The sequence below is a fragment of the Marivita cryptomonadis genome (assembly GCF_002115725.1).
GTDB lineage: Bacteria > Pseudomonadota > Alphaproteobacteria > Rhodobacterales > Rhodobacteraceae > Marivita > Marivita cryptomonadis.
In genome coordinates this window covers 1-114,340 of sequence record NZ_JFKD01000016.1, presented here as the reverse complement: position 1 = coordinate 114,340, position 114,340 = coordinate 1, and the positions used below count along the sequence as shown (strand labels likewise).

The following is a 114,340-nucleotide window of genomic DNA, read 5'->3' as shown; positions in this document are numbered from 1 at the left end:
GATTTCCCAGATAGAAACCGGCTCACCCGGTAGTGCCCGGGTGATGCGATCATCGGTAATTCCCGCTGTCACGGAGAGTTTCAGGGCCACTTTCTTGAGACCCCCTGCCCCGTGAACACACTTGAACTCAAGAGGCTCGCGATCATCCGGCCAAGCCCATCCGGGTTTCGGCTCTCGATGTCTCCCATAGACCGAAACCGCCGACAGATCCGACAAGAGGACCCCGAGCTCGATGAGAACGGGTATGGGCGCGAACCCGAACACCGCGAGATGTTCGAGTTCCCCGTCCGCGAACCTGCCCTTGAACTCCCGCTGAAACTTCGTCCGGAGGGCGTCGATGACGATAGGGTAATAGCGCGGATCGCTGTCCTTCCGGGCGATGTCGCGCACCTTGATGTCGATCGGTCGCCGATCCGCGAGAGTGAAATCCGGCGTCATTGCCTCTATGCAGTCCCGGACCGGGATCGCCGTCTCGTTGTCTCCGATGGCCGCCGCGATCCGAAGGACATGCGCCGGTATCGCATTGGGGTTCGCAAGGAGCCGCTCGACGCGTTCCTCATGTGCCAGTTTCATTTCCCGCAGGACGTCCACGGTATATCGAGCGACCTTGGCCGGGTCGTCGATCTCGCGGTGATGGGGGTCACACATCAACATCAGGTTTTTCGGATCATTCGAAAGCTGGTGCGACAGGACCGGATCACTGCGCACGCCCCCCGGATAGGAAGCGATGATGTGCGCCAAGTAAGCTTTGTTCTTGGACAAATCTCCGGTCACCAGATCACCATCGAGACGCTTTCCACACCCGTGATACTGGCAGCGACCGGCGGCTCGCCCCCAGACGAGAATTCTCTCCTTCTGCCCCGGACTAGATCCCCGTGCCATCTGCGTTCTCGTGTCTCTGTCTCAGAGTTTCGCCCGCGAAGATCGGGCCGGGCGCGTTCGATCCGCGCCAAACGCCGTCCAGATGCCAGATCTCGTAATAATGCAGCCACTCCGGCGCCCACGGGCTATCCACACTGTCATTCGGGAGAAGTCCCGGTTATTCCTATGTGAAACCATAAGAAACGGATTAACGGGGGGCAGCATGGCCATCAAGAAAAGCGACATTTACCGCTCCTTGTGGGAGAGCTGTGACCAGCTTCGAGGCGGCATGGATGCCTCGCTCTACAAGGATTACATCCTTACGCTGCTGTTCGTGAAATACGTCTCGGACCGGGCCGGTCAGCCGGATGCGCTGATCGAGGTGCCGCCGGGGTCCTCCTTCAACGACATGAAAGCCCTGCGCGGGTCAAAGAACATCGGCGAGGAGATGGACACCATCATCGCGCGGATCGCCGAGGAAAACGATCTGTCGGGTGTGATCGACCGGGCCTTCTTCAACGACCCCGAGAAATTTGGGCGCGGTCAAAAGATGATCAACACGCTGACCGCGCTGATCAACATCTTTAGCCGTGAGGAGCTGAATTTCTCAAAGAACCGCGCTGACGGCGACGACATCCTTGGCGATGCTTACGAATATCTGATGCGGAACTTCGCGACCGAAGCTGGCAAGTCGAAGGGCCAGTTCTACACCCCGGCCGAGGTTTCGCGTGTCGTCGCGGCCGTGGCAGGCGTGGACCGGGCCACCAGTCCACGTCAGACGGTGTATGACCCGACTTGTGGTTCGGGCTCGCTGCTCCTCAAGGCCGCCGAAACCGCCCGCGTCCCCATCACCATCTTCGGGCAGGAGATGGACATCGCTACCCGGGGTCTCGCCCGCATGAACATGATCATGCACAACCGTGAGACAGCCGAGATCGCCCAGGGCGACGTGATCGCCGAGCCGCATTTCCTGACTGACGCACACACCCTTCAGACTTTCGATTTTGTGGTCGCTAATCCACCCTTCTCGGCCAAGGCGTGGGCCTCGGGCCTAACTGAAGAAACGAAGTACGACCGCTTCGTCGATGGTGACCCACCCGCCAAGAACGGGGATTTCGCGTTCCTTCTGCACATCCTCGCCTCGATGAAGGCCACCGGGTCCGGTGCGGTGATCCTGCCGCACGGCGTCCTGTTCCGGGGCAATGCCGAGTCCCGCTTGCGCGAGAAGATCCTGAAGCGCGGGCTGATCAAGGGGATAATCGGCCTACCGGCTAACCTATTCTACGGCACGGGCATCCCTGCCTCGATCATCGTTCTCGACAAATCCGAGGCCCGGGCGGACCGGCCCGTATTCATGATCGACGCCTCCAAGGAGTTCATCAAGGACGGGAACAAAAACCGCCTGCGCGCGCGGGACATCCATAAGATCATCGACGCCTTCACCCGCGCACAGGAAATCCCCGGCTATTCTCGGCTGGTCCCTTATACCGAGATCACCCGCAACGATTTTAACCTGAACATCCCCCGCTACATTGACGGCTCCGACCCCGAGGATCTGCAGGACATCACCGCCCACCTGCATGGCGGCGTGCCCGAGCGGGACATCGATGCGCTGGATGATTTCTGGGCCGTAATGCCCACTCTACGCGCCACGCTCTTTGGGCCGAACCCGCGGCCCGGGTATGCCGACCCGTTGGTCGCCCCCGATAAGGTGCGCAGCACGATCCGGAACCACGCGGATTTCGCCGCCTTCCGCGCGCAGATCGCGGAAATCCTGAATGGCTGGATCGACGCGAATACGTCTGCCCTGTCGGGTATCCAGCCTGGTGATCACCCTCGCGACCTGATCCACACAGTCGCCGAGGATATGTTGACCCGGTTCGAACCGGCCCCGTTGGTGGATAAATACGAGGCCTATCAGCGCCTCATGTCCTACTGGTCAGACAGCATGCAGGACGATGTGTTCATCATCTCGGGCGGGGGCTGGCTGGCCGCGCGGGATCTTCGCGAGACCCGCAAGGAGGTCAAGGACGGCAAGACGAAGTGGCTGGAGGATGGCGACCTGACCGTGAACAAGGTCCGGCTCGTGGCTGATGTGATCCCCCCGCGCTTATCGTCGACCGCTTCTTTCCAGACCTCAAGGAGGCGCTGGACACCGCCACCGCCAAGGCCGAGGAACTGGGCCGGGAGATCGAGGAACTGGCCGAGGAAAATGGGGCCGAGGGCGGGCTGCTGGCCGACGCGCTGACCGATACGGGCAAGCTGACCGCCGCATCGGTGAAGGCGCGCGAGAAATCCGGCGAAGCGGATGACGAGGAACGGCCCCTGTTGAAACAGGCCACCAAGCTGATCGCGGCCGAGGCTGCGGCGAAGAAGGCCGCGAAAGAGGCCGAGGCGAAACTGATCGAGGCAGTGCTCAAGACATACCCGGATCTGACCGAGGACGACATCCGCACCCTTGTGGTCCACGATAAGTGGCTGGCCGATATCACGGCGGCTATCGGGGCGGAGGTCGAGGCGCGGACCGAAGGGCTGACCGCCCGCGTGCGGGTGCTGACCGAACGTTACGGGCAAACCCTGCCGCAGATCATAGAGGATCTGGCCGCACTGGAGGCGCGGGTGGCCGGGCATCTCGCAGCGATGCAGGGCAATCGCTTTTGGCGCTAAGCCTCTGCAATGTTTGAAAGAATGGAGTGCAGGAAGGCGTCATCCCAGCCTGCACGCTTGAGCTTGATCGAGAGTGACGACTTCGACTTGTCCTGACGGACGACATCGAGGGCACGTCGCCGAAGCACGGCGATGTTGCCCGGGGCGTTATCCTTGCGGTTGCGTGCGGCATCTTCCCGGAAGGAGACGTCAAGCTGCCAATGCAGGGCGTTTTCGATCAGCCAGTGATCCCGGACCGTGGCGAGAAGGATGTCAGGCGTAGGCAACCACGACAGCGCAAAATAGCGCGTCTCAGAAGTCACCTTTCCATCTACTTCGCGGCTTGCGTCGATCCGTCCAAACGCCTTCAACCCTGGGAATTCATGGTATTCTCCCAATGCCTTGGCCGATACGATGGTCGCCTTTCGGACCTCCTTGCGCCCGTGATTTTTTTCTTCGGTCGTCGCCTGCTGCCGAGGATCGATCACGCCGCTGAAGCAACCGCGCGCATCGGACAAAAGCGACTCCTGGTTGCCCTTCAGGGCGAGACACCAATCGCCACCACCCGCGTTGATCGCCTCAACCGTACGGCGATTGCAGTGCAGAGCATCGGCGGTCACCACCTTCCCCTTCAGCGCGATCAGGCCGAGCGCTTCGATCGCGGCCTCCAGTTCCGAGCCCCGATCAGCCGGTACGCTGGCAAGCGTCAGGCGCAGCCGCGCCGCATAAGCCGAGACCATCATCCGCGTCCGAGCACTCTCTCCCGCATCGCGGGCCCCACGCAGGGCCTTACCGTCGATGGCAATCACATCACCGTCCTTGAGCAACGCCGCAACGTTGGCAAGAACCTTTCCAAAGGCCGCGTCCAATGCCTTGGGGTCGATCATGCGGAAGACATCCGAGAAGGTGTCATGTGATGGGATTGCATGCTTCAGCTTCAGGAAGTCCCTGAAAATATGCTCTTTTGCGCGACCAAACGCTGCCATCTCTGCACAGGAGCTCGCTCCACAAAGGACCGAGACGAAGGCGATCACTAGCAATTCGGCAAGGTCATGGCGCGCGTTGCTGGCGCGTTGATCAGGGACATCTTCGAAGGCGGACAGGAAAATCTGCATCGGCAAAAGGGCTCCGTAAGGTTGCCCTACACCACAGAATCCAACCTCGGCTCAGACGCAAGCCCCCTCACGCGGCCTGACGGCTACAAAAGCGATTCCCCTGCGCAGCGATGGGGGTGGCCGTATGAATGACGTAATACCCGATGACTGGGAACTCGTTAATCTCGGAGCTCTCGGGAGTTTCGCCAAAGGCGCGGGCATTCGCAAAGATGAAGCCCTGAGTGGTGAAATTCCAGCGGTTCGATACGGCGAGTTATATACTGACCACCCCGAAATTTTGCGGGCGCACCGTTCTTTCATTTCTCCAGAAATCAGTAAATCCGCTCGCCCGATTAAATGTGGAGATATCCTTTTTGCCGGGTCAGGGGAAACGAAAGAGGAAATAGGTAAATGCACCGGTTTCTTGGGGGACTATGAGGCATTTGTCGGAGGCGATATTATCGTTTTCCGCCCTAATGGACCGGACCCACGTTTTCTCGCCTACATGCTCAACTCTGCTCCTATTGCAAAACAAAAGGCTCAGCGGGCACAAGGCGATGCAGTCGTACATATTTACCCTGACGCTCTCAGCAGGTTATCCCTTCCTCTTCCGCCCCTCCACGAACAACAATCCATCGCCGCCGCCTTGTCGGATGCGGATGGGGTTGTCGCGGGGTTGGAGCGGGTGATCGCGAAGAAGCGCCTGATCAAACAGGGGGCGATGCAAGACCTCCTCACCGCCCGCCGCCGCCTCCCGGGCTTCTCGGGGGAGTGGGTGCAGCGAAAGCTTGGCACAGTCGCGATGCTTCAACGTGGTTTTGATCTACCGAATTCGATACGGCGAGATGGCGACTATCCCGTAGTGTATTCAAACGGGGTCATGGCGAATCATTCCGCGTTCATGTGTGAAGGACCGGGCGTTGTAACCGGGCGCTCTGGGACTATCGGTAACGTCACCTTCGTCGCTGGGAAATACTGGCCGCATAACACGGCGCTCTGGGTAAAGAACTTCTTCGGAAACAGCCCACGTTTCATTTATTACCTGCTAGACTTCATTGATTTACGGCGGTTCGCCAGTGGGTCGGGGGTTCCGACACTGAACCGCAATGATGCCCATGACGAAATGATTTCCGTGCCTACGGATATCGACGAGCAAGATGCCATTTGCGCGGTCTTAGATGACATGGACGCAGAAATTCAGGCCCTCGAGTCTCGCCTGACAAAGGCGCGGGCAGTCAAAGAGGGGATGATGCAAAACCTTTTGACAGGGCGGGTCCGGCTCGTCTGATTAGTATGACATTACTTTAAGGGATATTCACGCATGACCATAGGCCAGCCGGAACGCGCCACGCAGGACCGCATGATCGCCCAGATGTGCGGCGACACCTCGGGTGCCGCGGGCGGCCTCGGTTGGCGGTATCTGGGCGACTGGCACCAGCGTCCCGGCAACGCCAATATCGAACCGGACCTGCTCCGCCCCTGGTTGACCGCGCGTGGGTATGACCCGGAGGTCATCACGAAGGCGATCGCCGAGTTGCAGCGCGCGGCCCGGATGGACGGTCTGAAGCTCTTCGAGGCGAACCGGGCCACCTTCGACATGCTGCGCTATGGCATGCAGGTCACCCCCGGCCCCGGCGAGGCCCCGGTCACCGTGCGCTTTATCGACTGGGATCATCCGGCCGCCAACGATCTGGGCGTGGCCGAAGAGGTCGCGATCACCGCGAAGAACCCGAAGGCCTACAACAAACGCCCCGATCTTGTCCTATATGTGAACGGCATCGCCCTGGGCGTGGTGGAGTTGAAGAAATCCACTGTCGAAGTCGGCGAGGGTATCCGCCAGACGCTGGACAACCAGCGGGCCGAATTCATCCGGCACTTCTTCACGACCGTCCAGATCACCTTCGCCGGGAACGATATGCAGGGTTTGCGCTACGCCGCGATCCAGACCCCGCAGCCCTACTGGCTGGCGTGGAAGGAAGACAGCGAGATCATCATGCCGCTGGAGCGGGATGTGTCGCAGATGTTGACGCCAGACCGGTTTCTGGAGCTGATCAACGATTTCATCCTGTTTGACGCCGGGATCAAGAAGGTCACGCGCCCGAACCAGTATTTCGCCGTGAAGGCAGCACAGGAGGCCGTTCGTGCCCGCAAGTCTGGGATCATCTGGCAGACGCAAGGGTCCGGGAAAAGCCTGATCATGGTGATGCTGGCCCGCTGGATCCGCGAGGCCCTGCCTGAAGCGCGGATCCTGGTGGTGACGGACAGGAAGGAACTGGACGAGCAGATCGAAACCGTCTTCGGCAACACCGGCGACAAGGTCCGGCGCGCGAAATCCGGCGCTGACCTGCTGGCGGCACTGGCCGACCCGAAGGAGCGTGTCGTCTCCTCCCTTGTGCATAAATTCGGGCGGCGCGAAGAGGATGAACTGGGCGAGATGATCGCCAACATCCAGCGCGGTCAGATCGGCGCGCCGGTCGGCTCTTTCTTCGTGTTTATCGACGAGGCACACCGGACTCAATCGGGCAAGCTGGCCCGGGCCATGCCGACGATCCTTCCGGATGCGGTGTTCTACGGTTTTACTGGAACGCCCCTTCTCAAGTCGGACAAGCAGACGTCGCTTGAGGTGTTCGGCCCCTATATCGGTACGCCTTATCGTTTCAACGAGGCAGTCGAGGACGGGGTGGTTCTGGACCTGCGTTATGAGGCGCGCGATATCGACCAGCGCGTAGCGTCGCCCACGAAGATTGACGAGTGGTTCGAGGCTAAGACAAAGGGTCTCACGCCTGTCGCCAAGGCGACCCTTAAACAACGCTGGGGCACGCTGCAGCGGGTTCTGTCCTCGAAGGACCGGCTGGAACAGATCGCCAGCGACATCATCATGGACATGGAGCTTAAGCCGCGCCTGAAGTCTGGCCGCGGCAACGCCATGCTGGTGGCCGGCTCGATCCCTGAGGCCTGTCGGTTGTTCGAGATATTCCGGAACTCCGGTTCGGACCTCGCCGGGAAATGCGCGATCGTCACGTCCTACACCCGAAACGCTTCGGAACTGACCGGCGAAGAGGCCGGGATGGGCGAGACGGAAAAACAGTACGTCTATCGTGTCTATGACCGTCTGATGACGGACCTTGCGACAGACGAAGAGGCGTACGAGACCGAGGCGCTGCGGAAGTTCCGCAAGGAGCCGGCACAGATGAAGCTGCTGATCGTGGTCAGCCGCCTTCTTACCGGCTTTGATGCCCCTACGGCGACCTACATCTATATCGACAAACAGATGCGCGATCATGGGCTGTTCCAGGCGATCTGCCGGGTGAACCGACTGGATGGGGACGATAAGGATTTCGGGTATGTGATCGACTACAAGGATCTGTTCAAGAACATCGAGACGGCGGTTGATGATTACACCTCAGGCGCGTTCGACGCGTTCGATGCAGCCGATGTGGACGGGTTGATTTCTTCGCGGGCCGAGAAGGCTGGCGTCGATCTGACCACCGCGCGCGACGCATGGTTCGGCCTGCTGGACCCGGTTGAACAGCCGAAAGGGGATGCCGAGGTCTTGGCATATTTTTCAAGCCCGGGCGGCTGGGAGGTTGATCCTGAGGCGGATGAGAAAGCCCGCCGCCGCCAGGCGCTCTATAAGCTGGCTGGAGCCTATGCCCGGGCCTTTGCTTCGGTTGCTGAAGACCCGGCGGCATCCGGGGTGAACGACCTTCAGATCGCCCAGTACCGGGGGGAAGTTGATCGCGCGCTCGCGCTCCGGGACGCTGTGCGCCTTCACAGCGAAGACGGGGTCGACATGAAACAATTCGAGCCCGCCATGCGGCACCTGATCGACACCTATATCAAGGCGGACGGGTCCGACGTGATCTCGCATCTCGATGATATCAGCCTGATCGACCTGGTCGCCAGCAAGGGAGCGTCCGTCGAGGAAGAGCTACCCCCCTCCTTGAAGGCAAAGCGGGAGAACGTCGCCGAGGCGATCGAAAACAACGTGCGCAAGCTCATCATCGACGAAACGCCGGTGAACCCTAAATTTTATGAACGCATGTCAGAATTGCTGACGGACCTCGTCAAAAAACGGAAGGACGACGCGCTCGCCTACGCGGAATATCTGGAAAAGATCGCGGACCTGGTCCGGTCGGTCAAAGCCGGTCACGGCAGTGATTATCCGCCGAGCATGGACACGACGGGGCGCAAAGCCCTGTACGATAACCTCGGACAGGAGGAGGCCCGGACACAATCGGTTGACCACGCGATCCGTGAAACCGCCCAGACCGGGTGGCGTGGAAACAAGATGAAAGAGCGGATGCTCCGGCGCAAGCTGTCGGACGTTCTTGACGACGATGAAGCCGTCGAACAGATAATCGAGATCATCCGGTCCCATCATGAATACTGAGCAGATCGAGGTCGCGGGTCTTTCGGTTGAACTGGTCCGGAAGCCGATCAAAAACCTGCATATAGGGGTCTATCCTCCCGCCGGACGGGTCCGGGTCGCGGCGCCTCCGGCTATTAGCGAAGACGCGATCCGGGTGGCGATTGTCACTCGGCTGGGCTGGATAAAGAACAAGCAGCGTCAGTTCGCAGACCAGGCTCGGGAACCGGAGCGGCTCTACGTATCGGGCGAGACACATTACTATTTCGGGCGTCCGTTGCGACTGGGGGTCAGACAGGCTCAGGTCCGTGCCGGGCAGATCAGTGTCGACAGCGCCGACCGGATCACCATGGTGGTCCCCCATGACGCCAGCCGGTCAGATAAAGCGCGGTGGATGTCCGCATGGTATCGTAGAGAACTCCGGGACAAAGCCGCTCCCCGGGTTTCGAAATGGGCCGACCGTCTTAGCGTGGCGGAACCCGCGTGGGGCATCCGCGCGATGCACACGAAATGGGGATCGTGCAATTCGGATACTCGGCGCCTCTGGGTCAACCTTGATCTGGTCAAGAAGCCGCTGGTCTGCCTCGATTACGTCATCCTCCATGAAATGGCGCATTTCGTGTCGCGTCGGCATGACGACGTTTTCGTGGCGGTGCTTGATCGACACATGCCGGGCTGGCGTCAAATCCGCGCTGACTTGAACAAGCTTCCCCTGAGCGCGCCGGTTGGTTCGCAACTGACGCGTGATCGTAGTTCAGAAATTTAAGGGTGACCCGATACGGACGGCGCGCCTTACAGACTGGAGGCCCCCGACTTTGTGGACGCATCCATCGCGCATAGACTGTGGTGGATACAGCGAACTGCCCCACGCTCAGGCATGCCCGATCTGATAGGGTCCTCGGCTGTTCGGTGGGAGGCGCGAACCTTATGGTTTTCCCTGGCACGACCACGGGTATTCCGGACCGGACCCATCCGACGCTCTTCACCCAATTCAGGGGTATCGGATCAGCCATCCGATCAAGGGGTTCGTTTGCCTCTGCCAGCACCATGTTTACGACATCCATGGCCCGGATATCATCGAGCAAGCCCGACCCACTCGACTCTTCCTTGAGATCCACGTCGTTCGTATGCCTCCCGACCCGCTCGACGAGCCAGTCGGCAGCCTTGATGTCGGCGAACAGGTTACAATCCTCCTGTCCACCATCCTGTGTCAGGGAGCCCGGAAGTGATGTTTCGGTACTGCCAGTGGTCATCGCGTTCTCCGTTTCTTCTACGAAGATCGCCGGAACCCATGAAAAACCGAAGGGTCAAGTCAGGAGACCGTGCTTCCTGGTGGGGCGGTCCCTTTTGCTCGTACGCGCGTGCGCGCATACGAGAGAACCTATAGGGTTTGGGCCCAAACCCTCCATGAACGTCCATCCGTGCAGAAACGCATCCAGATTTTTTTATGGGGATAAACCCCCGAAATACGGTCCCTTCGACTTCGGATCGGAGCACCCCCGGCATATAATGGACAGTGACGAGAGCCCGTGGTCGATGGTTTCGACCCGGCGTCTCAGCACTTAATGGAAGGGACCGGTAGGGTTGGCGATCGAACTTACACCACTCAGCGGGCGCGGCGGAAAACGCGAAATCAAGTTTCGAGTCCATGACGAAGAATTCCCCGGGATGGAGCGCAGAGCGCATCAACATGGATTTCGCAGTGTGAACGCCCTCGCGGCTCACGCGCTGCGTCAATACGGAACGCATGGCATCAGTAAAGTGGCCGTTCAAATGGGCGAAGCTGCGGAAGTCTTGCATGACATCCGCGCGGCAGCGCACGCAGAAAACTCACCGATCTCCCCTGATCAAGTGAAGGTCATGGTTCGGACCTGGGAAGGTCTGTGCGACGCGCTGATCGCGGAATTGAGGAAAAAAAGGTAATGCGTCCGCATTTCACATCGCATCACTCGGCCGTCGAGCTAGCGAGATATGATCTAAGGAAAGGCAGTGAGGTACTCGGTGGGACTGTGATCGCGCGGTCCGCATCAAAGTTACGCGATCATTTCGAACAGTTCGGCGCTTGCGGTTTTGTTCATATCACGTTGTCAGCGCCGGAAGGCATCCGGCTTGATCGAGAGACGTGGCTCGCCTCGATGCGCTTCGTGTTGAAACGCCACCAATTTCCCGTTGAACTGACCCCTTGGGTCATGGCGCGCCATACCGACACCCCCGGTGACCATGTCCACTGTTTTGCGGCACGCGAGACCTTCGAGTTTCGGGAAATTAGGCCGATCCGGTCAAAAGCGCATACAGCGGAAACTCACCAGCTGCTGGCAGAGCATCTGGGCTTGCCGATACCTGACTATTTCTCACCGGCCGCACCACCTCGTCTTTACGCTAGCGTCCCCTTGAGGCGGCTGAACCGGGACACCGAATATCGGCGTTTGGCGGATGACCTCAATGCGGGCCTTACGAAATGGCCGCAAGACCTGGATTCCATGAACGATGCGCTGTCAGCCTTGGCAAGCCCGTATCGGATAAGTGAAGACGTCAACTTGTATGGTCACCCGAGCCTCATCTGCGAGAGCACGGCGCGCCGGATTCGACCGAGCGTGTTGGGTGAAGCCTTCTTCCCCGGAAACTTGAGAAAACGGATCGACTGGGCAGGACAGCTCACGCGATCGCGCCTCAACCTGGACATGGCTGTCCTCTTGAGAACGCCTGAAATCCTAAAGGCTCTCGACGATGTCGAAAATGACAAACCCGAGCGCGAACAATCTTTGAAAGGGAGCCCACCCGTTGAGCACGAAGACCGAAAAACCGGTGCACCAGATCCCGGACGAGATGGAAAAATTAACTGTCAGGTTGAGAACGATCAGTGGGGACGTGCAGATCTTGCATCCCCTCTTGGATCTGCTGGAGGACCCGGACGGCTCAGGCCCGGGCGGGACGGCAGCAGTCAGGTTGATCAAGATGATAACGGACATGAAAACCAAGCAGGAAGCGATCGAGGCCGAGGTGGCGGACGTCAAAGAGATGGTCCTGATGATCAAGGAAAAATCCGACACCATGGCCGAAACACTGGATCGCCTGGACACAGTCCTGAACAGCGAAGTCGATTAACGCTACTCGGCTGGGTTGCGCGCGTGTTGAAAATCGCGGGTCGGGTCACTCCGGGGTTCAGACATAGCCTCGATATTGTGGCCCGAAGTTTGCGGTTGAAGTTCAGGGATAAGAGCGCGGTTGACGTGATGCCGGGCAGCGTGACCCTGCGTGAGGCAGGTGATTCGATTTCGAAAGACGCGCGCCTTTTCACATCAGCTTATGCGTCGGATTTTGAACGCCATGATGTGCTGGAGAATATTCTTGATCCTAATCTACCGTTGACACCGGGGATGACGCTCTGTGGAACTGGCCCATCAAAAGGACATCACTCGAAGAAGAAACCGCCTCCGGTACAATTGATGTGTCTGGGGCTCGACCTCGATCCCGTCAGTGAGCTGGTTGAACTTTTTCATGGGGCGATCGAATGCGAGCTGGTCGCGGGGCCTGTGTGTCAAATAGCGGACGGCTCCACGCTTCAGGAAAACCATCCGCGTGTTCTAATAATCGGTTCACAAGCGCAGGAGCGCTTGCAAGCGCGCGACCTGAAGCTGACGTCCATCCTGACCGATGTGATCACGACATGCCCCGACATGACCTGTGTGCTGCCAGATAGAACTATTACAAAAGCCAGTGAGTTGTCTTGGATCGCACCCGAGGGCCTACCGAAATCGGTTCAGCCCCACCCCGAAAACAGGCCGAATGACGAACTGATTGACGATCGGTGTTCAGTAGAAAGCGACACCCCGTCCGACGGGCCTGAACCCAGATTCTGAGCGTGGAACAAACTGAAATACATGTCGCACATACCGCACCTCAAACTCTCTGAACCAAGGTGGTGACGCGGCGAAACATCGAGGGGCAGCTTTTGCGACCTTGGAACGGACGGGGAATGCATCGTGAGCCCCACCCTGCCCCTTGTGAGCTGTCCGAATTTGGACTATATGTTCAAAAACGAAGGAGACCCCACATGATCATTCTTCAGCTGCCCGAACAGGCCGGGTCGGAGCCCGTCCAGCAGGAGATCGACGCGGAGGCGCGCCGCCGCGTCAGCGGACCGGGCCTGCGGACCTTCCTCGCCATCGCCGATCGCTACGGGATACCCACGCGGGACCGGATCGCGCTCCTCGGCGAGCCGTCGAATTCGACTTATCACGAGTGGGTCAAGAAGGCCCGCGCCGCGGCGCCCCTGTCCCTGCCGCTCGATACGCTCACCCGCATCTCGGGGGTCCTCGGCGTTCATAAGGCGCTCGGCGTCCTCTTCCCGATCGAGGCGGAGGGGCTGACCTGGCTCAAGGGCCCGCATCGCGGCGAGGCCTTCGGGGGGCAGGCCCCGCTGGAGGTGATGATCGGGGGTGGCCTCGACGGGATCCTCACGGTGCGCCGATACCTCGACGGCTGGCGCGGCGGGCTGCGCGGCGGCCCCGGCGAGGGGGCGGATATCGAGCCGGTGCGCCCGACGGACCTCGTCTTCACGTGACGCGCCTCGCCCGGGCGCCCGAGCGCACACATCGCCTGATCCCGTCCCGCTTCCCCCCGATCGCCGCGTTCGAGACAGTGGCGGCCCCTGAGGATCTCGTCCCGGTCTTCGAGCTCGAAGGATGGACCAACGACCGGCTCGTGGCGCCGCGGCTGCGGCGGCTTGCGAGGTCCGACTGGGTCTACGGTCGCCCCAACGCCAGCGTCGTGATGGCCGCGTTCCTGCACGGGGCGCCGCAGGGGAGCCGGTTCGCCGGCCCGGACCTCGGCGCTTGGTACGCCGCGAGCGCGCTGGAGACCACCGTCCTGGAGCTGGTCAACGGGATCCGCCGCGAGATCGCCCTGAGCGCGCTCCAGCAGAAGACGGAGGAGCTGCGCGAGTATACCGCTCACCTCGAGGGGGAGTTCGTCGACATCCGCGGCGCGCGCCCGGACCTGCACGACCCGGACCCCGCGACCTACCCCGCTACCCAGGTTTTCGGCCGGTCCGTCCGGACGGGCCCTCATGACGGGATCGTCTATGACAGCGTGCGGCACCCGGGCGGAGTCAACTGGGTCTCCTACCGGCCGACCCGGATCCTCGACGTGCTCCAGGCCCGACATTTCCGGGTCGTCGTCCCCCGCTCCGGGAAGGTCCTCGTGGAGCAGCTGGGGCTGCCCTGAACGATCCCGGACCGCTCCCGCCACGCGACGCTCCTGACAGAGCCCGAGCCGCTCCGCTGAACCCCACAGGTGACCCTCATGGCAGACCACGCCCCCTCCGCCCCCTTTCCGGCCTCCTCGAGGACGCACGGCGCCTGCTCGTGGAGACGGGGCCCTGAACCGGCTGATCCACGTGAACCGGTCCGCCAAGCGCGCCAGCGTCCTCGAAGTGGTGGGCGAGCGCAGCGCCGACCTCTTCGATCTGTTCCGGACGAGCGGCAAGAGCATGCGCTTCCAGCCCGCCGAGGAGGACGAGACCCCGCCCGGGGCGGACAAGCTCGCCCTGGTGATAGAGACAGCCCGGACCGGCCGGTCCGGCCAAGAGCTGGCAAGGTGGCCATGGGAACGAGCGAGACCATGAACCAGACCGGGTTTACCGGAGACGTTGGAGTTCGTCACTCAGCGGCTATTTTAGCCGTGAGCTCTGCGTTGTAAAAGTTCCTTTCTGCGGTTGCGGGTGAGATATATCCGAGCGGTCCAAAGAGGCGTTTCGTGTTGTACCAATAGACCCACTGCAGGGTGGCCATTTCGACGTCCTTCTTCCCAGACCAAGGCCCCTCATGCTCGATGACTTCGGTCTTGTAGAGGCCGTTGATCGTCTCTGCGAGAGCATTGTCGTAAGAGTCTCCAACGCTGCCAACCGAGGCACCGATTTTGGCGTCTTCAAGACGTTCAGTATACTTGATGGACAGGTATTGAACGCCGCTATCACTGTGGTGGGTGAGCCTGTCACGATCCGGATTTCGGGCAGCAAGCGCCTGGTCAAGAGCGTCTAATACCAACTTGGTATTGGGCGACGAGGAGACCTGCCAACCAACGATAAAGCGGGCAAAGACATCGATAATGAAGGCAACATAGACGAAACCCACCGCCGTCCGCACATATGTGAAGTCGGCCACCCATAAAATGTTGGGCGCAGGCGCGTTGAACTCGCGGTTCACCTTATCTTCTGGGCAGGGCAGAGCCGGGTTGCTGTGCGTGGTCTTCTTGCCCTTTCCGCGGGTAACACCCTGTATTCCCGCGCCTTTCATCAAGCGCACAACTGTACAACGCGCCAAACCCTCAATCTCTGCGGCAAGATCGTGCCAGACTTTCACCGCGCCGTAACGCTTGCCACTGGCTTCCCAGCAGGTTTTGATCTTCGCTGCGAGAACTGCATCGCACTGCGCTCGAAGGGACGCTTGGGACGGATCACGCTTGACGGCCTAATGGTGATAATAGCTGGATGGCGCGACCGGCAAAACCCTGCAGATCGCCTCGACGCCATAGTTCCCACGATGATCGCCAATGAAAACAATCATCTCTTCCATTGGCGGTCGAGGTCCGCCGCCGCGAAAAAAGCCGACGCCTTACGCAGGATCTCGTTGGCTTGCTTAAGTTCGCGGTTCTCACGCTGAAGTGCCTTGAATTCATCCCGTTCCGACTGGGTCAAGCCATCGCGTGTCCCATCTTCAACCGCCTGCTTGTTTACCCAGCCCCGTAACGTATCGCGGCTGCATCCAAACTTCTCTGAGATCGAAGCAATCGCCTGCGATCGTGATTTGTAATCCGCTTCATTCTCCAAGACCATGCGCACCGCACGTGCGCGCACCTCTGTCGAAAAACGGTTCCCAGGGTTTCCCTTTTCCATAGCTTACCTTCCGAGCTTTTGGCTCTCCGGTAAACCCGGTCTGTTTCACCACAATGCATCGACCGATGCTTGTGCCGAACGGGGAAGAACCAGGCAAACATTCTTAGGATGGGATCGCCGAACTATATTTGTGTGCGAAGCAGTCTGTCGATAGACCCCTTGGGCATAGGTAAAATTTGCTACACACTGTGCTACACAATTCTTCGGAGGTCGATATCTATAATATTGTTTTATTTGATTTTTATTATTGAAGCGCGCTAAACCGTCGGACTGTCTCTCCGCCATTTTTCTTCTATGGCAAAAGTATCGACGTCCTCAGCCTCGAAGGCTGCGGGTTACGCTGGTGGCGAGAAACGCCAGTGCGGCCACGCATACGATGGATGGTCCGGCGGGTGTGTCGAAGACGTAAGCGGCGTTCAGGCCAATCAAGGCCGATAACGCCCCGATCATACCGGCTGTCAAAGCCATCTGTTCGGGTGTGCGCGACAATGGGCGGGCCGCTGCCGCAGGTATGATCAACATCGCGGCAATCAGCAGAACACCGACCACCTTGATCGCGACGGCAACCGTGATGGCAAGTGCCACGGTCAGGAACAGTTGTTCCCGCTTCGGGTCGATGCCGCTGGCATAAGCCAGCTCCTCGCTCAGGGTGGATGTCAGCAAAGCGGACCATCGCCACGCCATCAACCCGGCGACCAAGCCAGCGCCCCCCCAGATCACCGCAAGATCGCTGCGGGATACGGCAAGGATGTCTCCGAAAAGATAGGCCATGAGATCAATGCGGATCCCCGACAGGAAGGACACGGCGACCAACCCGAACGCAAGTGCCGAATGTGCAAGCACGCCCAGCAGCGTGTCCATCGCATAGCCGCGTCCTGACAGCAGCGTCACCGTCAACGCCATCACAAGTGCCACCGCCATGGCTCCGGCAAAGATCGACATCTGCAAGGCAAGCGATAGCGCCACGCCAAGAATCGCGGCATGGGCGGTGGCATCCCCGAAATAGGCCATGCGCCGCCACACAACAAAGCTTCCCAGCGGGGCAGCGGCGACCGCCACCCCCACCCCGGCGAGAACCGCACGGGTCATGAAATCATCCAGCATTATTCTGCCGCCTCGGTTTCTTTCCTGTGATCATGTGGCCCATGATCGTGGTCGCAGGATTCGTCATGGGCATGATCGTGTTCGTGTCGGTAAAGCGCCAAAGCACCGCCTGTGCCGGTGCCGAACAACGCCCGATATTCCGGCGCCGCCGATACGATTTCGGGTGTGCCTTCGCAACAGACATGACCATTCAGACACACCACCCTGTCAGACGCACTCATCACGACATGCAGTTCGTGGCTGATCATCAGAACAGCACAGCCCGTGCGCTGGCGCACCCGTTCGATCTGCAGATAGAACGCCGCCGATCCGGGTTGATCAAGCCCTTGCGTCGCCTCGTCCAGTAACAGCAAATCCGGCCTTTCCATCAGGGCACGGGCCAACAGCACACGCTGAAACTGCCCCCCAGACAGGCTGGACATCTGCCGGCCCGAAAGATCCGGGACCCCGGCCTCGTCCAACGCTTGGGCACAACTGGCTGTCTTGTGGCCACCGGGAAGACGCAAGAACCGTTCGACCGTGATCGGCAGGGTCGGATCAATATGAAGTTTTTGTGGGACGTATCCGATCCTCAAGTCCGACTTGCGCGTGATCTGGCCAGTTTCCGGACTGACGGCACCGATCAACGCCCGCAAAAGCGTGGTTTTCCCCGACCCGTTGGGACCAACAATAGTGACGATCTCGCCGGGTTCGATGGTCAATGAGACATTGCGCAACACTGTGTTTGCGCCGTAGCCGACACTGATCCGCTTTGCCGTGATCAAGCTCATGTCTCAACCTTCTCAGCGCAGCTGGGGCAAATGCCTTCGGCTTCGAGCATGGTGCGTTCGATCTGGAACCCGGCAGCGCGGGCCATGTCACCCAACCCCTCGCGCGAGGGCTCTGACTGCGCCTCGGCCACGGATTGGCACATGCGACAGATCATGAAGGCCGGAGAATGGTCGGCACCGGGATGGGCACAGGCGATAAAGGCGTTGAGTCGTTCGATCTTGTGCGCAAACCCGTGTGCCACCAGAAATTCAAGCGCGCGGTAGGCCACGGGCGGTTGCGATCCAAACCCGGCATCGCGCAGCCGGTCGAGCATTTCATAAGCCCCAATGGCCCGGTGTTCCTGCAATAGGAATTCAAGCGCCTGACGACGCACCGGCGTAAAACGTAAGCCGTTTTCGGCACAATGCGCATCTGCAGCCGCAAGAGCTGAGGCAATACATCCGGCATGATCATGCCGTTCAAAGCCAACCGGCTCGGATGCCGTTGATTTCGATGCGTTATCGCCACTTGTCATGTTATTACATTTCCAGTATTGAACTTGTAACGTTATAAGATCACATGGAGTTCCCGATGTCCAGAAACCTCTTGCCCCTGAGCCTGTCGGCCACCCTTCTTGCAAGTGCCGCTTGGGCAGATGTTCCGAAGGTCGCAACCGATATCGCCCCGGTGCATTCGCTCGTGTCACGCGTTATGGACGGCGTTGGCGAGGCAAGCCTGATCGTGCCATCGGGGGCCACGCCGCATGAATACAGCCTCCGCCCATCTGAAGCTGCCGCGCTTCAGGATGCCGATCTTGTATTCTGGATCGGTCCCGATCTGACACCTTGGATGGAAAATGCGATTGAAACCCTCGCTGGCTCGGCAACGGTTTCGACATTGATGGAAACTGATGGCACGCTGGAACTGCCGTTCCGTGAAAGCGCCTTGTTCGAAGCGCATGATCACGACGCCAAGGACGACCACGGGCATGATGATCACGCGCATGACGAGGCGGCCCATGATCATGAGCATGATCATGACGACGACCACGCAAAAGACGACCATGCAGATGACGCGCACTCCCATGACGATCACGGGCATGACGATCACGGGCACGACGATCACGCTCATGATGACGAAGGACATGCCGGACATGCCCACGGCGCCCATGATCCACATGCGTGGTTGTCACTCGACAATGCATCGGTGTGGCTGAACGCGATTGCCGCGCAGTTGTCTGCTGCCGACCCCGAAAATGCAGGGGCATATTATGCCAATGCCACAGCGGCTCGCGAAGAGTTGGACAGCCTGAGGACCGAGGTCAACGCGATCCTCGATCCAGTGCGGCGGCAGAACTTCATCGTGTTCCATGACGCATATCAGTATTTCGAAAACACATTCGATTTCCCCGCCTCCGGCGCGATCTCGTTCTCGGATGCGACCGATGCCAGCCCTGCCCGGATTGCAGAGATTCAGAACCGAGTCACAGAACAGGACATCCGCTGCGTGCTGTCCGAACCACAATTCGATCCCAAGATTGTCGCAGCGGTCATGGACGGTTCCGAAGCCAAGACAGGTGTTCTTGATCCCTTGGGTTCCGATCTCGATCTTGGTGCCGATCTTTACGGCAACGTCGTGCGCAACCTTGCGCGAGCGTTGGCGGACTGTTTGCAATCCTGACGCAAAGGCCACTGTGTCTTGAATTGCAAGGCACGGTGATGGGATGGACATGTCTCATAATCGCGGGAAAACCAGCCTCAAACTGACACGACGCCAAGGGCAGCCGATGCGCGAGTATGATCGGTTGCCTTCGGAATTACGCCAGTGGCTGACAACGGCCGTGCTGCCATGGCGACCTGCTTCGGTCAAACGGGCCTTTGATCGTGCCTTTATCCGGACGCGAGACGCCCGGCGCGCATTGGAAGAGCTGGATGATCTGCAAGCCCGCCTGATCGCCAAGGATGTCAGACGGGTTTGGGGGCCGGATCATCCGATGCTGGCGGATATCTCATCGGCTGAACAGCACCACCATCGCACAGAATACCCCCGAGGCAGGTCCGCCTAAACCGCGACTTGTGCCAATGCGCCCAGATGCCCCGGTAGGTCGCGATAACGTGCGACAGGGCGCACCGGCCGACCATACGTGGTTTCAGCCTTTGCGGGCACAAGGTCGGGAAACAGCGCGCCCAATTCTGTCCGGGCTTGGAGGGCAAGCCCTTCGATTGCCTGAGGTCCGGGATAAAAGCTTTCGGTCGCGGCACCGTTCGCAAAGATGATTTGATGCACCTCGAAGGCCAGGTGAAAATAGCAGACCTGGCGACAGCCATGCATGACACGCGCCTTGCCTCCGCGCATCCGAGCAAGATGCGTGGCGCGCACAAGAGTTTCATCACCACCATCAGCGCGGAAGAGCACGGCATGTTGCGGCGACACGATCAACGGTGCATTTGCGCCGATAAGGTCGGGCGCAAGGCGGATCGGGCGCAGTTTGGGTGCACGGGTCAGATCAGCCATGCCAAGTCTGCGCGACGCGACCCAAACCAGTGGTTGTGGACCGTTGTCGCGGGTGATCACAAGATCCCCGGGCGACAGCCGTTCGATCGGCACCTCACCCCGAACTGTGAGGATCATCGTGCCCTTGGCGAAACAGACCACGCCAGTATTATCCGTGGCGAAAAAGCTGCTGTCCGCCGTCGCGCCGGTGAACACAATTCCGTCCCCGGAGTCGAATTCGGTATTGTCGGAGTAGTCAGTCGTATTGCCCTTGGTGTCTGTCGTGTTGGACTGGTTCAGAACACCGTCATCGGCTTGGTCCGCCCATACTTCGAAAATGCTGTCATAATAGCTCGACAGGTCGATGTAGTCGTTATTGCTTGCGTCCCCGTCCAACAGCGCACCGGTGTTTCCAGTATTGAAGTCGCTAATCGTGTCGAGACCATCTCCCTCAAGATAGATGAACGCATCGTTTCCAAGTCCACCGGTCAGAATGTCGTCTTCACGACCGCCATTGAGCGTATCATCGCCTGAACCGCCGGTGATCGTGTCGAAACCGCGCCCGGCTTCAAGTGAGAGACCGCTTGAATCAAGCGTCGCGTCGATGGAATCGTCATTGTCCGAACCGCTGACCGCTTCGATTTGGCTGAACGTTCCGCTGTCGCCATCGGCATCCGAATAGACACCCGCTTCGTCGCCAGTAAACCTGACAGACACCGCATCATTGGCAACATCAAAGGCCAAGCGATCGATATCGGTCCCGGACGGGTCTTCCCCTCCGATGACCCTGGCAGATCCGTAGCCGGCCTGAATAACGTCAGACCCTTCACCACCGTCAAGCGTCGCGTTCCAGTAGCTGTCGATCAGGGTATCGTCGCCTGCTCCACCTAGCAGCGTATCGCCGATGCCCGTGTTGTTGCCTGCAATAAGGAGGTCATTGCCAGCACCCCCCACCAGCGAGTCATCTCCGCTGCCTCCATCCAGAGTATCGTTGCCATCACCCGCAAAAATGGTGTCGGCCCCAGCCCCGGCACTGATGTTGTCATCGCCTGCTCGGGCAACGATGTCGTCATTGCCGTCACCGCCAAAGATCGTGTCATCGCCGTCGCCGGTATCAATCGTGTCGTTGCCCGCGCCACCGTCATAGTAACGGTCGGTTACACCCAGCGGGTCAGCCCCGTATGCCACCAGAAGGTCATTGAAGGATGATCCGGTGACCGAGGTCATGCCACCATAGTCATAGAACACGACGTCATAAGCCGCGAGACTAGCGTCGAATGTGCCGCCTGCGCCCCATGCCCCTTCGAAACCGTCAGCGTAAGAGAAGGTCAGCGTTTCGCCGGCACCACTGGTCGCTGTCCCGCCGGTGCCGGATGTAAAGACGATGTCAACGGGCGTGGTGACATTGTAAAAGCTCAAGAATTCGCTGAGTCTGCCATTGTCGACGGCAATTTCATCACCACCCAACTCGATGACCGAACCGTCGAACCCGTCAGCGACATACACGCTGTCGCGGCCCGTTCCGCCCACGACCGTATCGACGCCTCCGCCCACGACAAAGCGATCGTTGCCTGCGCCGCCAAGCATGCTGTCATCGCCTGCTGCGCCATCGATCCTGTCGTTCCCGTCACCGCCGTCGAGGGTGTCATTGCCAGCACCGCCATTAAGCGTGTCGTTTCCGCTGCGTCCCTCGATCCAGACGCCCCCGCCATCTGCGGCAGCCTGTGCGACATCAGCCCCTTCGGTCAGGATCAGATGTTCGATTTCGCTGAAGCTGATCGTGTTTGTGCCATTGGTGATCGTACCAGCTTCGTCGCCGGTATAATTTACCGTGACCGGCGATGTAACAGCGGTCAGGTCGATAGTATCGAGATCGACCGCACCTTCGCCGCCGACAATCGTATCGAGGCCAAAGCCGTCCTGAACGACAAACAGGTCCGAGCCGCCAGCCCCCAGCAGGCTGTCATTGCCCAAGCCGCCAAGGATCGTGTCATCCCCGAGACCACCATCAATGATGTCAGCGCCCGCACCACCCGCGATGCTGTCGTCACCGAATTCACCGTAGATGGTGTCGTTACCCGCGCCGCCATCGATCGTGTCGTTCAAGCCGTCTGCGCCGTAAATAACGGTTTGATTGCCCCCTTCGATGAGTTCGAGATAAAACCCGTCGGGTGTTCGCAGGATGTAGTTATCGCCCGTTGTTGCCGCCTGTGTGACGGTCTGACCAGCATTGATGCTCTGCCGGAATTCGAGAACACCACTGGAATTGAGGAACCACAGCTCGATCGGTCCTTCGGCCGTATTCGTCACTGTCAGCGTGGTCGCGGTGCCCACGGTCGATGGGTAATCCGCGAGGTTGAGCCACATGTTGTCGCCGCGGATGTTGTCGTCGCCGTCGCCGCCCAAAAGGCTGTCCGACCCGCTGCCCCCCGCGATGCTGTCGTTGTCCAGACCGCCGTCAAGCGTGTCAGCCCCGGTATCGCCGGTCAGCGTATCCGCACCGCTGCCACCGACAATGCTGTCATTTCCGGCTTGGCCCTTGAGGTAATCAACCCCTGCACCGCCATCAATCGTGTCATTCCCGGCACCCGCATGAACCGAGTCGTTGCCGTCTTCACCATAGAGTCTGTCGGCACCGGAGCCGCCTATGAGTGTGTCGTCTCCGCCTTGCGCGTAGACACTTACGCCTGCGGTATCGACTGATGCGTTATACGTATCGGCGTAGCCCGTTCCCGACGATTGTTCGATCCCGGTGAATGTGCCGCTGGCCGTGGTTGCGTTGAAATCGTACGTCCCTGCGCCGTCGCCTGTCCAGATAACGGTGACACCTGCCGTGCTTGTCGGCGTGGCGAAGACGAGTTGGTCATACCAGCCGCCACCATCAATACGGTTGGCACCGTGATCGTCAGAGACCGCGATGACGTCGTTACCGTCACCGGCATCAAGCGTATCAGTCCCGCCCCCTGACTCAAGATAGTCTTCGCCCGCCCCACCCGACAGGCTGTCATCCCCATTGCCAGCGATCAGCCGGTCCGCTCCGTCGCCCCCAAAGAGCGTATCATTGCCGTTGCCACCGAGGATCGTATCGTCGCCGAGTTCGCCGTAGAGAACATCATTGCCGTCGGAACCATCAATCGAATCGTTGCCCGCCCCGGCAAGCACGAAATCGGCACCGCTGGTGATGGAGTCCCCTTCGCCATCGACGTAACCCGAGGTCAGGGTAATGACGTCATTACCCGCAGTCCCATCGACCACGGTTTTGAAATCGCCCGCGATCCGGTCGGCCGCTAGGTCGCCGACGTCGCTGAGTACGGAATTGAGGCTGAGCGAGGTGATCGGCTTGGCCGTAAGCGCGGCCTGATCGGCATTCAGCGCCAGTTCGGGCGCGAGATAGGTGTTTCCGTTGACGTCCTGAAAGACAACCGCAGAAATCGTCGCGGTTGTCCCGTCGAAATATGTGAAGGTGGCATCATAGACGGAGATCGCGTCAAAGTTCTGAGCCGTGCCACCGTTGATCCGAAATGAATCGTATTCAGCAATCAAACCAAGAAAATCACGGTTGTCCGTGTCGTAAGTGGTGTTCTCATCAAAGCCGGTAAAGTTTGCAGACAGTGTCTGAACGTTCTCGCTCAGGGGATTGTCAGCCGTGCCATAAACGCCCAGCAAACCTGCCGCGTTTTCAGCAACTTCGTTGCCCTGGATCGTGTCGATCAGGGGCAGAGTGCCTAGAAAAATGACGTCGAACGTGGTGGCCATGACTGCTGACTCCGGGGCGGGGCTCACGGAACCAAACGGTTATAAAGCACCCACTCTTATGGAGTTTTGGAATATTTTTTTTCTGCGCTCCTCCTGCGTGTTCGCAGGCGCGCACCTGGCCAAACGTGCAGTCGGACGATGCGGATATCTCGCGTTCGGAAGTTTGGTCTTTCGTCGTTGCGGCCCGTGCAGCCCCACACCAAAGCGTCTTGCCGACACTGCGCATGGCAATCACCGCCAAAGCTCAGGTTTCAGCAGGCCAATTGTTCCCCAAGATGGCCGTGTTCGCAGATCACTCAGGCTGACAAATCTCGTTCCGCATCACGGCAAGCCCAGTACGCCAGAGCAACCCCGCAATGATCGCCCCAAGCAGCAACAACAAAGCCCAGCCGATGCCCGCGAAGACGGGTGATCCCGACAAGACAGCGTAGCGGAAGGATGCAATCGTCATTGCCGCGACGGGAAAGGACAGCGCCCAAAAGGACAATGCGAATGGCAAGCGTAACAAACCACGCGATTGGATCAGCACCAATGCCGTGAAGAACAAACCCAAATTGTACAGAACGCGTCCAAACGGGTCGAGGATGCCTCCGTTCAACTGTACCCAAGCCAGAAACGCCACTGCTGGTGGTGCAATCAGGATCGTCAATGTGGGACGTAGTTTCCCGGGCAAGGGATCGTGAAAGACCAGCCGGTTGAACACCAGCGTCAGCAGCACGATCCAGAACATCAGGCCGACAGCAAAGAAATACCAGCTTGCCTCCACAAACCCCAGCGACACACCCGCAATCGGCGCAATCACATTTCCCACCGCCGGGATGAACCACGCAGGCGACATCTGCCCTACGCCAAAGCCGCGATGGCTGATCCAGCTTGTCACGATGGCCAGCGTCAGCATCGCCTGCGCCACGGCTCCGATCCCCCAGATGATCTTTGCCAAATCGGGCATTGTGCTGCGCAAAGCAATTGCCACCAACAGCAGCGAAATGCTGATCGCTGGAAAGAAGGCAAGCTTGATCGGATGGTTCCATTCCGCCGCAACAGCAGCTGGATGGCGAACCGCTTTCATCGCGTAAAATACGGCCTGTGTCGCAAAGACCAAAACGGCGAACAAAGCGATCATGTGCCCGGCCTGCGCAAAGCCCGCCGCCTCGACCGCAAGCGATGTGCCCATCAACCCCATAACCGCGCTGAAGAACGCCACCGGGAAATGCTCAAGCCGGTGATGCGTGACCGGGGTCTCGGTTGATGTCTGTGTCATCTCTTGGTCTCCTCACACGGGTCGTGGTGATGGGCAGCCTACTCGGCCGCATTGTCCGTGTCAGCAGGCGGCACCATTGCGCGCCATGCATCATATTGCGACAGGAACACGCGCCCGTTCAGTTCGTGCACGAAATGGGTGGATTTCAGACGATCCATCACCGGGCCCTTCACCTCGGACAGGTGCAAGCCGATGCCCAGTTCGGTGAGGCGCTGGTTGATCGCCTCAAGGCTTTCCAACGCCGAGAAATCCACCTCATTCACCGCCGAGAACATCAGGATCACGTTTTTGATCGCGCAGCCTTCGGATACGCGCGCCTGCACAAGGTCTTCAAGGAAACGCGCGTTGACGAAATAGAGGCTTTCATCCACCCGCAGGCTTAACACTGTCGGGTCAGTTTCCACGTTATGGCGGTGGATGTTGCGGAAATGCTGCGTGCCCGGCACCAACCCGATCTCGGCCACATGCGGACGCGAGGTCTTGTAGAGATGCAGCAGGATCGAGATTCCGACACCGGACGCGACACCCACTTCGACACCCATGGTCAAGGTCAGAAGGATCGTTGCCGCAACGGCTGTGAAATCGGCTTTCGAATAGCCCCATGTTTTCTTGAGGATCGAAAAGTCGACAAGGCTCAGGACCGCCACGACGATGGTTGCGGCCAGTGTCGCCGTAGGCAGAAAGTAAACCAACGGCGTCAGGGCGACGGCGGCAATGGCCAAACCCACAGCCGTGAACGCGCCCGCAGCGGGTGTTTCTGCTCCGGCGTCATAGTTCACAACCGATCGGGCGAAACCACCTGTGACCGGATAGCCCCCAGTAAACGCTGCACCGATGTTCGCGGCACCAAGCCCGATCAGTTCCTGATCCGGGTCAATCCGCTGCCGTTTTTTCGCTGCCAAAGTCTGCGCAACGGACACCGACTCCACAAACCCGATGATCGAAATCAGGATGGCGGGCATCAGCAGTTGGCCGATGAGGTCAGGTGACAAACTTGGCAAGGTCAGCGGCGGCAGGCCTTGCGGCACCTCACCGACGATTTTCACGCCTTTGTCGTTAAGACCGAACAGCCAGACCGAAATCGTTGTCACCGCAACCGCGGCCACTGGCCCGGCTTTCGTAAGAACATCCGCCAGCTTCGGCGACGCACCAAGCCGCCGGAGCGCAGGCTTCAACCCCTTGCGGACCCAGAACAGGAATGCCGTCGCAGACACCCCGATGATCACTGTAATCACGTTGGTCTCACCCAGATGCGCGCCAATCGACATCAGCAGTTCCGGTAAAGTGTGCCCATGCGCGGACACGCCCAAAAGGTGCTTCAACTGGCTAAAGGCAATCAGGATACCCGACGCAGTGATAAACCCCGCGATCACCGGGTGACTAAGGAAGTTCGCCAAGAAGCCAAGCCGTAGCACTCCCAACAAAACAAGAAACACGCCGGACAGGAAGGCCAGAGTCAACGCCGCTATGGCATAGCCTGCAGTTCCCGCGTCGGCCACCTGCCCGACCGCCGATGCCGTCAGCAAGGACACCACCGCCACCGGCCCCACGGCCAAGGCGCGGCTGGTACCAAAGATCGCATAAAGGATAATCGGTGCGATAGAGGCGTAGATCCCCGCTTCGGGCGGCAATCCGGCCAGCAACGCATAGGCCAGCGATTGCGGAATCAGCATGATCGTCACGATCACCGCCGCGATCATGTCATTGGAAAACGCGTTTCGATCATAGGTCCGCCCCCAGTCGAGGATCGGAAAATAGCCGCGGAGGTGGTTGAGCATGGGTCTTCTCGAATTGGGAGCGGACAGAGCCATTTGACCCTGCCCGTCACGTGTGTTGCGCGGCACAAACAGGCCGTGTGATACGGTTTACTCAGCGGCGACCTTGATCTTCTCGGGTTTGGCCATCCATTCCTTGCCCTTGAGCATCGCCTTCCAATAGATCGGTGGCAGCAGCTTTTCTTTAAGCCACCAAGCCGCCCTCGACGGTTTGGTGCCGTCGATCAGATAGCTTGGAAAGCTCGGCTTAAGCGCCCCGCCATAGCCGAATTCAGCCAGCACGATCTTCCCACGCTCCACCGTTAGCGGGCACGACCCGTACCCATCATATTGCGCCACGGCAGACCGTCCCCGGATATCCGCCACGATATTGTCCGCCACGGTTGGTGCCTGTTTGCGCGCCGCAGCAGCGGTTTTGGCATTGGGTGCGTTCATCACATCGCCCAGCGACCAGATGTTATCATAGCGCGTGTGGCGCAACGTGGCTTGATCGACATCAACCCAACCGGCGGCATCTGCCAAAGGCGACACGCGGATGAAGTCGGGCGCGGTTTGCGGCGGGCAGACATGCATCATGTCGAACTCCACCTCTACAGTGGTTGGATCGGTGTCCGGTGCATTGACCGCAAATGTCGCTTTTTTCGCTGGGCCATCGACCGCGATCAGGTTGTGGAAAAAGTTGAGAGAAGCATCGTATTTCTTGACGTATTCCATCAGCGCCGGAACGTAATCCTTGACCCCGAACAACACGCCACCCGCATTCATGAACTGGATGTCGACGTTCTTGAGCGCGCCATTTCGGAACCAAGCATCGCCCGACAAGTACATCGCTTTCTGCGGCGCGCCTGCGCATTTGATCGGCATCGGCGGTTGCGTGAAAAGTGCGCGACCTTCCTTCAACCCTTTAACAAGTTCCCACGTATAAGGCGCGAGATCGTAACGATAATTCGAAGTGACGCCATTGCGGCCCAGGGTTTCTTCCAGACCTTCGATCTTGCCCCAGTCCAGTTTGAGACCCGGACAAACCACCAGCCGATCATATTTTACAACACGGCATCCATCGAGGATCACTGCATCATTCTCTGGCTCGAACGCTGCCACAGCGGACTTGATCCAATGTACGCCCTGAGGGATCAGCGACCCCATCGTCTTGGCTGTATCCTGCGCATCAAAAATGCCACCACCGACCATGGTCCAACCCGGTTGGTAATAGTGAATATCTGCAGGGTCGATGATCGCCACCGACAGGCCCGGTTTACGCGCCTTGAGGCTGGCCGCAACGGATACGCCCCCGGCCCCACCACCAACGATCACCACGTCGAACTTTGCATCGCCAGTATCTGTCGGTGTCTTGCCACCATTGGCGATCCGTCGCGCAACGCCGTTCATGTCGTAGCCCGCCGCCTTTGTCGCGCCGAGGATATCGGCCATCGGCAGCGCCTTGGCCTGGCTTAGTGACCAGAGCGTGGCTGACCGCGTGCCAGAGCGACAATAGGCCAGCACCGGTCCCGGCAGGTTTCGCAGCGCAGCGCCAAAGGCCACCGCGTCTTCGTCCTGCACCAATCCGGTCTGCACTGGCAGATAGCGCATCTCAAGTCCCGCCACTTTGGCAGCGGCCTCGATCTCCTCATGGGTCGGCTGATCCGGTCCTTCGCCATCAGGACGGTTACAGATGATCGACCGAAACCCCGCTTCTTTCAGCGTGGGAATATCGTCGATGGCGATTTGCGGGCTCACGGTGAGCGCATCGTTGATCTTGTTCAGTAGCATTGCGAAGGTCTCACCTGTTTGCATGGAAAGATGTGGCGGCATACTGCCGCCACATGGGTTCACTGAATCAAAGCGCGTTCACGGGCACTTTGAGCATCGGGCGACCATCCTTGTCGCGCGGCACTTCGCCAGCCCGCATATTCACTTGCAGCGACGGAATGATCAGCTTGGGCATGTCCAAGGTCGCATCCCGCTCGGTGCGGAATTTGACGAAATCGTCCTTGGTCTTGTCACCACCCACATGAATGTTGTGCGCTTTTTCTTCGCCCACCGTGGTTTCCCACTGGATGTCGCGGCCATTGGGGCCGTAATCGTGGCACATGAACAGGCGCATGTCGTCGGGCAGCGTCAGAACCTTTTGGATGCTGTCATAGAGCGTGGCTGCATCCCCACCCGGGAAATCGGCACGTGCCGATCCGCCATCGGGCATGAACAGCGTGTCCCCCACAAAAGCGGCGTTGCCCACCACATGCACCATGCAGGCCGGGGTGTGGCCCGGAGTGTAGATGGCAAAGGCGTCCATGTTGCCGATCTTGTAGGTGTCGCCATCTTCGAACAGCTTGTCGAACTGGCTGCCATCTCGCTGGAACTCGGTGCCTTCGTTAAAGACCTTACCGAACGTGTCCTGCACGACCATGATCTGCGACCCGACGCCGATCTTGCCACCCAGTTTGTCCTGAATGTAGGGCGCCGCCGACAGGTGATCCGCATGGACATGGGTCTCGATGATCCATTCCAGCTTGAGGCCGCGTTCCTGAATTTCGGCTATCAGCGCATCAGCGTGATCATAGGTGATCCGTCCGGCGGCGTAGTCAATGTCCATGACGCTGTCGACAATCGCGCAGGCGTCCGAGGTCGGGTCTTTCACGATATAGCTGATCGTGTTTGTGGCTTCGTCGAAATGGGCCGACACATCAGGTGTGACGGACATGTTGACGGGATACTGTGTCATTGGTGTCTCCTTTATAGATAAGCGAGATCGAGACGGATCAGGCGCGGCAGGTCTTGATGCCGATGACGGAATACAGCGGACAAATCCGTATCGCCGCGACGACCAGCATCACGATGCCGATCACGGCAGCGCCGTACTTGAAGAGCGCAGCATCAAAAAACGGCAGGCCGCTGGCAAAGGCCAGATACAGCAGCACAAGTCCCAGAATGGCGCGCAGGGCGCGGTCAAAAGTTCCAACATTTGTGGTCATGGCGTGATCCTCCAGAATCAAATCTGACTCTGTGCTACGCCTTTGACGGGCACCCTTCAGTGATATTGTCACCTAAGCCGTCACAAGATGCGATCGGCACGATTTTTATGACGGAACGCTTAGGCGCTTTCGGCCAACCGCGACAGGTTCGCACGATCCAGCAAGGTGATCTTGCCACGGGACTGGGCCACAAACCCACGCTTCTGAAAATCGTTCAGCACGCGCGAGATCACTTCGCGCGCCGTGCCCAGTTCGGTCGCCAGTTGCGAATGTGTAGTCGCAAGTTCGTCCTTGTCCGACGCAAGGCTCAGCAACCGGCCCGCCAAGCGCACGTCGATCCGCCCAAAGGCCACATCGTCGATCACGCGGAACAGATCCGTGATGCGCCGCGCATAGGCGGTCAGTACAAATTCGCGAAATTCCTTGGACGAGGCCATAAGCCGATCAAAGGCACCACGCGGGATCGCCACTGCCGTCACCTCGGTCTCTGTGACACCTTCCGCCGAATAAGGTTCATGCGCCAACAGGCAGGCGGTGGTCAGCACACAGCTTTCCCCGGCTTCGACCCGGTACAGAACGATGTCCCGGCCGCTTTCCGAAGTCTGTTGCACGCGGACACGTCCATTGAGCAGGAACAACAGGTTATCCGGAACCGCGCCCGGCCCAAAAACGGCCGTTCCCGATGGCACTTTGATCACAGCACTTTCCGCAACAAGCTGCGCCTTGACCGTGTCCGGCAAGCTGTTCAATCCGTGAAATCGTTCGATCCAGGCGGTGTCCGCCATCCGCTGCTCCCGTTCCGTATTCAGACGGACGCCATGAACCGACGGGCGATGCCCGAAGCCAAGGTTACGATGTCCGAGGCCCCATCATGCGATGGCGTCGAAGGGATTGTCCAGAACCCCGACAAGCGGCATCAGGAACGCGCCGGTCGCCGGATCAAGTGCTTCGGAATAAAGGCTTTCTACCGCTGACACTGCTGCAGTCAGGCTGCTTTCAGAACCAGTAAAGAGTTCCATGACAGCGCGTGCATCATCAGGATCAGACATCCCGCGATGTACCGCATACAGGGCACCGATATCCGTCTTGGAGGCAAGGAATTCCCGATCTGCAAGCTGTTGCGCGATAAATTCGGGTGTTGCATCCGGTCCGGGTGCGGCCTTGGCGCCTTCCAGAACACCAAGGATGAAGGTGTCGCGCCCGACACCTCCGGAATTCAAGGCGTTCAACCAGAAATCAAACCCGGCCTGATCCGGCACACGACCCAGCACATTGTCATAAACGGCAGTTGCAAAGCCTTCGTTCGACAGACCTTCTGAATAGGTTTCGCGGGTCTCGGGCTGGTCAATGAATAGCGCTGCCATCTCTTCAAGAGAGGTTCCACCGGAAAATGCCGTACCCCAGAAGTTCAGCCCAATCGCGTCGGGGGCGCGGTTGAAATACGCGACATAGAGTTCGATGAAACTTTCATGTTCAGCAGCCGTGAGCCCGGCCGGGCCTCCGAACTCTTGCAGATCAAGAGTTTCACGGGTCGCGTCTGTGTAAAATTCGATCACTTCTACATTGCGCAGCGTATCGGTCCCCGCCCCATCAGCGCGTCGGTCCTGAACAGTGATCTCACCCGTTGCGATGGTCACGGTAAAAGAGGATTGCTCGCCTTCGAAGTAAGCAAGATCAAGACCCTCGTTGCCGTCAATCGTATCGTTACCAGCAAATCCCTCAAGCTCGTCGTTGCCACCACCGCCGCGCAGATCGTTCGCATAGCGATTGCCGTTGATCCAATCATCAAACCGCGTGCCGGTCGCGTTTTCGAGATCGCCCATCAGCCACACCATTTCGGTTGGCGCAGAAGCAACCAGCGTATCGTTGAACTGACTGGAAGGCAGCGCAAAGCCCGCAAGTGTGTCCACTAGCGGGCTTGCCGCGAAATCTGGCATAAAGACCGTCCAGCCCTGAGATTGAGCCGATACATCGACGCGGTCGCTGCCGCTGGCATCCCAGATCGCGTAGTAGAAATCCTCGGTTGTCAGTACATGGTTTGTGTCACCAGCAAAGGTCGTGGTGTTCACGCCATAGAGATACTGCAGCCCCAACACATCCAGCACCATCGGCGTTGCCGGATCCAAACGTTCAAGATCGTCCTCGTATTGGTCCGAGTAGGACATGATCGTGAACCAATCGAGGTCCTGCACCAGCGTCTGATCGAGTTCGTCCAAGGTCGGACGCCCGGGGCTTCCATCGAACGGATGCTTGAGGCCAAGCGCGTGCCCAAGTTCGTGAATGACAGTGTAAAAGCCATCGGACCCAAGTCCAAAACTTGATGTCGCGATGATCTCACTCGAGAAGTTCAGAAAGACGTCGCCGCCTTCTGTCGCGTATTGTTCGAACTGCGTGAATGGCTCGGGCCCGGGGTAATAGGCATAGGCCAGAGTGCCATCACCCAGATCCGCATTGTCGAGCGTATAGACGATATCCGCACCTGCCTGCCCGGCGATATCAGGATTGCTGAAATCACCAAGATATTCGAATTCGACGTCGATGAATTGTTCGAACGACGCCAAGGCCGCTGCAAAGGTTTGCGTGGCCGCTGCGCGATCTTCCCAGACGTCATCGGCGTTCAGCCCGTCCGCAAGCGCCCAAGTGATGGTCGAGGATTCCGATAAGTCCCAGACATAGCCATCGACCAAAACGTCGATGATCGGATCACCAGTGGGTTCTATGATGAACGAAGTGAGAAACGCCATGTCAGTCTCCGGAGGGTACGTGTTCAATGATCGTTGTGCGCAACGCAGGTACAGACCCGCGCCGCACGGATCGTAACACAAATACTGCGTTTAAATTACGTTAACACCGCGGCATGTAAACATCTTTACAGAAGTCACCTTTGTTTCGCACAGCGCGGCACTCACACCATCCAGAACCCATTTTTCTTGATCTTCTGACGGATTGGCTGCTCTCGGCTGGGCAGATGATCCCGGTCGAACAGCGCACGCACTTTGTGTCCCCGATTTTGGTAGATCATGCGCTTGAACGGCTCGTAATCCTTAAGCAGTCGCTTGACCGGATTTGGCGCCGAGATCTCTTCCAGCAGGTCGACGACAGCGTCGCTTTCACGCGCATAGAGCAGCGGCATATTACGGTAATGCACCGTCGTTTGGCCATCGAGGTATCCCTCGGGCAACGCATCTCGCCCGCCACCGAACTTGTGGATCACAAGCGGCAGAGCGATCTGGTCGAGCCAGGGGGTAAGCTGCTGGCAAACAAGTTCTCGAGGCGGGTCAGTACGGATCGACAACGCCATCTCAAGAAAGGTTGTTCCAAAGACATGCGGGCATGAGAAGTAAAAGAAGCCTGCATTGAAATACAGATATCTGCGCCAGTATTCGTCCGGCTGATCAAGATCCAGTGAGCTTTCGAAATCCAGGCCAAAGCGGTCATACAGGGACTTCCAGATATCGGCATAGCCCGGCCCGTACAGTTCGATTTGCGGCCATGTGCCTTCCACCCGCAAGGACGCCGCCGGTTTGGAAAAATCGAAAGGGACATCTCCCAAATCACCGGTGACCAAGGTGTCGGTGTCGAAAAACACGAACGGTTCTCCCTTCGGCAAGGCGAACAACGCTTCGATCTTGTTTCCATAGGGATAATCGCTACCGAAATGCACGTTTTCGAATGGCACGATGGTCGCACCCTGTGCCGTAATCATCTCTCGCAATGGTTCTGGCCGAATAGCTGGATCGGTGTTCCATTTTGGCCCCGGACGCGGTTCGGCGACAAACAATCTGAACCGATTGTCCGTGGTGTTGCGCCGAAAGGACAACGCAAACAACAGCGCTTCATAGGCCAGACGACCCATCTGCCCGACGATCAAGACGTTGACTTTTTCGGGCTGTGCCAATTCAGGCGCCATGACACTCCTTCAGCGTACTGCTCTACTTTTTCGACCACTATAGGCACGCTCTGGGAACGCGCATAGCCCACAGATCACTCTGGTTTGATCTGGTATACAAGTGTCACATTGGCGCTGATGTTCACTTCGCCTTGCGCCATTGGAACAGCAGCATCCGCCATCCGCGCCATTCCGATGGTTTCCGCGCGCGGCACAAACGCACCACCTTCAGTCAGGCTGATCAAAGGCCCAAGCACAACATCGGCAGCGGTGGCAAGCAACTCTGCCCGTGCTCGGGCATCGGCAACCGCATTGACGCGCGCTTCGTTGAGCAACGGCTCGGGGTCGGACACTGTGAACTGAACCCCACCAAGCGTGTTGGCCCCGTCTGACAAAAGCGCATCCAGCAGAGTTCCCAATGCCTCCAGATCCCGCACCCGTACGGTCACCCGGTTTGATGCCTGATAGCCGTCGATCTTTGGACGTTGATCCGAAGCCGCGCGGTTCGACCAAAGCGGGTTCAGCGACAGATCCGAGGTCTGAACATCCCGTTCAGCCACGCCCGATCCGGCCAATCGCTCCAGAATCGCCGCAGTCACTTGGGATGTCTCGTCCATGGCGGCTTTGGCGGTGTCCGCTTCTGCCGAGGCGCCAACGGTGATCACCGCCATGTCTGGAACAACACGCACGCTTCCCTCTCCGGTCACGGTGATCTGCCCCAGTGTTTCGGCCCAAGCCGACGACATCCCGGCCAGCGCGATGAAGGCAACAAGCAAAGCTGTGGTTTTGTGCATGACGTCCTCTAAATCCATTCAAAGACCTGTCCAAGCATCCACACCCAAGCTACTGCAGACAAGCACAGAATTTTCCCCGCGCGAAAGATCGCCATCCCTGCTTCAACAGCCACTTAAGTGACTCCCATCCTTCGCCAAGGACTGCTAAAACATCGTCATGAAGCCAGACTTTGCCCTGACTCTTTCTTTCGAAGGCATCTCGCTCCTACGCCGCGTTGAACATGGTTGGGCGCGTGTTGGAGATGTCGCTTTGGACGCCTCTGATCTGCGCGGCGCGCTTGCCGCGTTGCGATCCGAGGCCGACCTGCTGTCGCCGGTGGCAGGACAGGTCAAACTCGTGATCCCGAACGAGCAGATAAAATACCTGTCGATCCCGGACACGGGCCAAACCGGCGACGCGTTGCAAAACGACATCCGAGCCGCGCTGGACGGGGCAACACCCTATGCGGTCGATGAACTGCATTTTGACTGTGCGCAGGCATCCGGAGCGATCCAGATCGCCGCCGTTGCAACGGAGACATTAGAGGAAGCCGAAAACTTCGCCGAAAACCACCATTTCGACCCGGTTTGTTTCGTCGCCAAAGCCGCAGAAGGCGATTTTTCGGGCGAGGTGTTCTTTGGTACGGCGAACCACTGGTCCGGGCCAGCACCAGAACGCGACACGCAGGCGATTGTCGTAGTCGAGGCTCCACCCGAGCCAGAGGTTGAGGACCAGACCTCCGAGGCCATTGAAGAGACGACCACCGACAAAGAATTCTCCGACGACGACCCGTCGACCGATGACGCTATCGCGGCAGACACAGGTGACGCCAGTGAAGCCGAGGCGCTTGCTCCGGGTGCTGCGGATGCCGACGCTCCTGCGCCGGTCAACGCAGAACCAACTGTTTTGCCAAGCCCAAGTGTTCAGCCCCCCGAAGCACCGCCTGCACCGTCCTTTGCGTCGATCCGCGCGTCGCGCGAAGTTCCGGAGCAAGCAGCGCCACCAGTGGCGCCAAGCATAGCTACGATCGAAACACCTGCCGCGCCCCGGTTCAAACTGGGTGGCGCGCGCAAATCAACGCGCGACAGCGATATCACGGCCCCCGTGCTTCAGGATGAAGCGATTGAAGACCCGGCAGAACGCAAGGGGTTTGGTTTTTTCAGCCGACGCAAAGCAGCCACGCCCGAGGAAGCACCCGCAACTGAAAAACCCGTCCCGCCACTGACCTCACCCGAAGCCGAGCCACAGCAGGCCCCAGCCAAACGGCACGATCCCGAACCTGCGCGCGCCGCAGTGGCCCGCATCGCGGCCATGCGCGCCGGTCGCAAACAAGAACCGACGCCGACCGCACCCGTGCAGGACGAACGCGCCCGGATGACAGTCTTCGGTGCACGCACCGAACCTCAGATCGGCGGCAAGCCACGTTTCCTTGGCCTGATGCTGACAAGCGCGTTGCTGATCTTCCTTCTCGCCGTTGCAGCATGGGCCAGTGTTTTTCTGGATGAAGGGCTGTCACGGTTCTTTGACCGCGAAAACGACACGCCTTCCATCGCGCGCCTGCCGGATGTTGAACTGCTGCCACTTGACGGGTCAATCACATCGGCGTCCGAAGAGGACGGTGTTCAACTCGCAGCCCTTGATGTGATCGACCCGGCCTCCGATGCCGCAGACGGGTTGTCGGATGTTTTGCCGCCCCCCGCGGCATTGACACCGGACGAGGCCGACGCCCGCTATGCAGCCACAGGCATCTGGCAGCGTTCGCCCGAAGCGCCCGCCACCCCAACACAGACGACGTTGGATGATCTATACGTCGCCTCGATTGACGGGCGCGTTCAGCAATTCGACGCCGTTGCCCTGCCCGGCACGGATATGCTGCGCAACGATCAGACCTACCTGTCTCAACCCAACCCGGCTGCGCCCGGCACACGCTTTGATCTTGATGACCGCGGTTTGGTGATCGCCACACCCGAAGGCGCTGTAAACCCGGATGGGGTTCGCATCTTTGCCGGACTGCCACCTGTTGTGCCGCCGTTGCGCACCCCAGTCGAGGTTATACCCGCCGCTCCGACCGACGGTCAGAGCACGGCAGTTGTAGCGCCGGAACTGGAACAGTTTCGTCCACGCCCAAGACCGGATGGGCTGATCGAAGGCAATGAGCGCGCACAATTGGCTGGACGGACGCTTGCCGAGTTGGCGGCACTTCGTCCTGCGGCGCGTCCTGACACACTGAAGGCCGAAGAAGAGCTCTCGCAACCCGACGCCACGCAATTCGCCGTGGTACAATCGGTGGCCCCGGTTACCCGCCCTCGCAATTTTGGCCAGATCGTCGAGCGCGCACGCGAGCAAACCCAAACCGCCCCTGCCGAAGTCACCCAAGTGGCGGCAGTTGCACCTCGAACAGTCCAACCCAGCATCCCGTCAACTGCCAGCGTTGCCCGACAGGCCACCGTGGCAAATGCCATCAACCTGCGTCGCATCAACTTGATCGGGGTCTACGGCAAGCCATCGAACCGCCGCGCGCTGGTGCGTCTGTCCAATGGGCGCTACCAAAAGGTCAAGGTCGGCGACCGGCTTGACGGAGGACGCGTCGCCGCAATTGGCGATAGTGAACTGCAATATTCCAAGAACGGCCGCAATGTCGTGCTGGGTATGCCCGACGGGTGATCAACCGCACGTCTTGCGAACAGATCAGGCACGCAACACGAAGTTGCTGTAAAAACTGGCAATTCTTGATCCATTCGGTTGCCATTCCGATGCAAAGACCGGCATGCTTGGACCAGTTCGAAAGGCACATTCAGAATGGGTGAGTTTCTCTTCCTCGCGTCGGTGTTCCTGCTGGCTGCCGTAATCGCCGTTCCCATCGCCGCGCGTCTGGGGCTGGGGTCGGTGCTTGGCTACCTGTTGGCAGGTGTTGCCATTGGACCGGGACTGGGACTTGTCGCAGACACCACGGATCTTCAACACTTCGCCGAATTCGGCGTTGTGATGATGCTGTTTTTGATCGGGCTCGAACTCGATCCGCGCGCGCTTTGGGATATGCGCCACAGGTTGATTGGCCTAGGTGGCCTTCAGGTGATCATCACCATGCTGGCCGTTATGGTCGGCGCAATCTATCTTGGTTTCGTCTGGCAAACAGCACTGGCGATCGGGATGATCTTTGCCCTGTCATCCACCGCGATCGTCTTGCAAACCCTGAGCGAAAAAGGACTGATGCAGACAAGCGGCGGGCGCTCCACCTTCTCGGTGTTGCTGACGCAGGACATCGCCGTTATCCCGATGCTGATCATCCTGCCCCTGCTTGCCGTGCCGACCGGTCCTTCCCTAAACCCTGACGGGTCGATCTCTCGCACGGCACTTGAACACTTGGACGATGCCCATGGCCACAGCATGTCCCTGATCGAAGGATTGCCCGGATGGGGCGTCACGCTCGTGACCTTGGGGGCTGTCGCCTTGATCATCGTAGGCGGGGTCTATGGCGCGCGACCGCTGTTCCGCTTTATCCATGCAGCTCATCTACGCGAAATGTACACCGCGCTGGCCCTGCTCATCGTGATTGGCATCGCATTCCTCATGACAGCTGTCGGCCTGTCCCCTGCCCTTGGGACGTTCCTCGCAGGCGTGGTTCTGGCCAACAGCGAATTCCGCCATGAACTTGAATCCGACATCGAACCGTTCAAAGGACTGTTGCTCGGCCTGTTTTTTATCACTGTCGGTGCAGGCATTGACTTCAGCCTCTTCTTCTCGGAACCAATCAGCATTCTAGGCCTCGCCCTTGGGATTATGTTCCTGAAAGGTGTGATCCTTTACGGGTTGGGACGTGCTTTCAAACTGCGCGGGCGGGATCAGTGGCTTTTCACCCTCGGATTGGCACAGGCCGGTGAATTCGGCTTTGTCCTGATCTCGTTCTCGCTCCAGCAATCCATTTTGCCGGGCTATATCGCAGATCGTTTGCTGTTGATCGTGGCCCTGTCGATGCTGATCACACCGCTGGCGTTTATCTTTTACGAATACCTGTCCAAACGCATGAAGGACGCGGATGGGGATATCAAACACGACACGATCGACGAACAAGGCACCGTGATCATCGCCGGAATCGGGCGCTTTGGGCAGATTGTCAATCGTTTGGTCCAATCCGTGGGCGCCAAGACAGTGGTGATCGACAACAACCTGCAAACCATACAATTGATGCGGAAATTCGGATATCAGGGCTTTTTCGGCGACCCGCTACGCCCCGACCTGCTACACGCCGCCGGGATCGACACCGCACGGGTTTTGATGGTTGCGCTGGACGATCCGATTGCAGCCGAGCGGCTTGTGACCTACGCGCGCCGCTTGCGCCCAGACATCCACATTGTCGCCCGCTCTCGCGACCGCACCCACACATACCGACTTTACCAAGCAGGTGCGAATGACATCGTGCGCGAACTGTTCGACAGCTCACTGCGCGCGGGCCGCTATGTGCTCGAGAATATCGGCTTGTCGGAATACGAAGCCGCCGAAGCGGAAAAGCTGTTCTACCATCACGACCGTTACACCGTGCGCGAATTGGCTGAACTTTGGGATCCAAATATCCCATCAGCGCAGAATGAGGCCTACATCGCCCGCGCCAAGGAACTGGAGAAAGAGCTCGAAGCGTCCCTGCTCAGTGCTCTTGAAAGTTCCAACAACGACGCGGCATAAAAAAGCGGCCCCCAAGATGGGGGCCGCTTTGTCTCATAAATTAAGTGCAGATCAGGCCGCAGCAGGTGCCCGCGACATGAGTACATCGCCAACCTGCTTGGACGCAGCCAGCTCATCCCCACCCGAGGTTGCCGCGACTTCGCGGGTCAGACGCTCGAGTGCGGCTTCGTAAAGCTGACGCTCGGAATAGCTCTGTTCGCGCTGGTCGTCGGCACGGTGCAGGTCACGAACAACCTCGGCAATGGCAATAAGATCGCCCGAGTTGATCTTCTGTTCGTATTCCTGAGCCCGGCGCGACCACATGGCCCGTTTGACCTTGGCTTTGCCCTTCAACGTCTTCATCGCTTGGCTCACCACGTCGGGCGAGCTCAGCGACCGCATTCCGATTTCCGAGGCCTTGTGCGTTGGCACGCGCAGGGTCATCTTGTCTTTCTCGAACGAGATCACGAACAGCTCAAGCGTGATGCCGGCGATCTCCTGTTCTTCGATGGACACGATTTGTCCAACACCATGCGCCGGATAGACAACATAATCGTTCGGACGGAATTCGGATTTTTTCGATTTGGTCATTCAGAACCTTCCTTGGCGTGCACCCATGCGACGCAGACAAAAAAACCGAACGGAAGGTTTGCTTCCGATCGTTTCATTCAGAGTATAAGACAAGCTTAAGTCAGCTTATTTGCCATACGCCAGCAACGGCGTGTGTCCCACAGGTGTCATTTGTAACCAGAGCATAACATAAAAATCGCCCACGCGGTAGTGGCACGAAAATCATGCGAAACACATTCAGTTTCAGATATTTAAGCGCTTTTCTTGATCCATCGAAACGACGATCAACGAATCATCATCCGCCTTCGCCGGGCGCTTCGGAAAAGTACTTGTCGAGCTTGCCGCTCTCGCCGTCCCGCTCTTCTGCGTCAGGCAACGGGTCTTTCTTGGTGATGATAACCGGCCAAAGTTCGGCATATTTGCGATTGAACTCGACCCACTTGTCCATGTCCGGCTCTGTGTCAGGCCGGATCGCATCTGCCGGACATTCTGGTTCACAGACACCGCAATCGATGCACTCGTCAGGGTGTATCACCAGCATGTTCTCGCCTTCGTAGAAACAGTCCACAGGACAGACTTCCACACAGTCGGTGTATTTGCAGGCAATGCAGGCATCGTTGACAATATAGGTCATGCGCGTCTTCCATCGGTCGTTCGCAAGCTAGCTAAGCCACTCGGAAAAATCATTCAAGAAGGTCTGTACGGGTTTGTTGCAAGGCGCGACGATCTTTCTTCGTCGGACGTCCCTTACCTTCGAAACGTGGCACTTGTTCAGCAATAGCCTCGCGCGGTTTCGGAGGGTCTAGGTCGTCGTAAAGCAGTTGCGCCTCCGGAGCTGGGCCCCGGCGTTCCCCCATGGCCAGCACCTTGATCACGCGAACGTCGTTGGCTTGCGGAAAGGTCAACACATCCAAAGCCGTCACCATATAGGCCGGTTTCGATATCGGCTGACCGTTCACGCGCAGCTTGCCCCCGGATACGATCTTGGCGGCAAGGCTGCGCGTCTTGAAAAACCGCGCATGCCACAGCCATTTGTCGATCCGAAGCTTCTGAACCGGCTCGGTCAACTCAGTCCTTGGTCTTCAGCCCCATGAGGGCCGCAGCAAAGGGGTTGTCGGGATCGATCGGCTTTTCCTTCTTGGGCGGACGCGCTTGGAAGGTCTTCGTCCCCGCATCACGCGGCGGTTGACCTTTGCCCTTGGGTTTGCCCTTGCCACGCGGACGGTCACCCTGCGGCTTGCCCCCGTCGCGGCGGCCTTTGCCAGCCCCACCGTCCCGGCGCGGTTGCCGGTCTGGACGGTTACCTCGCCAGGTGAAGGTGTAAAACTCTTCGGTCTCCGGTCCGGCCAAAGCCGCATCAGGCGCAGCACCCGGATCGATCTCGGTTTCCGAATTGGTCGGAACAGGCGTTTCTGCCACGGCATCGCTGGGCACGTCAGCCACTGGCGCAACGCCATCTTCGGGCATCGCTGCCGCAGCGTCAGAGACATCGGCCGCCTCAGGCGCTTCAGCAATTGCCGCATCGGCACCCGGCGCACCCTCCTGCGCCGCATCCATGACAGGAGTGTCTTCGACAGGAACGGCACCATCGATCGCCGCGTCCTGTTCAACTGCCACAGCGGCATTCGCTTCGGGCACGACAGCGTCGACAGCGCGAACCTTCTCGCGCTCGCCCTTTTCCGCCTTGTACCCCAGACCGCCCATAAGATCGGCGAACTGCTCCAAGGTCAGACCAGTGATCGACAGCATGTCCGGGTTCGCTTCGAACCCACCCCGGCTGTCCTGCGCACGCAGAAGGTCTGCCAGACGTTCCAACATGTCGATCCGGATCGCCCGGTCCCCCGCAGCGCGATATCCTGACACCGTGTGATGTTCGGCAGGCGTGCCCGCCATATTCGGCACTGTCACCAGCCCCGGAGGCGGTGCCTCGGGAAACACGTCCAGATTCTTCGCGAGGCTCCAAAGCACCAGCCGCAACCGCGTCGGCGCAGGCTTGAGCAAGAGCGGCATGAACACGGTGAACTGACCAAAGCGAAGCCCATGCTTGCGCAGCATTCCGCGTGCGTCCTGATCCAGCGCCTTTACGTCGTCCGCCACATCAGCCCGCGGCAGGATACCCATCGACTCGACCATGCGGAAGGCAAAGCCCCTCGCCAGACCATTCAAGGTCTCGTCTTTCTGGAGGTTGATCAGCGGCTCGAACAACGCCGCAATCTTGCGGTCGATGAAATGCTGTAAACGGCGCTGCACCTTGGCCGCCACATCCGCACCGGCCTCTTCATCGACAAAGGCCACGATACGCGGTTTCAACGGATCATCGCCTGCGGCAAGCTTGCCCACCGCCTGGTCGCCCCACATAAGGCCACCTTGCTCGGTGAAATCCATCTCGGTATCGGGTGCATTGTAGAACCGATCCGCCCGCAAATGGAAATGCGGAGCAAGCGCCTGTAGCGACGCCGTCTTCAGCGTCTTGGCTTCTTGCCCGGTTGCATCCTTGTCCTGGCGGAACCGGAACCCTTCAAGCCTTCCGACGAATTCGCCTTCGACGGTGACTTCACCTTTGTCATTCACTTCGGCCAAAAGGGCCTCCTTCTGTTTCAACCGCCGCAAGAGCACGGATGTGCGCCGGTCAACAAATCTCTGGGTCAGGCGCTCGTGCAGCGCGTCCGACAGTCGGTCTTCTACAGCGCGTGTTTGCTCACGCCAATGGCTTTCGTCATGCACCCACGCTTTCCGCTGCGCGACGTAGGTCCATGTGCGAATATACGCCAATCGTTTCGACAACGTGTCAATGTCGCCATCTGTCCGGTCGATCCGATTGACCTGCCGCCCAAGGAAATCATCCGGGATTGCTCCGCGTTGGTGCAAGTGTCCGTAGATAACTTCCAAAAGCCCAGCATGTTCCGCGTGGCTGATACCCCGGAAATCGGGAATCCGGCACACATCCCACAAAAGCTGCACCGATTTCGGATCCGATGCGCGGGCCTGAACCTCGGCAATCGTGCTCAGCGCCTTGAGCGCCTGTAGGTCGTCGGCCTCGCGGGCCTTGACCAGCAACTCGTCGTTCGGGCTGGTCTCGAGCGATGCAATCAGCGCGTCAATTGTACCAAAGCGCAGATCGGCATTGCGCCAGTTCAGCTTTTTCAACGGCGTAAAGCGGTGGTTGCAGATCGCTTCGGCCACCTCGTCGGCCAATGGCCCTGCCTCGCCGGTGACACCAAACGTGCCATGCGACATACCCCGACCGGCACGCCCTGCGATCTGCGCCAGTTCGTTGGGCATCAAGGGTCGCATCCGCCGACCGTCGAATTTGGTCAGAGACGAAAACGCGACGTGGTTGATATCCAGATTGAGACCCATCCCGATGGCATCAGTCGCCACCAGAAAATCCACCTCGCCGTTTTGATACAAATCCACCTGCGCGTTCCGCGTTCGGGGTGACAGTGCCCCCATGACCACAGCTGCCCCGCCCTTCTGGCGGCGCAACAGCTCCGCAATGGCGTAGACGTTCTCGACCGAAAATCCGACAATGGCCGTGCGCGGCTGCAAGCGGCTGATCTTCTTCGAGCCGGTATAGGACAGTTGGCTCATCCGCTCGCGGCGCACAAACTCGACACCCGGCACCAATGCCGCGATCGACCCACGCATCGTGTCGGACCCCATGAACAGCGTTTCCTGCAACCCTCGCATCCGCAAGAGCCGGTCGGTGAACACATGCCCCCGCTCGGGATCGGCACAAAGCTGAATTTCGTCTATCCCGACAAAGTCGCAGCCCATGCCTTCGGGCATCGCTTCGACCGTGCACACCCAATATTGGGCACGCGGCGGCACGATGCGTTCTTCGCCCGTGACAAGCGCCACTACGGACGGCCCCCGCGCGGCGACGATCTTGTCATAGACCTCGCGCGCCAAAAGACGCAACGGCAAGCCGATCATGCCGGTGCGATAGCCCAGCATTCGATCAATGGCGTAGTGGGTTTTGCCTGTGTTGGTCGGGCCAAGGATGGCCGCAACCCGCGCATGTCCGGCCATATTGACGTCCTTTGCCGTCCTGCTCGGGCGTCAGATGATCAGAGCGTCTGCCCATTCACCCGAAGCTCCAACCGCTCCAACGCGTCGATCACATCGGAATCGTGCGGTCGCAGGTTGAGTACCCGCGAATAGGCATCATACGCAAGGTGAGGTTTGTCGACCTGTTCGAATATCGCACCCAACCCGCGCAACGCGCCAAAATGCTCAGGGTTCAACGCCAATGTCCGCTCCAACGCATCCGCCGCCGGGCCAAATTGATCAGCACGATAATAGGCCAACGCCAACGTGTGCCAGCCTTCGGCAAAGTCGGGCGCATGGTCGGTCAAAGCGGTCAAGTGCTCCAACGCCGCGTCCACATTGTCGACATCCAGCGCATCTTGCCCCCTCTTGAGCAGCAGATCGATTGTCGCTGACCCGGATTTCGACCACTCCTGCCGCACTTGCCGTTCAAGCCGATCAGCAGCACGCGCATCTTCGGCCTGTGCCAATTGGTCCAACAGGTCGGTCGCTGCCGCGTCCTGCGCCTGCGCCGGACCCAGCATCATCGCTGATGATAGAAGAAATGCCGCAACGGCAGATTTGTGTTTGCGCATTGTGAACCTCATAACCACTCTTGAGTTTAGCGCGGGGTGTGGCAAATGCCAGCCTTGCAGATCAGAACGCGATCACGAAGGAGACAAGCGTATGAGCGATGTTGTGACACAGGCAGTTGCCGCCCTGAATGAAAAGCTGGCTGGAGCCGGCATTGACGGCACCGCACAATTCAACATCGAAGGCGAAGGCAGCATGATCGTGGATGACAGCGGCGCCCGCGAAGGCAGCGCCGATGCAGATGTCACTTTTAACGCCGATGCCGACACCTACCGCGAGATTTTTGACGGCTCACTCAATCCCACCTCTGCCTTCATGTCCGGCCGCCTGACCATCGACGGCGACATGGGCATGGCGATGAAGCTGGCCGCCAGCCTCGCTTGATGGCAGATTCCGCGCCCTATCGCGACGATCTGGCCGAAGGTCCGGACACCAATGCGTATTGGCTGCGCACCTCGGATGGGGTGCGCATCCGCGCAGGGCACGCGGCAGCGCCGGACAGCAAAGGCACGGTGTTCATTCTGCCGGGACGCACCGAATACATCGAAAAATACGGCCGCACCGCCAAGGATTTCGTCCGTGCAGGATTTGGTGTCGTCGCTGTCGACTGGCGCGGTCAGGGGATGGCCGACCGGCTGGGAGCCAACCCGATGGTGGGTCATGTCGACCGGTTTCTGGATTTCCAGAAAGATTGGTCTGCCGTCTGCGCCTTTGCGCGCAAGGCCGAATTGCCCAAACCCTGGCACATGGTCGCGCATTCCATGGGAGGTTGCATCGGGTTGCGCGCATTGTTGAACGGAAGCGACATGGCGTCCGTCATGTTCACCGGTCCGATGTGGGGGATTCAGATGGCTGGGTATCTGCGGCCCGTGGCATGGACTCTGCCGCGGCTGGCCATTGCCCTTGGCCAAGGGCATCGTCTGGCCCCCGGCACATCGATCAAAAGCTACCCGGCCTCCGAACCGTTCGAGACCAACCTGCTCACCTCCGACCGCGAAATGTTCGACTACATGCGCCGCCATGTCGAATCAGAGCCCCGATTTGGATTGGGTGGGCCATCATATGCGTGGCTGTTGTCGGCATTGCAGGAATGCGCAATTTTGGCCACCATGCCCTCGCCTGCGCTTCCAGCGCTGTGTTTCGTCGGTTCGAATGAACGCATTGTCGATACTACGGCAATCCGAGAACGCATGACCCATTGGAAGGGCGGAAAACTGCTCTTGGTTGATGGTGCGGAACACGAAGTGCTGATGGAAGGTCCAAACACCCGCCGTCAAGTCACTGGTGCCGCGATCTCGTTGTTTTCAAGCTTCAAAACCTAGGTTTTGCCGATGTCGTGCACGCCGCGCGCCTCGGCGGTCGCACCGGCACGCATCCACGCGTGTTCGGACGAGATGAAGAAACAGCTCATCCCATACTGTGACCACTCTTGTGCCTTCTGCGCATTCGCAACCCACGACACATAGGCTTTTCCAGCAGTCTCTGCCGCCTTCCCGACCCGTTCGAGCGCCCGCAACAGGTCATCCGAGGCCTGACTGTCATGGCCATATCCTACCGAAAGGTCCGCAGGCCCGACGAACAGCGCATCAATACCGTCCGTTGCGGCAATCGCCTCGCAGGCATCGACACCCTCTGGCTCTTCGATCTGCGCCATGACAACAGTCTCTACTTGTGACCGGGCCAACAGGTCCGGCATGGATTGCGTCGCGTATCCGGCCCATCGCGTCGATCCTGCAAAACCGCGTCCTCCGCGCCCAAACCGTGCCGAACGCGCCACCTCTGCCGCCTTCGCCGCGCTATCGACATGCGGAACAACGATTCCGACGGCACCGCAATCCAGCGCCTGAAGTATCTCGCGCGCCGATCCATCACCAACCCGCACCAGCACAGGGAAATCCAACGCCCGCCCCATCGCGCAACAAGCGTCAATCGCGCTGCGATCAAAAGGCGCGTGTTCCGCATCTAGGCAGACAAAATCCAGATCCGACTGCGCCAGAACTTCGATCAGCTGCAGCGCCGGCGTTTTCAGAAAGGTGCCTGCCAGAGGCACACGCGACAAAAGCCGCTGACGAAAACTTGCGATTTGCATGATCTGCCTCCCGGTGGTCTGGTTCCCGCCACCCTACGCGGCCCGGGCGGCTTGGCAAGCCTCTGGCGATGTCTTGCGCGCCTTCTATACTCTACTCCATGTCGAACACTGTCCTTACCTTCACCGATCGCGGCATCTACTGCCCCGCCGGAGATTTCTTTATCGACCCGTGGCGGCCCGTAGACCGCGCGCTGATCACTCACGGCCATGCCGACCACGCCCGCCCGGGCCATCGCCGATACCTATGCACCGATGCCTGTGCGCCGGTCATGATCCACAGGTTGGGCAGTATTTCTGTAGAAACCGTTAAGTTCGGCGAAGTTCGAAAAATCGGCGACGCTTTGGTGTCGTTCCATCCCGCGGGCCACTTGCCCGGATCGGCTCAAATCCGCGTCGAAGTTGCCGGGGAAGTATGGGTCGCATCAGGCGACTACAAAGTTGTTCCAGATGGTATTTCCGAACCTTTCGAACCAGTTAAATGCCACAGCTTCATCACGGAATGCACCTTCGGACTTCCTGTTTTCAAATGGGACGACCAGAACGACGTCGCCAAGGATCTGAACGCGTGGTGGGCAAAAAACACAGCCGATGGCAAGGCCTCCATCTTGGGCGCGTATTCGCTTGGCAAGGCTCAGCGCCTGCTCGCCATGGTCGATCCCGCCATAGGCTCCATCCTGACCCATGGCGCGGTTGAGAACACCAATCAGGTTTTACGCAATCAAGGTTATCGCCTGCCCGATACGATCCACGTCACACCCGATCTGAACGTCAAGAACCATTCCGGCGCATTGGTGATCGCGCCTCCGTCGGCTCTTGGGTCACAATGGGCACGACGCTTTGGCCCGTCGTCGACCGCCTTCGCCTCTGGTTGGATGCGGCTGCGCGGGGTACGCCGACGCCGTGCAGCTGACCGAGGCTTTGTGATTTCCGACCATGCAGATTGGGATGGACTGATGTCAGCTATCCAAGAAACAGGCGCGGAAAATATTTTTGCAACACATGGTTACACGGATATCTTTGCGCGATGGCTTAACACACAAGGCTACAATGCGCAGGTTCTCAAAACAGAGTTCGGCACAGACGAAGACGACACCGCCCCGACCGGAGAGGCCGCATGACCACCTACACCCGCACCGACCGCTTTTTTCTCTGGCAAGCTCGAAACGTGGAACGGCGTACATTGCACTTCGTCGGCCCCCAACCGCTCTTGCGCCGCATCTTCGCTTTGTCTGCGCCACTAGGGGGAGCAATCCCGAAAGACATGAAGCCAGAGCAAGACGCCGACGGCGCGCTGTGGTTCACCCCACCCGAAGCCGGAACAGAAAGCCCCCTGCTGATGTACATCCACGGCGGCGGCTTCACCATCGGCAGTCCGCGCACCCATGCCGCGTTGGTGGCGCATCTTGCGCGCGCGGCGGGCATGCGGGCCGTCGCCATCAAATATCGCCTCGCCCCCGAACATCCTTTTCCCGCAGCGCGCGATGATGCTGTTGCCGCGTTTGACCGGCTGGTTGCTTCAGGAACGCCCCCTGCAGCGGTGTGCGGCGACAGTGCAGGCGGCTGCCTTGCATTGCAGGTCGCGCAACATGCCCGCAACAGCGGCGGTGTCCAACCTAAGGCGCTTGGTTTGATTGCCCCCATCGGCGATCTTTCCGGCGACATCGCAGCCCGCTTTGACGCAGCCACGGACGAGATCCTGATCCCCGCGGCCTGGCCTCGGCGGCTGCTGACCAACTACTTGCCCGGCATTGACCCGGCTGACCCCGCTGTCTCCCCTTTGCACGGCGACCTGTCCAACCTGCCACCCACGATGATCCAGGCCGCCACGGGTGAAACTCTGGCGCAGGACGCGCATCGATTGGCCGACGTAATGGACAATGTGACGCTCGACCTGTGGCCGGGGCTGGCCCACGTCTGGCATTTGCACGCAGGGTATTCACGCGCAGCCGAGGATGCCCTTCGGCGCTTGGGGGCGTTCCTTCGGGACGCTGTGCGATGAAAGACTTTGCCGCGCTCTTCACGACAGTGGACCAGACCACCAAAACCAGCCTGAAGACCAAAGCGCTGGCCGAGTTTTTCAAGACCGCCAGCGATGACGACAAGCTGTGGACCATCGCACTTTTTTCCGGTCGTCGTCCTAAACGCGCGGTCACAACGACCCAATTGCGCGAATGGGCGGCCGAGGTAGGTGGCATTCCCCTTTGGTTGCTCGAAGAAAGCTATCCCATTGTCGGCGATCTGGCCGAAACCATCGCCCTGACCCTGCCGCTACCCAGTCGCCAAAGTGATCAGCCGTTGACGTATTGGATCACCGAATTGAAGTCCCTCGCGGCTTTGGACATCGAAGACCGCAAAATACGCATCCTGGACGCATGGGATCAGCTCGATCCCGTGGAACGGTTCCTGTTCAACAAGCTGATCACTGGTGGCTTTCGCATCGGCGTCAGCCAGAAACTGATGACACGCGCTTTGGCACAAGCAACAGAGCAAGAGGAAGCCAGTCTTGCGCATCGCTTGATGGGCGGCTGGTCGCCTGAAACCACAGATTTCCACACCCTCATCGAAGCCGAAGACGCTGCAGCGGATGACAGTCGCCCCTACCCGTTCTACCTTGCGTATCAACTTGAAGACGGCCCTGAAGCGCTTGGGTCTCCCACGGACTGGCAAGCTGAATGGAAATGGGACGGCATTCGCGGTCAGATCATTCTGCGCAATGGCACCCACCATGTGTGGTCGCGCGGCGAAGAACTGATGACCGACCGCTTCCCCGAATTCGCCCGCCTGAGCGATTTTTTACCGGATGGGATCGTTCTGGACGGCGAGATTGTTGCTTGGGATGGCAGCCAGCCATATCCGTTCAACACGCTGCAAGGCCGCATTGGGCGCAAGACCGTTCCGAAGAAGCTGCTGAAGGAAGCGCCGGTCATCCTTCTGGCCTATGACCTGCTTGAAGAAAACGGCGAAGACCTGCGTGATCTGCCCCTGCAAGACCGCCGCACACGGTTGGACTCGTTGCTTTATGCGCTGCCTGACGATGCCCCCCTGCGCCCCGCACCGCCGTTGGCTTTCGATACATGGGACACCTTGGCCAATATTCGCGCAACCGCCCGCGATGCCCGCGCCGAGGGTCTGATGCTCAAACGCAAAGACAGCCCGTATCTATCGGGCCGAAAAAAAGGCGATTGGTGGAAATGGAAGCTTGATCCGCTAACGGTCGATGCGGTGATGATCTACGCCCAACAGGGCCACGGACGTCGCGCCAACCTGTTCACCGATTTCACCTTTGCCGTCTGGAACGGCAACGATCTGGTGCCCTTCACCAAGGCCTATTCCGGCCTGACAGACGCAGAGTTCCGCCAGATCACGGCATGGGTGCGCAAAAACACACAGCAACGCTTTGGCCCAGTGCGGCAGGTCAAACCGCACCACGTGTTCGAAATCGCGTTTGAAGGCATCCACGCCTCGCCCCGCCACAAATCCGGCATCGCGCTGCGCTTTCCGCGCATGTCCCGCTGGCGGCAGGATAAACCGCTACAAGAAGCCAATACGCTCGACGATCTTAAGGACCTGCTTGAGACCTATGGATAAACCTACCGCCGCCGAACCACCGCTCACCATCACGCCGCCCAGCGCGCCGCTGCCGGACGGGGCCTGCGACGCCCATGTGCACCTGATCGGAGACGACTTCGCGCTGTGGGACGGCCGTGTCGAAAACCCGCCTCCCGGCACACTCGATACGTGGCTCGACCGCTACCGCATGCATCTCGGCCTTCTTGGCTGTACACGCGGCGTCATGGTGCACTCGATCCTCTATGGCGGCGACAACAGCATCACGCTTGAGGCCACCCGCCGCATGGGTGACCAGTTCCGCGCTGTGTGCTTGATCTCTGACAACGCGTCTGAGGCCGAAATCGCTGCACTCGCCGGGAAAGGCTGCAAGGCGGTGCGCCTGAACTACGTGCATGGCGGGCTGCTAAGTTGGGAGGGAATGAAACGCCTCGCGCCGATATTGGCCGACTATGGCCTGCATGTCGAAATGCTCGCCCACTCCCACCTGCACCTCGAAGAACTGGCCCCGCAAGTGCCCACCCTGCCCGTACAAATCGTCTTCGACCATTGTGCATGGCCCGACCCCGCGTTTGGAATGACCGAAGGACAGAAAGCGCTGGAACGCCTGCTGGCGGACGGCCATTGCTGGACCAAACTCAGCGCCACCTACCGCCACTCGCCCGAGCCGCAAACACTGATTCAACGACTGGCACAGGCGAACCCCGACCGCATCCTCTGGGGCAGCGACTGGCCCCACCTGATGCTGAACGGTGTGCCCATGCCGGATGCGGGCCAGCAACTCGGCACCCTGCTCGACGCGATACCTGACGGCACCACCCGTCAGAAGCTTTTTACCGACAATCCCGCGACGCTCTATGGCTTTGCCCCTTGAACCTTCTGTCCGCACGGCACAGGTTCCAAGGCAACAAAGAACAGGAGACGACCCATGCTGCGCACCCCCACCCTAACCTATGACGCCAACGCCCAGAGCGGCAGCAAAAATCTGGGGGACCTGCCGGAATGGGACCTGACAGACCTCTATCCGTCGGATGACGCCGCTGAACTGAAGCGCGATCTTGACTGGCTCGAAGAGGCCTGCCGCAGCTTTGCTGCCGATTACGAAGGCAAGCTGGCAGGTCTGAGTGCCGCAGAATTCCTCACAGCAATCCACCGCCACGAGAAGATCGAAAACATTGCCGGACGCATCATGTCCTATGCCGGGCTGCGCTACTACCAGCTGACAACCGACGCCCAGCGCGCCAAGTTTCTATCGGACCATCAGGAAAAGATCACCATCTACACCACGCCGCTGGTCTTCTTCACGCTGGAGCTGAACCGGGTTGACGACGCCACTGTGGACGCACTGTTTGATGCCAACGCAGACCTCGCCCGCTACAAACCTGCCATCCGACGCATCCGCGCGATGAAACCTTATCAGCTATCCGACGAGATGGAGAAATTCCTGCACGACATGGGTGTCGTCGGCGATGCGTGGGAGCGCTTGTTTGATGAGACCATCGCAGGCCTCGACTTCGAAGTGGACGGCGAGCCGCTCAGCATCGAAGGCACGCTGAACCTGCTCACCGAACAGGACCGCTCTGTGCGCGAAGCCGCCGCCAAAGAACTTGCCGCCGTCTTTGCCGAGAACATCAAGATTTTCGCCCGTGTCCACAACACGCAGGCCAAGGAAAAAGAGGTCATGGACCGTTGGCGCGGCATGCCGACCGCCCAGACCGGCCGCCACCTCAGCAACGATGTCGAACCGGAGGTGGTCGAAGCCCTGCGCAACGCTGTGGTCGCAGCTTACCCCAAACTCAGCCACCGCTATTATGAGCTCAAGCGCAAATGGCTGGGCCTCGACGTGATGCAGGTGTGGGATCGCAACGCGCCGCTCCCCATGGAAGCCACGCGCATCGTGGACTGGAACGAAGCCGAAGCGACGGTGATGAACGCATATTCCGAATTCGATCCGCGCATGGGTGACATCGCCAAGCCATTCTTCACAGATGGCTGGATCGACGCCGCCGTGAAACCGGGTAAAGCGCCCGGGGCCTTCGCACATCCCACAGTCACCGATGTGCACCCCTACGTGATGCTCAACTACCTTGGCAAACCACGTGATGTGATGACCCTCGCGCATGAATTGGGCCACGGCGTGCATCAGGTGCTTGCCGCCGAACAGGGCGAGATGCTGGCCTCCACGCCCCTCACACTGGCAGAAACCGCATCAGTCTTTGGCGAAATGCTCACCTTCCGACGCATGCTCGACAACGCCAAGGACGATGCCGAAAAAAAGGTGCTGCTGGCCGGCAAGGTCGAGGACATGATCAACACCGTTGTCCGTCAAATCGCCTTCTACGATTTCGAATGCAAACTGCACGAGGCGCGCCGCGGTGGTGAGCTGACACCCGATGACATCAACGCGCTCTGGATGTCGGTGCAGGCAGAATCCCTAGGACCTGCATTCGAATTTATGGACGGGTACGAGACCTTCTGGGCCTTCATCCCCCACTTCGTGCACTCGCCTTTCTATGTCTACGCCTACGCATTCGGCGACGGTCTCGTGAACGCGCTCTATGCGGTTTACGAGGAAAACCCCGACGGGTTCCAGGACAAGTATTTCGACATGCTCAAAGCAGGCGGATCAAAGCACCACAAGGAATTGCTGGCCCCCTTCGGTCTCGATGCCAGTGATCCGAAATTCTGGGACAAGGGTCTCGAGATGATCTCTGGCTTCATAGACGAATTGGAAGCTATGGAGGCGTGATCCTCTGGCGGGGCGCCGTTTAAGGCGTTGCAAGTGCATATTTGGAAAAAGAAGAAGCAGGGGATGCACACCATTCCCTGCTTCTTCTTTTTGGTAAATATGCTGGCACAACGCAGCGCGTTAACCTTGACGGGTGGTGAAAGCACACAGCGTCCAGCCCGCGCCAATCCCGAGCCATAGGCGAGATATCCTGCGCGGGCGTCTGCCCGCACATTTTACTTCAACTGGCTGTCCTTCGATCCGCGCCGGTTTATCCCGCCGCGTGTCTGATAGGTCCCGTCACGCTCATTCTGGCAATCGATGCAAAGCTTCACGCCGGGAATGGCGACCCGGCGCTTTTCTGGGATAGGTTCGTCGCATTCGGCACACTGGGTCAGGCTTTCGCCCTCCGGACCCTTGCGTGCTTTCAGCCGCGCCAGCTCGTCATTGATCGACGCATCTATCTGCTCTTGTACTGCGCCGTCGCGTGCCCAACCACCAGCCATGGGGCGTTCCTCCGATAACCTCTGCGGAAAAATATGGGACGCTGATCCGCGCGGCGCAAGACACTTGTACCGCAGTCCTGACACCGCCATCCTGCACCGGATCACAACACAGGAGGCCGCCATGTCCAACCACAACCTTCAGCAGGCCTACAGCATTCGCGGTGCGTCGGACGCCAAGGCGCTCTATGACGATTGGGCTGCAAGCTATGACAAAAGTTTTGGCGAAAGGCATGGCTATATCGCGCCACGCGAAATCGCTGCGGTGTTCCGTGCGCATCAGCAAGACAATACACCGGTGCTTGATATCGGGGCTGGCACCGGGCTTTTGGCGGAACATCTGCCCGGATACGCGGTCGACGGCATCGACATCTCGCAAGCCATGCTGGATCAAGCCGCGGCCAAGGGGCTATATCGCAATCGCATTTGCGCCGATCTTACGCAGATATTGCCGATCGCGGATGAAAGCTATGGTGGGTTTGTGTCCAGCGGCACCTTCACCCATGGCCATGTCGGACCAGAGGTTTTTCCCGAACTGCTGCGAGTTGCGCGTCCGGGTGCGCTGTTTGTATGCGGGGTGATCCCGCCTGTGTTCGATGGCGCGGGATTTGGGTCGCGGCTTGCGCTGTTTACCGCCCATGGGATGATAACTCCGGTCAGCTTCCATGACATTCCGATCTACGAAAACGCCGATCATGAGCACGCGCAGGACCGCGGACTTGTCATGGTGTTCCGCACGCTCTGAACCTTTCCTTTGGCCTTCACGCACCTAGTTTTTGGCGTAAGGAGATTTCTCATGCGTTTATTCCTCGCCACCCTACTTGTGTGCTGCGCGACGCTGGCTCAGGCCGCAATGACAACCTTTAGCTTTCCGTCCATAGACGGTGGCGACATCGACCTTGCGCAATGGCGCGGGCAGCCGGTGCTGGTGGTGAACACCGCGTCCCGGTGTGGTTACACTTCGCAATATGACGGGCTTCAGGAACTCTACGACACCTACCGCGAGCGCGGTCTTGTCGTACTGGCGATTCCGTCCAACGATTTCCGGCAGGAACTGGCCAGCGATGAAGAGGTCAAGGATTTCTGCGAAGTCAATTTCGGGTTGGATTTCCCGATGACCACCATCACCGCAATCCGCGGCGACGCCGCGCACCCGTTCTACAAGTGGCTTGAGGCAGAATCCGGGTTCACACCAAAGTGGAACTTCAACAAAGTTTTGATTGCGCCGGATGGCAGTGTGGCCGCGACGTTCGGATCGAACGCGCGGCCGATGTCTCGGCCGGTGAGCTCCGCGATCACCGCCCTGCTTGACTGATCATTTCTGCAGATAGCCCCAGATCTCGTCCTTGAGCGCGCCGCGTTTCTTACGCAGCTCGGTCTCGGCAAGCCCGTCCATCGGCTCCACGTTGGTTTCCGCGCGGTGAACGCTGCGGTTGATCTCGTGATAGCTGTCGAACAGCTTGGCAAAATGCGCGTCCGATTGCTTCAAGGCGCTCATCTTTTCAATGTGCTCCGGGAATTCGTCGGCCAATTCATGCGGTGTATGTGACATGGAACCACTCCTCTCCTGATGTCTTTGGAGTGAAACTGTCAGAGATATGCATCTTTCACTTTGACGCGGATCAAACCGCGATCAATTCCGCGCTTTTCTCCAGCCTGCGGCACGCGCTTCGGCTTCGGAGCAGAACCAGCGTTCGCCCTTGGTCGGCGAGATCCATGTTTTTGCGTAATAATCTTGCCCTGGAACGTGGTAAATCCGTTCGCCGCCTCGGCTGATATTGCCTTTGATCTCGCAATCCGGGTTCACGATGTTGGGCAGCCAGCTGCTTTTGGCAGGTGTGTCGCGAGTGACGGTGACAGTCTTGGCACCCGTGTTCCGTGCCAAGGTCGAAGAGCCAGCCTGTGCACGTTGCGCCGACCTGAACGCCGCCGGAGACATGACGCCAGTCGCATGTAACCCACGCCCGTTTACCGCTGCGCCCTTTTCCGCAAGATCGTAATCCATCCCGTATTGACGATAGGCAAAGGCCAGACCGTTGCTGACCAATTGTTCACCAACATCCCGTCCGTCAACGCTGCATTTGGCGACGGTGCGTCCATAGCGGTCAGTGTCGGTGGCGACGCAGCGGGCAATGCGGCCTTCGTACATCTCGCGCGTTTTGGTGCGTACCCAGTCACCACAGGCCCATGCGGGGCTGTTGGAATCGCCGCACATCTGATCGGTTTCCGGCGCGTCGATGGCGTGCAGGCGCACTGTCGTGCCGTCGATCTTGAACGTGTCCCCATCCACAACGCGGATGGTGCCGTTCGGCCCGGCAGACAAAGGGGTGGCAAGAATCAGAGCGGCGGTTAGGAAAGCATGTCTTAACATTCCGTTAATATGTGCAGCCAAACATGGCCAAACAATGGAAAGCGTTAAGAACGGTTAATCATTCCCCCCGCGGGAAACGCTGCCCCTCTTCAAGCACGTTCAGATCCATATGATTGCGCATGAATCGTTCGGACGCATCGCGCAGCGGTTGATAATCCCACGGATAATACCCACCCTGCCGAAGGGCCTCGTAAACCACCCATCGTTTGGCCTGAGAGGCGCGCACTTCCGCATCGAACCGTGCCAAATCCCAACGCGCCTCGGACTTCGCGCGCAACGTCTGCACCGTGCCTTGATGGTCAGCGTGACCCGCGAGATTGCTCAATTCATGCGGATCGGCCTCAAGATCGAAGAGCTGATCTGGGTCCAGAGCACAGCGGTTATACTTCCACTTGCCATAGCGCAGCGACACCAGCGGCGCATACGACCCCTCGGCCGCGTATTCCATCGCCACCGGGCTGGTGCGTGTGCCGCCCTGCCCCAGAGACACCAGCGATTCCCCCGTGGTCCAGGGCATCACCTCCTCCATGCTCACCCCTGCAAGCGCGCAAAGCGTCGGGCAAACATCAATGGTGGAGACCGGATCGGTTACCAACCCCGGCTCCATGCAAGGGGCCGCGATCATCAGCGGCACCCGCGCCGAGCCTTCGTAAAAGCACATCTTGAACCACAGCCCACGCTCACCCAGCATGTCGCCGTGATCCGACACGAAAAGGATGATCGCCTCTTGCCGCGTGTCTTCGAGCACTTGCAGGATTTCCCCGATCTTGTCGTCCAAATATGAGATATTGGCGAAATAGGCGCGGCGCGATTTTCTGATATCGTCCTCGGTGATATCGAAATTGCGCCAGTCATTGGCGTCAAAGATCCGTTTCGCATGTGGATCGTGGTCCGAGTAATCCATTGCCGGAATTTCTGGCAACAGGTGTTCACAGTCTTCGTAAAGGTCCCAATATTTCCGCCGCGCCACATAAGGATCATGCGGATGGGTGAAACTGGCGGTCAGGCACCACGGGCGGTCGTCCTTTCCGCGCGCCAGATCGTAGAGCGCCAGCTTGGCTTGGTACGCGACCTCGTCATCATATTCGAGCTGGTTGGTGATCTCTGCAACACCCGCACCGGTGACCGACCCCATGTTGTGATACCACCAGTCTATTCGTTCACCGGGCTTGCGGTAATCCGGCGTCCAGCCGAAATCGGCGGGGTAGATGTCGGTGGTCAGCCGCGCTTCGAACCCGTGAAGCTGATCGGGGCCGACGAAATGCATCTTGCCAGACAGCGCTGTGTAATACCCGGCGCGGCGCAGGTGATGCGCATATGTGGGGATCGAGGACGGGAATTCAGCCGCGTTGTCGTAGACACCTGTGGCCGAAGGCAATTGCCCCGACATGAACGCCGCTCGTCCCGGCGCACAAAGGGGGCTGGCGGTATAGGCGTTCTTGAACCGGGTCGATCGCGCCGCCAGTTTCTTGAGGTTCGGTGCGTGCAGCCAGTCGGCGGGGCCATCGGGAAACAGCGTTCCGTTCAACTGGTCCACCATCAGAATCAGGATGTTCGGCTGCATGATCGCTCCCTCGCGCAGGATTTGGCGCGACACTGGTGCGATCATGCAGCCGCGTCAATCCGGGCTGGGCGAAGATGCGTCGACGCATCTTCGCATTTCCGTTGACGGAAATGCCGGGGGCCAGCCCCCGTCGCCTACGGCGCCTCCCCCGGCATATTTGGAAAAAGAAGAAGTGCAGGTCACGGTCCCGCGTTCATTCCCACTCCATCTCCTCGAACACACGACCCGCATTCTTGGTCGCCAGTTCCTCGAATGTATCCAGGTGTTCCCAGTTCGACTGATCCACATAATAGGCGCTGGCCAGATCGCCACCCTCTTCGATATGCGCCCCGATCTTGGCCCGAAGATCATTGATGTAATCCGAGGTATACCGCGTCACCTGCGCCATATTGGTCGGGTGTCCGTGGCCGGGGATCACATAAGTGGCTCCCAGGTCGGTGAACGGGCCTTCAAAAGTCTCAACCCAAGCGTCTGTATCAGTTTCCGGGAAAATCGGCGGCATCCGTTCATGAAACGCGATATCCCCCGCAATCACGATGCCCCATTGGGGGATCCACACCTGCGCATCGCCCGGATCATGCGCCGGACCAAGGTGCAGCACCTCAAGCGTCACGTCGCCCATCTCAACAATATGCTGGTCCGAGAAGCTCAGGTTGGGCACTACGACTTCCGTGCCTTCAGCTTTGTCCCGATTGTAGCGCTGCATACCCTGAAGAATGAAATCGCCGTTCTTCTCCACTTCGGCGATGGCATCCTCATGGGCAAGAATGTCGACACCCAGACCGGCCCAATAGGAATTGCCCAGCATCGCATGGCCTTGACCGTTTTCGTTGATCACCAGTTTCACCGGCTGGTCGGTGAGCATCTTGATTTCGTCATGCAGGGCCTTGGCCAGACGGGCCGATGCACCGCTATTGATCACCACAACCCCATCACCGGTCAGCACAAAGCTCAGGTTGTTGTTGTGGCCAGAATTCTCATAGGTCGGCGGTGCGGTGGCTCCGATGGCCGAAAAGACGTGCGGGATCACTTCGACCGGTTTGTCATAGAGTTCTGACTGTGGATACTTGTCGGCAATGTCTTCGCTGGCTTGGGCAAGACTGGCGGTCAGTCCAGCGGCCACGATCAAGGTCAATCGCATAAGGGGCTCCTCCTGTTGGGGTCACATTCACGAACGTGAATGAGAAAAGCAAGCCCTCGCAGGTGGGCCATCTTGCCACTGGCGATCAGACCTATACGGTCGCGCCGAAAGGTTATGGGAGGCAACATGACACTCACCGGAAAACACGCCCTGATCACAGGCGGCGGCACGGGCATCGGCCTTGCCATTGCCACAGCCTTGCGTGGCGCGGGCGCCGAGGTGACGATCACAAGCCGCCGCGCCGATGTGCTTGAAGCTGCCGCCAGCGCGCACGGGTTGCATGCGCTGGTCATGGACGTGCAGGATGAAGCATCGGTTGTGGAGGGCATCGCCGAAGCGGTTGCCGCACGGGGGCCCATCCAAATCTGTGTGCCCAATGCGGGCATCGCCGAAGGCCGGGCGCTGCACAAGATGGACATGGCGTTCTGGCGCAACATGATGGCGACCAACCTTGACGGCACCTTCCTGACGATCCGAGAAAGCCTGAAGTCGATGCACCAGACAGATTGGGGCCGTGTGATCGCCATCAGTTCCATCGCCGGGCTGCGCGGCCTAAAGGGCGCGCCCTGCTACACCGCGTCGAAACACGCGATGGTGGGGCTGATCCGTGGATTGGCCGCGGACTATCTTGGCAAACCCTATACATTCAACGCGATCTGCCCGGCTTATGTGGACACCGAGATCGTGCCCCAGAACATCGACCGCATCATGGCCCGCACCGGCATGAGCGAGGACGAAGCGCGCGCTGTTATGGTGGGCGCGAACCCCCATGGCCGCCTGATCGCACCCGGGGAAGTGGCCGAAGCGGTGCTGTGGCTCTGCGCACCTCAGTCCGGCAGCGTCAACGGTCAGGCCATCCAGATCGCCGGAGGTGAGTTTTGACCGACGCTTACGATCCCGCAAAAGACGGCGCGCAGATGTCGTTTGACGGGCGCATGTCCTATACCGATTATCTTGGCCTCGATGCGGTTCTCGATGCCCAACACCCACTCAGCAGTGCGCATGACGAATTGCTGTTCATCGTCCAGCACCAGACCTCGGAGCTCTGGATGCGGCTGGCGCTGCACGAGCTGCACGCGGCCCGCGCCACCCTTTCGGGGGCAGAGATCCGACCTGCGTTCAAGATGTTGGCGCGGGTATCACGGATTTTCGAACAGCTCAATTCGGCATGGGACGTGCTGCGCACCATGACGCCCAGCGACTACACCACGTTCCGCGAAACCTTGGGCCAAAGCTCGGGGTTCCAGTCCGCCCAATACCGCGAGATCGAATTTCTGCTGGGCAACCGCAACTCTGCAATGGTCAAACCCCATGCGCACCGGCCCGATCTTATGGGGCGGCTTGAGGCCGAGATGGAGAAACCATCGCTTTATGACTGCGCGCTGATGCGGCTGGCGCAGGTTGTGGCCGTACCCGAAGACGCGCTGAGCCGCGACCGGACCAAGCCGCACCAACCGGACGAGGGCGTGCAGGCCGCTTGGGCCGAGGTGTACCGCGATCCAAGCCGCTACTGGGATCTGTATGAACTGGCGGAAAAGCTGGTTGATCTGGAAGATTATTTCCGACGCTGGCGCTTTAACCATGTGACCACGGTGGAACGGGTGATCGGGCTCAAACGTGGCACCGGGGGCACCGGCGGCGTGTCCTATCTCAAGCGCATGCTCGAGGTTGAGCTTTTCCCCGATCTCTGGCACCTGCGGACCAAACTCTAAGACCCCGGAAAGGGACGACATGACCGATTTCACCGCCACCCGCGCCGCGTTTCACCTGCCCGAAGGCATGATCTATCTCGACGGCAACTCTCTGGGTCCGCTGCCCAAGGCAGTCGCGGCGCGCGTTGCGCAAACCGTAACAGCCGAATGGGGCGATCACCTGATCACTGGCTGGAACGCCTGTGGCTGGATGGACATGCCCGCGCGGCTGGGCGACCGGATCGGACGGCTGATCGGCGCGGAACCGGGTCACGTAGTGGTCGGCGACACGCTGTCGATCAAGGTGTTTCAGGCGCTCGCCGCCGCGTTGAAGCTTAACCCGGACCGGCGCGTGATCCTGTCGGACACCGGCAATTTCCCCTCGGATCTCTACATGGCCGAAGGGCTGATCTCGCTCCTCGGGCCTGACTACGAGCTGCGCCTTGTCGCCCCCGAAGAGGTCGAGACCTCCATCACCGACGACATCGCCGTGACGCTGATCACCGAGGTCGATTACCGCACCGGGCGCAAACACGACATGGCCGCGCTGACCGCCAAGGCGCATGCCAATGGCGTGGTGACAATCTGGGATCTGGCGCATTCCGCTGGTGCGCTGCCGGTTGATCTGGCCGGGGCCAAGGCCGATTTCGCGGTCGGCTGCACCTACAAGTACCTCAACGGCGGCCCCGGTGCGCCCGCCTTCATCTACGTGTCACCGCGCCATGCCGACATGGCGTTGCCCGCGCTCTCGGGCTGGCTGGGCCATGACAGCCCCTTCGCCTTCGATCTGGACTACACACCCGGTGCGGGCATCGCCCGCATGCGGGTCGGCACACCGCCCATCGTGCAGATGGCCGCACTCGATGCGGCACTGGACGCGTGGGACGATGTGGACATGGCGGACCTGCGCGCGCGCTCCATTGAACTGTCCGACCGCTTCATCGCCGGGGTCGAAGCGACCTGCCCCGATCTGATCCTCGCCAGCCCACGCGACGCGACACAGCGCGGTTCTCAGGTGAGTTTCCGCTTTGCTGATGGCTACGCCGCGATGCAGGCGCTGATTGCGCACAAGGTGATCGGGGATTTTCGCGCGCCGGACATCATGCGGTTCGGGTTCACACCGCTTTACCTGAACGAGCAGGACATCGACGCTGCCATCGAAATCTTGGCAAACATCATGCGCGACCGTCTTTGGGACACACCTGAATTCAAACAGCGCAAAGCAGTCACCTGAGGCGCGGCGGTCTCCGTCAACGGAGACTTACACCGCGTTGACGCGTTGTCCGCCGGTCACACGGCCCTGTGCCCAGTCCCGCACCGCATCGCCGAACGCCTGAAACAGCGGGCGCGACACCGGGTCGTTGGAGGCGTCCCATTCCGGGTGCCATTGCACCGACAGGGTAAAGCCCGGTGCATCCTTGATAAACGTCGCCTCGGGTGTGCCATCGGGCGCATGGCCTTCGATGACGATGCGCGCGCCGGGGGTCTTGATCCCCTGCCCGTGCAATGTGTTGGTCATCACCTCGGACGCGCCGAACAGGCGGTGGAACACGCCCCCCTCCTGCAGGGTCACAGCATGGCGCAGGGCGAATTTTTCCTCCAGCGTGCCATCGGGGGGCATCCGGTGGTTCATCCGCCCCGGCAGGTCGCGAATCTCGGGATGCAGCGTACCACCCATCGCGACGTTCACTTCCTGAAAGCCACGACAGATGCCAAGAAACGGCTGACCGCGTTCGACACAGGCCCGCACCAGCGGCAGGGTGATCGCGTCGCGGGCGCGGTCGAAGGCGCCATGCGCCTCGGTCTCGGCCTCGCCATATTCCTCGGGATGCACGTTGGGACGCCCGCCGGTCAGCAAGAACCCGTCGCACACCTCAAGCAGTTCATTGACCGACAGGAACCGTGGATCGGCGGGCACCAGCAGCGGCATGCAGTCCGATACCTGCGCGATCGCCTCAGAGTTCATCGACCCGCCCGCATGCGCGGGGTACTGATCATTGATCAGATGCTGGTTGCCGATGATGCCGACGACGGGCCGCGCCATAATGAACTATCCTTATATTTCCGCAGTCAGACCCACGGATTCGATTCCCACCTTGGCAGCGGCTGCATCATTGTCTGATGTATCACCAGTCACGCCAACAGATCCCAGCACAACGCCCTTGGCATCGCGCACAAGCACGCCACCCGGCACCGGAACCATCTGCCCGCCAAGAGCCGCGCCTGCAGCGGTGATGAAATAGCCTTGTTCTTCGGCCCGTTTTTTCTGCGCCGTGCCCGCCATACCCAGCATGACCGAGCCATAAGCTTTGGCATGGGCGATTTGGAACCGCCCCGGGCTTGCCCCGTCCTCACGCTCGAACGCCTGAACATTGCCACCCGCATCCAGTACGATCACGGAAAGCGGTTTCATCTCGGCTGCGCGCCCTGCTTCAAGCGTCTTTCGGATGATGGTGCGCGCGCGGCGCAAGGATAGGTTTGCCATGCTGTCCCCCCAATTCAGGCAAAAAGATCATGCGCCAGTTCCAGCGCATCCACCAGTTTGTCCACTTCTTCTTCCGTATTGTACATCCCGAACGACGCGCGGCACGTGGCGGTCAGGCCCAGATGATCCATCAACGGCCCTGTGCAATGCTGACCCGCCCGCACCGCGACACCCTTTTTATCAAGGATGGTCGAGATGTCATGCGCATGGGCTGCGCCATCCAGCGTGAAACTGAAAATCGCCGCTTTGTCGGGCGTTGTGCCCTGCACTTGCAGCCAATTCAGGCCATCCAGACGCGTCCGCGCATAATCACGCAGCTTTTTCTCGTGGGCGGCAATCTTGTCCATGCCGATCCCCATCATGTAGTCCAGCGCTACGCCAAGGCCGATCTGCTGCACGATACCGGGCGTGCCCGCCTCGAACATCATCGGCGCGTCGTTCCACGTCACCTCGTCTTTGTGGACCTCGCGGATCATGTCGCCGCCACCAAGGAACGGCTGCATCTCGGCCATCCGCGCCTTCTTCATATAGATCGCACCCGACCCGGACGGACCGTAAAGCTTGTGCCCGGTGATGGCGTAGAAATCACAACCAATGTCATCCACGTTGACCGGCATGTGCACGGCGGCCTGTGACCCGTCGATTAGGCTGACAATCCCTCGCTCGCGCGCTGCGGCGCAGATGGTCTTCACATCCACCACAGTACCCAGCACATTCGAAAGATGAGTGACCGCAACAAGCTTGGTCTTCGGCCCCATAGCGGCGATCACGGCCTCAGGGTCGAGATAGCCTGTGCTGTCCACATCGACCCATTTGATCACAATGCCCTGCCGTTCGCGTAGAAAATGCCAGGGCACGATGTTGGCATGATGCTCCATCACCGACAGGATGATCTCATCTCCCGCCTGCAGGTTCGGCATCCCCCAGCCATAGGCAACAGTGTTGATCCCCATGGTGGTGCCGGTGTTCATGACGATCTCGTCTTCGTCCTTCACACCAAGGAACTTGGCGATCACACCCCGTGTGCTTTCGTACTTTTCGGTCGCAAGGTTCGACAAATAATGCAGCCCGCGATGCACATTCGCATATTCCTCGGCATAGGCCCGAGTGATCGCGTCGATCACAACCTGCGGCTTCTGCGCACTGGCCCCATTATCAAGGTAAACCAAAGGCTTGCCATTCACCTCGCGCGACAAGATCGGGAAATCGCGGCGAATTTCGGTGACGTCATACATATCCAGGAATCCCTCCGGTCGATACGCCAAGAAGGCTGAAAATCAGGCTCAGCCCCAGCATCATACCCACAACGGCCAGCAACAAGACCAAACCTGCGCGCAGCAGGCTCCCGGTCTCGTGGGCCACATCAATGAAGTTCACGAAGATCCAGATGCCCAGCACCGACCCGGCACTGATCAGGACCCCCGACAGAAACAGGCTCATCGGCCCAACAAGCGCGACAGCGCCTTGCAACAGCACCCGCAGCGCCTGCAGCCAGATCACAAGGATGGCGATCTGCGCATAGCTTGCACGGCCCCCCAGCGGCCTGCCACACAGCGTCACCGCCACGATCAGCGCCGCAACCGATACCGCCAGCATCGCGCCGAACACGGTTGGATTGGCCAGCACAGGGCCAAACATGTCATCCGCAGGCACCAGCATTAGCGAGGCAGAGAACATCAGCGTGTTCAGCACGATCACCAGCGCAAAAGCCAGCCACAAGGCCTGCGACGGCAGATTCATCGCCATCAAAAGCCGCGCCACATCGCGCGGCGCTGTCACGGTGTTGACCGCCAGCCGAAGGAACCCCGCCAACGTCACGCGGCCGCCCCGCGATACGCCGCAAGCATGCCCGAGATCCAGAACCACATGAAAACACAGAACCAGATCAGGCCGACGATGGTCAACTGAATGCCCGCGCCGATATACCCCGCAACCAACCCGTTCAGCAGGATCAACGGCGACGATGCCAAAAGGCTCCAGAACAACGCGATCCGCGCATTGTAGGACGGCCCTTTGCCGCCGATCGCCCGGGCGATCAGGTGTGCAACAAAGGCCAGCACGTAAAACAACAACGGTGCGAGAAACACCGTCGCCATCAACGTACCGCCCAAAAGCATGTTCAACTCCAAGCCCTCAAGATGCGCCTGACGTGCCAGTGCGGGCCAACGTGCGATGAACAGGATCGCACACGCCCCCATCAGGATGGCCAAGGCACGGTCTTCGCGCTGTCCGGCACTCACCAGACGACGCACCACCTTGCCCGGCCCCCGATACGTGGCCGCGATATCCTGCGTGAATGGCATCGCTGTTTAGCCGCGCCGCCGCGACAGCCACGCTTCGACGCGGCTGTTGATTTCGTCCTGAAGCGCCTCGTTCTCGATCTCCATCACCGCTTCGGCAAGGAAGGCGATGGTCAGAAGATCCGTCGCTGGCCCCTCGTCGATCCCGCGCGACCGCAGATAGAACAAGCCTTCTTCGTCAATCGCACCGGACGTAGAGCCATGCGAGCAGGCCACGTCATCGGCGTAGATCTCAAGCTCTGGCTTGGCAAGAAACTGGCTGTCCTCGTCCAAAAGCAGCGATTGGCTGATTTGGTAACCGTCCGTTTTCTGCGCGCCTTCCTTGACAAGGATCTTGCCCTGAAACACGCCCGTCGCGCCGTTGCGCAGCACCTTCTTGAACACCTGTCGGCTTTCACAATTCAGCGCGTCATGGGTGATGAACACGGTATCGTCATGGTGGAAATCGCCATCGCCCACACAGGCCCCAGCGATGTGCGCCACCGCATTGTCGCCGGTCAGCTCGATCACGCATTCATTGCGCGTGAGCACGCCATTGGCCGTGAGGGTGAACGACTTGAACACCGATTCCTCACCCAGACGGGTAAAGATCGCAGTTGCCGCACGACGTTCATGGTCGCGGCCCTGTGCACGCACATGGTGGAACGTGCCGCCACCCGCGATCTCGACCTCCATGCACTTGTTGAACCGCGCCGCGGCCGGGCCATTTTCCAAAAGGGTCAATTCAGCCCCGGAATCAATCTTCACAACATGATGGAGGATCGCGTCGGAAACCTCTGATTCATGGCGATAAATCAGACTGATTGGCTTCGGCGCCTTACCCGTGACATGGATCAAAAGACCGTCCGAGGCGAAGGCCGTGTTCAACGTCGCCAAAGGACGATGCACCGGGGTCTGCCCGCGGGTTTCAAGCACACCGTAAACGTCTTTGGCCCAATGAATATCCGGCGCATCGGCCAGCCGATCGATGCTGACATGCGCCATCGCCAGATCATCCGACTCGTCGGCGCTGAACACGCCATCGACGAATACGATCTTCAGGCGATCCACTGCACCAAAGATCAAAGCCTCATCGCTCTCCAGCAGTGCTGCCTTCGGCGCGTCCGGCTGCACGAGAGTGTCGGGACGGGTGTATTTCCAATACTCGTCCCGGGCGTTCGGCAGTCCCATCGCCTGCACTCGCGCCAAAGCATCCTCGCGCGCTGCTTGCGCCCAACCGCCCTTCGGCATGTCGAGCGCCGCAAGCCGCGCGTCGGTGGCATCCTGTTTGATCTGTGGCAACGCCATTACACTGCCTCCGCCAGAAGGTCCGCATAGCCGTTGTTTTCGACCTCAAGCGCCAGCTCGGGACCACCGGTCTTGATGATCCGGCCGTCCGCCATGATGTGCACCACGTCCGGTTTGATATGGTCCAACAGGCGCTGGTAGTGCGTGATGACAAGGAACCCACGGCCCTCATCGCGCAGCGCATTCACGCCATCGGCGACCAGTTTCATTGCATCGACGTCCAGACCCGAGTCGGTCTCGTCAAGAATGCACATCTTCGGCTCAAGCATCGCCATCTGCAGGATTTCGTTCCGCTTTTTCTCACCACCCGAGAAGCCCACATTAACCGGACGCTTCAGCATATCCGCGTCGATTTTGAGGTCTTTCGCCTTGGCGCGGATCACCTTGAGGAATTCGGTCGCCGACATTTCCTCTTCACCGCGCGCCTTGCGCTGGGAATTCACGGCCGTGCGCAGGAAAGTCATGTTACCGACCCCGGGAATTTCCACAGGATACTGGAACGCTAGGAATACGCCCGCCGCCGCGCGCTCTTCCGGCTCCATCTCAAGGATGTCCGCGCCGTCCAGCGTCGCCGATCCTTCGGTCACCTCATAGCCGTCCTTGCCCGACAGCACATAGGACAGGGTCGATTTGCCAGACCCGTTCGGGCCCATGATCGCATGCACCTTTCCAGCTTCGACCGTCAGGTTCACACCCTTGAGGATCTGCTTGTCTTCTTCCTCAAGTTGCACGTGCAAGTTTTTGATTTCCAGCATGTCTTTCCCCATTTTCCTTTGGCGTATCCGGTCGTTCCGGGATCACGCATGTTCCAATTCAGTTAGGTAGGCGGCACAATCCGCCTCAGCAATCGTGCCCCGCTCCACCAGAAGCGACAGGCACCGCACCACCAGATCCGGGCTGCGGAAACAGCCTTCAGCCAGCAGCGCGAGATGTTTCAGGCGTTCGTCCGGCGCGTCACCCAGATCGAACAAGTCCTTGATAAAGACGGCATCGCCGTCGATCAGCTGGTTGCGGGCCACCTTGTTCGGGATCGTGGCACCGGCCAGCTTGGACGAAATCGGGATCGATTTGACGAACATGAACTTGTGGAGCTGAAAACCCTGCTCCCGCATCACGGCCATCTGCGTGTCCACCAGGGGTTGGTCTTCGTAAAGCGGCACAAACGCTACTTCGGTCATCACCGCAGCACAGGTCTTCAATGCCTCGCGCCCATGGTTGAAGACATCCACCTCCCCGCCCTGAATGTCGATCTTCAGGAAATCGACCTGCCCCAGCCCGTCGATATCATCCAGCCGCTTGGTTGGCATCTCGATCCGTTCCAGCACGCGCCCTGCCCGATGATAGCGCCCCAGAAAATCGAAGGTCTTGATGTTCGGCTCCAGCAGCGACGTGAACCCGGATGTCTTGCAGACCTTGAGCTCCTTGTCGGTGCCATCGCCAACCGCAAACGGAAAGAACCGCGCTGTCTCCGATTGCATTGGCTCAAGCGCCTTGAACGCCGCCTCCTGAGGCTCAAACCCAGTGACGCGCGCAAGCCCTGCAGCAAACAAAGGCTGGTAGTCCGGCGCAGATATCGGGTTTGCGCCCACATCCACAATCTCGATCAACCGCTCTGGCTGCAGCAGATCATGCAAAAGCGTCAGCCTTGTATGCCCCTCAGCCAACATTGCAGCTCAGCCCCGATCCGTCAGAACAGCTGTGCCGCTGGCCGACACCATCAACATTGAATTGCCAACGACTTCGTAATCCAGATCAACGCCGACCACGGCATTGGCACCCAAGGCGACGGCACGCTGCTCCAACTCGCGCATCGCCACATCGCGCGCATCCTGCAACTTTGCCTCATAGGCACCGGACCGGCCGCCGACGATATCTGTGATCGACGCAAACACATCGCGGACAACATTGGCCCCCATGATCGCCTCACCAACCACGATCCCTTTGTAATCAAGGATCTTCTGGCCTTCGATATTATTGGTCGTCGTGATGATCATGTCTTCCTCTTCAATACCAGCTGCGCAAAAAGCGACCCCAGAAAACCGGATGCAAAAGCCAGCGCAATCGCCATCCACATCGCAAGGGCGTCCGTCACAACGTCCACCACCACTGCAAACCCCGCACAGAACAGTCCGGTCACAACCGAGGTGATCAGGATCGCGGACATCGGCATGGCACACAGTGCGGCGCGGACCGGTTTGGCCCGCCCCGGCTCTCCTTAACCCACGGACCCTTCAAGCGAGATCGCCACCAACTGCTGCGCTTCCATGGCAAACTCCATCGGCAGCGCCTGCAACACGTCGCGGCAGAACCCGTTGACCACCAGTGCCACGGCCTCTTCTTCGTCCATGCCGCGCTGGCGGCAGTAGAACAGCTGGTCGTCATCCACCTTGGAGGTGGTCGCCTCATGCTCGACCCGCGAAGAGTTGTTCTTGACCTCGATATACGGCACCGTATGCGCCCCGCACTGACTGCCGATCAGAAGGCTGTCGCACTGGGTGTAGTTGCGGCTGTTCTTGGCTTTGGGATGCATCGACACCAAACCGCGGTAGGTGTTCTGCGCATGGCCCGCACTGATCCCTTTGGACACGATCCGGCTCTTGGTGTTCTTGCCAAGATGGATCATCTTCGTGCCGGTATCGGCCTGCTGGTAGTTGTTGGCGATGGCGATGGAATAAAACTCGCCTTGGCTGTCGTCACCGCGCAGGATGCAGGACGGGTATTTCCACGTCACCGCCGATCCGGTCTCGACCTGCGTCCACATCACCTTGGCCCGGTCACCCCGGCAATCGGCACGTTTGGTGACAAAGTTGTAGATACCACCCTTGCCGTTCTCGTCGCCCGGATACCAGTTCTGCACGGTCGAGTATTTCACTTCGGCGTCTTCTTCGATGATGATCTCGACCACCGCCGCGTGCAGCTGCGCCACATCGCGCTGCGGTGCGGTACACCCTTCGAGATAGGACACATACGATCCCTTGTCGGCGATGATCAGCGTGCGTTCGAACTGGCCGGTGTTTTCCGCGTTGATCCGGAAATACGTGGACAGTTCCATCGGGCAGCGCACGCCCGGCGGCACATACACAAAAGACCCATCCGAGAAGACCGCGCTGTTCAGCGTGGCATAATAGTTGTCCGACACCGGCACGACCGACCCCAGATACTTCTTCACCAGCTCCGGGTGGTCCTTGATCGCTTCCGAGATCGAACAGAAGATAACGCCCGCCTCTTTCAGCTCTTTCTGGAAGGTCGTGCCCACAGAGACGGAATCGAACACGGCATCGACAGCAACCTTGCGGCCCTCTGCCGGCATGTCTTCGGCCCCTTCAACCCCAGCTAGGATCAACTGTTCTTTCAGCGGAATACCCAGCTTTTCATACGTCGCGAGCAGCTTGGGATCGACCTCGTCAAGCGACTTGGGTTTCACTTCCATGCTTTTCGGGCGCGCATAATAATACTGGTCCTGAAAATCGATCTCGGGATAGTCGACCATCGCCCATGTCGGCTCTTCCTTCTGGAGCCAGCGCTCATAAGCAGCCAGACGCCATTCGGTCATCCATTCGGGTTCTTCGTTCTTTTCCGAGATCAGCTTCACGATATCCGGGCTCAGGCCCTTCGGCGCGTATTCCATCTCGATGTCGGTGTTCCAGCCATGCTTGTACTTGCCACCAACCTGGCGCACCGCATCGACGGTTTCCTGATCCACGCCTTCCTTGACGGTCACATTATCCAAAGCAGCCATGCTTGCACCCCTGTCTTGTTACTCACGCGGCTCGCGCGCGGTGTTTTTCCCATTTGGCCCGCCACGTCTCGGCGAACCGGATCACGTCGTCTTCGGTTGTCTGCGGCCCCAGCGACACGCGGATCGCGCTGCTGGCCGTGGCCGTGTCGAACCCCATCGCAGTCAGAACCGCGCTGGCTTTCACCTTGCCGCTGGAACAGGCGGACCCGGCGCTGATCGCAAAACCGGCAAGGTCCATCTGCATCACCTGCGTCTCACCCTTCCAACCGGGTGTGGCGAAGCAGGTCGTGTTCGGCAGGCGCCTTACATCTTTCCCGACAAAAATAGTCTCTTTAGCGTCAGCCTCAATAGCTGAATCTAGAATGTTTCTAAGTTTTTCGATCCGATCCCAGACACCGTCTTCCAGATCCCGTGCCGCAGCCTCTGCCGCCGCCCCGAACCCCGCGATGCCGATCACGTTCTCGGTCCCCGACCGACGCCCCATCTCCTGACCGCCACCGCGAATCTGCGCCGCAAGATCGGTCCCGCGCTTCATCACCAATGCACCGATCCCCTTGGGACCGCCAAGCTTATGGGCAGAAATCAACGCCATCTCGCAGCCCAGCCAATTGAACGCCACCGGCAGTTTGCCGAAGGCCTGCGTCGCATCGATCACAGCCATCCCCTGCGGCAAGCCCTGAACGATCCCGGTCTCCGAATTCGCCAATTGCACTGCGGATCGCTCCGGCTCGGTCACCGCCACCTGTCCCGCCGCATCAACACCCAGCACCGGATCAATCCACGCCCTGACCGCATCATGCTCGATCTCGGCCCCGAACAAACCGCGCCCCGCACAAGCCAGCGCCGCCGCCTCGGTGGCGCCCGAGACGAACACCACATCCGCCCCATCCGCACCAAAGGCCGTTGCCACCTGCGCCCGCGCCCGCTCGATCACGGCTTTGGCCGCACGCCCCTCCGCATGCACCGAAGACGGATTGCCCGACACCTGCATCGCCGCGATCATCGCGTCACGCGCCTCGGCGCGCAGCGGTGTTGTCGCGTTATGATCCAGATACACCCGCGCCATTCAGCCCACCGCTTGCTTCTTTGGGCCCCAAATACCTCGGGGGAGTCGCGCATCGCGCGACGGGGGCAGCGCCCCCAACCTGTCGGATTGGCGCAGCCAATTCGAAACCATCACTCATCCACCACGGCAAAAAGGTTCGGCACGGCAGGACACGGCGCCAGCGTGTTGCCCACCACATCCGACAAGCGCGTCTGATGCAGGAACACATAAACATGCGCCGACAGGCCTTCCCACAACCGGTTGGTCATGGATTGCGCCCGACTGCCCGACAAACCGCCCGAGGCGCCCGCGCCCTTGTGCATGGCGTCCACCGTCTCATCGACCGCACTTAGCACATCGACCACGCGAATGTCGCTTGCCGCCTTGGCCAGACGATAGCCACCGCCCGGACCGCGCACCGACGTCACCAACCCGGCCCGGCGCAGCTTGACGAACAGCTGCTCGAGATAGGGCAACGAAATATCCTGCCGTTGCGCGATGTCGCCCAGCGTCACCAAGGTGCCGTCCGGCTGCAGCGCGATATCCGCCAAGGCGACCATCGCATACCGACCTTTCGTGCTCAGTTTCATGGCCGACTCCCAAACGCCTCTGCGACACAATTGACCTTACATGGGCAATTGCCTATGTGCGGATAACCAATTCGGGGAACAATCCCGATTTAGAACCATTCTAAGAAGCCTGAGTGAAGCTGTCAAGATTTACGGACCGCTGCACCTGAGCCCAAGCAGGAGCCACCACCGCCTATGCCCGAGGTGATTTTTCCCGGACCCGAAGGCCGCCTCGAAGGCCGCTATCATCCCCAGAAAGAAAGCGATGCACCGATCGCGATCATCCTGCATCCGCACCCGCAGTTCGGCGGGACGATGAACAACAAGGTGGTCTACAACCTGCATTACGCCTTCTACAACATGGGCTTCACCGTTCTGCGCTTCAACTTCCGCGGTGTCGGCCGAAGCCAGGGCGAATACGATCAGGGCATCGGCGAACTCAGTGATGCCGCCTCTGCACTCGACTATCTGCAGTCGATGAACAACAACTCCAAGCATTGCTGGGTTGCCGGCTTCAGCTTTGGTGCGTGGATCGGTATGCAGCTGTTGATGCGCCGCCCCGAGATCACCGGCTTCATCTCGGTCAGCCCACCTGCCAACATGTACGACTTTTCGTTCCTCGCGCCCTGCCCGTCCTCTGGCCTGATCATCAACGGCACCGGAGACCGCGTTGCTCCACCTGCCGATACGACGACGCTTGTGGGCAAGCTGTCCGAGCAAAAAGGCATCACCGTCACCCATACTGAGATCGAAGGCGCCGACCACTTCTTCAAGGAACCGCACATGGACACGATGATCGACCATGTGACCGGCTATGTGAAGCGACGCCTGACCGAAAACAGCCGTTAAGGATTACCGTCCATGTCGATGGTGCAAGAGCTTGCTGAAAAGCTGGCCGACGACACTCTCAAGGCCATGAAACATCTCGACGACGACCGCTTCTTCATGGAAGTCGCGGCCGAACTCGGGGCGGCATCGACCACGTTGGAAGAGGCGTTCCTGACCGCGATCCGCGTGCGGCTTGCCGAACGCAAGGCACGCGCCTTTATCCGGGCGCGGATCGAAGGTCAGAAGAAAGACGAAAACTTCGGGCGCTGACCGCAACCAATCCGCAAACGTGCAGAGGTGACATGTCCCGCTTGGACCAACAGATGGCGTTCCTGACAGAAGCGGACCGCCTCAAGACCGTCCTGCGGGCCACCACGCTCTGTGATGGTTCGAGGCTGGAAAACAGTGCAGAACACTCTTGGCACATCGCGCTTTATGCCTTGGTTCTGGCCGAACATTCGGACGAACAGCTTGATACTGGCAAGATCGTCAAGATGCTCTTGCTGCACGACATCGTCGAGATCGACGCAGGCGATGCTCCGGTGTTCGGAGACCACGATGCCGAAGCATTGGCGATCCGTGAAAAAGCTGCAGCCGACCGGCTCTTTGGCCTGCTGCCCGACAATCAGGCGCAGGAATTCCGCGCGGTCTGGGAAGAGTTCGAAGCCAACGCAACACCCGAAGCGCAGTTCGCCAAATCCCTAGACCGGATGCAACCCCCGATGCAGAACCTTGCATCAGGCGGCGGATCGTGGATCGACTACGATGTGACCTATGACCGATTTGCCGCCCAGATCGGTCCCAAGATCAATCACGGTGCGCCAAAAATCTGGGCATGGCTCCAGCCCAAAGTAGCGGCATTCTTTGCGGCAAAGGACTGACACGCTTTGGTCCTCGCACCGCAGCACAACATCCCCTAGAGTGACATCATGTCAGACACACCGCACCAACGCACCCTGCTGCTCACCGGCGCCAGCCGCGGCATCGGCCATGCCACTGTCAAGAAATTCGCCGCCGAAGGCTGGCGCGTGATCAGCTGCTCGCGGCAGGCTTTTTCGCCCGACTGTCCGTGGCCGGGGGGCGAACGCAACCACATTCAAGTCGACCTCGCAGACCCGCAACAGACGATGGAGGCCGTGCGCATTGTCAAGGAACGCCTTGATGGCGGGCGGCTAGATGCTTTGGTGAACAACGCCGGGATTTCACCGAAAGGCCCCGAGGGGGAACGCCTCAGCACATTGGACACCGACCTGCGCGATTGGGGCAAGGTGTTTCACGTCAACTTCTTCGCGTCTGTCGTGCTCGGGCGCGGGTTGAAAGACGAACTGGCCAAGGCACAGGGGTCCATCGTCAACGTCACCTCAATCGCTGGCGCGCGGGTACACCCGTTTGCCGGGGCGGCCTATGCGACGTCGAAAGCAGCGCTCGCTGCGTTAACGCGGGAAATGGCTCATGATTTCGGGCCTTTAGGCGTGCGTGTGAATGCCATTGCACCGGGCGAGGTCGAAACAAGTATCCTCAGCAAAGGCACCGACAAGATTGTCGAAAAACTGCCGATGCGGCGGCTGGGCCAGCCGTCCGAAGTGGCGGATGTGATCTATTTCCTGTGCTCGGGCCAAAGTGGGTACGTCACCGGCACCGAGATTGAAGTGAACGGCGGTCAGCACGTCTGACGACATGACAGATTATTCGTACGAATAATCTGCCCCGGCAGGATTTTCGTACGAAAATCCTGTGAACCCCGCCCTAGTAGTGAATCGCCCGCCCCCAGGCATCCAGCACGGCCTCATGCATCATCTCGGACAGGGTCGGATGCGGGAACACCGTCTGCATCAGGTCCTCCTCGGTGGTCTCCAACTGCCGCCCGACAACATAGCCCTGGATCAGCTCGGTCACTTCCGCGCCCACCATATGCGCCCCCAAGAGCGCGCCGGTTTTCGCATCGAACACCGTCTTGATCATCCCCTCGGGTTCCCCGAGTGCAATCGCCTTGCCATTGCCGATAAACGGGAAGCGCCCGACCTTGATGTCAAAGCCCTTTTCCTTGGCCTGCGCCTCAGTCAGGCCGACGCTGGCCAACTGCGGCTGGCAGTAGGTGCACCCCGCAATGCTGTCCGCCTCGACCGCGTGAGGATGGCCGCCTGCGATCAGTTCCGCCACCATCACACCCTCATGGCTGGCTTTGTGTGCAAGCCAAGGCGCGCCAGCGATGTCGCCGATGGCATAGACCGCCTCTACCCCGGTGCGACACATCGGGTCGGTCACCACATGGGTGCGGTCTACCTTGACACCCAAGGCCTCCAGCCCCAGCCCTTCGGTATTTCCGACGATGCCGACGGCGGAAATGACCGTGTCGAACTCTTCCTTGGTGACCTTTCCGCCCTGTTCGATATGCGCGGTGACCTTGCCTTTGCTGCGATCCAGCTGTTTGACCATGGCCTTTTCACGTATGGTCATGCCCTGCTTTTCAAACTGTTTCTTTGCGAAACCGCTGATCTCGGCGTCCTCGACAGGCAGGATGCGGTCCATCACTTCGACCACCGTCGTATCGGCACCAAGCGTGTTGTAGAAACTTGCGAATTCGATGCCGATGGCGCCAGAGCCAATGACCAAAAGCTTCTTCGGCATCCGGTTCGGGACAAGCGCGTTTTTGTAGGTCCAGACCAGGTCGCCATCTGCCTCGAGCCCCGGCAATTCACGGGCGCGAGCACCTGTGGCGACGACGATGTTTTTCGCGGTCAGGTCTTCAACCCCCTTGTCGGTCTTGACCTGCACCTTGCCTTTGGCGGGGATCGTGGCCTCGCCCATCAACACGGTGACTTTGTTCTTCTTGAGCAGATGCCCGACCCCGGAGTTCAATTGCTTCGCAATCCCGCGCGAGCGTTTGACGACCGCGTCCAGATCATAGCCGATGCCCTCGGCCTTGAGCCCAAATTCCTTGGCGCGGTGCATGAGGTGAAAGACTTCAGAGGTGCGCAGCATGGCCTTGGTCGGGATACAGCCCCAGTTGAGACAGATGCCGCCCAGATGTTCGCGTTCGACAATCGCCACACTCAGCCCAAGCTGCGCGCCTCGGATGGCGGCGACATAGCCGCCGGGGCCTGCGCCGATCACGATCATGTCGAAGCTCTTGCTCATGGCCTGCTTTCCTCCCTCAAGGTCAGGTTTGAGGCAAAGCGTAGGCCAAAGCGTCTGGGCTCACAATGGGGCACGGAGAATAGGTCCGGATCGGCCCGAATGTTTCGCACGCGAAACAATGGGTCAAGAGAGCTGACCGTTTAACGGTCTGTTAATAAATCGAAATTCAGGCCTCAGCCTTCTTTTCCCAACGGCCGGATTCCTCGGACCAATATTGCGCCGAACAGCCCGCACCGGTCAGGCTCCGCCATTGGCCACGTGCCACATCGACAGCGGTGGGATCATTGCCATCGAAAAGGATACAGACCCGTTCCAGCCGCTGCACCTCGTCCGGCGCAACCTCTGCGCCATCCACGGTCATGACGCATTGCGGCTTGTTTGCCGCCGCGGTCTCCACCGTCAAAAGCACAGGCTGCGCTGTGTCGTGCGGCCCACCCGCAAGGCCGTGCGGCAGGAAGCCCTCTTCTGGTCCAAGCCACAGTTTCTGGTCCAGCCAGTCCATACGCGCGGCATCTGTTCCCCGCACCGCAACGCGCCAGCCCGCGCCAAGTGCCTTGCCCAGAAGCATGGGCAAGGTCGCCTCGAGCGGCTTTTGCGTTAGGTGGTAGAAATAGGCCGCGCCCATCGGATCAGTCTTTCGCCTCGAACTTGTCTGCGATCAGGCGGTCGAGCGCGCGCACGCCCCATCCCGTTGCGCCCTTTGGTGACAGGTCCAGATCGGCCTTCACATGTGCAACACCCGCGATGTCGAGGTGAATCCACGGCATGTCGTCCTTGACGAACCGCTTGAGGAACTGCGCCGCCGTCACCGACCCGGCGGGACGGCCGCCGATGTTTTTCATGTCAGCCACGGGCGATTTCAGCATGTCGTCATAGGCTTGACCCAAGGGCATCCGCCACGCGCCTTCTTTCTCGGTCTCCGCGGATTTGAGGAACGCGTTGACCAAAGGTTCGTCGTTCGAATAGACGGCGGCGTTTTCATGCCCCAAGGCAATGATACAGGCCCCCGTGAGGGTGGCGAGGTCAATCATCGCGGCAGGTTTCTCGGTCTCTTGCGCATGCCACATGACATCGCACAGAACCAAGCGGCCTTCGGCATCGGTGTTCACCACTTCAATCGTGTCGCCTTTCATGGAGGCCACCACGTCACCCGGGCGCACTGCGTTGCCCGACGGCATGTTTTCCACAAGTCCCACCATGCCGACCACATTGGCCTTGGCCTTGCGTTTGGCGACTGCGTGCATGACGCCCGCGACCACACCCGCGCCGCCCATGTCCATGGTCATGTCTTCCATGCCAGCGGCTGGTTTTAGCGAGATGCCCCCAGTGTCGAACACGACACCCTTGCCGATCAGCGCCAGAGGTGCGGCGCCCTTGACCCCGCCTTTCCAGCGCATGATGACCACTTTCGACGGGCTATCGGACCCTTGTCCGACGCAGAGCAGCGCGCGCATGCCCAGCTTTTCGAGCGCCTTTTCTTCCAGCACTTCGACCTCGACACCGAGAGCGCGAAGGGCTTCCAGCCGTTTGGCGAATTCGGTGGTGGTGAGCACGTTGGCGGGTTCATTCACAAGGTCGCGGGTGAAATGCACGCCTTCGGCGACAGCAATGCGCGGAGCGGCAGCCGCTTCGGCCTCTTCGGGTTTGGTACACATGAAAGTGGCCGGGCCGAATGGATCGCCTTTCTTGGTCTTGTGATCGTCAAAGCCATAGCCGCGCAATGCGACGCCCAAGGCGATCTCTTCGGGCCGCGCGGTGCCTTCGACCAGCACCGTCATCGCGGATGATCCGGCAGCGACCGCCAGAGCCGCCCCAGCCTTGCGCGCCAACTCCGGCGAAGGACGACGGGACAGTTTGACCAGATCGACCGCTTCAGCCTGAAGACCGACTGGCCATGCCAGCGTCATGGCCTTGCCTTCCGACATCTTTTCCCAAGCCTCTGATCCGGTTGCCCGTGCCAGCGCGCCCTTGGTGAGCCGGTTCAACCGCCGGGCACCTGCGCTTAATTTGAGATCGGGTGTGATAAAGACCGCGATCCGGCCTTCTGCGGTCGCCAAAGCGTCGATATCGACCGGCACAAATGCGAGTGCGCGAAGTTCCGCCATGTTCTGCTCCGTATGTTGGTTTGGATATAGGGGTAGCGCCCGTGCACGCGGTTGACCAGAGGCTGGTTTTACCTCAAACCCTAGACTATGGGCCATCCCGGCCCACTCTATGTCGTGTGAAGGGGTCCGCTTTGCCAAGATTCGACAGATACGTGCTGTCGCAACTCATGGTCCTCTTTGGGTTCTTCGCGCTTGTGCTGGTCGCGGTCTACTGGGTGAACCGGGCTGTGGTGCTGTTTGACCGGCTGATCGCGGACGGTCATTCGGCGGGAGTGTTCCTTGAGTTTACCGCGCTCAGCCTGCCCGGCGTGATCGCGCTGGTGCTGCCAATGGCGTCATTTGCCGCTGCTGTCTACGTCACCAACCGGCTGATGGGCGACTCGGAACTGACGGTGGTGCAGGCCACCGGGTACAGCCCGTGGCGGCTGGCACGACCCGTAGCAATGTTCGGTTTGATCGTGGCGCTGATGATGTCGGCGCTGACGCATGTTCTGGTGCCAGCGTCGATGGCGCAACTCAAGGAACGTGAGGTCGAGATTTCGGGGTCCGTCAGCGCACGGCTTTTGCGCGAAGGGGCCTTTCTGCATCCCGGACCCGGGGTGACATTCTTTATCCGAGACATCACCCCAGAGGGCGAATTGCGCGATGTCTACCTGTCGGATCGTCGTCAGGACGACCGCGAGGTGACCTATACGGCCGAGCGCGCCTATGTGGTGCAGGCCGAGGAAGGCCCGCGTCTTGTCATGGTGAGCGGGTTGGCACAGACCCTACGGCCCGACACGCGCACCCTGTCGACGACGCTTTTTCAGGATTTCACTTACGATATCAGCACGCTGATCGTGCAAAACCAGAACCTCAGCCTGCGGCCACGGCACCTGCCGACATGGGATCTGTTGACGCGACCCGAAGCGATGGCCGCTTTGACCGAGGTGCCGCGGGCGCGGATCAATGAGGAACTGCACGGCCGATTTCAGCAAGCCTTGTTGGGTCTGGTTGCCGCGCTGATCGGGTTCTCTACCCTGCTGACAGGTAGTTTCAGCCGCTTTGGCGTTGGGCGGCAGATCGTTGTGGCGATCTTTCTGCTGGTCCTCATCAAGCTGGTCGAAAGTGCGGTCACCGACCCCACCCGTAACAGCGCAGCCCTTTGGCCATTGATCTATTTGCCATCAGTGGTTGGCATTGCCATGGCCGTCGGAGTGTTGCATCTGGCGGCGCGCCCGTTCCGCAAACCGCGCGGCGCTGCGATGACGGAGGTGTCGGCATGACGCTACATCTTTATTTCGCGCGCCGGTTTTTGTGGACGTTTCTGGCGATCTTTGGGATTTTCTTTTTGTTTCAGGTGCTTCTTGATCTGGTTGAACAAATCCGGCGGTTGGACAACTCGGTCAGTTTTCCCGAAGTGGTCAAGCTGACCCTGCTGAACACACCTGAGGGCATGTACCAGATCCTGCCCTTGGTGATGATCCTGTCCTCCATCGCGCTGTTCGTGGCACTGGCACGGTCGTCCGAACTGGTGGTGGCACGCGCGGCGGGGCGGTCGGGCTTGACGGCGCTGGTGGGGCCGATTGTGGTCGCAGCGGTGATTGGCGGCTTGGCTGTGGCGATGGGTAACCCGATCGTGGCGGCAACATCAAAAGCCTATTCCGACCTGCGCGAAACCTATCGCAATGGCGGCACCTCGGCGTTGTCTATCGGAGCCGAAGGATTATGGCTGCGGCAGTCCGACCCACGCGGGCAAACGGTGATCCGGGCCGCGCGGGCGAACGCCAACGGAACCGTGCTTTATGACGTTATGTTCGTGGCCTATGCCGAAGGTGGCGGCCCAGTGCGCCGGATCGAGGCAGCAGAAGCTGAACTGGCCAACGGGGCGTGGACCCTGCGGGAGGCCAAGGTCTGGCCGCTGGTGGCAGGGGTGAACCCGGAGACCAATTCGGTACTGCATGACGAATTGATCGTCGCCTCCACACTGACTGAGGACAGTATCAAGGACCGCTTCGGACGGCCCTCGGCCATCTCGGTCTGGGAGCTGCAAGGGTTCATCACCGATCTTGAGGACGCGGGCTTTTCGGCGCGACGTCATGCGGTGTGGCTGCAGATGGAACTCGCGCGGCCGGTCTTTCTGATTTCGATGGTGCTGATCGGTGCCGCCTTCACGATGCGACACAGCAGAATGGGCGGCACGGGAGTTGCGGTGCTGTCAGCGGTTCTTCTTGGCTTTTCATTGTATTACGTGCGAAACTTTGCGCAAATCCTAGGCGAGAATGGACAATTGAACGCACTGGCTGCGGCATGGGTTCCACCACTTGCGTCTGTGCTGTTGGCGCTGGGATTGATCCTGCACAGGGAGGACGGATGACTGTGCGATCCATTCTTGCCCTGATTGCGGTAGTGCTGCTGTGGTCTGCTCCCGTACACGCGCAATCCAGCAATGTGATGCTTTTGGCGGATCAGGTATTGGTCGAACAGGGCGGCGACACGCTTGTGGCGACGGGCAATGTTGAGGCGTTGCATGACGGCACCCGACTGACTGCGTCATCCATCATCTACAACCGCGCCGCCAATACGCTTGAGATTCAGGGCCCGATCCGGATCACCCAACCCAATGGCGATGTGTTGACTGCAACGCAGGCGGAACTGGATCAGGGGTTTGAAAACGGGCTGCTGGAAAGCGCGCGCTTCGTTCTCGACGAACAGCTTCAGATCGCCTCGGCCCGCGCGGCACGTGTGCAAGGGCGCTACACGGCGATGAGCCAAGTGGCCGCAACCTCGTGTCAGGTCTGCGGCAGTGACCGCCCCCCGCTTTGGGCGATCCGGGCCAGCCGCGTCGTGCACGACGCCGAAGAACGCCAAATCTATTTCGACAATGCACAGCTTCGAGTTCTTGGCGTCCCGGTGTTCTACATGCCAAGGATGCGCCTGCCGGACCCGACGCTGGAGCGGGCACGCGGGTTCATGATTCCCGAACTCAAGACAACGACTCTGCTGGGTTTCGGCATCAAGCTGCCGTACTTTATCCCGATTGGGGATCACGCCGATCTGACGCTGACCCCCTATGTGTCGCCCATCACACGGACACTGGAGCTGCGCTACAGGCAGGCGTTCCGCACCGGCGACATCAAGGTGAACGGTGCGATCAGTCGCGATAATCTCGACAGCGGCGACTTGCGCGGTCTGTTCTTTGCGGAAGGCGCGTTCACCCTGCCCCGTAATTTCCGCCTGTCCTTCGACATCGAAGCCGTGAGCGACGACGCGTATCTTAACGATTACAACAGCGCCTTCAAAAAAGACCGGCTGGACAGCGCCCTGACTTTGTCGCGCACCCAAAGAGACCGGTTCTTTTCGCTGGGACTGATCCATTACGAGAGCCTGACTGACGGCGAAAACAACGCAACCCAACCAACGATCATCGGTGACCTGCGCTACAATCGCCGGTACTTTCCCAAGGCAATCGGCGGCGAGGTGCGACTTGGATTTCAAGTCCACGGCCACTACCGCTATTCGAACACGGATATCGACGGCAACGATGCCGACACAGTCGTCGACGGACGCGATGTTGGACGGGCCAATCTGGATCTGAGCTGGCGCGACCGCTGGACGCTTGCGGGTGGACTTCGTGCCGGTGCCGTGGCGCAGCTTTGGGTCGATCATTTCATCGTTGAACAGGATGCCGTGGCAGCTGGCGACTACACCAAGGTCACACCTGCGGCATCGGTTGAGCTGCGCTGGCCCTTCGTCAAACAGACGGCGACGGGCGCACGCGTGCTGGTCGAACCGATTGCACAGGTCGGATGGATTGGCGGCGAACGGTCAGGTGTGCCGAATGACGAAAGCACGCGGGTTGAATTCGACGAAGGCAATCTGCTGTCGCTGTCGCGCTTTCCGGCACCCGACCGTCGCGAACGCGGTTTGATCGGCGCTGCCGGCTTGCGCTGGATGCGGCAGGACCCGGAAGGCTGGCGCGCTGCCCTGACATTGGGACGGGTCTGGCGCGACGAGGTGGACACGGCTTTTTCGCGGTCATCCGGGCAGGACAGCACCGCGTCCGATTGGCTGATTGCCGGGCAATTCGCGCATCAGAACGGATTGCAGCTTTTGGCGCGCGGTCTGTATGACAGCGACCAAACCCGGTTCACCAAGGCCGAGATGCGCGCCAATGTCACCCGTGACCGCTACACTTTGGGTGCGTCCTACATTCTGCTCACGACAGATCCGCTAGAAGACCGCGAAGACGCCCAGTCGCAATGGCGGGTCAATGGGCGCTATAATATCGACCGCAACTGGACTGCCACCGGCAGCACGCGATACGACATCGCCGAGGGGCAGTTCCTGAATGCAGGGGTTGGCGCGGAATACCGCAATGAATGTGTCGCGGTGGACTTTTCGGTCTCGCGCAGCTTTGCCTCTTCCACTAACCTTGAACCATCTACCGATTTCGGCCTGACCGTCGCGCTGACTGGCTTCAGCACTGGCGGCAGCGGCAAGGAGTACCGCCGTTCATGCAGCTACTGAACACGTCCATCCGCAAATTGAGCGCGCTTGCTCTTGGCATCACCTTGGCTTTTGGCCCTGTCTCGGCGCAGGCGCAAAACATGTTTGCTCCGGTCATCCGCATCAATGACAGCGTGGTCACCGCCTATGAACTCGAGCAGCGGCAACGGATGTTGACCGTGCTGAATGCGCCGGGCAACGCGGCAGATCTGGCACGTGAACAGCTCATCGACGACCGTTTGCGGATACAAGCCGCCGAAGCCGCAGGCATTATCCCGTCGCCCGAAGAGGTGCTGGACGGGATGGAGGAATTTGCGCAGCGCGCCAACCTGACCCGTGACGAGTTCCTTCAGGCGCTTGAGGGCAACGGCGTGGCGGCACAGACCTTTCGCGACTTCGTCCGCGCGGGGCTAAGCTGGCGTCTGCTGGTTCAGGCACGCTTTGCCGGACGGGTGAACCTGTCGGAAGCGGAAATCGACCGCGCGCTAGGAGCGTCGGGTGGATCGTCGGTGCGGGTTCTGTTGTCGGAAATCATCATGCCCGCCCCGCCGCAACAAGCCGAAGCGGTGCGCGCGCGCGCCGATCGGATCAGCCAGATCACGTCAGAGGCTGAATTCTCGGCCCAGGCACGTCAGTTCTCGGCCACCGCGACACGCGGCGCCGGGGGCCGGTTGCCGTGGCAGAACCTTGAAAACCTGCCGCCTGTGCTCCGCCCGCTTGTTCTGGCGCTGGCACCGGGGGAGGTGACAGATCCGATCCCGATCCCCAACGCCGTGGCCTTGTTCCAGCTGCGCGGGGTCGAGGAAACAGGCTTTACCGCGCCGACCTATTCGGCGATCGAATATGCCGCCTATTACCTGCCCGGTGGCCGGTCGGATGCGACGCTGGCGCAGGCGCGGGTGTTGGCCAGTCAGGTGGACCGCTGCGACGACCTTTACGGTGTCGCCAAAGGCAAGCCCGAAGAAGCGCTGGAGCGTCAGGCGTTGCCACCCGCGGACATCCCCACGGACATGGCATTCGAGCTGTCCAAACTTGATCCCGGCGAAGTGTCCACGGCGCTGACCCGGTCAAATGGCCAAACGCTGGTGTTCCTGATGCTTTGCGGGCGCACCGCCGAGGTCAATGACGACGTGGACCGCGACCAGTTCGCTTTGGGCCTCCGCAATCAGCGGCTCAATTCGCTTGCCGAAAGCTATCTGGCACAATTGCGTTCCGACGCCCGCATCGTCACGCAATGAGTGCAGCGCCGATTGCCCTGACCATCGGGGAACCTGCCGGGATCGGACCCGAGCTGGCCGGGATGGCATGGGAGGCGTTGCGTGGAGAGGTGCCGTTTTTCCTGATCGGTGATCCTGCGCATTTGCCAGACGGCACCGACTGGTCCGAAATTGCAGCCCCAGACGAAGCGACGCCTAAGACCAGCGCCCTTCCCGTGTTGCCGCATCAGTTCGAGGGGCCGCGCACCCCCGGCCTGCCGCAACCGGAACAGGCCAAGGGCGTTGTGGCGGTGATCGAACGCGCCGTTGCACTGGCCGCGTCGGGCAAGGTGGGTGGTGTTTGCACCCTGCCAATCCACAAACAGGCGCTTCAGGAAGGGGCCGGGTTCGGGTTCCCCGGCCATACCGAGTTTCTGGCCCATCTGTGCGACACAAGCGACGTGGTGATGATGCTGGCCGGGTCGCAACTGCGTGTGGTGCCGGTGACAATCCATATTCCGCTGTCAGAGGTCAAACTGGCGCTGACGGCCGATCTGCTGGAGACCCGCATTCGAATCACCCACACCGCGCTGGTGACGCAATTCGGGATCGCTCAACCGCGGTTGGCGGTGGCGGGCCTCAACCCGCATGCGGGCGAAGGCGGTCGCATGGGGCGCGAAGAGATCGACGTGATTGCACCAGTGCTGGAACGGTTGCGGGCGGAAGGCATGATGATTGCCGGGCCTTTATCAGCGGACACGATGTTTCATGCCGCGGCTCGCACAGGGTATGACGCGGCGATCTGCATGTATCACGATCAGGCACTGATCCCGATCAAGACGCTGGATTTCGACCGGGGCGTGAATGTGACGCTGGGCCTGCCGATCATCCGAACCTCACCGGATCACGGCACCGCTTTTGACATTGCAGGCACCGGGCAGGCCAACCCGACTTCGACCATCGAGGCGCTGCGCATGGCGTGGCGGCTGGCGAATGCAGCGTCCTGACGACGGATTAGTTGGATGGGACAGAGTTTGCATATTTTGAAAAAGAAGAAGCAAGGGCCGCGCGCCTTGTGCGGAGGTTTCCATGCCCGCAATTGATTCCCTGCCGCCGCTGCGCGATGTGATCGCGACATATGAGCTGAGCGCGAAAAAGGCGTTGGGCCAGAACTTTCTGCTCGACCTGAATCTGACCGCCAAGATCGCGCGTCAGGCGGGTGATTTGAGCGGGACAGATGTGCTTGAGGTCGGGCCTGGCCCCGGCGGTTTGACGCGCGGATTGCTGGTCGAGGGCGCGCGCAAGGTGCTGGCCGTGGAGAAAGACGCGCGGTGCTTGCCTGCACTGGCCGAGATCGCCGCGGTCTATCCGGGGCGGCTTGAGGTGATCGAGGGCGATGCGCTGCAGATCGACGCATTGGCGCATCTGACGCCGCCGATCGCGATCTGTGCCAACCTGCCCTACAATGTCGGCACCGAATTGCTGGTGCGTTGGCTCACCCCTGCGGTTTGGCCGCCGGTGTGGTCAAGCCTGACGCTGATGTTTCAGAAAGAGGTTGCACAGCGGATTGTCGCCAAGCCGGGCGACAAGGCTTACGGTCGGCTGGCGGTGCTGGCGCAGTGGCGCTGTGACGCGTATATCGCGATGCATCTGCCGCCCGAGGCATTCAGCCCGCCGCCCAAGGTCAGTTCCGCCGTGGTGCATCTGCGCGCCCTGCCCGCGCCCCGGTTCGAAGCCGATGCCAAGGTGCTGGAGCGGGTTGTGGCGGCTGGGTTCAATCAACGCCGGAAAATGCTGCGCGCGTCCCTAAAGGGGCTGTCGCCGGATATCGAGGATCATCTGAACGCGGTCGGCATTCCCCCGACTGAGCGCGCCGAGCGGGTGTCAATCGAGGCGTTCTGCGCCTTGGCCCGGCAATTGGCCTAACCGGCTGGAAACAGAAAAGCCGGGGAAAGCCCCGGCTTTTTTATTTATTCAGCAGCGTCTGGCGTGGCCTGCTCTGCGGCGGGTTGTTCCGCCTTCGGCTCTGGCTTTTTGCGCGGCTTACGCGGCGCGCGGGGCTTCTTGGGCTTTTCCTCGGCCTTGGCTTCGGGAGTGTCCACGAGACCACTGTCAGTGCTGCTGTCGGATGCGTCAATCACATCCGGCTGCGGCGCATCGGCGGGGTCATTCGCCGGCTGAGCAGAATTGGAATTGTCCTGCTCCTGACGCTGCGGACGTTCGTTATCGCGCTGCGTCTGGCGGTCGCGGTTTTCACGCTCTTGCTGTTCGCGGCGCGCATCTTGTTCACGCTGTGCTTCGCTGAGCAGGCGCATGTAGTGTTCTGCGTGCTGTTGGAAGTTTTCCGCATTCACCCGGTCATTGCTGAGCTGGGCGTCGCGCGCGAGCTGGTTGTACTTGTCAATGATCTGCTGCGGCGTACCGCGCACCTTGCCCTCGGGACCGGAGCTGTCGAACACACGGTTGACGACATTTCCGACAGAATTCGGGCGGTTGCGGTTATTCTTATTCCGCGAACGTTTGTTTGAAGAACGCATCTGTAACTTTCCAGCCTTCTTTCAGCTGTTTTTGCGATTGCTGTGTGCGCTTTGTGCGCGGGTCCTGTGCAAAAGCATCCATGTTTGGGCTTACAATCGCGCGAGAGGGGTGCAAACCAGCCTCGACCGCTGCAATGACTCTGAGTAATCATGTCCGACCCCGGCTTACAAGTATAATTTGCGTCGAAAGGTTCGGATTTTCGCTCTTACAGGTCGGTTCGTGGCAGGTTTGCGCCGGAGACGACCCGATCCCTGCCATCAAGGTCGGGATGGATCGCCACTTTTGCAAGACCAGCGGCACGAAACAGCTTGGCAACGGCTGCCCCTTGTGTCGGCCCTATTTCGACGATCAGGCGCCCGTGCGGAGTGAGATGCGCCCGGGCTCCGGCGGCGATGGCACGGTAGGCGGTGAGGCCGTCAGCTTCGTCCGTGAGCGCCATACGTGGCTCAAAGGCCAATTCGGGGGCGAGCCCCGGCATTTCGTTGGCCGCGATATAGGGCGGGTTGGACACGATCAGGTCAAAGTGCTGCCCCGCCGCCACCGCGTTGAACCACGCGCCATGCCCCCAAGTCACCCGGTCCTGCACCGATACGCGCGCGGCGTTCTCTTGTGCAACCGACAGCGCATCTTCGCTCAGATCGGTGCCCATACCCTGCGCAGTGGGACGTTCTGCCAGCAAGGTCAGGATGATACAGCCTGATCCCGTTCCAAGATCGAGAACATGTGAAAAGTCGTCCGCAAGCCCTTGTTGGATCAGAATTTCTGTCTCGGGACGCGGATCAAGCACTGCGGAATTCACGCGGAAATCGCGGCCGAAGAAGGCGCGCGTGCCAATCAGATGGGATACAGGTTCACGCCGGCCGCGTCGTTCGATCAGCGCCCCTAGATTTTCAACCTGGGCCTCTGAGATCATGTCCGGCAGGACAAGGGTCAGCCGCCCCGGAGCAACGCCTAGCACATGCGCCATGATGCGCCGCGCATCGCGCGCCGGGTCGTCAATACCCGCCTCACGCAGCCGTGCGACCGCATGGGACAGCGCTTGGGTTCCGGTCATGCCCCCATCTCGGCTAGGAGTGTGGCCTGGGCATCTGCCGTCAGAGCGTCGATGATTTCGTCCAGATCACCCGCCATCACTGCGTCGAGCTTGTAGAGCGTGAGGCCGATCCGATGGTCGGTCAGGCGCCCCTGCGGGAAGTTGTAGGTGCGGATGCGTTCGGAGCGATCACCAGAGCCGACCTGACTTTTGCGATTGGCCGAGCGTTCAGCATCGACCTTTTGCCGCTCCATATCGAAGAGGCGTGTGCGCAACACCTGCATCGCGATCTCGCGGTTGCGGTGCTGGGATTTTTCGGAACTGGTGACGACGATTCCGCTGGGAATGTGGGTGATGCGCACCGCCGAATCGGTGGTGTTGACGTGCTGCCCACCTGCGCCGGAGCTTCGCATGGTGTCGATGCGCAGGTCGTTTGTGTTGATCTGGATGTCCACATCCTCGGCCTCGGGCAAAACCGCCACGGTTGCGGCAGAGGTGTGAATGCGCCCGCCTGATTCCGTCTCGGGCACGCGCTGTACGCGGTGGACGCCGGATTCGTATTTCAGTCGGGCAAAGACATTGGTTCCCGTGATATGCGCCACGACTTCCTTGATGCCGCCGATCTCGGTTGATTGTTCCTCGATGATCTCGAACCGCCAGCCGCGCGCTTCGGAATAGCGCTGGTACATGCGCAACAGGTCACCGGCGAACAGTGCCGCCTCTTCGCCCCCCGTTCCGGGGCGGATTTCAAGCATGGCAGGCCGCGCATCGGCCTTGTCGCGGGGCAAAAGCGCGAGCTGCAGCGCAAGTTCGACCTTGGGCAAACGCGCCTTGAGGTCGGGCAGTTCTTCCTGAGCCAATTCCCGCATTTCGGGATCCGACAGCATCGCTTCGGCATCAGCGATGTCGGCGCGCACCTGTTTCCACTCGGCGATCTGTTCAACGACGGGGCGCAGGTCCGAGTATTCCTTGCCGATGGCTGCAATGTCGCCGGACCCTTCGGCCATCTGGGCCTCAAGGTATTCAAAACGCGATGTGATCTGGTGCAGGCGGTCTTCGGGGATCATGCGGTTCTGTCGGGCATCAACGCCTTGCGGTCAAGGCCTATCCGCCCAGCCGGTCCAGCCACCCATCCACACGCGCCTTGTTCACGCCCATGTCGGACTGGCCAAAGCGCAGGCGGGCGAACAGCTCGAGCACGTCTTCGTTTTTCATCACCGTGGTGTAGTCGGGAAAACCCATCCATTGGGACCGGGTGACATAGGTCACCTTGCCCTCTTCCACACTGCCCGTCAGAACTTCGGTGCGCGGGGTGGCCAGGATGATGCGGTCAAGCGTGGCAAAGGTGCCTTCGGTTGCGGGGATGCGACGGCGCACGCCTCCGGCCAGATCCTGATCAGCCGTCACTTTGGGGTCCACATGCCAAGCAGCAGGGTCCGATGGCGCGAGCCTGATCCACGCCAGACCTGCAACCACAATGAGCACAACCGCCCAGAAGAACATTTTCACGACGTCCTTATCCTTGCCTCAATGGGGCACCGGCCCCTTGCTCACGCGCACTGAACTTCAGGCGCGGCGCGTCCACCCCCAAAGCGACAGAATCTCTGTCGCAACATGAGCGCCCGCCACGGCTGTAATACCTGATGTATCGAAAGGCGGGCTGACTTCAACCACATCGCCCCCCATCAGTTCGATCCCGGCGATATTCCGCAGGATGACCGCGATATCGGCTGTTGACGGACCTCCCCAAACGGGCGTGCCGGTGCCGGGGGCAAAGGCAGGATCGAGGCAATCAATGTCGAAGGTGAGATAGGTTGGGTAATCCTTGAGGATTTCGCAGATTTTTTCCGCAACGGCTTCGGGCCCGATACGGTGCATCTCGCGGGCGTCGATGATGTTGAAGCCGAGCGTGTCCGGATTGTCGGTGCGAATGCCCACCTGAACCGACCGCACCGGGTCCACCAGACCCAGCTTGACTGCTTTATACAGGAACGTCCCGTGGTCGATCCGCTCCATATCGTCATCGGCCCAGGTGTCGGTGTGGGCGTCGAATTGCAGCAGGCTTAGGGGGCCGTATTTTTCGGCATAAGCCTCAAGGATCGGCAGGGTGATGTAGTGGTCGCCCCCCAGCGTCACCGTCGCTGTGTCCTGTGCCAGAATTCCTGCGATATGGGATTTTAGCGTTTCGGGAAACTCAGACACTTTGGCATAGTCGAAGGCCAGATCGCCGTAATCGGCAATCGCGAAGTCTTCGAGCACATTGTAATCCCAACCGTATGGTTTGTCGTAGGGCTGAAGGCTGGAGGCCTCGCGGATGGCGCGGGGGCCAAAACGTGTGCCGGTGCGGTGCGTTACGGCCTGATCAAAGGGCACGCCAGTGATGGCGATATCCACGTTGCTCAGGTCCTTGGTGTAGCGCCGCCGCAGGAACGATGTGGCACCGGCAAAGGCGTTCTCAAAGCTCGCGCCTTTCAGGTCGTCGCGGGTGAAAGCGTGGTCGATTTGGGTTTTGGCGTCTTCAAGGCCCATGGTTTACACTCCGTGACGGGTTTCGATCACTCGGGCAAAGAACGACGCGCCGATGGGGGCCACCTCGTCGTTGAAGTCAAACGCGGGATGGTGACAGGACGGCCCGATCCCCTGCCCCAGCATGAGGTAGCTTCCGGGCCGCGCCTCGAGCATATAGGAAAAATCCTCGGCCCCCATTTCGGGCGCGCGGTCACTGATCACGTTGCTGTCGCCCACCACCTCTTGGGCCACACGCACGGCAAATTCGGTCTGGGCGTGGTGGTTGATGGTAGCGGGGTAATTGCGGACGTAGTCCAGCTTTGCCGCGACGCCGTAGCTGGCCGCTTGGCCTGCAACGATCTCTGCGAAGCGGCGTTCAACCATATCGCGCAGGTCGGGATCAAAGCTGCGCACTGTGCCTGCAAGACGCATGGTTTCCGGGATCACGTTGGTGGCGCTGCCAGTCTGCACGATGGTCAGTGACACCACCAGCGGCAAGCGCGGATCTGCGTTGCGCGACGGGATTGTTTGCAGCGCTTGCCCAATGGCAAGTCCACAGGGCACCGGATCAAGCGTGGTGTGGGGAAACGCTCCGTGACCGCCCTTGCCGGTGATCGTGATCTCGAAATCGTCCACCGCTGCCATGATCGGACCGGGACAGGTGTTAAACACGCCCACATCGCCGAATGGATCAGTGTGCAGCGCGAAGACCTCTTCGATGCCGAACCGATCCATGATGCCTTCCTCGACCATGATACGTGCGCCACCCACGGTTTCTTCTGCTGGCTGAAAAATCAGTGCGACGGTGCCTTTGAATTTGCGGGTTTCCGCCAGATAGCGGGCGGCACCCAATAGCATTGTGGTATGCCCGTCATGGCCGCAGGCATGCATCTTGCCGGGAATGGTCGACGCATACTCAACGCCAGTGGTCTCTTCGATGGGCAGCGCGTCCATATCAGCCCGCAGGCCGGTCACCGGGCCGTCCCCCTGCCCCCGGATCAAAGCCACAACACCCGATTGCGCAATGCCTTCGTGGATTTCGTCGACACCGAACTCCTTGAGCCTTTCAACCACAAACGCCGCCGTTTCATGGCAGTCGAGGCTCAGCTCGGGATGCATGTGCAAGTGCCGACGCCATGTCTTCATGTCCTCGGCGTAATCGCCGATCCGGTTGATGATGGCCATGGGTGGACTCCCTCGCGCTGATACCGCATCCCTGCATCTAATCCCGAAGCACGGAGGCCTGCAATGTCCGATGACCTGATCCATGACCCCAAGGGGGGTATGCCGCGGCTTTTGGAAATCATGCGTCGCTTGCGCGATCCCGAAACAGGCTGTCCGTGGGACATCGAACAGGATTTCGTGTCTATCGCGCCCTACACGATCGAAGAGGCCTATGAGGTAGCAGACGCCATCGAGCGCGAGGCGTGGGGCGAGCTGAAAGGCGAGTTGGGTGACCTGCTGTTGCAGTCGGTCTATCACACCCAGATGGCCGAAGAGGCTGGCATGTTCAGCTTTGACGATGTGGCCAATGCGATCAGCGACAAGATGGTGGCGCGACATCCGCATGTGTTCGGTGATGAAAGCCGGGACAAATCCGCCGAACAGCAGGTTCTGGACTGGGAACAGATCAAGGCGGCGGAACGTGCGGGCAAGCAGGAAACCGGTGTACTGGACGGGGTCGCCAAGGGTCTGCCCGCCCTGACGCGGGCTTTGAAACTGCAGAACCGCGCTGCGCGGGTCGGGTTTGACTGGCCGTCGACGGACGAGGTCTTGGACAAGATCGTCGAGGAAGCACAGGAATTGCGCGAGGTCGAGAACGAGACAGAGCAGCTCGAAGAGTTCGGAGATCTGCTGTTCGTGATGGTCAATCTGGGTCGCCATATGGGGCTTGACCCCGAAGCGGCATTGCGCGCCACAAATGCCAAGTTCACCCGCCGTTTCGAAAGCATTGAAGCTGCGCTGGCCGCTGAAGGACGGACGCCGAAGGACAGCAATCTGACCGAGATGGACGCGCTTTGGGATGCTGCAAAGGCAGAAGAGAAGGCGCAAAAGAAAAACGCGCCCTGAGACAGAGCGCGTTCTCAAAAATCTTGAAGTTCGAAACGCTTACTGAGCTTCGTTGATGAACTTCACCGCGTCGCCGAATGTCTGGATGGTTTCGGCTGCGTCATCCGGAATCTCGATGCCGAACTCTTCTTCGAAAGCCATGACCAGCTCAACGGTGTCGAGGCTGTCAGCGCCGAGGTCGTCGATGAACGACGCGTTCTCAACCACTTTGTCCTCTTCGACACCAAGGTGCTCGACAACAATTTTCTTAACGCGATCTGCGACGTCGCTCATGTTTTCTTCCTCACAGTTTCGTCGGCGCGGAGGCCGGGTTAGCCCGCGCCCGGGCGGAATTGATCGTGCCCTTGCGGGCGGCGGTTTGTGTCCACATGGAACACCTAAGACCGACACTGCCCGAAAGTCACCGGGATGGTCCAAAACCTGCGCCGCTATAGCACATGGAATCGGGATGGCAAACGCTTTCAATGCAATCGCGTGCACGAAGAAATCCATGTGATTTCAGGGATTTCTGCACCTGCATAATCGTTCTTTCCCCTGTGAAATCAGAGCATTGCCATGCCGCCATTCACATGAAGCGTGGTTCCCGTGACATAGGCCGCCTCGGCACTGGCAAGATAAAGAACCGCCGCAGCGATCTCTTCCGGGGTGCCCATGCGGCCCGAGGGAATCTGTGTCAGGATAGTGGATTTCTGATCATCGGTCAGCTTGTCGGTCATCGCGGTTTCGATAAAGCCGGGTGCGACGGCGTTCACCGTGATGCCGCGAGAGGCGACCTCGTAGGCCAGTGATTTCGACATACCGACCATGCCTGCCTTTGCGGCGGCATAGTTGCCCTGCCCCGGATTGCCCGTGGCACCAACGACGGACGAGATGTTCACGATGCGGCCCCAACGCGCCTTCATCATGCCGCGCAGCACACCTTTGCACAGCTTGAAGGTGGCGGTCAGGTTCACGTCGATGACCGACTGCCATTCATCATCTGACATCCGCATAAAGAGGTTGTCGCGGGTGATGCCTGCGTTGTTCACAAGGATATCGACGCTGCCCATCGCATCGGCGGCCTGTTTCGGAAGGGTCGCAACCGCCTCGGGATCACTGAGGTTGCAAGGCAGGACATGGGCACGGTCGCCCAGTTCAGCCGCCAACGCCTCGAGCGGTTCGGTGCGGGTGCCGGACAGGCCAACCGTGGCCCCAGCATTGTGCAATGCGCGGGCGATTTCGCCGCCGATGCCACCGGATGCGCCTGTGATCAACGCGGTTTTGCCTGTCAGATCGAACATGTCGTGGTCCTTTTCATCTCGTTTTAGTCTTGGGCACACAGAACCTTCGTTCAAAGATTCTGGAGCCGGCCATTAAATTCCGGGCTCAGCCCTCTTGCGTTGCAGCCTGCACGTCGGCAGCCGATCCAACGGCGCGCGTCGCCGCCGACCGCTCGATCCGGCGCACCATGCCGATCAGGGCTTTGCCTGCGCCGACTTCCCAGAAATCGTCCACGCCCTGCCCGACCATCCAGTTCACGGATTCGCGCCAACGCACCGCACCGGTGATCTGCTCGACCAGCAGCGCGCGGATGGCTTCGGGATCGCTGACCGCCTCGGCGCGGACATTCGCCACGACCGGCACCACCGGCGCGTTGATCGTGACGCTACCCAAGGCATCGGCCATCGCCTCGGCTGCGGGGGCCATGAGGGCACAATGGAACGGCGCGCTGACAGGCAGCAGAACCGCGCGTTTCGCGCCCGCCTCTTTCGCCAGATCGACCGCGCGTTCGACAGCCGCCTTGTGTCCAGAGACGACAACCTGCCCGGGATCGTTGTCATTGGCCGCGGCACACACCTCGCCCTGCGCTGCGGCCTCAGCCACGCGGCGCACGTCCTCGAGGCCCAGCCCAAGCACTGCTGCCATAGCGCCAACGCCTACGGGAACGGCGTCCTGCATCGCTGTGCCACGTGCCCGCAACAACCTTGCCGCGTCAGACACCGACAGTGCCCCGGCGGCCGTTAGAGCGGAATATTCACCAAGCGAATGACCGGCGACATAAGCACCCGATCCGATCACGATGCCCTCAGCTTCGAGTGCACGCATCGCCGCGATTGAGGTGGCCATGAGCGCCGGCTGCGCATTGGCGGTCAGGGTCAGCGTTTCGATGTCGCCATCCCAAATCAGCGCCGACAACTTTTCCCCAAGCGCGTCATCCACCTCTTCGAACACCGCGCGGGCGGTTGGATAGGCTTCGGCCAGATCCTTGCCCATCCCTATGGTTTGCGCCCCTTGTCCGGGAAATAGAAAAGCTCGGCTCACGGCATGCCTCCTTGATTGGTCCACATGCCATTACAACCCGTGCCGCAGCGACGCAACGTTGCTGCACTCATTCTGTGCATTGGCGAAGATTGCGCCCCGCGCATCCGGCGATAGCTGTGGGCAAACGGATTTACATTGGAGGCACCTTATGCCCGCCACGAACACCACCGCCCGCTATGGCTCTGTCGCCAAGACATTCCATTGGTTGACTGCACTTGGCATCCTTGCCGTGATACCGCTGGGGATCATCGCCAATGACCTGCCATATGACACGGCCGAGCAACTTGCCGACAAGGCGTGGCTTTTCTCTTTGCATAAGACGGTGGGGGTAACACTGTTCTTCGTCGCCCTTGCCCGTATCCTCTGGGCGCTGAGCCAACCCAAACCCGCGCCACTGCATCCTGATCGCGGCGTTGAAACGCTGCTGGCCGAAATTGTGCACTGGCTGCTGTACGGATCATTGGTGTTGGTGCCTTTGTCCGGCTGGGTTCATCACGCCGCGACGGAAGGCTTTGCGCCTATCTGGTGGCCGTTCGGGCAAAATCTGCCACTGGTTCCTGAAAGCCTGACTTTGTCGGAAACCGCAGCGGGCCTGCATATCGTGTTCGAACGAGTGCTGATCGTATCCTTGATCTTGCACATCGCAGGCGCGGTCAAACATGCTGTGATAGACAAGGACGACACCCTTGCGCGGATGTTGCCGGGTCGCCGCGTTGCGGTCACACCGACATCGCACACACAGCGCAAAATTCTGCCGCCAATGCTCGCCGGAGTTGTCTGGGCCGCCGCGATTGGCGTTGGGAGCGTTCTGGGGGTCTATCACAAAGGCACCGGCATCGCCGCCGAGGCACCCGCGCTGCAACAGGTCGAGAGCGATTGGGCGGTGACCGACGGCACGTTAGGAATCACCGTGCAACAAATGGGATCTGGCGTGTCGGGCGATTTCGCCGAGTGGACCGCAGCCATCACCTTTGACGAGACCGTCAGCACAGGTGTCGCCGGGTCCGTAGATGTCGAAATCGCGATCACGTCACTCACGCTTGGGTCGGTCACACAGCAGGCGATGGGCCCAGACTATTTCGCCAGCGCCGAGTTCCCGACAGCCCGGTTCACGGCGGATCTTTTGGCGACCGAGACAGGCTATATCGCCGAAGGCACGCTGACCATTCGCGGGGTGGAACAGCCAGTATCTCTGCCATTCGATCTGACTCTAGAGGACGATACCGCGCGGGTTCAGGGCAAAACCGAATTAGACCGACGCAGGTTCGACATCGGCGCGGGCATGACGGATGAAGGACAGCTTGGTTTTGCCGTCAGTGTTATGGTCGACCTCATGGCAGTGCGCGGCGGGGAAGCCTCCAACTGACCGCGCGACTACCACGGACAATAAAAAACCCCGGGCGTTACACCCGGGGTTTTTCATTTCATCGGCGGTTGAGGATCAGGAATCCGTGCCGTCGGCTTTCATTGCTTCGATGGAAATCTGCAATTGCACCTCGTCGCTCACGAAGGGGGCGAATGCGCCAACCTCGAAATCGCTGCGCAGCAAGGTCGCGGTGGCGTCAAAGCCGGCCCAAGGCTTGCCTTCCATCGGGTGATCGCCCGCTTGGTTCAGCGTCGCGGCCAGCGTGACAGGTTTGGTCACACCGTTCAGCGTCAGGTCACCGATGATATTGGCTGTCGAGTCACCAGTCACTTCGATTGACGTGGAGGCGAAGGTCACCATTTCATCTTCTGCCGCACCAAAGAAATCAGCGGACATGAAGTGTTCGAAACGGCCTTCCCAACCTGTAAACATCGAACGCACCGGGAAAGACACGGTCACGGACGAATTGGCCGGATCTTCCTGATCGAATTGAATGTCACCTTCAAAACCCGAGAACATACCCCAAGTCGTGGAATAGCCAAGGTGGTTGTAGGAAAAGAGGATTTGGCTGTGGCTTGCGTCCAGCGTGTAAGCTTCGGGTTCAGCTTGTGCAGCAAACGGCAGCGCGACCAGAGCGGCGGCAAGAAGTGTCTTTTTCATGGGTCAGTCCTGTTTACAAGATTACGATGACTGACAAATTGCTGCGATGCCGCGCAGTCTCAATTCGTTGAAACTCAACAGAGTCTGTGTCGGAATGAACAGTCAGCGCCCAAACAGGCACAAACCCGCAAACCCCATCACGATGACCGACAGGCCAAGCCCCATGATCCGCGCTTCGGGCAATGCGCCCTGCACCGCAAGCCAGATCCCCGGAACCGCGATCAGGCATGCAATCCCAAGAATGCGGCGCACCAGTGTGCCGACCGAGCTTTGGCTACGGACATAGTTTTCATCATAATGTACCATCTTGTATCTCCCCGACCGACTGTCACTCGGCCGTCAAACCGTTTACCATCTGGAAACAGTTTGTTGCGGAAATCGGCCGAATTCGGGGCGTGTGCCAGACCTTGAAAAGGCATGTTCAGGGCAGGATTGTGACGCCCTGCGCAAACTGCGCCCACAGCGCTTGATCCCCCACGCAATCCGTGTATACGGAGCGCTCCTTTCGCAGGACGATTTTTACCGCGCAGTCTCTCGTGGGCAGGAGCGAAAGGGTTCAGTCCCTGTCCTTTGAAATGCGCCAGAACAGAAACGGAGTGCACATGCCGCTTTACGAGCATGTTTTTATCTCGCGTCAGGATTTGTCCAACGCGCAGGCTGAAGGCCTCATCGAACATTTCGGCACAGTTCTTTCGGACAACGGCGGCACGCTGGTTGATCACGAATACTGGGGCGTCAAGACGATGGCCTACAAGATCAACAAGAACCGCAAGGGCCACTATGCCTTCCTGCGCACCGACGCACCGTCGGAAGCGATCCAGGAAATGGAACGCCTGATGCGTCTTCATGACGACGTTATGCGTATTCTCACCATCAAGGTGGACGCACATGAAGACGGCCCGTCGGTCCAGATGCAGAAGCGTGACGACCGGGGTGATCGTGGTGACCGCGGAGACCGTGGTGACCGCGGTGATCGTGGCGAACGCCGCGAACGTCGCAATTGATCGCCTGAAGAAAGGACGCTAATCCATGGCTACGAAACCATTTTTCCGCCGTCGCAAGGTGTGCCCCTTCTCGGGCGACAATGCACCTAAGATCGACTACAAAGACACCAAGCTGCTGCAGCGCTACATCTCTGAGCGTGGCAAGATCGTGCCCTCGCGCATCACAGCCGTGTCTGCAAAGAAACAGCGTGAGCTGGCTCGTGCAATCAAGCGCGCCCGCTTCCTCGCCCTGCTGCCCTACGCAGTGAAGTAAGGAGAGACTGACATGCAAGTTATCCTTCTGGAACGCGTGGCCAAGCTTGGCCAGATGGGCGACGTCGTTGACGTAAAGCCCGGTTTCGCGCGCAACTACCTGCTGCTGCAGGGCAAGGCGCTGACCGCCTCGAAAGAGAACATCGCGTCGTTCGAAACCCAGAAAGCCCAGCTCGAAGCACAGAACCTGGAAACCAAGAAAGAGGCCGAAGCAATGGCCGACCGTCTTGGCGGCCAGCAGTTCATCGTGATTCGTCAGGCGTCCGACGGTGGCAACCTTTACGGCTCCGTCACCACCCGCGACGCGGCGGATGTGGCGACCTCTGAAGGTTTCACGCTCGACCGCAAGCAGATCATCATCCGTCAGCCGATCAAGGTTCTTGGTCTGCACGAGGTCGAGGTGCACCTGCACCCCGAGGTGATGGTCACCATCAGCCTGAACGTCGCACGTTCGCCCGAAGAAGCCGACCTTCAGGCCTCCGGCAAGTCCATTCAGGAACTGGCCGCCGAGGAAGAAGCACAGGCAGAGTTCGAGATTTCGGAACTCTTCGACGATATCGGCGGTGCGGCATCCGATGACGACGATGTGGCACCCGCCACAGCGTCTGACGAAGAGACAAAGTCGGAAGACTGATCGTTTCTTTGATCAAGATTTCAAAGCCCCGCCTATTCGGCGGGGCTTTTTTATTGGGCGGTTCACGAAATCGGCTTTGAACGCATCCGGTCGAACGAAAGACCGGCCGCGCCCGACAGCAAGAAGGCTAAACCTCCTCGCTCTTGGCCACACAGTCGGCAAAATACTGAACCTGATTGTTCTCATCCACTTCCTGAACAAGCCCATGAATATCGATCTCGAACCCCGGGCATTCGCGCGCGAAGGTTCTGTTGAATTTCAGATATTCGACGATCTTCTTGTTGAAGACCTCCCCCGGGATCAAAAGCGGAATGCCTGGCGGGTAAGGCGTGACCAGACTTGTTGTTATGCGTCCCTCAAGTTCGTCGATAGGCACACGCTGAGTCGTACGGGCGGCAATGTGGGAAAACGCGTCAGTCGGCTTCATCGCAGGTACCAGATCGCTGAGGTACATATCCGTAGACAGAACGGCGACATCGGATTTGGCATAGAGCGAATGGACGTGCTGGCACATATCGCCCAGCCCCATCTTTTCGTATCGCGGCTGCTGGGCGCAGAATTTCGGCATGCAGCGCCACATCGGAACGTTCTTGTCATAATCGTCCTTGAACTGCTGCAACTCGGTCAAAAGCGAATTCCAACGTCCCTTGGTGATCCCGATCGTGAACATGATGAAGAAGCTGTAGAGACCGGTTTTCTCGACAACGACACCGTGCTCGGCCAGATATTTCGTCACGATGGAAGCCGGAATGCCGGAATAGTCAAACTTCCCATCCAAATTCATACCCGGCGTGATAACGGTGGCCTTGATCGGGTCCAGCATGTTGAAGCCGGGCGCCATGTCACCAAAGGCATGCCAGGATTCTTCGCCGTCAGACGGCTGAACGCCTTCGGCATTTGTCTTTTTCAGCACCCAGTTGTTCGGACTGTCGATGCCTTCTTCGTCCAGTTCTTCCGGCCCCCAAACCTGGAACCACCAATCGTTGCCGTATTCTTCATCCACCTTCCGCATGGCGCGACGGAAATCGAGCGACTCCAGCAGGCTTTCTTCGACCAAGGCACGCCCCCCCGGAGGCTCCATCATGGCAGCGGCCACATCGCAACTGGCGATGATGCTGTATTGCGGGCTGGTCGAGGTGTGCATCAGATACGCCTCGTTGAAGAGATGTCGGTCCAGTTTGGTATTCTTGCTGTCCTGCACAAGCACATGACTCGCTTGCGAAATGCCCGCCAGAAGCTTGTGGATGGACTGGGTCGAATAGGTCACCGACTGGCTTGGTCGCTCGCGATTTCGCCCCATGGCGTGGAAGGTGCCATAGAACGAATGGAACGCGGCGTGCGGCAACCACGCTTCGTCAAAATGCAGGTTCTCGACATAGCCGTCGAGCATGTCTTTGATCGTCTCGGTGTTGTACAAGACGCCGTCATAGGTTGATTGCGTCAGAGTAATGATCCGCGGTCTGACCGTGTCCGCATCCACATGCGACAGCAGCGGGTTGGAGCGGATTTTCTCTTTGATCGACTCGATCGCGAACTCGGACTTCGGAATGGGCCCGATGATGCCGTAGTGGTTGCGCGTCGGCTTCATGAAAACCGGGATCGCACCTGTCATGATGATGCTGTGCAGAATGGATTTGTGGCAGTTCCGGTCGACAACCACCACATCGCCCGGGGCGACAGTATGGTGCCAGACCATCTTGTTCGAAGTGCTTGTCCCGTTGGTCACGAAAAAGCAGTGGTCGGCGTTGAATATCCGTGCCGCATTACGCTCGGACGCGCCGATGGCGCCGTCGTGATCAAGCAATTGGCCAAGCTCCTCGACCGAATTGCACACATCCGCCCGCAGCATGTTTTCACCGTAGAACTGGTGGTACATCTGACCGATCGGGCTTTTCAGAAACGCCACACCGCCAGAATGCCCCGGGCAGTGCCATGAGTAAGATCCATCCTCAGCATAGTCGAGCAGCGCCTTGAAGAAGGGCGGCTGGATCGCTTCGAGATAGGCTTTGGCGTCACGGACGATGTGTCGGGCGACGAATTCCGGTGTGTCTTCGAAAGTGTGAATGAACCCGTGCAGCTCGCGCAAAATATCGTTGGGCAGATGGCGGCTCGTCTTGGTTTCGCCGTAGATGTAAATCGGGACTTCGTTGTTCTTCCAACGCACTTCTTCAATAAAGGACCGTAGGTTCAGTACCGCGGGATCAAGATCGGGACCGGGTGTAAATTCCTCGTCATCGATGGACAGGACAAAGGCACTTGCGCGGGATTGCTGCTGCGCAAACTGCGACAGGTCCCCGTAGCTGGTCGTGCCCAACACCTCGAAGCCTTCGCTCTCGATGGCTGCGGCGATAGCCCGGATGCCCAAGCCAGAGGAGTTGTCTGAACGGAAGTCCTCGTCAATGATGACGATGGGAAAGCGAAATTTCATAGAAGGCTCCAATAGGGAAGGTCAGGCTCAGTTTTCTTCCTGGCGATGCGCTTTTCGACACCCGTCCGAGTTAACGACCTTGAGGTCATGCCTGATGCGATATGACGTTTATCAAGGTCCAAGCGCAAGTTGCTTTCGGCAATTCTGCGCCAGCGCCCCTTTGGTTTACGCCCTTGATCGCAACCCGAACTTCACAAGGGGTGCGCGGCTGAACGCACGTCGATCATGGTCGGATAGGCGGGCTGGTTTCCGCACGCAACCAAGTCATCATGCCCGTCGCATGATAACCAAAATTGCCTTGCCTGCAACGCATCGCCCGGAACAGTCCGGCCTCTGACATTTTGATTTGCGAAACTCCCCATGCTCGTACTTGCCTTTGCCACTGCATCCTGCTGTGCTGCGCCAATGCCAATCACTCTGTCCCGCATCACCGTCGCTGCCTATCGCGTTCCAATCTCGTCGCCGGTGGCGACGTCCTTTGGCGTGATGCACAACCGCCCCGCCGTGTTCGTGCGTCTCGAGGACGGTGACGGTGCGTTTGGCTGGGGTGAGGTCTTTGCCAACTGGCCCGCCGCAGGGGCCGAACACCGCGCGCGCCTTTTGGTCGAAGACATGGGCGATTTGCTATTGGGCCAACCCTTTGATGACGCGTCGGAGCTTTTCACCCAGCTCACCGAAAAGACCCACATCCGGGCCCTGCAATGTGGCGAATGGGGGCCGTTCCGCCAAGTGATCGCAGGGCTGGATACCGCAATGACCGATCTTGTCGCGCGGCGCGCAGGCCTGTCTGTGGCGCAATATCTGAACCCTCAGGCGGAACACACCGTCCCGTGCTACGCCAGTGGCATCGCCATCGGTCAAGCCGACCATCAGATCACCCAAGGCCAAGAGGCCGGCTTCTCCACCTACAAGGTCAAGGTCGGCTTTGACCTGACCCAAGACACCGCGCTTCTGACCGGGCTTTTCTCGACCCTCGGCGCCGGAGAAACCCTGTGCGCGGATGCCAATCAAGCGTGGGCGCTTCCCGAGGCAGAACGCTTTGTCGCTGCCTGCACCGACCTACCACTCGGCTGGCTTGAGGAACCCCTGCCTGCCGACGCTTCCCTGACCCATTGGCGTGCGCTGGCAGATCAAAGCCCGATCCCCTTGGCAGGAGGCGAAAACATCACCGGCACTGGTGGTTTTGCCGATGCCATCGCCACAGGCGTCTTTGGCGTGCTACAGCCTGACATTGCAAAATGGGGCGGGTTCAGTGGCTGTTGGCCAGTGGCCCAAGCAATCCGCGCGGCAGGTCAACGCTATTGTCCACATTATCTTGGCGGCGGCATCGGCTTGATTGCCTCGGCGCATCTGCTTGCTGCAGCCGGTGGCGACGGGTTGCTCGAAGTGGACGTGAACCCGAACCCGCTGCGCGACGCATTCGACACATGGCAGGGTGCCACGCATCGCGGCACGCTCACCCTCTCAGACGCCCCGGGCCTCGGCATCACCCACCTGCCCGACGAGATCGCAGAATTCGTCACCTATTCGAGAGACCTGCACATCTGACGCACACCACACCCCCGGCGACTTCATGCCGCTGCCATGAAACCGCTACCCGGTTGAGAACTTTTCGGCCTAACCTGCCCCAGAACCAATTTAGATCAGGGGGACACGATCATGGCTCTTCACCTCAACCGCCGTGGATTTCTGGCCAGCACTGCGGGCTTTCTGGCGCTGCACCCGTTCTCGGTGCGCGCCATGTCCAATCAGGCGCATCTGCGCATCATGGAAACCACCGACCTGCATGTACATGTGCACCCGTATGATTATTACGGCGACCGCCCGACCGACACGGTGGGCCTGAGCCGCGTTGCCACTATTGTTCAGAACATCCGGTCCGAGGCCACGAATTCACTGCTGCTCGACAATGGCGACTTTCTGCAGGGCAATCCGATGGGCGACTACATCGCCTATGAGCGCGGGATGAAAGAGGGTGACATGCACCCGATCATCACCGCGATGAACGTGCTGGGTTTTGACGGCTCCACATTGGGCAATCACGAATTCAACTACGGTCTGGATTTCCTGATGAAGGCGCTGGCCGGTGCCGACTTCCCCGTCGTGTCGGCCAACGTGGTCAAGACCGCCGGCGCCACCCCGCGCGACGACACCACGCTGGTGCCGCCTTACGTGATCCTCGACCGTGAAATCACCGACGGCGGAGGAAACACCCACCCGATCCGGATCGGCCTCATCGGCTTTGTGCCACCGCAGATCATGACATGGGATCGCCGCCACCTAGAAGGCAACGTGACCGCTCGCGACATCCTAGAAGCCGCCCGCGCCTATGTGCCACAAATCCGCGAGCAAGGCGCGGACATCGTCATTGCGCTGTCCCATTCCGGCATCGGCGCTCCCGAGGCTGCGGAGATGATGGAAAACGCCTCCATTCCGCTGGCAGGGATCGACGGCATCGACGTCATCCTGACGGGACATTCGCATCTCGTCTTCCCCTCCTCCACCTATGAAAATCTGCCGGGCCTTGATTCGGCCAAAGGCACGATCATGGGCAAGCCCGGCGTCATGGCAGGCTTCTGGGGCAGCCATATGGGGCTGGTCGATCTGATGCTCGAACGCGATGGCACCAGCTGGCGCGTGCTCAACCACCAGTCCGAGGCGCGGCCCATCTCTCAGCGCAATGAAGACCGTTCGGTCACTGCACTGGTCAAGGATTACCAGCCGGTGATTGAGGCCACGATGACAGATCACGAGGAAACGCTCGCCTATATCCGCCGCGCCGTGGGTAAAACCGCTGCCCCTCTGCACAGCTATTTCGCGCTGGTGGCGGATGATCCTTCGGTCCAGATCGTGTCCAACGCCCAGACTTGGTACATTGCACAGATGATGCAGGGCACGCCGCATGAAGGCCTGCCGATCCTATCCGCCGCTGCCCCGTTCAAGGCAGGCGGTCGCGGTGGGCCGGAATACTATACCGACGTGCCGGTCGGGGATGTGGCAATCAAGAACGTGTCCGATCTCTACCTCTACCCCAATACCGTACGCGCAGTGCGGGTGACCGGCGCGCAGGTCAAGGACTGGCTGGAACGCTCGGCGGGCATGTTCAATCAGGTCGAACCGGGGTCAACGGACGCGCCGCTGCTGAACCCCAACTTCCCCAGCTACAATTTCGACGTGATCGACGGGGTCAACTACCAGATCGACCTAAGCCAGCCGTCGAAATTCGACCGCGACGGCGCGGTCATCAACCCGGACGCCAACCGCATCGTGAATCTGACCTATGACGGGACACCTATCGACCCAGAAGCCGAGTTCATCATCGCCACCAACAATTACCGCGCAGGCGGCGGTGGCAGCTTCCCCGGCACCGGCGACACCATCGTGTTCGAAGGCCCCGACACCAACCGGGATGTAATCGTGCGCTACATCGTGGAACAGGGCACCATCGACCCCAAGGCCGATTTCAACTGGCGCTTCGCCCCGATGGAGGGCACCAGCGTGATGTTTGAAACTGGCCCTGCCGGTGCGAAATACGCCAATACCCTAGACGGAATGACGCTTGAAGAGGCCGGCACAAACGCCGATGGGTTTGCCCTCTTCCGCATGAGCCTCTGAAGCGCCAAGGCTTCTATGCTTCACAAATCCCTCGGAGGAGTCCGCCAATGGCGGACGGGGGCAGCGCCCCCACCCCCGTCGGAGCGGCGCATCCGATCCTCAAACAGAAAAGGCCGCCCGATGGGGCGGCCTTTGCAATAAAAAACCTCGAAAGGTCTTATTCGTCGTCAAGCGCCTCGACGGCCTTTTCCAGATCGTCCTTGGAGACCTCTTTCTCGGTCACGGTCGCCTGCTCGGCCACGTGATCGACAACCTTGTCTTCAAAGATCGGCGCGCGCAGCTGCTGCTGCATCTGCTGGTTCTGGCGCACGAAGTCGAAGAACGCACGTTCCTGACCCGGGTACTGGCGCGCCTGGTTCATGATCGCCTGCGTCATCTCCGCGTCGGTCACGGTGACCTCGGCTTTCTGACCCAGCTCTGCCAGCAAGAGGCCCAGCTTCACGCGGCGCTCTGCCAGCTTGTTGTGCTCGGCTGTCGGTTCGACCTCGGGGTGGTCGTGGCCCTGCACGTCCGGGTTCTCTTCGTGCCACAGCTGATGTGCGATCTGCTTGGCTTCGGCTTCGACCAGCGACGGCGGCAGATCGACCGACACTTTCTCGTCAAGTTGGTCAAGCAAGGCGCGCTTCATGACCTGACGTGCCGCACCGGCATATTCGACTTCCAGACGCTCCGAGATTTGTGCCTTCAAAGCAGCCAAGTCTTCTGCGCCGAACTTCGTGGCCAGTTCGTCGTTGATCTCGGCGGCAACCGGCTCTTTGACAGCTTTCACGGTGCATTCAAACACCGCGTCTTTGCCGGCAAGGTTTTCAGCGCCGTATTCCTCGGGGAATTTGACTTCGACGTTCTTCTCTTCGCCGACCTTCACGCCGACCAGCTGTTCTTCGAAACCGGGGATGAAGGAACCGGAGCCAAGCACGAGCGGGTAATCTTCGGCAGCACCACCGTCGAACGCTTCACCGTCGACCTTACCAAGGAAGTCGATCACAATCTGATCCCCATCCTTGGCCTTGGAGCCTTTCTTGCGGTCCTTGAAGTCCTGCGCGGTCTCGGCAAGGTTCTTGAGCGCCTCGTCAACTTCAGCATCGCCTGCCTTGACGACCAGCTTTTCCAGCGTCAGTGCCGACAGATCGACCTCGGGCATCTCGGGCAGTTTTTCGTAGGACATGTCGACTTGAATGTCGTCGCCCTCTTTCCAGTCGTCATTGGTCATCTTGACCTCGGGCTGGAGCGCCGGGCGGTCGCCGCTGTCTTCGAAATGCTTGGCCATCGCGCCGTCGATGGTTTCCTGCATGGCTTCGCCCAGAAGGCGCTGGCCGAACTGCTTTTTCAAAAGCGGCATCGGCACCTTGCCTTTGCGGAAGCCCTTCATTTCGATTTCGGGCTGCGCTTCTTTGAGCTTTTCATTGACCTTTGCGTCCAACTCGCCCGCCGAAACGGTGATCGAGTAGCTGCGCTTGAGGCCTTCATTGAGGGTTTCGGTGACCTGCATGTCGTCCTTATCCATTGCATAGGGGCCGCGGAGGCGTCCGCGGCGGTCAAAATCCATCGCCTCTTAGAGGCGCGCTTGGTGCGGTGCAAGTGGGAAATGCGCCTCTGGTGGCTGCCGCCAAACCTACATCGCAATGACAGGAGCCTTGCCCGAACAAGCAACCCGCCGTAAGGTTGCTGGCGTTGTTTCAAGGATTTTTTTGGCAGGCCATATTTTTCGCCACAGGCCGAATGACTGAGAGAGTGTCGCGTGGCTCCGTGACTTGCCGGCCCCAATTGGAAAGGCTGTAAGCATGTCCAGAATGCCTGCTGGAACCTACGATTACTCCAAACCCTTGCAAGGTCAGATGATTGCGCCGACCCTGTGCACCCATGCGCCCGATGCCGACCGCGTGATGCGGCGCCAAGATCAACGGGCCTTTGCCTACACGGCGTGGTGGTTTCATGTGTTCATCTTGGTGCGGCGGTCCAATCCTGCGTCGATTCGCTATATCGGGCAGACGGGCTTCATTCCCAAAGGCCCGGATACCAAGGCAAAGACCGCGCAGAACAATGTGCATATCAAGGAAACCGGCTGGGTGTCGAACGTCGCCGGGTTGGTCTGCAACCCCCATGCGCCCGGCATGTCATCCGCATATGCCACCCCGAAGAAACACGCGTCAGCCCTTAAGGAATGGACAAAATTCGAAGCGTCGGGTCGGCATTGCGATGATCTTACCTGGAGCGACGAAAAAACGCCGTCGCGCTTCTACCTCCCCATGGGTCAGCCGTTCTTCACCGACACCCGCCCCGGAACCAAACGGTTTGGGGCACTCATGAAGGATACTGGCCGAGGCGTTCTGCACGCCTCTTACATTCACGGCGATTATGATCTTTTTGCCGTTGTCCCGGCGGACAATCCGGGGACGAATATCGTTGTTTCGGAACAGCATGCCAGCAGTCCTTGGTCGCACCTGCACCGCGCTGGCAAATCCCCGGCCGCCACCCATGATGCCGACAAGACCGACGCCCAAAAAACGCAGGAAATTCCGAATTTTCGCGGTCAGAAATTCATCGACGTCCAAAACATGCTCAACAGTCGCATGGGCGTGAACATGGTCCTGCATGGCAGTCAGGAAAAAGCGGTGAACTCCTTTGACGAAGATGTCGACGTTTTCATGCCCAACGGCATGGACAGCTTTTCCCTGCTGACAGAGGCAGACCTCAGGTCATTTTATGACACGGTTCTTCGGGGAAGAAAGTTGCACAACTTCATGGCTGGCGACGCAGCGGAACCGCGTCATGGGCATTTCGAATCATGGCAAAAGGTCGGCGCCGAAAACGGGCCGGGCCTGATCCATATCAATCCGCGCGACATTGTCGGTGCCAATTTCGTGCAAATCGCGAGGTAACACCTCGGGCGTGCAGATTGGATGTGAAAGCCAGGAGCCCTGCCCGGAACCAACGTGCCTAATCCGCGTCCACGACATCGAACTGCGCCTCACCGTCGTCAAGACGTCGGCCGGTCACGGTCGCAGACTGCGCGACGATGCAAAGACCTGTCACATCGTCTCCGCGATCCTTGCGCAACACCACATCGCGATTCTCGATTGTCGCAAATCCAGCGGTTAGCAACAGGTCGCTGACATAGGCGCGCCCATGGGCAAAACGCTGTGTCTTGCGCAGCGTAACATCGCGACCGTGGGCCTGCTCCACGGTGAAAACAAGAATGCCACCAGGGGCGAGGCTGGCCGCGCACCAGCCGATGATGCGTTCGAGCGCGCCAAGGTAGTTGAACACATCGGATGCAACGATGAGGCCAAAGGGTTCGTCGGGAATCGGCATCGCCTGAATGTCAGCCTTGTCGAGCCTGTCGTAGACCGCCTTTGCAAACGCTTCGTCAAGCATGGCCTGTGACAGATCCACACCCGTCAGGTGACGGCAGTAGGGCCGCAGTACCGGCCCGATCAGGCCGGTCCCACAGCCCAAATCAAGCGCCCGGTCCACCACAGGTTCGGTGCGCTGCGCCAGCGCGTCGGCAATGATCTGGGGCCCTTGATAATCGAGATGGTCTAGCAAAGACGTCTCAAAACGAGGCGCGTATTGATCGAACAGCATTTCTACAAAGGCCGGAGGCATGGTGTCGCTCAAGGGCTGTTCGCGCAACAGGTCGCGGCGCAGCACCGCACCGAACGGGTCGTCCGGCTGCTCTTGGATCGCCCGGCCCCACGCCTGCGCCGCGCCATCAAGATCGCCTACCCGTTCAAGGTATTCACCAAGACGGAACCATCCCGCTCCCCATGTCGGCACAAGTTCCAACGCTCCCTGCAAGACATCCACCGCCGCATCGAGATCCCCCAGATGCGCCCATGTCTCGGCAAATTCGGCACGCCTGTCGGCATGCAGGTCACCGGACGCAAACAGCTTACCCACCATGATCGTCTGTCCAAAAGGCCCGCTCATTTGCCTGCTCGAACAGGCCACGCGACGGGCGACACGCGACACCGGATGATCAGTGTCAGAGCGCGCGTTAGCGCCGAGGGGGTTGGTCTGTCAACGGAGATTGCGTGACGATGCCAATCTTCACAGAGGCCATCAGATCAGAAATGTGGTGCGGGTGAAGGGACTCGAACCCCCACGCCAAAGGCGCCAGAACCTAAATCTGGTGCGTCTACCAATTCCGCCACACCCGCACTGCGCTGCTGAGTAGCAAAGCTCTCGGGTTGATGCGAGCAGAATTTTCGTACGAAAATTCTGATGACTGAGAAACTTCGTACGAAGTTTCTTAGCGCGCCAGTGTTGCAAAGACCTTGGGCAACATTTCGGGAAGGTCTTCGGCGATCAAACCGGGGCCGAATTGACGTGCAGCTTCGCAGTGCAACCAAACTGCCGCTTCGGTGACGCAATAGAGATCCGGCGCGGTCTCGGGTGCGGCCAAACCGGCAATCAACCCTGCCAGCACATCCCCTGCCCCAGCGGTCGCCAGCCACGGTACGGCACGCTCACCACTGGCGCTGTGCACGCTGGCGCCGCCACCGGGTCGTGCAATCACTGTGTCCTCACCTTTGAGCAAAACGATACAGCCCGCCTGGTCGGCCGCTTGGCGCACCACGTCGATCTTGGACAGGTTCGCACGTTCCGACTGCGCCAAATCGGGAAAGAGACGCGCAAACTCGCCTTCATGCGGGGTCAGAACAGTCCGCGCGTGGGTTTGCGCGAACAGCGCGTCAGGGTCATTTTCGAACGACGTGAGCGCATCTGCATCCAGCACAACCGCTGGATCGCGCCATCCACGATCCCCCGGGCGATGCGCAAGTGCCACAGAAACGAGGTCACGGGTCGCGGACCCGACGCCAAGCCCAGGGCCAAGGCAAAGCGCAGACACTCGATCATCCAAGATTTGGCGGAAGGTCTCTGCAGTCGCGCAAGCGCGCAGCATGATGGCGTCCAGATGTGAGGCATTTTCCTGCAGCGCCTCTGGCGGGCAGAGCATGGTGACCAGCCCTGCCCCGCTGCGCAATGCCGTGCGTGCCGCCATGCGCGCCGCGCCGCCGCGGCCCGGACCACCGGCGCAGACCATCGCGTGACCGTAATCGTATTTATGCCCCTGCCCCCGCAGCTTGGCGATCATTGCACCCGGCCAGATGCGCAGCGGTAGCGATCCATGTGCAAATTCCGGTGCAACGAGCCGCGCACGGTCTGCGTCTGGCGGGGTGCCGATCATCGCGCGCTCTGACGCATCCGGCCCAGTCAGACCGATATCCACCACCTGCACCTCACCACAGAGTGTTGGACCAAGTCCCAGCCTGTGACCGGCTTTGAGACTGTGGAACGCGACAGTCAAATCAGCGGAAGTGACCCTTGGCACCGCATCGCTTTCAGATGCCGGAACCATCCCGGTGTCGAGGTTCAGACCCGACGGACAATCGGCCGCCAAGCGCTTAATCCCATGGCCACGCGTCCAGTTGCTCATCATGCCCACCTCAAGAGCGGTTGCCAGATCGCTGGGTAAGGGGCGTGTCAGTCCAGTCCCGAACACTGCGTCAACAAACAGATCCGGCCGATCACAATCGCACAGCGCGGCCAGGTCAAAAGCTCTGACTGCGCCTCTTTTGGCCCAAAGATCATGATTAACGCGTGCATCCGGTGGCAGTTTCGCTGCAACGCCATAAAGGAATAGGTCTACATTCCAACCACGGTCGACCAACCGTCGCGCAATGACAAAACCGTCGCCACCGTTATTTCCCGGTCCACACAGCACCAGTGCACGATGACTGCCTTGCGCGAATTCCGGCCATTTCCCTATAGCAGCCGCGACAGCGCCACGCCCGGCGCGCTCCATCAACTGCAGCCCTGTGACAGTGCCCGACTCGATTTCGGCTTGCTCAATGGCGCGCATCTGGGCGGAGGTGAGCAATTCGGCCACGTCTGATCTTCCCTATGATTCAACTTTGCACGTTTTTTGTGCAACTTGCATATTTTATGAGCGACAGATTTCAATCCCTGCGCCCGATGCCCTAACATTTATCCTAGCTGATTGTGGCTCTCAAACAGAAGTGGTCTGACGACCGCAATGCAGGAGCGAGGGACCCGCCATGAAAAAGATTGAAGCCATCATCAAACCCTTCAAACTCGACGAGGTGAAGGAAGCCCTTCAAGACGCCGGCATTCAAGGCCTGAGCGTTGTGGAAGTCAAAGGCTTCGGCCGCCAGAAAGGCCATACGGAACTGTACCGTGGTGCAGAATACGTCGTCGACTTCCTGCCCAAGGTAAAAATCGAGGTCGTTCTGGATGACGACCAAGTCGATGGCGCAATTGCTGCCATTGTTGATGCCGCAAAGACCGACAAGATCGGCGACGGCAAAATTTTCGTATCGCCTGTCGAGCAGGCCATCCGAATTCGAACAGGTGAATCCGGGTCGGACGCAATCTGATCCTGCACCAAGACTATACGAACAACGACCCAAACTCAGTGAAAGGGAAGAGAGAATGAGCACTGAAGCGCTTCTCAAGATGATCAAGGACGAAGATGTCGCGTATGTAGACATCCGGTTTACCGACCCGCGCGGTAAGCTCCAGCACGTAACAGTGATGTCCGACCAAGTGGACGAAGACTTCCTCGACGAAGGCTTTATGTTCGACGGGTCGTCCATCGCAGGCTGGAAGTCCATCGAAGCCTCCGACATGAAACTGATGCCCGACACTGAGAGCGCGTATATCGACCCGTTCTATGCTGAAAAGACCGTGTGTGTGCATTGCTCCGTTGTCGAGCCCGACACAGGCGAAGCCTATAACCGCGATCCGCGCGGCACTGCAGCCAAAGCGGAAGCGTACCTGAAGTCTTCGGGCGTCGGCGACGTCGCCTATTTTGGCCCGGAAGCTGAATTCTTCCTGTTCGACGATGTGCGTTACTCGGTTGCACCCAACAAGGTTTCCTACGAGGTCGATGCCGATCACGCAGCTTGGAACACCGACAGCGAATTCGAGATGGGCAACCTTGGTCACCGCCCGACCTACAAAGGTGGCTACTTCCCGGTGAACCCGATGGACGACGGTCAAGACATCCGTTCCGAGATGCTGACCACCATGAAGCGCATCGGCATGAAAGTCGACAAGCACCACCACGAAGTGGCGACCAGCCAGCACGAACTTGGCCTGATCTTCAGCTCGCTGGTCAAGCAGGCCGACGAGCTTCAGAAGTTCAAATACATCATCCACAACGTGGCCCAGTCCTATGGCCGTTCGGCAACCTTCATGCCGAAGCCGCTTAAAGGCGACAACGGTTCAGGCATGCATGTCAACATGTCGATCTGGAAAGACGGCAAGCCGATTTTCGCAGGCGACAAGTATGCCGATTTGAGCCAGGAAGCCCTGTACTTCATCGGTGGCATCCTGACCCACGCCAAGGCGCTCAACGCGTTCACCAACCCGTCGACCAACAGCTACAAGCGTCTGGTCCCGGGCTACGAGGCCCCCGTTCTGCGCGCCTATTCCGCACGCAACCGCTCGGGCTGCGTTCGTATTCCGTGGACCGAAAGCCCGAAGGCAAAGCGCGTCGAGGCCCGTTTCCCCGATCCCACCGCAAACCCCTATCTGTGCTTTGCGGCGCTGCTGATGGCCGGCCTTGACGGCATCACCAACAAGATCGATCCGGGCGAAGCCATGGACAAGAACCTGTATGACCTGCCCGCAGAAGAGCTGGCCGGCATCCCGACTGTCTGCGGCAGCCTGCGCGAAGCAATCACAGAGCTTCAGGCAGATCACGAGTTCCTTCTGGCCGGTGACGTTTTCACCAAAGACCAGATCGACGGCTACATCGACCTGAAGATGGAAGAGATCGAGTCCTACGAAATGACACCGCACCCGGTGGAATTCGCAATGTACTACAGCAGCTGATCTTTCCGATCAGACTGGATTTCTGGAAAAGGCGTCCTTCGGGGCGCCTTTTTCTTGCCCGGCGGCATCGAAAATTCTTGAAGGTGATTGCCCAACAATGGCCCATCTTCGGTCGCAGACTGACCCAAACCGGATGTGAGTATGTTATCTGTTTCGACCTTTGGGCCGGATCAATTTGATGAACTTGCGTAAGGATTGCCCCGATGAGTAGCGATTTTCAGGACCGGATAGCGCGGCTCAATGCCAAGAACGGCGCGCAACCATCCCAAACGCCCCCGCCTCCTCCGCCAAGTGGCGGCAGTGGCAACGGCCCCCAAGGCCCAAGAGACAAGGGTCCAAAGGGGTCGCTGATAAAATACATTCTTTTTGGAATTCTTATTCTTGTCGTGATGCCGATTGGTGCCGCGATGGGCACGATCTATTTTGCCCAGAACGAAGACCGCGTTGCCAGTACCTCCACCGCATTGCAGGACACGGCAACTGGCTTTTCTATGCTGAAGACCATGTATATCGACGGCAATGACGACCCCGAAATCCGCGAAGCACGCAAATCGATTCACACGATGGGCCTGCGCCTGACCACGGGAAACGTGACGAAGGAAGAGGCAGAATACTACAGCACCCTCGAGGGGCAAATGGAGTTGGCCGACCAAGCCAAGACCGCTTACAACTTTGACAAGCTGCAAGAGACGGCCAAGCAACATTACGGCAAGTAGACTTCCAGTGCGCAGCCGCCCCTGCCAAACAAACCCTCAGAAAAACCCGAAACCGGCCAAATTTCCAATTTGAGCCAGATTCACTGCGCATTTCGAACACAATCTCCGCCTTAAGTGTGACCGTGGGAGACTTCTACGGAACCTGAAAGGTACTGGGATGACAACGGATGTTACAGTGATCAGCATGGTCACAAACAAAACGCGCGACGCGATCTGCCAATCCGTCGTGCCAGCCATTCACGCTGCCTTGCAAAATCAGCGCATAGATTTCCAACGGCAGCCGGTCACGCGCGATTATATCGACTGGGTCGTCAACGACATGGACACCCTGACGCTGGCCATCGACGAGGTCGGCAATAGCAGCGTGATCATGTTGGCAAGCCGCGGAACCGAAGCGCGCGCCGCTGCCGCACGTTTGGCCAATGTCGCAGCAGAGCTGTGCCGTGACTTCGACGCGCACACCGTATTCTGGAACGGAAGCACAACCCCTGTTGCCGTTGCCGATTTCCTTGCCGCCGGTGACACCATTGCCGATGACGGCTTTGCCAAGGCCCGCATCGTACCGCGCAAGGTTTCTGCCAATGCACGCATGCGGTCCACGCGGAGACGCAAGGCCACGCAGATGGACAACTGGATGATGACCGCTGTTCGCGCACAGATGAACGGTGTGACACTGGAAGAGATCGAACGCATGGAACTGGAAGAGCGACGGGCGAAATCGGCACAGATGCGCCTGTCCGCTTGGGCGATTTCCTTTACCACAGCATTGATCGCAGCGCCGCTGGCCATACCGTTGATCGTTCACAACCTCGTGCGCGGTGAAGACGTCCGATCTGGTGCGATGGCGCTGGGTGTGGCCGGTCTCTATGCGGTTTTGGCCCAGACAGGTATGGCTCCGAGCCTGCCCCAAATCCTCTGATCTTACACCAGTTTCACGCGGCCCGAGAGATCTGGCCGCGCGTTCACGCTTGCTCAGAACGCCGCATTTGTTAACGTCTCCACAAACTAAATGTGTTGGAGTGTCGTTGATGCGTCGTTTTCTTGTTGCTGCCTGCCTGTCGCTTTGCGCAGCTCTTCCTGCCTATTCGGCTGAATGTATTACCAGCAAAGGCGCGTTTGCGCAGTACAAGCAAACGCTTGCTGGTCAGGCGGCAGCGGCCGGTGTCGGCCAACGTGGGTTGACGGCGTTGCAGAACGCCCGGCTATCGGACATCACATGGCGCTTTGAATCCAACCCCGGCAACCAGACCGGCACGTTGCAGGGTGATCCCGCCAAGTTTCTGGCCAAGCGATCGGGTAGCACCGCACAGAGCTTCATCAATCAGACCAGCGCCAAAATCGCGCGCAATCCGAACACGTTTGGGTCGATCGAACGCAACTACGGCGTTCCCGCATCGATCCTAGCCACCATCTGGGGGCTGGAAACCAGCTGGGGCGGCTATCTGGGTGGCACTTCCGTTGTTGACGGAGCGGTCACACTCTCCTCCTATTGCCGTCGTCACCCACGGTTCGAGCCGCACGCGATTGCCGCGCTGGACATGGTGGACAGCGGTATCCTGTCACCGAGCACCAAGGGTGGCCCGTCGGGTGAGTTGGGGCACATGCAATTTCTCGCCGGGAACTGGCTGAAATACCGTGTCGACGGCAACGGCGACGGCCGAGCCGATCCATACAACGCCGACGATGCGCTGGCCACAGCCGCCAACATGCTACGTCGCAACGGCTGGCAACCTGGTCAACCCTTCGGCGAAGGCACGCCGAATTTCAATGTCTTGTCGGTCTGGAACGATAGCGGCAACTACCTGCGCGCCATCGTCTATTCCGCGCAGCGCGCAGGCAGCTAAGCCGTCTTTGTTGCGCCCGGAACGTCGTTTCGGGCCAGCACGAAGGTATGGATCGTGAACAGCACGGCATCACTGTCGGGCAATCTCCAAAGGACCTGACGTTCGGTGCGCAGGTAGGGCGTCTTGCCGGCCTCGGTCAGCGGGCGCGGCTCGGACACGGCGCGCGGCTGATAGAGGCTCCCC

At 59.6% G+C, this 114,340-nt stretch carries 109 protein-coding genes, 1 tRNA gene, 2 pseudogenes and 1 other annotated feature (1 of these 113 cut by a window edge); of the genes and pseudogenes, 51 read left to right on the top strand and 61 right to left on the bottom strand.

Translation table 11 applies throughout. The annotated features are described in order from the left end of the window. Positions 1-882 carry the 5' portion of an HNH endonuclease gene (locus MCRY_RS17075; RefSeq protein WP_085632085.1) on the bottom strand. 255 nt of this gene lie to the left of the window's left edge, so the window shows 882 of its 1,137 coding nt (coding positions 1-882); it begins with the start codon at positions 880-882; its stop codon lies off the left edge, out of view. Then, entirely contained in the window at positions 866-1,015 is a 150-nt protein-coding gene (locus MCRY_RS22975) for a type II CBASS E2 protein (protein WP_176234519.1), read from the bottom strand. Before MCRY_RS22975 ends, MCRY_RS17075 begins: the two co-directional genes overlap by 17 nt. A 69-nt stretch (positions 1,016-1,084) precedes the next feature. Here MCRY_RS22975 and MCRY_RS17070 point away from each other — a divergent pair, with 69 nt between their 5' ends. Beyond that, positions 1,085-3,109, top strand: a complete 2,025-nt coding sequence (locus tag MCRY_RS17070) for a type I restriction-modification system subunit M (RefSeq protein WP_217808235.1) — start codon at positions 1,085-1,087, stop codon at positions 3,107-3,109. A gap of 29 nt (positions 3,110-3,138) precedes the next feature. After that, positions 3,139-3,528 (top strand): hypothetical protein, encoded by a 390-nt coding sequence (locus tag MCRY_RS23240; RefSeq protein ID WP_217808234.1) that lies wholly within the window; start codon positions 3,139-3,141, stop codon positions 3,526-3,528. Here MCRY_RS23240 and MCRY_RS17065 read toward each other — a convergent pair. Then, positions 3,525-4,622, bottom strand: coding sequence for an ISAs1 family transposase (locus MCRY_RS17065; RefSeq protein ID WP_085632084.1), 1,098 nt, complete (start codon positions 4,620-4,622; stop codon positions 3,525-3,527). The two genes, MCRY_RS23240 and MCRY_RS17065, sit on opposite strands and share 4 nt — an antisense overlap. A gap of 124 nt (positions 4,623-4,746) precedes the next feature. On the opposite strand from MCRY_RS17065, the gene MCRY_RS17060 reads away from it, so the two are divergent. The 10 genes and pseudogenes from MCRY_RS17060 (at position 4,747) to MCRY_RS17020 (ending at position 14,596) form a co-directional block, all read left to right on the top strand. Then, positions 4,747-5,889 (top strand): restriction endonuclease subunit S, encoded by a 1,143-nt coding sequence (locus tag MCRY_RS17060; protein WP_085632082.1) that lies wholly within the window; start codon positions 4,747-4,749, stop codon positions 5,887-5,889. A 33-nt stretch (positions 5,890-5,922) separates the two neighbouring features. After that, the gene (locus MCRY_RS17055; RefSeq protein ID WP_085632080.1) at positions 5,923-8,994 is read left to right on the top strand and encodes a type I restriction endonuclease subunit R; all 3,072 of its coding nucleotides are present in this window, start codon (positions 5,923-5,925) and stop codon (positions 8,992-8,994) included. Continuing rightward, entirely contained in the window at positions 8,984-9,736 is a 753-nt protein-coding gene (locus tag MCRY_RS17050) for a M48 family metallopeptidase (RefSeq protein ID WP_085632078.1), read from the top strand. The genes MCRY_RS17055 and MCRY_RS17050 overlap by 11 nt, the downstream gene beginning before the upstream one ends. Positions 9,737-10,554: 818 nt before the next feature. Beyond that, positions 10,555-10,893: a hypothetical protein gene (locus tag MCRY_RS17045; RefSeq protein WP_085632076.1), complete on the top strand. Its 339-nt coding sequence runs from the start codon at positions 10,555-10,557 to the stop codon at positions 10,891-10,893. Further along, a pseudogene (locus tag MCRY_RS23635) lies at positions 10,893-11,267 on the top strand (relaxase/mobilization nuclease domain-containing protein); the annotation flags it as partial. The gene MCRY_RS17045 and the pseudogene MCRY_RS23635, both read left to right, overlap by 1 nt. A 484-nt stretch (positions 11,268-11,751) precedes the next feature. After that, positions 11,752-12,075: a hypothetical protein gene (locus tag MCRY_RS17040; RefSeq protein ID WP_085632074.1), complete on the top strand. Its 324-nt coding sequence runs from the start codon at positions 11,752-11,754 to the stop codon at positions 12,073-12,075. Positions 12,076-12,098: 23 nt separating this feature from the next. Then, complete coding sequence (locus tag MCRY_RS17035; RefSeq protein WP_139834112.1) at positions 12,099-12,830, top strand: hypothetical protein; 732 nt, start codon at positions 12,099-12,101, stop codon at positions 12,828-12,830. Between the two features lie 194 nt (positions 12,831-13,024). Further along, the gene (locus tag MCRY_RS17030; protein WP_085632070.1) at positions 13,025-13,534 is read left to right on the top strand and encodes an MbcA/ParS/Xre antitoxin family protein; all 510 of its coding nucleotides are present in this window, start codon (positions 13,025-13,027) and stop codon (positions 13,532-13,534) included. Next, positions 13,531-14,196, top strand: a complete 666-nt coding sequence (locus MCRY_RS17025) for an RES family NAD+ phosphorylase (RefSeq protein WP_085632068.1) — start codon at positions 13,531-13,533, stop codon at positions 14,194-14,196. The genes MCRY_RS17030 and MCRY_RS17025 overlap by 4 nt, the downstream gene beginning before the upstream one ends. 172 nt (positions 14,197-14,368) lie before the next feature. Further along, a complete protein-coding gene (locus tag MCRY_RS17020; protein WP_085632066.1) occupies positions 14,369-14,596 on the top strand; it encodes a hypothetical protein in 228 nt (75 codons plus the stop codon). Positions 14,597-14,630: 34 nt separating this feature from the next. Here MCRY_RS17020 and MCRY_RS17015 read toward each other — a convergent pair. The 4 genes and pseudogenes from MCRY_RS17015 to MCRY_RS17000 all read right to left on the bottom strand — a co-directional run bounded on the left by MCRY_RS17015 (position 14,631) and on the right by MCRY_RS17000 (position 18,254). Further along, a pseudogene (locus MCRY_RS17015) lies at positions 14,631-15,865 on the bottom strand (IS3 family transposase). Beyond that, positions 15,462-15,578: a sequence feature (AL1L pseudoknot), on the bottom strand. (Overlaps the previous pseudogene by 117 nt.) Before the next feature lie 315 nt (positions 15,866-16,180). Next, positions 16,181-16,969 carry a metal ABC transporter permease gene (locus tag MCRY_RS17010; RefSeq protein ID WP_085632064.1) on the bottom strand — a complete coding sequence of 263 codons (789 nt, stop codon included), beginning with the start codon at positions 16,967-16,969 and terminating at the stop codon, positions 16,181-16,183. Further along, positions 16,969-17,739: an ATP-binding cassette domain-containing protein gene (locus tag MCRY_RS17005; protein WP_085632062.1), complete on the bottom strand. Its 771-nt coding sequence runs from the start codon at positions 17,737-17,739 to the stop codon at positions 16,969-16,971. Before MCRY_RS17005 ends, MCRY_RS17010 begins: the two co-directional genes overlap by 1 nt. Then, complete coding sequence (locus MCRY_RS17000) at positions 17,736-18,254, bottom strand: helix-turn-helix domain-containing protein (RefSeq protein WP_085632060.1); 519 nt, start codon at positions 18,252-18,254, stop codon at positions 17,736-17,738. Before MCRY_RS17000 ends, MCRY_RS17005 begins: the two co-directional genes overlap by 4 nt. A 56-nt stretch (positions 18,255-18,310) precedes the next feature. Here MCRY_RS17000 and MCRY_RS16995 point away from each other — a divergent pair, with 56 nt between their 5' ends. Beyond that, complete coding sequence (locus MCRY_RS16995; RefSeq protein WP_085632099.1) at positions 18,311-19,399, top strand: zinc ABC transporter substrate-binding protein; 1,089 nt, start codon at positions 18,311-18,313, stop codon at positions 19,397-19,399. Positions 19,400-19,448: 49 nt separating this feature from the next. Next, positions 19,449-19,784 (top strand): DUF6525 family protein, encoded by a 336-nt coding sequence (locus tag MCRY_RS16990; protein ID WP_138487986.1) that lies wholly within the window; start codon positions 19,449-19,451, stop codon positions 19,782-19,784. Here the strand turns inward: MCRY_RS16990 and MCRY_RS16985 are convergent. The 10 genes from MCRY_RS16985 to MCRY_RS16935 form a co-directional block, all read right to left on the bottom strand. Beyond that, complete coding sequence (locus MCRY_RS16985) at positions 19,781-23,968, bottom strand: Hint domain-containing protein (protein ID WP_085632058.1); 4,188 nt, start codon at positions 23,966-23,968, stop codon at positions 19,781-19,783. The genes MCRY_RS16990 and MCRY_RS16985 overlap by 4 nt on opposite strands. 292 nt (positions 23,969-24,260) lie before the next feature. Further along, complete coding sequence (locus MCRY_RS16975) at positions 24,261-25,229, bottom strand: SLAC1 anion channel family protein (protein ID WP_085632054.1); 969 nt, start codon at positions 25,227-25,229, stop codon at positions 24,261-24,263. A gap of 38 nt (positions 25,230-25,267) precedes the next feature. Continuing rightward, positions 25,268-27,007 carry a SulP family inorganic anion transporter gene (locus MCRY_RS16970; protein ID WP_085632052.1) on the bottom strand — a complete coding sequence of 580 codons (1,740 nt, stop codon included), beginning with the start codon at positions 27,005-27,007 and terminating at the stop codon, positions 25,268-25,270. A gap of 87 nt (positions 27,008-27,094) precedes the next feature. Further along, positions 27,095-28,774, bottom strand: a complete 1,680-nt coding sequence (locus MCRY_RS16965) for a bifunctional protein tyrosine phosphatase family protein/NAD(P)/FAD-dependent oxidoreductase (protein WP_085632097.1) — start codon at positions 28,772-28,774, stop codon at positions 27,095-27,097. A gap of 67 nt (positions 28,775-28,841) precedes the next feature. Next, entirely contained in the window at positions 28,842-29,726 is an 885-nt protein-coding gene (locus tag MCRY_RS16960; protein ID WP_085632051.1) for an MBL fold metallo-hydrolase, read from the bottom strand. A gap of 37 nt (positions 29,727-29,763) precedes the next feature. Continuing rightward, positions 29,764-29,976 (bottom strand): YgaP family membrane protein, encoded by a 213-nt coding sequence (locus MCRY_RS16955; RefSeq protein ID WP_085632049.1) that lies wholly within the window; start codon positions 29,974-29,976, stop codon positions 29,764-29,766. Between the two features lie 119 nt (positions 29,977-30,095). Further along, positions 30,096-30,761, bottom strand: a complete 666-nt coding sequence (locus MCRY_RS16950) for a Crp/Fnr family transcriptional regulator (RefSeq protein ID WP_085632047.1) — start codon at positions 30,759-30,761, stop codon at positions 30,096-30,098. Between the two features lie 84 nt (positions 30,762-30,845). Continuing rightward, positions 30,846-32,720, bottom strand: coding sequence for a DUF4214 domain-containing protein (locus tag MCRY_RS16945; protein WP_085632044.1), 1,875 nt, complete (start codon positions 32,718-32,720; stop codon positions 30,846-30,848). Between the two features lie 161 nt (positions 32,721-32,881). Beyond that, positions 32,882-33,886: a hypothetical protein gene (locus MCRY_RS16940; protein WP_085632042.1), complete on the bottom strand. Its 1,005-nt coding sequence runs from the start codon at positions 33,884-33,886 to the stop codon at positions 32,882-32,884. Between the two features lie 74 nt (positions 33,887-33,960). Continuing rightward, positions 33,961-34,659, bottom strand: a complete 699-nt coding sequence (locus MCRY_RS16935) for an SIMPL domain-containing protein (protein ID WP_238939609.1) — start codon at positions 34,657-34,659, stop codon at positions 33,961-33,963. Positions 34,660-34,816: 157 nt separating this feature from the next. On the opposite strand from MCRY_RS16935, the gene MCRY_RS16930 reads away from it, so the two are divergent. Beyond that, a complete protein-coding gene (locus MCRY_RS16930; protein WP_085632038.1) occupies positions 34,817-37,303 on the top strand; it encodes a hypothetical protein in 2,487 nt (828 codons plus the stop codon). Positions 37,304-37,438: 135 nt separating this feature from the next. Then, entirely contained in the window at positions 37,439-39,319 is a 1,881-nt protein-coding gene (locus MCRY_RS16925; RefSeq protein ID WP_085632036.1) for a monovalent cation:proton antiporter-2 (CPA2) family protein, read from the top strand. A gap of 51 nt (positions 39,320-39,370) precedes the next feature. On the opposite strand, the gene MCRY_RS16920 is transcribed toward MCRY_RS16925, so the two are convergent. From MCRY_RS16920 to MCRY_RS16900, 5 genes are all read right to left on the bottom strand, one after another. Further along, entirely contained in the window at positions 39,371-39,889 is a 519-nt protein-coding gene (locus MCRY_RS16920; protein WP_085632034.1) for a CarD family transcriptional regulator, read from the bottom strand. A gap of 274 nt (positions 39,890-40,163) precedes the next feature. Then, positions 40,164-40,502, bottom strand: a complete 339-nt coding sequence (gene fdxA / locus MCRY_RS16915; RefSeq protein WP_085632033.1) for a ferredoxin FdxA — start codon at positions 40,500-40,502, stop codon at positions 40,164-40,166. A 49-nt stretch (positions 40,503-40,551) separates the two neighbouring features. Further along, positions 40,552-40,935 carry an RNA-binding S4 domain-containing protein gene (locus MCRY_RS16910; RefSeq protein WP_085632031.1) on the bottom strand — a complete coding sequence of 128 codons (384 nt, stop codon included), beginning with the start codon at positions 40,933-40,935 and terminating at the stop codon, positions 40,552-40,554. A gap of 1 nt (position 40,936) precedes the next feature. Beyond that, positions 40,937-43,900, bottom strand: a complete 2,964-nt coding sequence (locus tag MCRY_RS16905) for a helicase-related protein (RefSeq protein WP_085632029.1) — start codon at positions 43,898-43,900, stop codon at positions 40,937-40,939. Positions 43,901-43,938: 38 nt separating this feature from the next. After that, on the bottom strand, positions 43,939-44,493 hold the full coding sequence (locus MCRY_RS16900; RefSeq protein WP_238939610.1) for a tetratricopeptide repeat protein: 555 nt from the start codon (positions 44,491-44,493) through the stop codon (positions 43,939-43,941). Positions 44,494-44,584: 91 nt separating this feature from the next. On the opposite strand from MCRY_RS16900, the gene MCRY_RS16895 reads away from it, so the two are divergent. After that, a complete protein-coding gene (locus MCRY_RS16895) occupies positions 44,585-44,875 on the top strand; it encodes an SCP2 sterol-binding domain-containing protein (protein WP_085632027.1) in 291 nt (96 codons plus the stop codon). Beyond that, positions 44,875-45,813, top strand: a complete 939-nt coding sequence (locus MCRY_RS16890) for an alpha/beta fold hydrolase (protein ID WP_085632025.1) — start codon at positions 44,875-44,877, stop codon at positions 45,811-45,813. The genes MCRY_RS16895 and MCRY_RS16890 overlap by 1 nt, the downstream gene beginning before the upstream one ends. On the opposite strand, the gene MCRY_RS16885 is transcribed toward MCRY_RS16890, so the two are convergent. Next, positions 45,810-46,580 (bottom strand): HpcH/HpaI aldolase family protein, encoded by a 771-nt coding sequence (locus tag MCRY_RS16885; RefSeq protein WP_085632024.1) that lies wholly within the window; start codon positions 46,578-46,580, stop codon positions 45,810-45,812. The two genes, MCRY_RS16890 and MCRY_RS16885, sit on opposite strands and share 4 nt — an antisense overlap. Positions 46,581-46,678: 98 nt before the next feature. Between MCRY_RS16885 and MCRY_RS16880 the strand changes: the two genes are divergently transcribed. From MCRY_RS16880 to MCRY_RS16860, 5 genes are read left to right on the top strand one after another with little or no spacing between them, the layout of a single operon-like run. Beyond that, entirely contained in the window at positions 46,679-47,698 is a 1,020-nt protein-coding gene (locus MCRY_RS16880; protein ID WP_085632023.1) for a ligase-associated DNA damage response exonuclease, read from the top strand. Beyond that, on the top strand, positions 47,695-48,579 hold the full coding sequence (locus MCRY_RS16875; RefSeq protein WP_085632022.1) for an alpha/beta hydrolase: 885 nt from the start codon (positions 47,695-47,697) through the stop codon (positions 48,577-48,579). Before MCRY_RS16880 ends, MCRY_RS16875 begins: the two co-directional genes overlap by 4 nt. Further along, entirely contained in the window at positions 48,576-50,168 is a 1,593-nt protein-coding gene (locus tag MCRY_RS16870; protein ID WP_085632021.1) for an ATP-dependent DNA ligase, read from the top strand. Before MCRY_RS16875 ends, MCRY_RS16870 begins: the two co-directional genes overlap by 4 nt. Further along, complete coding sequence (locus tag MCRY_RS16865; RefSeq protein WP_085632020.1) at positions 50,161-51,021, top strand: amidohydrolase family protein; 861 nt, start codon at positions 50,161-50,163, stop codon at positions 51,019-51,021. Before MCRY_RS16870 ends, MCRY_RS16865 begins: the two co-directional genes overlap by 8 nt. Before the next feature lie 54 nt (positions 51,022-51,075). After that, positions 51,076-52,896, top strand: a complete 1,821-nt coding sequence (locus tag MCRY_RS16860; RefSeq protein ID WP_085632019.1) for a M3 family oligoendopeptidase — start codon at positions 51,076-51,078, stop codon at positions 52,894-52,896. Positions 52,897-53,111: 215 nt separating this feature from the next. On the opposite strand, the gene MCRY_RS16855 is transcribed toward MCRY_RS16860, so the two are convergent. Next, positions 53,112-53,381, bottom strand: a complete 270-nt coding sequence (locus tag MCRY_RS16855; RefSeq protein ID WP_085632018.1) for a DksA/TraR family C4-type zinc finger protein — start codon at positions 53,379-53,381, stop codon at positions 53,112-53,114. Between the two features lie 121 nt (positions 53,382-53,502). Here MCRY_RS16855 and MCRY_RS16850 point away from each other — a divergent pair, with 121 nt between their 5' ends. Together MCRY_RS16850 and MCRY_RS16845 are read left to right on the top strand one after the other, a co-directional pair. Then, positions 53,503-54,123, top strand: a complete 621-nt coding sequence (locus MCRY_RS16850) for a class I SAM-dependent DNA methyltransferase (RefSeq protein WP_171046099.1) — start codon at positions 53,503-53,505, stop codon at positions 54,121-54,123. A gap of 51 nt (positions 54,124-54,174) precedes the next feature. Beyond that, positions 54,175-54,693 carry a glutathione peroxidase gene (locus MCRY_RS16845; protein ID WP_085632016.1) on the top strand — a complete coding sequence of 173 codons (519 nt, stop codon included), beginning with the start codon at positions 54,175-54,177 and terminating at the stop codon, positions 54,691-54,693. Here MCRY_RS16845 and MCRY_RS16840 read toward each other — a convergent pair whose 3' ends face one another. The 4 genes from MCRY_RS16840 to MCRY_RS16825 all read right to left on the bottom strand — a co-directional run bounded on the left by MCRY_RS16840 (position 54,694) and on the right by MCRY_RS16825 (position 58,454). After that, positions 54,694-54,930 (bottom strand): HP1242/YdcH family protein, encoded by a 237-nt coding sequence (locus MCRY_RS16840; RefSeq protein ID WP_085632015.1) that lies wholly within the window; start codon positions 54,928-54,930, stop codon positions 54,694-54,696. Between the two features lie 81 nt (positions 54,931-55,011). Further along, a complete protein-coding gene (locus tag MCRY_RS16835; RefSeq protein ID WP_085632014.1) occupies positions 55,012-55,749 on the bottom strand; it encodes a thermonuclease family protein in 738 nt (245 codons plus the stop codon). Positions 55,750-55,807: 58 nt separating this feature from the next. Continuing rightward, positions 55,808-57,316 (bottom strand): choline-sulfatase, encoded by a 1,509-nt coding sequence (gene betC / locus MCRY_RS16830; protein WP_085632093.1) that lies wholly within the window; start codon positions 57,314-57,316, stop codon positions 55,808-55,810. A gap of 190 nt (positions 57,317-57,506) precedes the next feature. Continuing rightward, positions 57,507-58,454 carry an MBL fold metallo-hydrolase gene (locus tag MCRY_RS16825; protein ID WP_085632013.1) on the bottom strand — a complete coding sequence of 316 codons (948 nt, stop codon included), beginning with the start codon at positions 58,452-58,454 and terminating at the stop codon, positions 57,507-57,509. 126 nt (positions 58,455-58,580) lie between these two features. Here MCRY_RS16825 and MCRY_RS16820 point away from each other — a divergent pair, with 126 nt between their 5' ends. Genes MCRY_RS16820 through kynU form a run of 3 tightly spaced genes read left to right on the top strand, consistent with a single transcriptional unit; the run spans position 58,581 to position 61,379 of the window. Beyond that, positions 58,581-59,336, top strand: a complete 756-nt coding sequence (locus MCRY_RS16820; protein ID WP_085632091.1) for an SDR family NAD(P)-dependent oxidoreductase — start codon at positions 58,581-58,583, stop codon at positions 59,334-59,336. Further along, complete coding sequence (gene kynA / locus MCRY_RS16815) at positions 59,333-60,166, top strand: tryptophan 2,3-dioxygenase (protein ID WP_085632012.1); 834 nt, start codon at positions 59,333-59,335, stop codon at positions 60,164-60,166. The genes MCRY_RS16820 and kynA overlap by 4 nt, the downstream gene beginning before the upstream one ends. Before the next feature lie 19 nt (positions 60,167-60,185). After that, complete coding sequence (gene kynU / locus MCRY_RS16810; protein WP_085632011.1) at positions 60,186-61,379, top strand: kynureninase; 1,194 nt, start codon at positions 60,186-60,188, stop codon at positions 61,377-61,379. Positions 61,380-61,406: 27 nt separating this feature from the next. On the opposite strand, the gene MCRY_RS16805 is transcribed toward kynU, so the two are convergent. The 13 genes from MCRY_RS16805 to iscR all read right to left on the bottom strand — a co-directional run bounded on the left by MCRY_RS16805 (position 61,407) and on the right by iscR (position 71,591). Further along, complete coding sequence (locus MCRY_RS16805; protein ID WP_085632010.1) at positions 61,407-62,189, bottom strand: gamma-glutamyl-gamma-aminobutyrate hydrolase family protein; 783 nt, start codon at positions 62,187-62,189, stop codon at positions 61,407-61,409. Between the two features lie 12 nt (positions 62,190-62,201). Then, entirely contained in the window at positions 62,202-62,630 is a 429-nt protein-coding gene (locus MCRY_RS16800) for a GlcG/HbpS family heme-binding protein (RefSeq protein WP_085632009.1), read from the bottom strand. A gap of 14 nt (positions 62,631-62,644) precedes the next feature. Beyond that, entirely contained in the window at positions 62,645-63,865 is a 1,221-nt protein-coding gene (locus MCRY_RS16795; RefSeq protein WP_085632008.1) for a cysteine desulfurase, read from the bottom strand. Continuing rightward, complete coding sequence (locus tag MCRY_RS16790; protein ID WP_085632007.1) at positions 63,858-64,448, bottom strand: YIP1 family protein; 591 nt, start codon at positions 64,446-64,448, stop codon at positions 63,858-63,860. The genes MCRY_RS16795 and MCRY_RS16790 overlap by 8 nt, the downstream gene beginning before the upstream one ends. Beyond that, complete coding sequence (locus tag MCRY_RS16785; RefSeq protein ID WP_085632006.1) at positions 64,445-64,933, bottom strand: YIP1 family protein; 489 nt, start codon at positions 64,931-64,933, stop codon at positions 64,445-64,447. Before MCRY_RS16785 ends, MCRY_RS16790 begins: the two co-directional genes overlap by 4 nt. A gap of 6 nt (positions 64,934-64,939) precedes the next feature. Next, on the bottom strand, positions 64,940-66,217 hold the full coding sequence (locus MCRY_RS16780) for a SufB/SufD family protein (RefSeq protein ID WP_085632005.1): 1,278 nt from the start codon (positions 66,215-66,217) through the stop codon (positions 64,940-64,942). Then, positions 66,217-66,972 (bottom strand): Fe-S cluster assembly ATPase SufC, encoded by a 756-nt coding sequence (sufC, locus tag MCRY_RS16775; protein ID WP_085632089.1) that lies wholly within the window; start codon positions 66,970-66,972, stop codon positions 66,217-66,219. Before sufC ends, MCRY_RS16780 begins: the two co-directional genes overlap by 1 nt. A gap of 42 nt (positions 66,973-67,014) precedes the next feature. Then, complete coding sequence (locus MCRY_RS16770) at positions 67,015-67,851, bottom strand: FkbM family methyltransferase (RefSeq protein WP_176234520.1); 837 nt, start codon at positions 67,849-67,851, stop codon at positions 67,015-67,017. A gap of 39 nt (positions 67,852-67,890) precedes the next feature. Beyond that, the gene (locus MCRY_RS16765; protein ID WP_085632003.1) at positions 67,891-68,211 is read right to left on the bottom strand and encodes a heavy metal-binding domain-containing protein; all 321 of its coding nucleotides are present in this window, start codon (positions 68,209-68,211) and stop codon (positions 67,891-67,893) included. Beyond that, entirely contained in the window at positions 68,208-68,387 is a 180-nt protein-coding gene (locus MCRY_RS16760; protein ID WP_085632002.1) for a hypothetical protein, read from the bottom strand. Before MCRY_RS16760 ends, MCRY_RS16765 begins: the two co-directional genes overlap by 4 nt. A gap of 45 nt (positions 68,388-68,432) precedes the next feature. Continuing rightward, positions 68,433-69,956, bottom strand: coding sequence for a Fe-S cluster assembly protein SufB (sufB, locus tag MCRY_RS16755; protein ID WP_085632001.1), 1,524 nt, complete (start codon positions 69,954-69,956; stop codon positions 68,433-68,435). Between the two features lie 22 nt (positions 69,957-69,978). Then, positions 69,979-71,022 (bottom strand): cysteine desulfurase family protein, encoded by a 1,044-nt coding sequence (locus MCRY_RS16750; protein WP_085631999.1) that lies wholly within the window; start codon positions 71,020-71,022, stop codon positions 69,979-69,981. Positions 71,023-71,132: 110 nt separating this feature from the next. After that, positions 71,133-71,591, bottom strand: a complete 459-nt coding sequence (gene iscR, locus MCRY_RS16745; protein WP_085631997.1) for a Fe-S cluster assembly transcriptional regulator IscR — start codon at positions 71,589-71,591, stop codon at positions 71,133-71,135. Between the two features lie 174 nt (positions 71,592-71,765). On the opposite strand from iscR, the gene MCRY_RS16740 reads away from it, so the two are divergent. From MCRY_RS16740 to MCRY_RS16725, 4 genes are read left to right on the top strand one after another with little or no spacing between them, the layout of a single operon-like run. Beyond that, positions 71,766-72,419, top strand: coding sequence for an alpha/beta hydrolase (locus tag MCRY_RS16740; RefSeq protein ID WP_085631995.1), 654 nt, complete (start codon positions 71,766-71,768; stop codon positions 72,417-72,419). A gap of 12 nt (positions 72,420-72,431) precedes the next feature. Further along, positions 72,432-72,668: a hypothetical protein gene (locus tag MCRY_RS16735; RefSeq protein WP_085631993.1), complete on the top strand. Its 237-nt coding sequence runs from the start codon at positions 72,432-72,434 to the stop codon at positions 72,666-72,668. A 32-nt stretch (positions 72,669-72,700) separates the two neighbouring features. Further along, positions 72,701-73,279 (top strand): HD domain-containing protein, encoded by a 579-nt coding sequence (locus MCRY_RS16730; protein WP_085631991.1) that lies wholly within the window; start codon positions 72,701-72,703, stop codon positions 73,277-73,279. Positions 73,280-73,327: 48 nt separating this feature from the next. Continuing rightward, on the top strand, positions 73,328-74,071 hold the full coding sequence (locus MCRY_RS16725) for an SDR family NAD(P)-dependent oxidoreductase (RefSeq protein ID WP_085631989.1): 744 nt from the start codon (positions 73,328-73,330) through the stop codon (positions 74,069-74,071). A gap of 73 nt (positions 74,072-74,144) precedes the next feature. Here MCRY_RS16725 and lpdA read toward each other — a convergent pair whose 3' ends face one another. From lpdA to MCRY_RS16710, 3 genes are all read right to left on the bottom strand, one after another. Beyond that, positions 74,145-75,536, bottom strand: coding sequence for a dihydrolipoyl dehydrogenase (gene lpdA / locus MCRY_RS16720; RefSeq protein WP_085631987.1), 1,392 nt, complete (start codon positions 75,534-75,536; stop codon positions 74,145-74,147). Positions 75,537-75,702: 166 nt separating this feature from the next. Then, positions 75,703-76,161 (bottom strand): DNA polymerase III subunit chi, encoded by a 459-nt coding sequence (locus MCRY_RS16715; RefSeq protein WP_085631985.1) that lies wholly within the window; start codon positions 76,159-76,161, stop codon positions 75,703-75,705. Between the two features lie 4 nt (positions 76,162-76,165). Beyond that, positions 76,166-77,641, bottom strand: coding sequence for a leucyl aminopeptidase (locus tag MCRY_RS16710; RefSeq protein ID WP_085631983.1), 1,476 nt, complete (start codon positions 77,639-77,641; stop codon positions 76,166-76,168). A gap of 131 nt (positions 77,642-77,772) precedes the next feature. Between MCRY_RS16710 and lptF the strand changes: the two genes are divergently transcribed. From lptF to rsmA, 6 genes are all read left to right on the top strand, one after another. Further along, positions 77,773-78,906 carry an LPS export ABC transporter permease LptF gene (gene lptF, locus MCRY_RS16705; RefSeq protein WP_238939853.1) on the top strand — a complete coding sequence of 378 codons (1,134 nt, stop codon included), beginning with the start codon at positions 77,773-77,775 and terminating at the stop codon, positions 78,904-78,906. Continuing rightward, complete coding sequence (gene lptG, locus MCRY_RS16700) at positions 78,903-79,997, top strand: LPS export ABC transporter permease LptG (RefSeq protein WP_085631980.1); 1,095 nt, start codon at positions 78,903-78,905, stop codon at positions 79,995-79,997. Before lptF ends, lptG begins: the two co-directional genes overlap by 4 nt. After that, entirely contained in the window at positions 79,994-82,150 is a 2,157-nt protein-coding gene (locus tag MCRY_RS16695; RefSeq protein WP_085631978.1) for an LPS-assembly protein LptD, read from the top strand. Before lptG ends, MCRY_RS16695 begins: the two co-directional genes overlap by 4 nt. Then, a complete protein-coding gene (locus tag MCRY_RS16690) occupies positions 82,138-83,367 on the top strand; it encodes a peptidylprolyl isomerase (protein WP_085631976.1) in 1,230 nt (409 codons plus the stop codon). The genes MCRY_RS16695 and MCRY_RS16690 overlap by 13 nt, the downstream gene beginning before the upstream one ends. Then, a complete protein-coding gene (gene pdxA, locus MCRY_RS16685; protein ID WP_085631974.1) occupies positions 83,364-84,332 on the top strand; it encodes a 4-hydroxythreonine-4-phosphate dehydrogenase PdxA in 969 nt (322 codons plus the stop codon). The genes MCRY_RS16690 and pdxA overlap by 4 nt, the downstream gene beginning before the upstream one ends. An 82-nt stretch (positions 84,333-84,414) precedes the next feature. Beyond that, complete coding sequence (gene rsmA / locus MCRY_RS16680; RefSeq protein ID WP_085631972.1) at positions 84,415-85,251, top strand: 16S rRNA (adenine(1518)-N(6)/adenine(1519)-N(6))-dimethyltransferase RsmA; 837 nt, start codon at positions 84,415-84,417, stop codon at positions 85,249-85,251. Positions 85,252-85,295: 44 nt separating this feature from the next. On the opposite strand, the gene MCRY_RS16675 is transcribed toward rsmA, so the two are convergent. From MCRY_RS16675 to MCRY_RS16650, 6 genes are all read right to left on the bottom strand, one after another. Beyond that, positions 85,296-85,862 carry a DUF4167 domain-containing protein gene (locus tag MCRY_RS16675; RefSeq protein WP_085631970.1) on the bottom strand — a complete coding sequence of 189 codons (567 nt, stop codon included), beginning with the start codon at positions 85,860-85,862 and terminating at the stop codon, positions 85,296-85,298. 206 nt (positions 85,863-86,068) lie between these two features. Continuing rightward, positions 86,069-86,917, bottom strand: coding sequence for a peptide chain release factor N(5)-glutamine methyltransferase (prmC, locus tag MCRY_RS16670; protein ID WP_085631968.1), 849 nt, complete (start codon positions 86,915-86,917; stop codon positions 86,069-86,071). Beyond that, positions 86,914-87,963, bottom strand: coding sequence for a peptide chain release factor 1 (gene prfA / locus MCRY_RS16665; protein WP_085631966.1), 1,050 nt, complete (start codon positions 87,961-87,963; stop codon positions 86,914-86,916). The genes prmC and prfA overlap by 4 nt, the downstream gene beginning before the upstream one ends. A 37-nt stretch (positions 87,964-88,000) precedes the next feature. Next, entirely contained in the window at positions 88,001-88,399 is a 399-nt protein-coding gene (locus MCRY_RS16660) for a DUF1499 domain-containing protein (protein WP_085631964.1), read from the bottom strand. A gap of 63 nt (positions 88,400-88,462) precedes the next feature. After that, positions 88,463-89,425 (bottom strand): agmatinase, encoded by a 963-nt coding sequence (gene speB / locus MCRY_RS16655; RefSeq protein ID WP_085631962.1) that lies wholly within the window; start codon positions 89,423-89,425, stop codon positions 88,463-88,465. A 3-nt stretch (positions 89,426-89,428) separates the two neighbouring features. Then, positions 89,429-90,589, bottom strand: a complete 1,161-nt coding sequence (locus MCRY_RS16650; protein ID WP_085631960.1) for a M20 aminoacylase family protein — start codon at positions 90,587-90,589, stop codon at positions 89,429-89,431. A gap of 63 nt (positions 90,590-90,652) precedes the next feature. On the opposite strand from MCRY_RS16650, the gene mazG reads away from it, so the two are divergent. Further along, positions 90,653-91,474: a nucleoside triphosphate pyrophosphohydrolase gene (gene mazG / locus MCRY_RS16645; RefSeq protein ID WP_085631958.1), complete on the top strand. Its 822-nt coding sequence runs from the start codon at positions 90,653-90,655 to the stop codon at positions 91,472-91,474. Between the two features lie 39 nt (positions 91,475-91,513). Here mazG and MCRY_RS16640 read toward each other — a convergent pair whose 3' ends face one another. The 3 genes from MCRY_RS16640 to fabD form a co-directional block, all read right to left on the bottom strand. Then, complete coding sequence (locus MCRY_RS16640) at positions 91,514-91,747, bottom strand: acyl carrier protein (RefSeq protein ID WP_085631956.1); 234 nt, start codon at positions 91,745-91,747, stop codon at positions 91,514-91,516. 269 nt (positions 91,748-92,016) lie between these two features. Then, positions 92,017-92,754: a 3-oxoacyl-ACP reductase FabG gene (fabG, locus tag MCRY_RS16635; RefSeq protein WP_085631954.1), complete on the bottom strand. Its 738-nt coding sequence runs from the start codon at positions 92,752-92,754 to the stop codon at positions 92,017-92,019. Positions 92,755-92,839: 85 nt separating this feature from the next. Next, complete coding sequence (gene fabD / locus MCRY_RS16630) at positions 92,840-93,775, bottom strand: ACP S-malonyltransferase (RefSeq protein WP_085631952.1); 936 nt, start codon at positions 93,773-93,775, stop codon at positions 92,840-92,842. A 148-nt stretch (positions 93,776-93,923) separates the two neighbouring features. On the opposite strand from fabD, the gene MCRY_RS16625 reads away from it, so the two are divergent. Next, the gene (locus tag MCRY_RS16625; protein WP_085631950.1) at positions 93,924-95,141 is read left to right on the top strand and encodes a cytochrome b/b6 domain-containing protein; all 1,218 of its coding nucleotides are present in this window, start codon (positions 93,924-93,926) and stop codon (positions 95,139-95,141) included. Between the two features lie 75 nt (positions 95,142-95,216). Here MCRY_RS16625 and MCRY_RS16620 read toward each other — a convergent pair whose 3' ends face one another. Both MCRY_RS16620 and MCRY_RS16615 read right to left on the bottom strand, forming a co-directional pair. Then, complete coding sequence (locus tag MCRY_RS16620) at positions 95,217-95,801, bottom strand: YceI family protein (RefSeq protein ID WP_085631948.1); 585 nt, start codon at positions 95,799-95,801, stop codon at positions 95,217-95,219. A gap of 102 nt (positions 95,802-95,903) precedes the next feature. Continuing rightward, on the bottom strand, positions 95,904-96,107 hold the full coding sequence (locus MCRY_RS16615; RefSeq protein ID WP_085631946.1) for a hypothetical protein: 204 nt from the start codon (positions 96,105-96,107) through the stop codon (positions 95,904-95,906). A 296-nt stretch (positions 96,108-96,403) separates the two neighbouring features. Between MCRY_RS16615 and rpsF the strand changes: the two genes are divergently transcribed. From rpsF to rplI, 3 genes are read left to right on the top strand one after another with little or no spacing between them, the layout of a single operon-like run. Then, complete coding sequence (gene rpsF / locus MCRY_RS16610) at positions 96,404-96,805, top strand: 30S ribosomal protein S6 (protein WP_085631944.1); 402 nt, start codon at positions 96,404-96,406, stop codon at positions 96,803-96,805. A gap of 25 nt (positions 96,806-96,830) precedes the next feature. Beyond that, positions 96,831-97,058 carry a 30S ribosomal protein S18 gene (gene rpsR / locus MCRY_RS16605; RefSeq protein WP_026756163.1) on the top strand — a complete coding sequence of 76 codons (228 nt, stop codon included), beginning with the start codon at positions 96,831-96,833 and terminating at the stop codon, positions 97,056-97,058. Between the two features lie 12 nt (positions 97,059-97,070). Further along, positions 97,071-97,691, top strand: a complete 621-nt coding sequence (rplI, locus tag MCRY_RS16600) for a 50S ribosomal protein L9 (RefSeq protein ID WP_085631942.1) — start codon at positions 97,071-97,073, stop codon at positions 97,689-97,691. A gap of 127 nt (positions 97,692-97,818) precedes the next feature. On the opposite strand, the gene MCRY_RS16595 is transcribed toward rplI, so the two are convergent. Then, positions 97,819-100,119 carry an arginine/lysine/ornithine decarboxylase gene (locus MCRY_RS16595; protein ID WP_085631940.1) on the bottom strand — a complete coding sequence of 767 codons (2,301 nt, stop codon included), beginning with the start codon at positions 100,117-100,119 and terminating at the stop codon, positions 97,819-97,821. A gap of 360 nt (positions 100,120-100,479) precedes the next feature. Here MCRY_RS16595 and MCRY_RS16590 point away from each other — a divergent pair, with 360 nt between their 5' ends. Together MCRY_RS16590 and MCRY_RS16585 are read left to right on the top strand one after the other, a co-directional pair. Further along, positions 100,480-101,667 carry a mandelate racemase/muconate lactonizing enzyme family protein gene (locus tag MCRY_RS16590; protein ID WP_238939613.1) on the top strand — a complete coding sequence of 396 codons (1,188 nt, stop codon included), beginning with the start codon at positions 100,480-100,482 and terminating at the stop codon, positions 101,665-101,667. A gap of 111 nt (positions 101,668-101,778) precedes the next feature. Continuing rightward, complete coding sequence (locus MCRY_RS16585; RefSeq protein ID WP_085631936.1) at positions 101,779-103,734, top strand: bifunctional 2',3'-cyclic-nucleotide 2'-phosphodiesterase/3'-nucleotidase; 1,956 nt, start codon at positions 101,779-101,781, stop codon at positions 103,732-103,734. 157 nt (positions 103,735-103,891) lie between these two features. On the opposite strand, the gene tig is transcribed toward MCRY_RS16585, so the two are convergent. Next, positions 103,892-105,223, bottom strand: coding sequence for a trigger factor (tig, locus tag MCRY_RS16580; protein WP_085632087.1), 1,332 nt, complete (start codon positions 105,221-105,223; stop codon positions 103,892-103,894). Between the two features lie 292 nt (positions 105,224-105,515). On the opposite strand from tig, the gene MCRY_RS16575 reads away from it, so the two are divergent. Further along, on the top strand, positions 105,516-106,613 hold the full coding sequence (locus MCRY_RS16575; protein ID WP_138487984.1) for a hypothetical protein: 1,098 nt from the start codon (positions 105,516-105,518) through the stop codon (positions 106,611-106,613). 58 nt (positions 106,614-106,671) lie between these two features. Here the strand turns inward: MCRY_RS16575 and MCRY_RS16570 are convergent, their stop codons facing one another. The 3 genes from MCRY_RS16570 to MCRY_RS16560 all read right to left on the bottom strand — a co-directional run bounded on the left by MCRY_RS16570 (position 106,672) and on the right by MCRY_RS16560 (position 109,627). Continuing rightward, entirely contained in the window at positions 106,672-107,664 is a 993-nt protein-coding gene (locus MCRY_RS16570) for a methyltransferase domain-containing protein (protein WP_238939614.1), read from the bottom strand. Between the two features lie 146 nt (positions 107,665-107,810). Continuing rightward, a tRNA-Leu gene (locus tag MCRY_RS16565) sits at positions 107,811-107,894 on the bottom strand. A 92-nt stretch (positions 107,895-107,986) separates the two neighbouring features. After that, positions 107,987-109,627 (bottom strand): NAD(P)H-hydrate dehydratase, encoded by a 1,641-nt coding sequence (locus tag MCRY_RS16560; protein ID WP_085631930.1) that lies wholly within the window; start codon positions 109,625-109,627, stop codon positions 107,987-107,989. A gap of 169 nt (positions 109,628-109,796) precedes the next feature. Here MCRY_RS16560 and MCRY_RS16555 point away from each other — a divergent pair, with 169 nt between their 5' ends. The 5 genes from MCRY_RS16555 (at position 109,797) to MCRY_RS16535 (ending at position 114,157) form a co-directional block, all read left to right on the top strand. Next, complete coding sequence (locus MCRY_RS16555) at positions 109,797-110,135, top strand: P-II family nitrogen regulator (RefSeq protein ID WP_085631929.1); 339 nt, start codon at positions 109,797-109,799, stop codon at positions 110,133-110,135. A gap of 55 nt (positions 110,136-110,190) precedes the next feature. Continuing rightward, entirely contained in the window at positions 110,191-111,597 is a 1,407-nt protein-coding gene (gene glnA, locus MCRY_RS16550) for a type I glutamate--ammonia ligase (RefSeq protein ID WP_085631927.1), read from the top strand. Positions 111,598-111,800: 203 nt separating this feature from the next. Beyond that, positions 111,801-112,313, top strand: a complete 513-nt coding sequence (locus MCRY_RS16545) for a hypothetical protein (RefSeq protein WP_085631925.1) — start codon at positions 111,801-111,803, stop codon at positions 112,311-112,313. Positions 112,314-112,470: 157 nt separating this feature from the next. After that, positions 112,471-113,232 carry a hypothetical protein gene (locus MCRY_RS16540; protein ID WP_085631923.1) on the top strand — a complete coding sequence of 254 codons (762 nt, stop codon included), beginning with the start codon at positions 112,471-112,473 and terminating at the stop codon, positions 113,230-113,232. Positions 113,233-113,341: 109 nt separating this feature from the next. Then, positions 113,342-114,157: a lytic murein transglycosylase gene (locus tag MCRY_RS16535; protein ID WP_085631921.1), complete on the top strand. Its 816-nt coding sequence runs from the start codon at positions 113,342-113,344 to the stop codon at positions 114,155-114,157. On the opposite strand, the gene MCRY_RS16530 is transcribed toward MCRY_RS16535, so the two are convergent. Continuing rightward, the coding region (locus MCRY_RS16530; protein ID WP_139834111.1) for a heme-dependent oxidative N-demethylase subunit alpha family protein at positions 114,154-114,340 on the bottom strand (187 nt) is incomplete at its 5' end. The two genes, MCRY_RS16535 and MCRY_RS16530, sit on opposite strands and share 4 nt — an antisense overlap.

Bases quoted from the DNA above. Each gene is read 5' to 3' on its own strand.
- lpdA (WP_085631987.1), bottom strand. From the start codon at position 75,536: ATGAGCAAGAGCTTCGACATGATCGTGATCGGCGCAGGCCCCGGCGGC.
- glnA (WP_085631927.1), top strand. From the start codon at position 110,191: ATGAGCACTGAAGCGCTTCTCAAGATGATCAAGGACGAAGATGTCGCG.
- MCRY_RS16535 (WP_085631921.1), top strand. From the start codon at position 113,342: ATGCGTCGTTTTCTTGTTGCTGCCTGCCTGTCGCTTTGCGCAGCTCTT.
- MCRY_RS16590 (WP_238939613.1), top strand. From the start codon at position 100,480: ATGCTCGTACTTGCCTTTGCCACTGCATCCTGCTGTGCTGCGCCAATG.
- MCRY_RS16820 (WP_085632091.1), top strand. From the start codon at position 58,581: ATGACACTCACCGGAAAACACGCCCTGATCACAGGCGGCGGCACGGGC.
- MCRY_RS16730 (WP_085631991.1), top strand. From the start codon at position 72,701: ATGTCCCGCTTGGACCAACAGATGGCGTTCCTGACAGAAGCGGACCGC.
- mazG (WP_085631958.1), top strand. From the start codon at position 90,653: ATGTCCGATGACCTGATCCATGACCCCAAGGGGGGTATGCCGCGGCTT.
- MCRY_RS16615 (WP_085631946.1), bottom strand. From the start codon at position 96,107: ATGGTACATTATGATGAAAACTATGTCCGTAGCCAAAGCTCGGTCGGC.
- MCRY_RS16780 (WP_085632005.1), bottom strand. From the start codon at position 66,217: ATGGCGTTGCCACAGATCAAACAGGATGCCACCGACGCGCGGCTTGCG.
- MCRY_RS17050 (WP_085632078.1), top strand. From the start codon at position 8,984: ATGAATACTGAGCAGATCGAGGTCGCGGGTCTTTCGGTTGAACTGGTC.
- MCRY_RS16805 (WP_085632010.1), bottom strand. From the start codon at position 62,189: ATGGCGCGGCCCGTCGTCGGCATCATCGGCAACCAGCATCTGATCAAT.
- MCRY_RS16885 (WP_085632024.1), bottom strand. From the start codon at position 46,580: ATGCAAATCGCAAGTTTTCGTCAGCGGCTTTTGTCGCGTGTGCCTCTG.
- MCRY_RS16675 (WP_085631970.1), bottom strand. From the start codon at position 85,862: ATGCGTTCTTCAAACAAACGTTCGCGGAATAAGAATAACCGCAACCGC.
- MCRY_RS16620 (WP_085631948.1), bottom strand. From the start codon at position 95,801: ATGAAAAAGACACTTCTTGCCGCCGCTCTGGTCGCGCTGCCGTTTGCT.
- rsmA (WP_085631972.1), top strand. From the start codon at position 84,415: ATGCCCGCAATTGATTCCCTGCCGCCGCTGCGCGATGTGATCGCGACA.
- MCRY_RS16990 (WP_138487986.1), top strand. From the start codon at position 19,449: ATGTCTCATAATCGCGGGAAAACCAGCCTCAAACTGACACGACGCCAA.
- MCRY_RS16925 (WP_085632036.1), top strand. From the start codon at position 37,439: ATGGGTGAGTTTCTCTTCCTCGCGTCGGTGTTCCTGCTGGCTGCCGTA.
- MCRY_RS16585 (WP_085631936.1), top strand. From the start codon at position 101,779: ATGGCTCTTCACCTCAACCGCCGTGGATTTCTGGCCAGCACTGCGGGC.
- MCRY_RS16950 (WP_085632047.1), bottom strand. From the start codon at position 30,761: ATGGCGGACACCGCCTGGATCGAACGATTTCACGGATTGAACAGCTTG.
- MCRY_RS16965 (WP_085632097.1), bottom strand. From the start codon at position 28,774: ATGCTACTGAACAAGATCAACGATGCGCTCACCGTGAGCCCGCAAATC.
- MCRY_RS16985 (WP_085632058.1), bottom strand. From the start codon at position 23,968: ATGGCCACCACGTTCGACGTCATTTTTCTAGGCACTCTGCCCCTGATC.
- iscR (WP_085631997.1), bottom strand. From the start codon at position 71,591: ATGAAACTGAGCACGAAAGGTCGGTATGCGATGGTCGCCTTGGCGGAT.
- MCRY_RS16880 (WP_085632023.1), top strand. From the start codon at position 46,679: ATGTCGAACACTGTCCTTACCTTCACCGATCGCGGCATCTACTGCCCC.
- MCRY_RS17055 (WP_085632080.1), top strand. From the start codon at position 5,923: ATGACCATAGGCCAGCCGGAACGCGCCACGCAGGACCGCATGATCGCC.
- fabG (WP_085631954.1), bottom strand. From the start codon at position 92,754: ATGTTCGATCTGACAGGCAAAACCGCGTTGATCACAGGCGCATCCGGT.
- MCRY_RS16710 (WP_085631983.1), bottom strand. From the start codon at position 77,641: ATGGCGGAACTTCGCGCACTCGCATTTGTGCCGGTCGATATCGACGCT.
- MCRY_RS16795 (WP_085632008.1), bottom strand. From the start codon at position 63,865: ATGTATGACGTCACCGAAATTCGCCGCGATTTCCCGATCTTGTCGCGC.
- MCRY_RS17030 (WP_085632070.1), top strand. From the start codon at position 13,025: ATGATCATTCTTCAGCTGCCCGAACAGGCCGGGTCGGAGCCCGTCCAG.
- MCRY_RS16970 (WP_085632052.1), bottom strand. From the start codon at position 27,007: ATGCTCAACCACCTCCGCGGCTATTTTCCGATCCTCGACTGGGGGCGG.
- MCRY_RS16715 (WP_085631985.1), bottom strand. From the start codon at position 76,161: ATGGGCGCGGCCTATTTCTACCACCTAACGCAAAAGCCGCTCGAGGCG.
- MCRY_RS16845 (WP_085632016.1), top strand. From the start codon at position 54,175: ATGCGTTTATTCCTCGCCACCCTACTTGTGTGCTGCGCGACGCTGGCT.
- MCRY_RS16930 (WP_085632038.1), top strand. From the start codon at position 34,817: ATGAAGCCAGACTTTGCCCTGACTCTTTCTTTCGAAGGCATCTCGCTC.
- MCRY_RS16625 (WP_085631950.1), top strand. From the start codon at position 93,924: ATGCCCGCCACGAACACCACCGCCCGCTATGGCTCTGTCGCCAAGACA.
- MCRY_RS17060 (WP_085632082.1), top strand. From the start codon at position 4,747: ATGAATGACGTAATACCCGATGACTGGGAACTCGTTAATCTCGGAGCT.
- MCRY_RS16595 (WP_085631940.1), bottom strand. From the start codon at position 100,119: ATGAAATTTCGCTTTCCCATCGTCATCATTGACGAGGACTTCCGTTCA.
- MCRY_RS16760 (WP_085632002.1), bottom strand. From the start codon at position 68,387: ATGCCGATGTCCGCGATCCTGATCACCTCGGTTGTGACCGGACTGTTC.
- kynU (WP_085632011.1), top strand. From the start codon at position 60,186: ATGACCGATTTCACCGCCACCCGCGCCGCGTTTCACCTGCCCGAAGGC.
- MCRY_RS16800 (WP_085632009.1), bottom strand. From the start codon at position 62,630: ATGGCAAACCTATCCTTGCGCCGCGCGCGCACCATCATCCGAAAGACG.
- MCRY_RS16895 (WP_085632027.1), top strand. From the start codon at position 44,585: ATGAGCGATGTTGTGACACAGGCAGTTGCCGCCCTGAATGAAAAGCTG.
- MCRY_RS16660 (WP_085631964.1), bottom strand. From the start codon at position 88,399: ATGTTCTTCTGGGCGGTTGTGCTCATTGTGGTTGCAGGTCTGGCGTGG.
- MCRY_RS17070 (WP_217808235.1), top strand. From the start codon at position 1,085: ATGGCCATCAAGAAAAGCGACATTTACCGCTCCTTGTGGGAGAGCTGT.
- prmC (WP_085631968.1), bottom strand. From the start codon at position 86,917: ATGACCGGAACCCAAGCGCTGTCCCATGCGGTCGCACGGCTGCGTGAG.
- MCRY_RS16690 (WP_085631976.1), top strand. From the start codon at position 82,138: ATGCAGCTACTGAACACGTCCATCCGCAAATTGAGCGCGCTTGCTCTT.
- MCRY_RS16955 (WP_085632049.1), bottom strand. From the start codon at position 29,976: ATGACCACAAATGTTGGAACTTTTGACCGCGCCCTGCGCGCCATTCTG.
- MCRY_RS16765 (WP_085632003.1), bottom strand. From the start codon at position 68,211: ATGATCATCACGACGACCAATAATATCGAAGGCCAGAAGATCCTTGAT.
- MCRY_RS16640 (WP_085631956.1), bottom strand. From the start codon at position 91,747: ATGAGCGACGTCGCAGATCGCGTTAAGAAAATTGTTGTCGAGCACCTT.
- MCRY_RS17010 (WP_085632064.1), bottom strand. From the start codon at position 16,969: ATGCTGGATGATTTCATGACCCGTGCGGTTCTCGCCGGGGTGGGGGTG.
- MCRY_RS16695 (WP_085631978.1), top strand. From the start codon at position 79,994: ATGACTGTGCGATCCATTCTTGCCCTGATTGCGGTAGTGCTGCTGTGG.
- prfA (WP_085631966.1), bottom strand. From the start codon at position 87,963: ATGATCCCCGAAGACCGCCTGCACCAGATCACATCGCGTTTTGAATAC.
- MCRY_RS16650 (WP_085631960.1), bottom strand. From the start codon at position 90,589: ATGGCCATCATCAACCGGATCGGCGATTACGCCGAGGACATGAAGACA.
- rpsR (WP_026756163.1), top strand. From the start codon at position 96,831: ATGGCTACGAAACCATTTTTCCGCCGTCGCAAGGTGTGCCCCTTCTCG.
- sufC (WP_085632089.1), bottom strand. From the start codon at position 66,972: ATGCTGGAAATCAAAAACTTGCACGTGCAACTTGAGGAAGAAGACAAG.
- MCRY_RS16900 (WP_238939610.1), bottom strand. From the start codon at position 44,493: ATGCGCAAACACAAATCTGCCGTTGCGGCATTTCTTCTATCATCAGCG.
- MCRY_RS16875 (WP_085632022.1), top strand. From the start codon at position 47,695: ATGACCACCTACACCCGCACCGACCGCTTTTTTCTCTGGCAAGCTCGA.
- MCRY_RS16960 (WP_085632051.1), bottom strand. From the start codon at position 29,726: ATGACACAGTATCCCGTCAACATGTCCGTCACACCTGATGTGTCGGCC.
- speB (WP_085631962.1), bottom strand. From the start codon at position 89,425: ATGGGCCTTGAAGACGCCAAAACCCAAATCGACCACGCTTTCACCCGC.
- MCRY_RS16725 (WP_085631989.1), top strand. From the start codon at position 73,328: ATGTCAGACACACCGCACCAACGCACCCTGCTGCTCACCGGCGCCAGC.
- MCRY_RS16540 (WP_085631923.1), top strand. From the start codon at position 112,471: ATGACAACGGATGTTACAGTGATCAGCATGGTCACAAACAAAACGCGC.
- pdxA (WP_085631974.1), top strand. From the start codon at position 83,364: ATGAGTGCAGCGCCGATTGCCCTGACCATCGGGGAACCTGCCGGGATC.
- MCRY_RS16855 (WP_085632018.1), bottom strand. From the start codon at position 53,381: ATGGCTGGTGGTTGGGCACGCGACGGCGCAGTACAAGAGCAGATAGAT.
- MCRY_RS17000 (WP_085632060.1), bottom strand. From the start codon at position 18,254: ATGACAAGTGGCGATAACGCATCGAAATCAACGGCATCCGAGCCGGTT.
- MCRY_RS16825 (WP_085632013.1), bottom strand. From the start codon at position 58,454: ATGCGATTGACCTTGATCGTGGCCGCTGGACTGACCGCCAGTCTTGCC.
- MCRY_RS16555 (WP_085631929.1), top strand. From the start codon at position 109,797: ATGAAAAAGATTGAAGCCATCATCAAACCCTTCAAACTCGACGAGGTG.
- MCRY_RS16735 (WP_085631993.1), top strand. From the start codon at position 72,432: ATGTCGATGGTGCAAGAGCTTGCTGAAAAGCTGGCCGACGACACTCTC.
- rplI (WP_085631942.1), top strand. From the start codon at position 97,071: ATGCAAGTTATCCTTCTGGAACGCGTGGCCAAGCTTGGCCAGATGGGC.
- MCRY_RS16860 (WP_085632019.1), top strand. From the start codon at position 51,076: ATGCTGCGCACCCCCACCCTAACCTATGACGCCAACGCCCAGAGCGGC.
- MCRY_RS16865 (WP_085632020.1), top strand. From the start codon at position 50,161: ATGGATAAACCTACCGCCGCCGAACCACCGCTCACCATCACGCCGCCC.
- MCRY_RS16890 (WP_085632025.1), top strand. From the start codon at position 44,875: ATGGCAGATTCCGCGCCCTATCGCGACGATCTGGCCGAAGGTCCGGAC.
- fdxA (WP_085632033.1), bottom strand. From the start codon at position 40,502: ATGACCTATATTGTCAACGATGCCTGCATTGCCTGCAAATACACCGAC.
- MCRY_RS17005 (WP_085632062.1), bottom strand. From the start codon at position 17,739: ATGAGCTTGATCACGGCAAAGCGGATCAGTGTCGGCTACGGCGCAAAC.
- rpsF (WP_085631944.1), top strand. From the start codon at position 96,404: ATGCCGCTTTACGAGCATGTTTTTATCTCGCGTCAGGATTTGTCCAAC.
- MCRY_RS16840 (WP_085632015.1), bottom strand. From the start codon at position 54,930: ATGTCACATACACCGCATGAATTGGCCGACGAATTCCCGGAGCACATT.
- MCRY_RS16870 (WP_085632021.1), top strand. From the start codon at position 48,576: ATGAAAGACTTTGCCGCGCTCTTCACGACAGTGGACCAGACCACCAAA.
- MCRY_RS16785 (WP_085632006.1), bottom strand. From the start codon at position 64,933: ATGCCATTCACGCAGGATATCGCGGCCACGTATCGGGGGCCGGGCAAG.
- MCRY_RS16750 (WP_085631999.1), bottom strand. From the start codon at position 71,022: ATGGCGCGGGTGTATCTGGATCATAACGCGACAACACCGCTGCGCGCC.
- MCRY_RS16545 (WP_085631925.1), top strand. From the start codon at position 111,801: ATGAGTAGCGATTTTCAGGACCGGATAGCGCGGCTCAATGCCAAGAAC.
- sufB (WP_085632001.1), bottom strand. From the start codon at position 69,956: ATGGCTGCTTTGGATAATGTGACCGTCAAGGAAGGCGTGGATCAGGAA.
- MCRY_RS16945 (WP_085632044.1), bottom strand. From the start codon at position 32,720: ATGGCGTTTCTCACTTCGTTCATCATAGAACCCACTGGTGATCCGATC.
- MCRY_RS17065 (WP_085632084.1), bottom strand. From the start codon at position 4,622: ATGCAGATTTTCCTGTCCGCCTTCGAAGATGTCCCTGATCAACGCGCC.
- MCRY_RS16920 (WP_085632034.1), bottom strand. From the start codon at position 39,889: ATGACCAAATCGAAAAAATCCGAATTCCGTCCGAACGATTATGTTGTC.
- MCRY_RS16995 (WP_085632099.1), top strand. From the start codon at position 18,311: ATGTCCAGAAACCTCTTGCCCCTGAGCCTGTCGGCCACCCTTCTTGCA.
- MCRY_RS16570 (WP_238939614.1), bottom strand. From the start codon at position 107,664: ATGAGCGGGCCTTTTGGACAGACGATCATGGTGGGTAAGCTGTTTGCG.
- MCRY_RS16850 (WP_171046099.1), top strand. From the start codon at position 53,503: ATGTCCAACCACAACCTTCAGCAGGCCTACAGCATTCGCGGTGCGTCG.
- MCRY_RS16935 (WP_238939609.1), bottom strand. From the start codon at position 34,659: ATGCACAAAACCACAGCTTTGCTTGTTGCCTTCATCGCGCTGGCCGGG.
- tig (WP_085632087.1), bottom strand. From the start codon at position 105,223: ATGCAGGTCACCGAAACCCTCAATGAAGGCCTCAAGCGCAGCTACTCG.
- MCRY_RS16575 (WP_138487984.1), top strand. From the start codon at position 105,516: ATGTCCAGAATGCCTGCTGGAACCTACGATTACTCCAAACCCTTGCAA.
- MCRY_RS16835 (WP_085632014.1), bottom strand. From the start codon at position 55,749: ATGTTAAGACATGCTTTCCTAACCGCCGCTCTGATTCTTGCCACCCCT.
- MCRY_RS16905 (WP_085632029.1), bottom strand. From the start codon at position 43,900: ATGGCCGGACATGCGCGGGTTGCGGCCATCCTTGGCCCGACCAACACA.
- MCRY_RS16740 (WP_085631995.1), top strand. From the start codon at position 71,766: ATGCCCGAGGTGATTTTTCCCGGACCCGAAGGCCGCCTCGAAGGCCGC.
- MCRY_RS16940 (WP_085632042.1), bottom strand. From the start codon at position 33,886: ATGGCGCCTGAATTGGCACAGCCCGAAAAAGTCAACGTCTTGATCGTC.
- lptG (WP_085631980.1), top strand. From the start codon at position 78,903: ATGACGCTACATCTTTATTTCGCGCGCCGGTTTTTGTGGACGTTTCTG.
- MCRY_RS16975 (WP_085632054.1), bottom strand. From the start codon at position 25,229: ATGACACAGACATCAACCGAGACCCCGGTCACGCATCACCGGCTTGAG.